Consider the following 106,404-nt stretch of genomic DNA (forward strand, 5'->3'; position numbering starts at 1 on the left):
AAGCGGGGCGAACGCATGGAAGGCTCCGTGGGATGGCGATACGGTTTGGACCGTGGCGCAGCTCGACAGTTCAATCCTCATCCACAGCCAAGGGTGACAGCGCCATAGGGAACGGGGTCCATGCGGTCCGATCGCTTCGATAGTGTATGTGCTGCAGGCTTGGGCGCCGCCATTATGTTGCCGATTGCCGCGCAGCGCCGGCCTACCGGCCGGGTCGCGGCAGGGGCAGCGCGGGCTATTGGCGGGCGCTACCGGCGTATGCAGAATGGGTTAAGTCTTTGATAAGAAAATGGGGCTACATTCCTCGCATTGCAGACCAGCCAGGCTGGTGCCTGCCCACTTGCCCTGCGAGATCGCTTGAAGACCCGAACCCGTACCAGCGCCTTGCGCTTCCTGAAAGCCGGCGTGGCCAGCCTGCTCGCCGTGGCGCTCCTCTACGCCCTCATCGTCGCCATCCCGAAGCCGATGTTCCCCTACCGGGCCGTGTACCAGAACTACCAGGTGTGGTCGGACCAGCCCATACCGGCCGAGATTGCCGGGGTGCTGGACGACGTGACGCGGCGCTTGCGCACCTCGACTGTGCATGACCGCACTACGCCGGTCGAGATCTTCTTCTGCAACGAGCCCTGGCGCCTGTGGCTCTACGGCCGGCGTTTCAGCACCCGGATGGGCGGGGCGGCCGACGTCTGGCTGACCAGGCAAGTCTTCATCCGTGCTTCCGACATCGCCGCCAACCGCATCCATTCGCCGGGGCCGGGACCCATTGCGGACGCGGCCCAGCGCCCGCTGTCCTACTTCATTGCGCACGAGATCACCCACAGCGATGTGTCGCGCCGGTTTGGCCGCACGGTGATGCTGCGCTATCCGGAGTGGCTGCTGGAAGGGTATGCGGATTATGTGGGCAAGGGCGGCGATTTCGATTTCGATGAAAACCGCGCGCTGTTCCTGAGGGGGGCGTGGGAGCTGGGCCGCAAGAGTGGGCTGTATCGCGGGTATCACCTGAAGGTGGCGTACCTGCTCGATAAAGAGGGCTGGACCTTGCAGGAGGTGTTTGCAAGGCCGCCGGGGGAAGGGGAGTTGGATGCGTGGTTGAGGGCGGGGCGGTAATTTCGTGGCGGTCTGCCATATTCGTTTTTGCCCGCACAGCCAGCACGTCGCTCCGGCGAAGGCCGGAGCCTAATTTCCTCGCGGGACTCCGGAACAGAAATTGGATCCCGGCCTGCGCCGGGATGACGGTTTTCAGGTTGGTGGTCAACCAGAGGAGCCATCACAATGCCAACCTTACGCAATATGCCATTCCCCACCCCCATGCAAACGAATGATGCACTGCCGCCACTTTGTGCAAACGAAATTTGCATATACAGCCCAGTATTGGCATTTCCTTGCTTCGAGCATGATCAATTTCTCACCCCGCCCCAGCGTGGTGCAGCGCAATAAGCTAGAATGATCATCCTTCGGGCCCGCTTGACTGTCGATACAAATCCATGAACGCCCCTGCACACATTCATACCCTGCTTGCCGACAACGCCCCCGCGCGACTGCGCGAGATCCCCTACAACTACACCTCGTTCTCCGATCGCGAAATCGTGATCCGCCTGCTGGGTGAGTCGTCGTGGCGGCTGCTCGACGAGCTGCGCGGTGCGCGCCAGACCGGGCGTTCGGCGCGCATGCTGTATGAAGTGCTGGGCGATATCTGGGTAGTGCGCCGCAATCCCTACCTGCAGGACGACCTGCTCGATAACCCGAAGCGCCGCCAGAAGCTGATCGACGCGCTGCACCACCGCCTCGGCGAAGTCGACAAGCGCCGCCTGAGCGTCGACGCCAATGACGCCGACGCCGACGCATCGGCCGCGCGCAATGCCGCCGTCGAAGCGCTGCTCGATGCCGCGCGCCGCGCCGTCGACGAATTCGGCCTCGAGTTCCGCAACACCTACGACCTGCGCAAGCGCGCGAAGCAGGTGCTCGGCGCCTACACCGACAAGCGCAACATCCGCTTCGACGGCATGCACCGCGTCTCGCACGTTACCGACGCCACCGACTGGCGCGTCGAATACCCGTTCCTGGTGCTGGTGCCGGACAGCGAAGAAGAGATGGCCGGCCTGGTCAAGGGCTGCATCGAACTGGGCCTGACCATCATCCCGCGCGGCGGCGGCACCGGCTACACCGGCGGCGCGATTCCGCTCACGCCCATGTCGGCCGTGATCAACACCGAAAAGCTGATCGGCATCGGCGCAGTGGAAGCGACCCGCCTGCCCGGCGTGGACCGCGAATACGCCACCATCCACACCTTCGCCGGCGTGGTCACCCACAGCGTGTCGCAGGCCGCCGAAAAGGCCGGCTTCGTGTTCGCGGTGGACCCGACCTCGGCGCACGCGTCCTGCATCGGCGGGAACATCGCCATGAACGCGGGCGGCAAGAAGGCTGTCCTGTGGGGCACGGCGCTGGACAACCTGGCCTCGTGGCGCATGGTGGACCCGAACGGCGACTGGCTGGAAGTCACCCGCATGGACCACAACCTGTCCAAGATCCACGACGCGCCGGTGGCCACCTTCAAGCTCGAATGGACCCATCCGGTCCCGCGCGGCGTCGCCAAGCCGGAGCCGTTCCGGGTCGAGACCCTGTCCATCGAAGGCAAGCGCTTCCGCAAGGAAGGCCTGGGCAAGGACGTCACCGACAAATTCCTGGCCGGCCTGCCGGGCATCCAGAAAGAGGGCACCGACGGCCTGATCACGTCGGCGCGCTGGATCTTGCACAAGATGCCGAAGTTCACCCGTACCGTGGCGCTGGAATTCTTCGGCCAGGCGCGTGACGCGATCCCGTCGATCGTCGAGATCAAGGATTACCTCGACGGGCTGCCCAAGAACGGCAACCCGGCCTTCGCCACGCTGCGCCTGGCGGGCCTGGAGCACCTGGACGAGCGCTACCTGCGCGCGGTGGGCTACGCCACCAAATCCAAGCGCGGCGTGCTGCCCAAGATGGCGCTGTTCGGCGACATCGTCGGCGACGACGAGAACGCGGTCGCCATCGCCGCTTCGGAAGTGGTGCGCCTGGCGAACACCCGCGTGGGCGAAGGTTTCGTGGCCGTGAGCCCGGAGGCACGCAAGAAATTCTGGCTCGACCGCGCCCGCACCGCGGCGATCGCCCGCCACACCAATGCCTTCAAGATCAACGAAGACGTGGTGATCCCCTTGAATCGCATGGGCGAGTACACCGACGGCATCGAGCGCATCAACGTCGAGCTGTCGATCAAGAACAAGCTGCAGCTGGCCGAGCAGCTGCACGCCTTCCTCGCGAACGAGCAGCTGCCGATCGAGAAGAGCGACGACGCCGGCAGCGACGCGGTCGACCGCGCCGAGATCCTGGGCGACCGCCCGCAACAGGCCGTGGCGCTGATGCAGCAGGTTGCCGCGCGCTGGAGCTTCATCCTCGCCAACCTCGACGCGCCCCTTGGCGAGGTGCGCGGCAAGCTCGATGAGCTGGGCCTGGACAGCCTGTCGGCCACGCTCGATGCGCGCATCGGCAGCCAGCCCGGCGCGCTGCTGTTCGACGCGGTGCAGGACCACACCATCCGCGTCTCGTGGAAGCACGACGTGCGCGCGCCGCTGCGCCAGATCTTCAACGGGTCCGCCTACAAGTGCATCCTCGACGAAGCCACCGCGATCCACAAGCGGGTGCTGCGCTCGCGCGTGTTCGTGGCGCTGCACATGCACGCCGGCGACGGCAATGTGCACACCAACCTGCCGGTGAACTCGGACGACTACGCGATGCTGCAGGACGCCCACAAGGCGGTCGAGCGCATCATGAAGCTGGCCCGTTCGCTGGACGGCGTGATCTCGGGCGAACACGGCATCGGCATCACCAAGCTCGAATTCCTCACGGACGACGAAATCCAGGAATTCCGCGACTACAAGCTGCGGGTCGATCCGGAAGGCCGCTTCAACAAGGGCAAGCTGCTCAACCTCGAAGGCGCCCACGCTGATTTGCGCAACGCCTACACGCCGTCCTTCGGCCTGATGGGCCACGAATCGCTGATCATGCAGCAGAGCGATATCGGCGAGATCGCGGGCAGCATCAAGGACTGCCTGCGCTGCGGTAAATGCAAGCCTGTCTGCACCACCCACGTGCCGGGCGCGAACCTGCTGTACTCGCCGCGCGACAAGATCCTCGCCACCTCGGCCCTGATCGAAGCCTTCCTGTACGAAGAACAAACCCGCCGCGGCGTGTCGATCAGGCACTGGGAAGAGTTCGAGGACGTCTCCGACCACTGCACCGTGTGCCACAAATGCGTGACACCGTGCCCGGTCGACATCGACTTCGGCGACGTCTCGATGAACATGCGTAACCTGCTGCGCAAGATGGACAAGCGCAGCTTCAAGCCGGCCAACCGCGCGGCCATGTTCTTCCTCAACGCCACCGACCCGACCACCATCAACGCCACCCGCAAGGTGATGGTCGACTGGGGCTACAAGGCCCAGCGCATGGGCAACCAGCTGCTGCGCGGCTTCGCCAAGCCGCAAGTGGAGGCGCCGCCCCCGACCACCGGCAAGGCGCCGGTGCGCGAGCAGGTGATCCACTTCATCAACAAGAAAATGCCGGGCAACCTGCCGAAGAAGACGGCGCGCGCGCTGCTCGACATCGAAGACGACAAGGTGATCCCGATCATTCGCAACCCGAAGGCGACCACGGCCGACACCGAAGCCGTGTTCTACTTCCCGGGCTGCGGGTCGGAGCGCCTGTTCTCGCAGGTGGGCCTGGCGACCCAGGCCATGCTGTGGGAAGTGGGCGTGCAGACCGTGCTGCCGCCCGGCTACCTGTGCTGCGGCTACCCCCAGCGCGGCGCCGGCCAGTACGACAAGGCCGACAAGATGATGACGGATAACCGCGTGCTGTTCCACCGCATGGCCAACACGCTGAACTACCTCGACATCAAGACGGTCCTGGTTTCCTGCGGCACCTGCTACGACCAGTTGGCGACCTACGAGTTCGACAAGATCTTCCCGGGCTGCCGCATCATGGACATCCATGAATACCTGTTAGAAAAAGGCGTGAAGCTCGAAGGCGTCTCCGGTACCCGCTACATGTACCACGACCCCTGCCACACGCCGATGAAACTGCAGGATTCGCTCAAGACCGTCAACGCGCTGGTCTCCACGTTTGATAACGTGAAGATCGAGAAGAACGACCGCTGCTGCGGCGAGTCGGGCACCTTCGCCGTCAGCCGTCCCGACATCGCGACCCAGGTCCGCTCGCGCAAGCAGGGCGAGATGGAGAAGGGCGCCGATAAACTGCGCGAAGACGGTTTTGACGGCAACGTCAAGATCCTCACCAGCTGCCCGTCCTGCCTGCAGGGCCTGTCGCGCTACAACGCCGATTCCGGCACCACCGCCGACTACATCGTGGTGGAGATGGCGCGGCACCTGCTGGGCGAGAACTGGCTGCCCGACTACGTCGGCAAGGCCAACAACGGCGGCATCGAACGGGTGCTCGTATGATGAAGCTGGCCGGCTGCGAGCTGTGCGAACCGGCCCTGCCTGCCGCGTGGCAGGGCGAGAAGTTCTCGGTCATCCTCGTCGACGACGCGGCCTATCCCGGCTTTTGCCGCGTGATCTGGCGCGAGCACGTGCGCGAGATGAGCGACCTGGCGCAGCAAGACAGGTTGCTGCTGAACGAAGCGGTCTACCAGGTCGAGCTGGCGGTGCTTGAGGTCATGCAGCCGCTAAAGGTGAACGTGGCGAGCCTGGGCAACGTGGTGCCGCACCTGCACTGGCACGTCATTCCGCGCTACGCGGACGATGCGCACTTCCCGGCGCCGGTCTGGGCCCAGGCGGCGCGCCAGACCGATGATGCGACGCTGGCCGCGCGCCGCGCGCTGCTGCCCCAACTGGCGGCTGCCATTACACGCCGTTTCACCCAATAAGAGGAGACCCCATGCCCAATCCCACCGACCTGACCGTGCGCCAGAAATCGCGCGTCCTTGAAATCGCCTTCGACGACGGCAGCGCGTTCTCGATTCCGTTCGAGCTGATGCGCGTGTATTCGCCATCGGCCGAAGTGAAGGGCCACGGCCCGGGACAGGAAGTGCTGCAAGTGGGCAAGCGCGAGGTCGGCATCACCGGCCTGGAGCCGGTGGGGAACTACGCCGTCAAGCCCTTGTTCAACGATGGGCATGAGAGCGGGATTTTTACCTGGGACTACCTGTACAAGCTCGGTAGCGAGCAGGACGCGATGTGGAAGGCCTACGTGGCGCGCCTGCATGCCGCCGGTTTCGACGGCGACTCCGGCCGCGAGCCGGGGACTGAACTGCCGGGCGCGAAACCGAACAAGGGTTGCGGGCATAGCCACTGATCCCGGGGGCCTACAGCTGCCGCAACACCTGCTGCGCGCACTGCCGCACCGCGTCGACCAGTTCCGCCGGGCGGCGAATCTCGAAACCGAAGGGAAGGCCGGCCAGCTGGCGCGCAAACCACGCCAGGTCGTCCGACTGGTTGTGCATCACCACGCCGTCCGCCACTTGTTCGAACACCCCTACCGTAGCGAAGAACTGCGCCCGGGCCCGCTCCAGTGAAGTCTTGAGCAGCACCTCGATCGCCACCGCGCGCGGCATGGTCGCCACCGAGCGCACCAGGTAGGCCAGCGCGTCGAAATCGCGCGGCCGCTCGAAGCGTGTGGCTTGGGCCTCGAACGCATCGATGCGGTCGAGCCGGAACGAACGCAGGTCGCGCCGCAAATGGCAATACCCCACCGCATACCAGCACCCCGCGTAATACGCCAGGCCATAGGGGTCGATTTCCCGTCCTGACACGCTGCCCGTCGCATCGCAGTAGGCGATGCGCACCCGGCGCCGGCCGCGCGCCGCCACTGACAGCACGCCCAGCGCGGCGCCCCCGGCACCGGTCGCTGCTTGCCCTACGTCCAGCTGCACGTTCTCGGCCAGCGCGCGCATGCGTTCGCGCAAGGCGGCGGGCATGGTGCGCTCCAGCTTGGCCTGCGCGCTGGCCACCGCCGGCGCGGCCCGGTCCAGTCCGAGCTTGCTGGCGGCCAGCAGGCCCACCGACAAGGCCAGCGCCTCGTCGTCGCTGAACATCATCGGCGGCAGCTTGAAGCCGGCCACCAGCGCATAGCCGCCGGCGCGCCCGCGCTCGGCGGTGACCGGGATGCCCATCTCTTCCAGGGTCACGATGTAGCGCCGCACGGTGCGCAGGTCCACGCCGAGTCTTGCCGCGATCTCCGCGCCGCTGATGCGGCCATGCGCCTGCAGCAGTTCGAGCACCGCGAGCACGCGGGTGGTGGGCCTGGTCATGTCGATTGTTTTTTCGTTGAATCAGGGCGGATTATGTCCTGATTCGCTCCTATCCTGCAGCTTTTGAGGAGAAAATACATGGCTGACTTCGCCCACTTGTGGCTGTTCTTTATCGTGGTCTTCGGCGTGATCGCGCTGCCGGGGCTGGACATGGCGTTCGTACTGGCCAGCGCGCTGCGCGGCGGGAACGGCGCGGGATTGGCGGCGGTGGGCGGGATCGTGCTGGGCGGCGCCGCCCACATCGTCATGGGTGTGCTGGGCGTGGCGGCGATCCTGGCCGTGTGGCCGCCGCTGTTCAATGCGGTGCTGCTGGCGGGCGCCGTGTACATCGGCTGGATCGGCTGGACCCTGCTGCGCGCGCGCGCGGGTGTCGCGCTCCCGGTCGCCGGCCGGGCGCCGCGCGGGCGCTCGGTGTTCCTGCAGGGGATGCTCACCTGCCTGCTCAACCCCAAGGCCTATGTGTTCATGCTGGCGATCTTCCCGCAGTTCCTGCGCCCGGAACGCGGGCACTTGTGGACGCAGGCGACTGCGTTGGGCCTGATCACGGCCTTCACCCAGGCGGCGGTGTATGGCACGGTGGCGGTGGGAGCGGTGCGGGCGCACGGCTGGCTGGCGGCGAATCCGCGTGCGGGACTGGCGGCGGCGCGCGCGGTCGGCGCGGTGCTGATGGCTGCGGCCCTGCTGACGGTGCTGAAAGGCTGGTCGTAAACGACAAAGAGCACGTCCATCGACGTGCTCCCGTATGCCGCTTGCCCGGTCAGGGGCAGAGGCTATTTATGCTTGTGGCTGGATGTTCGATGCCTGCTTGCCTTTTGGACCGGTGGTGACGTCGAACGTCACGCGCTGGTTCTCGGCCAGCGACTTGAAGCCGTTGGCGTTGATGGCCGAAAAGTGAGCAAACAGGTCTTCGCCGCCGCCGTCAGGGGTGATGAAGCCAAAACCTTTTGCATCATTGAACCATTTTACAATGCCAGTCGCCATGTTAATTCCCTCTAAAGTTTATCTGTATTATCGCAATGCCAGCGGCGCTGGACCCAGTGCCTAGCCTAACATTGCATTTTTGATTATAAAGTGAATTGTTTAAAAAGGAAGTAACTTTTTCAATTGTGTGCAAATGCGCATCAGCTTGGCAGCCGCGTGCCGTGGCAGCGGCTGCCAACCCGGTCAGAAGGTGAAGGGCATCCTGATGGTGAGCGACACGTCCGGCGTATCGCGTGTCACGCCGGCGCCCACCGCGACGCTGAGCGAACGCTTGTCGCTGTAGCGATACGAATAGCCCAGCAGCAGGGTGCCGAGCTGGGTACGCACCGAGCCCGGCACGTTTTTGCCATTCTGTTTCATGCGCGCCACCGTGCTGTGGTCGTAGCCGAGGCTGAGCGAGGCTTTTTCGTTCAGCGCCAGGCCCATGCCGAAGTTGAAGCCGATGATGCCGCCCGGCGCCAGCTCGCCCAGGGGCTCGCGGATGCCGTTGCGCACCAGGCGCGTGACGCCGCTGCGCTTGAAGTTGTGCAGGTAGCTGATGTTGCCGAAGAAAACGGCCGGATCGGATGGGAACAGCCACGTCAGGCTGCCCTGCAGCGACTGGAACCCCGAACCGGTCGGCAGCGACAGCGGCAGGCCGGTGCCGGTGACGTTGTCGCCGATGCAGCGCGTGGCGCAGTCGGTCACGACCTCGAAGGGACTGCGCCCGGTGGTCGACTTGTAGCGCAGGCCGCCAATGTAGTAGGCCTTGTCCGGGCCGCCGTTATTGAGCTGGTAGCGGCCAGCCACTTCGACGTCGCCGATGGCCTTGCCGCTGGTTTCAAACACGCGCTCGACCGCGGTGCCGGTGAAGATCTCGCGGCTGACGGTGGCGTCGGACCGGTACACGTACGGTACCTTGACCTCGACTTCCATCCGGTTGTTGATGCCGGTGCGGCCGGTGAGGGCGCCGGTGAAGGTGTTGCGCTTGACTTCGCGCACATCCACCAGGCCGATCAGCAGTGCCGGGATCACGGTGTAGCCGACCAGGGCCACGCGGTTGCTCGACGAGTAGCCGAACTGCAGCGACGGTTCCAGGATGTACTTTCCACGCGGCGTCAGCACGCCGGGCGCCTCGAACAGCGGCGCGACTTCGGGCGGGCGCTGGTCTTTCGGGTTACGGGTGGCGGTACTGGCCTGCGCCTGGGCCGGTGGGCGCGCCGCCTGGGCCGGCGGCTGGCTGCCGATCGGCGCCGGAGTCGATGGCGGGCGCGCGGGCTGGTTGGCCGGGGCGGTGTTCGATGCGGTGGCGGGCGCGCCGCTGTTTTGCCCACCGGTGCCGCGCTGCTCGGACAGCAGCAGGTCGTCGGCGCGCGGCGGCAGCGCCAGCTTGTCGGCCAGTACCGGCCTGGCCTCGTCGCGGCGTTCCTCGATGCGCTCGATCTTGGCGCGTTGCGCCTGCAGTTCGTTCACCAGCTTGTTGACCAGCTCGCGCTGGGCAGCCAGTTCGGCTTTCAGCGTGGCCAGTTCAGCGCTCTTATCCTGCTCGGTGGCAGGTGTCTCTTGTGCATAAGAAACCGGGGCCAGCAGCATAGCCGCCAGCCCCGCTGCCGTGATGCGCGCGACATGTGGGTGCATCTGGATCTCCATCAGCAAGTTAGCGATATTGCAATATTACAGGCTTCCGGCCCCGCGCATGATTCCGTCACGAATAGTTGAGTGAAAATTCAGGTCTTTGATCAGCGCCATGCTGTTGACGGTAGAGGTAATCGTCGTATGGGCCAGGATGGCCTGGTTGTCGAGGCTGTTCTGGACCAGGGTCGCGCCGCTGGCCAGGCCGATGTCGCCGGGAGCGAAGTTGTTGACCCCCATCTGGATCAGCTGGGCGCTGCCGAGGGCTTCGCGCGCCATCATGACCTGGCTGGCGTTCATGTTGGCCACGTCCGCGATGGCGACGTTGGTGCGCGACAGGACTTCGCCATTGATGGAGATGACGCGCTCGATCCCGAGCGACAGGTTGAGGCCGCCGACGGTCTGGAAGCCGCCGCGTGCGTTGTCCAGGGTGTCGGCGTCGACCGCCGCCCATTCGCCGGGGTCGAGGGTGGCAGCGCCGTCGGCGAAGGCGACGCCGCAGGCCCCCGCCAGCAGCGTGGCCAGCAGGGCCCGGCATGCATGTGTGAGCCAGTGCATGGTGTTTCCTTTAAAAGTCGCCGGGGCCGAATTTCGGCAGGCTCTGGCTGTACTGTTCATTGTTGATGCCGTTCCCGAGCGGCGCCCGGGGTGCGGCGCGCCAGTCGTCGGCGCCATTGAAGGCCACGCTGCCTGGGTACTTGTGCACCACGAACAGCAGCTTGTTGGCCCATAGTTCCATGAAGCGGTCGCGCGTCACCGAGCGGGTACCGCTGGAGGGGTCGCCGAGCAGGATGCGGCCGTCTTCGGCGCCCTTGATCACGACAAAGTGGTTGTAGCCGCGGTCGGTGATCAGGACGATCGCCGGCAGCTTGGCCTCGAGCAGCTTGTCGAGCGGCTGCTGGAAACCGTCGCCAACGAAACCGCGCCCGGCCAGGTAGCGCTTCATGTCGAGCATGGAAAAGCCCTGGCGGCGGATCTTGGCCTGGTCGCCGGTGGCGAACATGTTCTCGAACACGTCCTTCTCGCTGACGGGCGTGCCGTAGTGGTAGGTCAGCAGGGTGGCCAGGGCCGCCGAGCCGCAGCTGAAGTCGAATTGCTGGCGGGTGGTCTTGCGAAACTTGATTTCCTTGAGACTGGTCACCGGCACCGAGACCCGCTGCCCGACCGCCAGCTCGATCGCCGACGCCAGGCACCCCGGTGCCAGCAACAGTCCGCCGATAGCGGCGCCGATGACAACGAACTTTTTCATAAAGCCTTCATGCTATTGCAGACGCAGGTTGATGGTGGTGGCACTCTGGATCAGCACGTTCGAGCCGCTGTTCTGGATCACGACCGGCAGGCCCTGCGAATTGGCGAAGGAACCGCTGTCGATGATATTGTTGCCGCTGACGGTGTTGATCGCGGTATTGTTGCCCACTGTACCGCCCAGCACGGATTCGGTATGGACGGTATCGTCCTTGCCGGTGGTGCGCTCGAGACGGTCGGTGGCTGCCGCATCGCCCCAGCTGCTGGCGGCGTCGCGTCCACCTGGTGCGACATGTACTTCAGACAGGAAGCTGATCTTGACCGGCAGCTTCTCCGGATCGGCGGCCTGGACCGCCAGAGGGAGCGCGAGCAGCGCCGCCAGCAAGATTCGGTTCACAGGTTTCATGGAATCTCCCTTGGTGTCGAAAACCGCCGCGCGGCAGGTGCTGCGCGGCGGTCACTGCTGGACTTACTGGCCGACGTTCAGGTTCGACTGGACGTTGACGCTTTGCTGGATCAGCGACGAGAAGCCATTGTTCTGGCTGATCACCGAGACCCCCGCTGCCGACTGGGCAATGTTCGACATGGTGTTCGACATGTCGAAGGTGCCGGTGCTGACGGTCTGGGTGCCGCCTGCGCCGCCGGTTCCCGCGCCGCCCGCACCGCCGGTGGCTGCACCGCCGGTGTTGGTGCCGCCCGCGCCGCCTGCGCCGGAGGTATTGGTGCCGCCTGCGCCGCCTTCACCGCCGTCGCCGCCGGTGCCTGCGCCCGAGGTCGCCGCGCCGCTGGTCGATGTGCCGCCGGTCGATGCGCCGCCTGCCGCGCCGCTGCCGCCGGTATTCGATGCCGAGCCGCTGGCCGCGCCTGCGCCGCCCGCGCCGCCGGCCGCACCTGCACCGCCCGCGCCGCCTTCAGCGCCCGCGCCGCCTGCGCCGCCTGCAGCACCAGCACCGCCGGCTCCGCCTGCGCCGCCCATGCCGCCCAGGCCGCCGGCCGCACCTGCGCCGCCGGTTGCGGTGCCGGAGGCGCCGCCACCGCCAGTCGCGGTGCCCGCAGCGCCTGCGCCAGCAGTCGAGCTGCCCTCGGCGCCCGCGCCGCCCGCACCGCCCGCACCGCCGGTGCCTGCTGCGCCCGCGCCGCCAGTGCCGGCGCCTGCTGCGCCACCAGTGCCCGACAGGGCGGCGCCATTACCGGCAGTGCCGCCGGTGCCGGTGCCGCCGGCTGCGCCCGCGCCGCCGGTCGAGGTACCTGCCGCGCCCGAGCCGCCTGCGCCGCCCATGCCGCCCGCGCCGCCGGCGCCGGAGGTGGAATCACCCGCATTGTTCGACACCGCGCCGCTGGTCGAGGCGCCCGAAGTACCGTCGCCGCTGTTGCCGCTGCCATTGCCGCCTGCGGCGTCGCCGCCGGCTCCGCCGGTGCCGTTATTGGCGCCAGTGCCGACACCGCCGCTGTTGGCATTGCTGCCAGCGCCCTGGCCCGCGCCGGTCGCATCGCCGCTCGCGCCGCCGGTGCCTGCCATGCCGCCTTCCGCGCCGTTGCCGCCGTTGGCGGTCGAGGTGCCGCCGGTGCCGCCGGCGCCGGAGGTCACGTCGCCATTGGTGCCGCCATTGCCGCCTTCCAGGCGGCCAGTGCGGCCGCCATCGCCGCCGGTGCCCATGGCGCCATTGCCACCGGTGCCGGAGCCGCCATTGGCGCCCATCGCACCGGCGCCGCCGGTGCCGGTGGAGGTGCCGCCGTTGCCGCCCATGGCATCCGAGGTGCCGCCGTTGCCGCCGCTTGCGTCGGCCGTGCCGCCGTTGCCGCCGATGCCGCCCGCAGCGCCGGCGCCGCCAGTATTACCGCCGCCGCCGTTGCCGCCCATGCCGCCCGCGGCGCCGCGGCCGCCGTCGCCGCCCTGTGCGCCATTGCCGCCGGCGCCGCCCATGGCGCCGGCGCCGCCGGCCCCGGTACGTGCATTGCCGGTCAGGCCGCCCGCGCCGCCCGCGCCGCCAGTGGCCGCGCCGCCGTCGGCCGAGCCGGAGGTGGCGTTGCCGCTTTCGCCGCTGGAGCCCGCGCCACCCGCTGCGCCGGCAGCGCCGCGTGCATTGCCGCTGTTGCCGCCGGCGCCGCCGCTGGCGTTGCCACCATTGGCCGATCCGCCAGCTGCGCCGGTGCCGGCCGCGCCATTCGCATTGCCGCTATTGACGGCACTGTTGCCGATATCGCGGATGGTATTGCCGGATACGGTGCCGGTCAGGTTGCTGGTGGCGGTCGCGCTCGAATTGTTGAACGAGCTCGCCACGCTGGAGGTCGAGGTGCTGTTGTTATTGGCGGCTGCCGCGCCGGTCTGGCTGGCCATGGCGTCGCCGCGGCTGCGGTTCTGGCCTGAGGAGTTACGGTTGTCCGAACTATTGCTCTGGTCGGTGGTTTGGGTTTGGGTATTGTTGCCGGTGACGTCGCCGGCGGTGTTGCCATCTTGGGCCTGGGCCAGGCCGAAGGCCAGGGCGATCGCGGTCGCCAGAATAGTGCGCTTCATCTGTTACTCCCCGTTGTGTGTCACTGAAGTTGAAATGCCCGGCGTCCACGCCGCCGGTCCGATGAACTTCTTAGCAGTTTGCGTGCCAAGTTATCCAGGGCATCGCAAGTCCTTGATTTGCCTTGGGGTTTTTATAGAAAGCAAGCTTGTAGGATTGGATTGATGGGACAGGTAAATAACTTCGAAGAATGCTGTATCAAAGTTGTGACACTTGTCATGGAATGGTCGCGAGACTGTATCAAGCTGTAACGTCGGCAGGGGCAGACAGGGCAATTTGGCTGCGGAGGCTTGCCTCGCGTGTGTAGGAAAAAATGAGGACAAACGACCTGCTCAGCATGGTCCGGAGGCTTCGCAGGATGGACGCCACGCCGCCCCAAAGGACGGCTGGAGGGGATTGTCATCAGGTGGCGCCAGTGGCGCCAGGGCCGATGCCCGGCAGGGGAGGGACGAAAAAAAAGGCCGCGCGGCTGGCGCCGCGCGGCCCTTGTGGCCTGGCTTACTGACCGACGTTCATGTTTGCCTGAACGTTCACACTTTGCTGGACCAGCGCCGAGAAACCGCCATTCTGGCTGATCACCGAGACACCTGCTGCAGACTGCGAGACGGTCGACATGCTGTTCGACATGTTGAACACGCCGGTGCTCACCTCCTGGCTGCCACCGGCACCGCCGGAGCCTGCACCGCCAGCGCCGCTGGTCGCAGCGCCACCAGTGTTGAAGCCGCCTGCGCCACCTGCGCCCGAGGTATTGCTGCCCCCTGCGCCACCCGAGGCGCCTGCGCCGCCAGTTGCCGATCCCGAGGTGGCAGCGCCGCTGGTCGCGCTGCCGCCGCTGGCCTCGCCGCCGGCCGCGCCTGCGCCACCGGTGTTCGTCGCATCGCCGCTGGCCGCACCGGCTGCGCCGGCACCGCCTGCTGCGCCTGTGCCACCCGTGCCGCCGGCTGCGCCTGCACCGCCTGCGCCGCCTTCTGCGCCGGTGCCGCCGGTGCCGCCTGCGCCGCCGGAGCCGCCCGCAGCCCCGGTCGCGCCTGCGCCGCCGGTCGAGCTGCCTTCAGCGCCTGCGCCGCCGGTGCCGCTACCTTCCGCGCCTGCACCGCCGGTGGAGGTGCCTGCACCGCCGCCAGCGCCTGCGGCGCCTGCGCCGCCGGAACCGGCCGCGCCGGTGCCGCCAGTGCCACTGGCGCCGGCACCGCCGGTGCCTGTCAGCGCGCCACCAGCACCAGCCGTGCCGCCGCTGCCAGCGCCGCCTTCGGCGCCGGCGCCAGCAGTGGATTCGCCACCGGCGCCGGTGCCGCCAGCGCCGCCGCCTGCACCTGCGCCGCCCGTGCCGGACGAGCTGGCGCCTGCGGTGTTGGTCGCGTCGCCGGAACCGGCCGTACCCGAGGTGCCTGCGCCGCTATTGGCACTGCCGTTGCCGCCCGTGCCCGTGGATGCGTCGCCGGTACCGCCGTCGCCGCCGGTCCCGGTATTGGTCCCGGTACCGACGCCACCGCTGGTGGCATTCGAACCCGAGCCCTGGCCTGCGCCCTCTGCCATACCGCTGTTGCCGCCGGAGCCGCCGGCGCCACCTGCTGCACCGCTGCCGCCGGTCGCATCCGAGCCGCCGCCGTTGCCGCCGTTGCCACCGCTGGTCGAGCCGTTGTTACCGCCATTGCCGCCGTCGATGCGACCAGCATTGCCGCCCGCGCCGCCACGGCCTGCACCGCCTGCACCGCCAGTGGCCTCGCCGCCGGCGCCGCCGCTGCCGCCGTTGCCGCCCATGGCGTCGGAACCGCCGCCCGTACCGCCGGTGCCAGTGCCGTTGCCACCCGTGCCACCGTAGGACGTGGCGTTGCCGCCAGTGCCGCCGGCGCCGCCTTCAGCGCCGTTGCCGCCGGTATTGCCGCCGCCTCCTTCGCCGCCTGCCGCGCCGCGGGCGCCATTGCCGCCGGCTCCGCCTGCCGCGCCACGGCCGCCCTCGGCGCCGGCTCCGCCATCGCCACCGTTGCCGCTGCGAGCCACCCCGGTCTCGCCGCCGGCGCCGCCGTCGCCGCCGCGGGCATTGCCGACCGTGGCATTGCCGCTGCGTGCCGCGCCACTGGTGGCGCTGCCGCCGTCGCCGCCGCGGTCGCCGCTGGCGCCGCGCGCCATGCCGCTGTCGCCGCCATTGCCGCCGCGGGCATCGCCGCCGGTGGCGGTGCCGCTTTCGGTGCCCATGCCCCGGCCACCGTTGGCGTTGCCGTCGTTGCCGGCGACGTTGCCGATATTATTGGCGCGGATGTCGGTCGTGCGGCCGTCGAGGGTGCTGTTGGCGGCGGCACTCGAGGTGTTGAACGAACCGGTCGTGGTGGCCGATGCGGTGCTGTTGTTGTTCGCCGCCGCCGCACCGACGGCATCCGCCCTGGCGTTGCCGGTGCTGCGATTTTGGCCCGAGGAGTTACGGTTGTCCGAACTGTTGCTCTGGTTTGTCGTTTGGTTCTGGATGTTGTCGGTGCCGACGTTGCCGACGGTATTGCCGTCCTGTGCCTGGGCCAGGCCAAATGCCAGTGCGATCGCGGTCGCCAGAATTGTGCGCTTCATCTGTTACTCCCCTTTGTGTGTCACTGAAAAGTTGAAATGCCCGGCGTTCCATGTCACCGGTCCGTTTCACTATTAGCAGTTAGCGTGCCAGCGAGCTTTGGTAGCGCAAGTCATTGATTAAGCGTGCGATTTTTATAGGTGGCAAATTTGTAGGACGGAGTTGATGGGGTAGTTCAATAAGTTCCGGAAAAGCTGTCTCAGGTGTGTGACAGTGCTGCTGCACGCACGGCAGCCAGAGTTCCGTCGACAGGGGCGAAAGGCGACAGGCAAGAGTGGGCACACGGCATGCGTTTGCACACCGTGCGTAGGAAAAAAGGAGAGGTTGAATAGAAGCGTGCGGACCGCGATCAGGGCGCGATGGAGTGCTTGGCCATGAGCCGATACAGTGTCATGCGCGAGACACCGAGGTCGCGTGCGGCCTGGCTGATGTTGTTGCCGCAGCGGGCAAGACTGTTCCAGATGGCGGCGCGTTCGGCGCTGCCGCGCGAGTTGTCGAGACCGTCACGCAGGATGATCGCATCTTCTTGTGGGGCCAGCTCAAGGTCTTCCGGCATGATCAGGCGGTTCTCGGCGAGCACCATGGCGCGCCGCATCCGGTTGATCAGCTCGCGGATATTACCGGGCCAGTCATGCTGCGTCATGGCGCGCAGTGCCTGTTTGCTGATGCCCTTGAGCTGGGGACTTTTTTCGTCGGCAAACTTATTGAAGATGATCTCGGTGAGGAGAGGCAGGTCTTCCTTGCGCTCGCGTAGCGGAGGCACGCGGATCGGGAATACGCTGAGGCGGTAATACAGGTCTTCGCGGAAACGGCCCGCTGCCACGGCTTTCGGCAGGTCGACGTGGGTGGCGGTGATCACGCGCGCATCGACCGACACCATGCGGGTGCCGCCGACACGATAGATGGTGCGTTCCTGCAGGAAGCGCAGCAGGCTGGCCTGAAGGTCGAGCGGCAGGTCGCCGATTTCGTCCAGGAAAATACTGCCGCCTGAGGCCGCTTCGATCAAGCCCTGCTTTTCCTTGGCTGCGCCGGTGAAGGCGCCGCGCTCGTAGCCGAACAATTCGGAGTGGATCAGGGACGGTGGAATTGCCGCGCAATTGATAGCAATAAATGGACCGCTGGCGCGCGGCGATTGCGCATGGATCTCCTGTGCCGCCAGTTCCTTGCCGCTGCCGCTTTCTCCGGAAATGAGCACGGGCGCGTCGACCGTCGCGATCTTGTCGATGTGGGCACGCAGGCGGCAGATGGTGGCGGACTTTCCATCGATATGGCGGCTGCCCGACTGGCGCTTGTGTGGCGGCGCCGACTTGGCCAGCATTGCCATGCCGTGCGCATGGCCAAGCGAATGGTACAAACGGACTGTGTCCACTGGCAGCGTATGGAAATCGGACAAATGGGTGGCAATGGCCTCGCGCAATTGCGGGCGGTGCAGCAGGTCGCCGTTGAACACGCCGATCCAGCGGATCTGGTGGTGGTGCTGGAGGAAGCGTTCGATATCCTCGGATTCGAGGTTGCCTTTGCGGTCGAGCAGCAGTCCCACTGCGTAGTGCTGCTGTTCAAGGACCTTGCGCGCGGCCGCAATATTGTCGACCGTGCAAACGTCCCAGCCGGGCAATTCTCCGCACGCCAGACGCACGCCGGCGCTCCCTTCATGCGTTATGCATAACAGTCGTTTAACCGACACATTGACCTCGTTGTTATTCGTTTTTCTGGTAATGCACGCGGCGTTGGCGGCCGGAAAACGCTGGGATTCTCTGTGAAGTCGCCGCGTTCTATGCGCCGGATCATTCCGGCACCGTAGGTCGTATTTAACCAGAATCCGCCGCATTTCGGCGCACGACAATTGTTGAGTTGGTAATACGCATCGCAAAAATTCCTACAGGAATCAATAGCTTAGCTAGCTCATCCATTTGAGGTCGCGTTTGCCAGCAGGGTGACAAGCCTTTCCAGCGGGTAGGGTTTGGCCAGCACCTGCACGCCGGGAAGCGCCGGCTGGCGTTCGGTATAGCCGGTGGCCAGCACCACCGGCAGGCTCGGGAAGCGCCGGCGCACGATGGCGGCCAGGTCGATGCCGCTTACCGAGCCGGGCATGACGATGTCGGAGAACACCACCGCCGGCAGGACGCCGGCGTCGAGCAGGGCCACGGCCTGGTCGCCGTCCTCGGCAATCAGCACTTCGAAGCCGGATTCTTCCAGCGCGCGCGCCACCGCTTCGCGCACCAGCGGGTCGTCCTCCACGAACAGCACCCGGCCGCGCCCGCGCGGCAAGGGGTCGCTGCCGTCTTCGGGCGCCGGTTCGCACAGCGGACGCTGGGCGCGCGGCAGGTAGATGTCGACCCGGGTGCCCTTGCCCGGTTCGCTGTCGAGCACCAGCAGGCCCTGCGACTGCGCGGCGAAGGCGTAGGCCTGCGGCAGGCCCAGGCCGGTGCCCTGGCCCTGGGCCTTGGTGGTATAGAAAGGATCGAGCGCGCGCGCCAGCACCTCGGGCGCCATGCCGGCGCCGTGGTCGATCACGCTCAGGCGCACGTAGTCGCCGGCAGGCAGCGGGCCGGGCGGCTGGTCGAGCACGCTGTTCCTCGCGGCGATCCGCAGCACGCCGCCGCGCGGCATGGCGTCGCGTGCATTGATCGCCAGGTTCAGCAGCGCCAGGTCGAACTGGAGCGGCTCCACCGTGACCGGCCAGGCCGGCTCGTCGCAGTCGACCTCGAGCACGATGTCGGTGCGCAGCGCGCCCTTCACCAGCTGCAGGGCGCTGCGCAGCTGGCTGCAGGCGGCCACGGTTTCCCGGCGCGCTTCCTGGATGCGCCCGAAGGAGCCGAGCTGGCCGGTGAGGGCGGTGGCGCGCTGCACCGTCTTCTTGCAGGTCTGGACCAGGTGCTGCACCCGGGGCTGGGTGGTGGTCATCTCGGCCAGCTGCAGCGCCGTGGTCAGGGTTTGCAGCAGGTTGTTGAATTCGTGGGCGATGCCGCCGGTCAGGCGCCCCAGGGCCTCGAGCTTTTGCGCCTTCAGCAGCGCACCCTGCACCCGTTCGGTGGTGGCGACGGCTTCGGCCACGCGCTGTTCGAGCTCCTGCTGCGACTGGCGAATCTGGCGCCCGGCGTCGAGCATGCGCAGCGCCACGTTGTCGATCTCGAGCACGCCCTGCCTGAGGTAGCTGGGCTCCTTGCCCTGGCCGAGTTCGTCGGCCGAGCGGCCCAGGTATTCGATCGGGCCGATGGCGCGCCGCGCCATCCGGTGCGCCGCCAGCACCCCGGCGGCCAGCAGCGCCGCCATCAGGCCGCCCAGCAGCGCGGCAGCCTGCAGCGGCACGCGCTGGATTTCGCTGTCCGGGATACTGACCAGCACTTTCCAGCCGGAAGTCGGCACGGTATTGAAGAAGGCCCGCACGTCGATGCCGTCGAGGGTTTGGCTCTGCCACAGGCCTTCCCGGGCGGCGCGCAGGCGTTCGCGTGCGAAGGCGCTGGCGCGCTGGCCGACGTAGCGCTCGGGGTTGCGCGAACGGGCCAGCACTGTGCCCTGGCGGTCGACCAGGGTGGCGATCCATTCGCTGCGGAACTGGCGCTCCACCATCGGCTGCAGGGCGGCAACATTAATCCCCATGACCAGGAAGTAGCGAATGCTGCCGTCGACCACGACCGGCACCTGGATCGCGTAGTCGAAGCGCTTGCCGATCGGCGCCATGAAGGCGTCCGACACCAGCGTGCCGCCGGCGCCGCTGCTGCGAATCAGTTCGCCGAGGTTGGACGAGCGCCGCTGCGGCAGCGCGGCGCCGAAGGGCTGGCGCGTGTTGACCAGCTGGCGTCCCGCGGGATCGGACAGCACGATCACTGTTTCGCCGGTGGGCGCCATGCGCCGGGAAAAATCGTAGAACTGGCGCAGGTTGCCGGTGTGGAGCGAGGGCGCCCCGGCCAGTGTGCGCAGGATGCCGGCGCGCGCCTGCAGTTCGTTGTCGACCAGCAGGGCAAAGGCGCGCGTCGCTTCGGCCACGTTCTGGGTCTGCGACTTCTGTTCCTCGCGATAGACGTAGGCCACCGCCAGGGCCGCCGCGATGAACGAGGGCACCAGCACGGACAGCACGAGGATCAGGAGACGGGTACGAATGCGCATGGAGAACGACAAGCCCGTATTTGTTTAATTTGATGATTATACAAGAGGCAACTTTTATTTCAGGATTGCACGCAAGAATTGTGCGTGCAGTGCACAGCGAGTCGCCACACCGGGCAAATCGGCCGCAGGCAGGCGAACTTGTATAATGTGGCAACCCTCAACCGCCCGCACATATGACGAATACCACCCACTTCGGCTACAAGACCGTCGCCGAGGACCAGAAGGTCCAGGAAGTCGCCAAGGTCTTCCATTCGGTCGCATCGAAATACGACGTCATGAACGACCTGATGTCGGCCGGCCTGCACCGCGCCTGGAAGCTGTTCACCATCGCGCAGGCGGGCGTGCGCCCCGGCTTCAAGGTGCTCGACATCGCCGGCGGCACCGGCGACCTGGCCAAGGCCTTCGCGAAACAGGCCGGCCGCAGCGGCGAAGTCTGGCTCACCGACATCAACGAGTCGATGCTGCGCGTCGGCCGCGACCGCCTGTTGAACAAGGGCCTGGTGACCCCCACCTTGTTGTGCGACGCCGAGAAGCTGCCGTTCCCGGACAATTATTTTGACCGCGTCAGCGTGGCCTTTGGCCTGCGCAACATGACCCACAAGGACCAGGCGCTGGCCGAAATGCAGCGCGTGCTCAAGCCCGGCGGCAAGCTGCTGGTGCTGGAATTCTCGAAGGTGATTGCGCCGCTGCAAAAGCCTTACGACGTGTATTCGTTCTCGGTGCTGCCGTGGCTGGGCCAGAAGATTGCCGGCGACGCCGAAAGCTACCGCTACTTGGCCGAATCGATCCGCATGCACCCGGACCAGGAAACCCTGAAGTCGATGATGCTCGACGCGGGCCTGGAGCGGGTGCAGTATCACAACCTGACGGCCGGTGTGGCCGCACTGCACACCGGTATCAAACTGTAGGAGGTGTGCGCATGAAAATGAAGAAACTCCTGGCCACGACCCTGCTCGCGGTCACGGCCTTGTCGATGATCGCCGAAGCCACCGCGCGCCCGATGGGCGGCAAGCGCTCGATCGGCCGCCAGTCGCAGGCGGTGCGCCAGATGCCGGCCCCGGCGCCCACGCCGGCGCCCGGCTTCCAGCAGCGCCAGTCCGCAGCCGTGCCGGCCGCCGCCGGCGCCGCCGGCGCTGCCGCGCGCGCACCCCAGCGCTCCGGCATGTGGAAGGGCATCCTGGGCGGCGCCCTGCTGGGCCTCGGCCTGGGCGCGCTGCTGTCGCACCTTGGCATCGGCGGTGCCCTGGCCAGCGCGATCTCGGCGATCCTCATGATCGGCCTGCTGGTGCTGGCCGTGCTGTTCATCGTGCGCATGTTCCGGCGCAAGGACACCCCGGCCAACCCGGCCTTTGGCGGCTACGCCAACCCGCAGCCGGCCGGCGCCGCGCCGGGGGCGATCGCCACCCCGGAAATCGGTTCCGGCCTGCGCCAGCAGCCGATGGGTTTCCAGGCCCAGCCGCAGGGCGGCGTATCGCTGGGCAAGCCCGGCGCCGCTGCCGCGCACGCGCAGTGGGGCGTGCCGGGCGACTTCGACCAGGAAGCCTTCCTGCGCCACGCGAAAGCCTCGTTCATCCGCATGCAGGCGGCCTGGGACCGTGGCGACACGAATGACCTGCGCGAGTTCACTTCGCCGGAAGTGTTCGCCGAACTGAAGATGCAGATCCAGGAGCGCAACGGCGCCGAGGACTTCACCGACGTGGTGGCGATCGACGGCCAGCTGCTGGGTATCGAGACGGGCGCCACCGATTACCTGGCCAGCGTGCAGTTCAACGGCATGATCCGCACCGCCCGCAATGCGCCGGCCGAGCCCTTCGTCGAGGTCTGGAACATGTCCAAGCCGCGCTCGGGGCAGGGCGGCTGGGTGCTGGCGGGTATCCAGCAAGTCAGCTAGCCCGGTTTAGCTGATTGCAATTATTTTCCAGTTAAGTTAAGTGCCGCCGGGTTTGTGCCCGGCGAACTGGTAAGATCAAGGCCGCCCGCTTCACACCGGGCGGTTTTTTTTCATTTAACGCTTGCTGCCATGTTCCCGAGTTCCGCCATGCTGGCGACGCCTGCCGTCGCCGCGATCAATCATCTGCTGGCCCAGGAAGCCTGGGCGCGCGACGCGCTGGCCCTGCATGCCGGCAAGGAAGCCTGCATCGACACCGGCCACCTCGCGCTGCGCGTACGCGTGGCGCGCGACGGCATGCTCGAGGCCGGCACGGCCGAAGGCCCGGCCAACGTCACCATCCGCGTCAAGCTGGCCGACCTGCCACTGGTCGCCCAGAACCGCGACCGTGCCTTTTCCTATGTGAAGATCGAGGGCGACGCCGAGTTCGCCAATACCATTTCGGCGCTGTCGAAAGGCCTGCGCTGGGATGCCGAGCACGACCTGGAGCGCCTCGTCGGGCCGCTGGGCGCACGCCGCCTGGCCCAGGGCGCGCGCGGCGCCGGCGCCGGCGTACTGGACGCCGGCCGCCGGCTGGCCGGGAACGTCGCCGAATTCCTGGTGGAAGAGCGGCCGGTGCTGGTCCGTCCGGCCCTGGTCGATGCATTGACGGCCGATGTGGTGAAGCTGCGCGACGATGTCGAGCGCACCGCCAAGCGTATCGCCCGGCTGGAGCAGCGCCTGGCGCAAGCCGCGGCTCCCGTCCTTCCGACCGTGACAAAGAATCCGGGACACTGATGATATTGAAATTCCTGCGCCTGCTGAAAATCCTCACGGTCGCCACCAAGTACGGCCTCGACGAAATCGCCGTCACCAGCCTGCACGCGCCGCGTACCGCGCGCTTCATGAACACGGTGTTCTTCTGGCGCCGCATCACCTCGCCACGCGCGATCCGCCTGCGCATGGCGCTGGAAGAGCTGGGGCCGATCTTCATCAAGTTCGGCCAGGTGCTGTCGACACGGCGCGACCTGATGCCCCAGGATATCGCCGACGAACTGTCGCTGCTGCAAGACCGCGTGCCGCCCTTCGATTCCGACCTGGCGATCGCCCAGATCACCGCCTCGCTGGGCGCCCACCCGAACGAGCTGTTCGCCAGCTTCGAGCGCGACCCGGTGGCGTCGGCCTCGATCGCCCAGGTGCACTTCGCCAAGCTCAAGAACGGCCTGGAAGTGGCGGTCAAGGTGCTGCGTCCGGGCATGAAGAAGACCATCGACGAAGACCTGGCCCTGATGGACCTGGCCGCGCGCCTGATCGAGCGGGTGTGGGCCGACAGCCGCCGCCTCAAGCCGCGCGAAGTGGTGGCCGAATTCGACAAGTACCTGCACGACGAGCTCGACCTGATGCGCGAGGCCGCCAACGCCAGCCAGCTGCGCCGCAACTTCGCCAATTCGAAGCTCTTGATGGTGCCCGAGATGTACTGGGACTATTGCTCGAGCAGCGTGATCGTGATGGAACGCATGCGCGGCATCCCGGTTTCGCAGATCGACCGGCTGGAGGCCGAGGGGGTCGACCTGAAGAAGCTCTCCAGCGATGGCGTGGAAATCTTCTTCACCCAAGTCTTCCGCGATGGCTTCTTCCACGCCGACATGCACCCCGGGAACATCCTGGTCTCGGTCGAGAAGGAAACCTTCGGCCGCTATATCGCGCTCGACTTCGGCATCGTCGGCACCCTGACCGACTTCGACAAGGATTACCTGTCGCAGAACTTCCTGGCCTTCTTCCGGCGCGACTACAAGCGCGTGGCCGAGGCCCACATCGAATCCGGCTGGGCGCCGAGCGATACCCGGGTGGACGAGCTGGAATCGGCGGTGCGCGCCTGCTGCGAGCCGATCTTCGACCGGCCGCTGAAAGACATTTCCTTCGGCCAGATCCTGCTGCGCCTGTTCCAGACCTCGCGCCGCTTCAATGTCGAGGTGCAGCCGCAGCTCGTGCTGCTGCAAAAGACCCTGCTCAACATCGAAGGCCTGGGCCGCCAGCTCGACCCCGAGCTCGACCTGTGGAAAACCGCCAAGCCCTACCTCGAGCGCTGGATGGGCGAGCAGGTGGGCTTCGGCGCGATGGTCGAGCGCCTGCGCGCCGAAGCGCCGCGCTACGCCCACATCTTCCCGCAGCTGCCGCGCCTGCTGCACCAGACCCTCGAGCGGCACGCCCACTCGGGCACGGCCACCCGGGGCGGTCTCCCGGCGAGCAATTCCGACCTGATGATGGCCCTGCTGGCCGAACAGCGCCGCACCAACCGCCTGCTGGCTTTCCTTGGCGCGATGGTGGTGCTCACCGGCAGCCTCGTTGCAGGGTACGTCGTCCTGCATGGCGCCTGAACCGCCCAGCTTCGCCAGCCGCGACCCGCTCAGCCCACGGTTCTGGGACGAGCGTTTCGCCACCGCCTTTACTCCCTGGGACCGCGGCGGCGTCCCGCAGGCCCTGCGCGACTTCGCCGCCGCCGCCCCCCGCCCGCTGTCCACCCTGATCCCCGGCTGCGGCAGCGCCTGGGAACTGGCCTGGCTGTGCGAGGCCGGCTGGGACGCCACCGCCATCGACTTCGCCCCCGCCGCCGTCGCCCGCGGCAAGGCGCTGGCCGGCCGCTGGAGCGAGCGGGTGCTGCTGGCCGACTTCTTCGCCTGGCAGCCGCCGCGTCCCCTCGACCTGGTCTACGAATGCGCCTTCCTGTGCGCCCTGCCACGCGCCCTGCGTCCGCAAGTCGCCGCCCGCTGGGCCGAGCTGCTGGCCCCAGGCGGCAAAGTGGCCGGCTTCTTCTTTTTTGACCAAACGGTAAAAGGCCCGCCCTTCGGCATCGACCGCCCCGCACTCGACGCCCTGATGGCCCCGTACTTCGACTGCATCGCGGACCACGCCGTCACCGACTCGATCCCCGTCTTCGCCGGCAAGGAACGCTGGATGACCTGGCAACGCCGCTAACACCAACTTCGGGGTCAGGTCTGACATTTGGACACGAGCCCAGCCATATGCCGGTTGAGCTCGTGTCTGATTGTCAGACCTGACCCTGAAGTTATTTGGTTTGGTGGGATTTGGGCAAAAGAAAAGCCCGCATCAGCGGGCTTTTTAAGTACAGCGTTCTTTTACGGACCAGCGGCGGTGCAGCACCGCGCAATCTTCTGTTTCTTTTTAACCTAGGGCAGCATGAATTTCCTGCTGCCATCATGTTCTTAAGAAAGATGCTATTTAATCACTCGCCATGCACTTGAGCAAACTAAACTGTCGGGAGCGAGGAAGAAAAACAACACCACGGGCGCGGTCCGGGACCACCCCGGCCGGACCGCTGCAGCCAAAACGGGCAAGGCTTCCCGTAAAAGCTTTATAATTCAGGGTTTTGAAGATTTTTGCGGAGTATCAGATGCCGATTTACGCTTACCGCTGCGATGAATGCGGTTTTACCAAAGATGTGCTGCAAAAAATTTCCGATCCGGTCCTGACGGTGTGCCCGTCGTGCAGCAAGGACGCCTTCAAAAAGCAGGTGACGGCTGCCGGCTTCCAGTTGAAGGGCTCGGGCTGGTATGTCACCGACTTTCGCGGTGGCACGCCGCCGGCCACGGGCACGGCGGCAGGAACAGCTTCCGGCAGTGCGCCCGCCGCGTCAAGCGAGGGGAGCAGTGCCAGCAGCACGCCGGCCGCGGCCGCGGCGCCAGCGGGCGGCGGCGACAAGAGCGGCACCTAGACCATGCTGTGGCCCGGCCAGGGCCGTAGTATCGAACAAGAACAAGAGAACCCGATGCGCAAATATTTCCTGACCGGCTTGCTGGTGCTGGTGCCCCTGGCGATCACGGCCTGGGTGCTGACCATGATCATCACCACGCTCGACCAGTCGCTGCTGTTCGTGCCGCAAGCATGGCAGCCGCGCGAACTGTTCGGCAGGGACGTGCCGGGCGTGGGCGCGGTGTTGACGATCGCCATCGTGTTCCTCACCGGCCTGCTGACCAGTAACCTGATCGGCGGCTGGGTCGTGCGCCTGGGCGACCGGGTGATGAAGCGCATCCCGGTGGTCAGCTCGCTGTACGGCAGCGTCAAGCAGGTGTCGGACACGCTGTTCTCGTCCTCGGGCAACGCGTTCCGCACGCCGGTGCTGATCCCGTACCCGCACGCGGATTCCTATACGATTGCCTTTCTCACCGGGGTGCCGGGCGGGGACGTGAAGAACCACCTGGTGGGCGACTACGTGAGCGTGTACGTGCCGACCACCCCGAACCCGACCTCGGGCTTCTTCCTGATGATGGAACGCAGCAAGGTCGTGGAATTGAACATGTCGGTCGACGCGGCGCTGAAGCACATCGTTTCGATGGGCGTGGTCGCTCCCGAATAAAGCACGCAGCAAGAAAAATTACAGGCCTGCGGGCCTCACACGAACCAACCAACCTGGAACGAAAATTATGTCCACCATGCGTACTCACTACTGCGGCCTCGTCACCGAGGAACTGCTGGGCCAAACCGTCAGCCTGTGCGGCTGGGTGCACCGTCGCCGCGACCACGGCGGCGTGATCTTCATCGACCTGCGCGACCGCGAAGGCCTGGTGCAGGTGGTCTGCCATCCGGATAACGCCGAGGTCTTCAAGGCCGCTGAGCACGTGCGCAACGAGTTCTGCCTGCGCATCACCGGCACCGTGACCAACCGCCTCGAAGGCACGGTCAACGCCAACCTGAAGTCGGGCAAGATCGAGATCAACGCCAGCAGCGTGGAAGTGCTCAACGCATCGGTGCCGGTGCCTTTCCAGCTGGACGACGACAACCTGTCGGAAACCACCCGCCTGACCCACCGCGTGCTCGACCTGCGCCGCAACCAGATGCAGCACAACCTGCGCCTGCGCTACAAGGTGTCGATGGAAGTGCGCAAGTACCTCGACAACCTGGGCTTCATCGACATCGAGACCCCGATGCTGACCAAGTCGACCCCGGAAGGCGCGCGCGACTACCTGGTGCCGTCGCGCGTCAACGCCGGCAACTTCTTCGCGCTGCCGCAGTCGCCGCAGCTGTTCAAGCAGCTGCTGATGGTCGCCAACTTCGACCGCTACTACCAGATCACCAAGTGCTTCCGCGACGAAGACCTGCGCGCCGACCGCCAGCCGGAATTCACCCAGATCGACTGCGAAACCTCCTTCCTCACCGAGCAGGAAATCCGTGACCTGTTCGAAGACATGATGCGCGTCGTCTTCAAGAACGCCGCCGGCATCGACCTGCCGAACCCGTTCCCGGTGATGGACTTCGCCACCGCGATGGGCATGTACGGTTCGGACAAGCCGGACATGCGCGTCAAGCTGGAATTCACCGAACTGACCGAGCTGATGAAGTCGGTCGAGTTCAAGGTGTTCAACTCGGCTGCCAACATGACGGGCGGCCGCGTGGTCGGCATGCGCGTGCCGCAGGGCGGTTCGATGCCGCGTTCGGAAATCGACGCGTACACCCAGTTCGTCGCGATCTACGGCGCCAAGGGCCTGGCCTACATCAAGGTCAACGAGAAGGCCAAGGGCCGTGACGGCCTGCAGTCGCCGATCGTCAAGAACATCTCCGACGAAGTCCTGGCCCAGATCCTGGAACTGACCAAGGCCGAGGACGGCGACCTGATCTTCTTCGGCGCCGACAAGGCCAAGGTGGTCAACGACGCCATCGGCGCGCTGCGCGTGAAGATCGGCCACTCGGAATTCGGCAAGAAGGCCGCTTTGTTCGACGAAGTCTGGTCGCCGCTGTGGGTGATCGACTTCCCGATGTTCGAGCACGACGAAGAAAACAACCGTTGGACCGCGACCCACCACCCGTTCACCGCACCGAAGGACGGCCACGAAGACATGTTGGAGACCAACCCTGGCGCCTGCATCGCCAAGGCCTACGACATGGTCCTGAACGGCTGGGAACTGGGCGGCGGCTCGATCCGTATCCACCGCGAAGAAGTCCAGAGCAAGGTGTTCCGCGCGCTGAAGATCGACGCCGAAGAAGCGCAGCTGAAGTTCGGCTTCCTGCTCGACGCGCTGCAGTACGGCGCGCCGCCGCACGGTGGCCTGGCGTTCGGCCTGGATCGCCTGATCACCCTGATGACCGGTTCGGAATCGATCCGCGACGTGATCGCCTTCCCGAAAACCCAGCGCGCCCAGTGCCTGCTGACCAACGCACCGTCGGAAGTGGACGAGAAGCAGTTGAAAGAGCTGCACATCCGCCTGCGTAACGAGCCAAAGGTCGCTTAAGGCCGGCGGGACACACAGTCCCGCAGGGTGGCCGGCTTTGCCGGCCGCGCGTTCAACCCACGCGGGCGTGGCTGCATCAGTGGCCATGCCCGCGTTTGTTTTCAAAGCCTCGATGCCCCACAAGATCCCCGAATCGGTCCTGGTCGTCATCTACACTCCCGCCCTGGAAGTGCTGCTGATCGAGCGCGCCGACCGTCCGGAGTTCTGGCAATCGGTCACCGGCTCGCTCGACGCGCCTGACGAGCCCCTGCTGCACACCGCCACCCGCGAACTGTTCGAGGAAACCGGCATCCAGGCCGACGGAGAGCGCATTTGCCTGCTCGACTGGCAGATGGCCAACATCTACGAGATCTACCCGGTCTGGCGCCACCGCTACGCGCCCGGCGTCACCCATAACACGGAACACGTGTTCTCGGTCTGCGTGCCGCGCGATATCCCGATTGTCCTGAGCCCGCGCGAACACACCCGCTTCGCCTGGCTGCCTTACCTGGAAGCGGCCGACCGCTGTTTCTCGTCGTCCAACGCGGAAGCCATCCTCCAGCTGCCACGCCAGCTCGCCCCATCAGCCTGAGGATTTATCCACCGTGGATAAATTTCCTGAGGTGAATAAAATTCTGTTAGGAAACATTGTTGTAGTAGTTCGACAACGTCCCTGAAAATCCTTCTCGGCGAACGCTAGTTCTTCTTTTGCCCGTTTTCTGTGCGATACCACGTATTTTCGGGCTAACTGTAGAGTAAATACACCAAAATTTGCCACAGAATCCCTGTTTTGACATGTTTATATGTCAAATAATTGGCCATGGGAAATTCGGTTATTTCATAATGCACAATACATTCATCGTTTGACAGCCGATGAGTCTGTGTCATATCTTGCTTGAGCCGGTGTAGGAATCCGCCGACTTAAATCCATCCAGATAACAAGGGAGAATCACATGGACCAAGCACTGCATCAGGATGCTTATGTCAAGGAAATCAGTATTGGCAATGGCTGCATCCACGTCGAACTGTTTTCGGGACTTTGCCTGTCCGGTCCCCTGCGCGGAAGGGAAGAAGCAGCGCCGAAGACCGACCGTCCCCGCAAGATGATCGTCAGCGGCCATGAGGGCATGGTCGGCGAGGCCCTGGGAATGCGCTAAGCCTTGCGGGTCGCAGTACCCGATTGCCCGGCAGCGCACGATTGGGCCCGGTTCCACAAGGACGGTTGCCCGATGCGGTTAGAATGTTCCCATGAAGATTCGTGTAGCTACCTACAACATTCACAAAGGCGTCTCGTCACTACGCAGTACGCCCCGGGTGATCGCACTCAAGAAAGCCATTGGCGAATTCCACGCCGAGGTGGTGTTCCTGCAAGAGGTCCAGGGACGGCATGACCGCTTCCAGGCCCGCTACGGCAAGGAAGACACGGCCCACCGGCACTGGCCGGAAACCGCCCAGTACGATTACTTCAAGGGTGAAAAGCACCACAGTGCCTACGGCATGAACGCCGTGTACGACCACGGCCACCATGGCAATGCACTGCTCAGTACTTTCCCAATCGAAAATTCCCACAACCACGACGTGTCGGATCACGCCTACGAACAGCGCGGGATTCTTCATTGTGTCCTGGAAACCCCAGCCGGTCGCGTGCATTGCTATGTTGTCCACCTGGGCCTGTTCGAAGGCAGCCGGGGGCGCCAGACCCTGTCCCTGATCGAAGCCGTCAATGCCTCGTCCAACGGCGAGCCGGTAATCATCGCCGGCGACTTCAACGACTGGCGCAATACCCTCAGCGACCGGCTGCGCAATGCGCTCGGCGTGGTGGAGGTGTTCGACGAGCTGGGACCCAAGTCCGCCATGGGCGACATGGTGCGCAGCTGGGCCGGCCGGGCGCCGCGCCTGGCGCCGGCGCGCACCTTCCCGGCCATGCTGCCGTGGTTCCGCCTCGACCGCATCTACGTGCGCGGCTTCAAGGTCGACAACGCCCAGGTGATGCACGGCCCGCTGTGGGCCAAGCTGTCCGACCACGCACCGATCGTGGCGGAACTCCAGCTGTCGTAGCGTCCATGCGCCACGTCAGCTTTGTAGACAACAACGACGTCACCCTGCTGGAAAGCGGCACCGCCTTTTTCCCCGCTCTGATCGCGGCGCTGGACGCGGCAGCCTACGACGTCCTGTTCGAAACCTATATCTTTGCCGAGGACGACACCGGCCACGCCGTGCGCGATGCCCTCATTCGCGCCGAGCGGCGCGGCGTGAAGGTGCGGGTGCTGGTCGACTGGATCGGCACCGAGCACCGGCCTGCGGCGCGCCTTGGGGCCGCGTTCGCCGCGGCCGGGGTCCAGTACCGGGTCTTCAATCCCTGGTGCAAGCGCGGCATCGCCCGTTCGCACCGCAAGATCGTGGTGATCGACCGCGAAGTCGCTTTCGTCGGCGGCATCAACATCAACGACGACTGGCTGTGCGACCACGCCGAACACAAGCGCCTGCCGGCGCCGCGCTGGGATTTCACGGTGCAGGTACGCGGCCCGCTGGTGGCCCAGATCCACGACGAAGCGCAAGGCCAGTGGCTGCGCGCCGGCCGCCTGGGCCTGAAGCAGCGCATCGAGCTGTTCAAGGAAATGCGCAAGGAGCCACCGCAATCCTGCCAGTACCCCGCGCGCGCAGCCTTCGTCGTACGCGACAACCTGCGCAACCGCAGCACCATCCAGCGCGCCTACCTGCAGGCCCTCGGCCGCGCCAGGCACAGCGTGCTGCTGGCCACGCCGTACTTCGCCCCCGGCCGCAAGTTCCGCAAGGCGCTGGCGCATGCGGCGCAGCGCGGGGTCGACGTGACCCTGTTGATCGGGGTAGGGGAGTTCTACATCCAGGACGCGGTGGCGCATTCCTTCTACCCGAAGCTGCTGCTTGATGGCATCAAGGTGGTCGAGTACCGCAAGACCCAGCTGCATGCCAAGGTCGCGGTGGTCGACGACGACTGGGCCACGGTCGGTTCCAGCAACTGCGACGGGCTGTCGCTGTTCCTGAACCAGGAAGCCAACGTGGTCGTCCTCGACGAAAAATTCGCCGCCTCGATGCGCGCCCACATCGAGCGCGGCATCGCCGACGGCGTTCCTGTCTGCGCCGAGGAATTCGCCCACGTCGGCTGGCTGAAACGTGCGAGCTACGGCGCGGCCTACCTGCTGTATAAACTGGTGATGCGGGTCTTCGCCATCGGCTACGCCTGACCGGACTGATTGAGGAAACACCATGGAAGACAACAACGTACGACTCGACAAATGGCTGTGGGCGGCCCGCTTCTTCAAGACGCGCTCGCTGGCCACCGACGCCATCGACCGCGGCCGCGTGCGCATCGACGGCGAACCGGTCAAGCCTTCGCGCAACGTGAAGGTGAACGACAAGCTGGTCATCGACAACGGCTCGGACCGCTGGGAAGTCATCGTCGCCGCCATCTCCGACAAGCGCGGCCCCGCCCCGGTGGCGCGCGAGCTGTACTTCGAAACCGAAGAAAGCATCGCCAAACGCGAAAACGACAAGACCGCCCGCCGCCTGTTCCCGGAACCGAGCCTGGACATCAAGGGCCGCCCCACCAAGCGCGACCGCCGCGCCATCGAAAAAGCCGGCTCATAAATTTTGGCTAACTTCGGGGTCAGGTCTGACATTTGGACACGACCTCAGCCCTAGGGCGCCGTTATGGTCGAGACCGTGTCCGATTGTCAGACCTGACCCCGAAGTGAAAACAAGCGCACGACCGGTCAAAAATGGGGTACCTTTACATCTGCGACAACGTTGTTCGGGCCAAAACCCGCCGCGAACGTCCTGCAGGCGGTTTTCTCCACCTGCCGTTGTCTCGCATCAATAGAATTTCGCCTCTAAGTTCCCGTTTGACATTTCACGCCTGGTAGATAATAGTACGAGCGTTCGGATTTTTTCGATTCAGGGGCCGTTATCACTACTTCAGCTAAATTCATGCGCAAGGGCGAACTCACGCGGGCGGCGATTCTCGACGTGGCGCTGGAGCTATCGAGCCGCGACGGCTTGGAAGGCCTGACCATCGGCCTGCTGGCAGACCGGATGAACATGAGCAAATCCGGCGTCTTCGCGCACTTTGGTTCGCGCGAAGACCTGCAGCTGGAAGTGGTCAAGCTCTACCACCACCGCTTCGAGCAAGAAGTCTTCTTCCCCAGCGTGCGCGAGCCGCGCGGCCTGCCGCGCCTGGAGTCGATGTTCGACCGCTGGCTCAAGCGCGTGTCGGTCGAGATCGCGTCGGGCTGTATCTATATCAGCGGCGCCGTCGAGTACGACGACCGCCCCGGCCCGATCCGCGAGGAGCTGGTGAAGATGGTGCAGGCCTGGCAGGGCGCGCTGCAGCGCAGCGCGCGCCAGGCGATCGAAGCGGGCGACCTGCGCGCCGACACCGACGCCGACCAGCTGGTCTACGAGATGTATGGGCTGATCCTGGCCCTGCACCACGACGCGCGTTTCCTGCGCATGCCCGGATCGGTCGAGCGGGCGCGTCGCGGCTTCGAGCGGCTCATCGAGAATTATCGCAATCCCACGCCGCAAGGCAGCCCGGCGCAGTAACACGCTGCGCCGACAGTCAAACAACACATCACCTTCGTTCAGGAGAAAACCATGGGTCAGTACGTCGCGCCAATCCGGGATATGCAGTTCGTTCTGCACGAATTCCTCAACGTCAGCGAAGAGTTCAAGAACCTGCCTGCCTACCAGGAAATCGACGCCGACATCATCAACCAGGTCCTGGAAGAAGGTGCGAAGTTCACGCAGGAAGTGCTGTTCCCGCTGAACCATTCGGGCGACCGCGAGGGCTGCCATTTCGACGCCGCCACCAAGGCCGTCACCACGCCGAAGGGTTTCAAGGAAGCGTATAAACAGTATGTCGAAGGCGGCTGGGCCGCGCTGGCGTGCGATCCGGAATACGGCGGCCAGGGCCTGCCGGTCTCGCTGAACAACTCGTTCTACGAGATGCTGAACTCGTCGAACCAGGCATGGACCATGTACCCGGGCCTGTCGCACGGCGCCTACGAGTGCCTGAAAGAACACGGCACCGACGAGCAGAAGAAGCTGTTCCTGCCCAAGCTGGTCTCGGGCGAGTGGACCGGCACCATGTGCCTGACCGAAGCGCACTGCGGCACCGACCTGGGCATGCTGCGCTCGAAAGCCGAGCCGCAGCTTGATGGCACCTACAAGATCAGCGGCTCGAAGATCTTCATCTCGGCCGGCGAACACGATATGTCGGAAAACATCGTCCACCTGGTGCTGGCGCGCCTGCCGGACGCACCGGAAGGCTCGAAAGGCATCTCGCTGTTCCTGGTGCCGAAGTTCATGGTCAACGCCGACGGCTCGCTGGGCGAGCGTAACGGCATCGCCTGCGGCGCCATCGAAGAAAAAATGGGCATCCACGCCAACTCCACCTGCCAGATGAACCTGGACGGCGCGGTCGGCACCCTGATCGGCCAGCCGCACAAGGGCCTGCAGGCGATGTTCGTGTTCATGAACGCGGCCCGCCTGGGCGTGGGCATGCAGTCGCTCGGCCTGACCGAAGTGGCTTACCAGAACGCGCTGGTGTACGCGAAAGACCGCATCCAGATGCGTTCGCTGTCGGGCCCGAAAGCCCCCGACAAGCCGGCCGACCCGATCATCGTGCACCCGGACGTGCGCCGCATGCTGCTGACCGCGAAAGCGTTTGCCGAAGGCGGGCGCGCACTGACCTCGTACATCGCGCTGCAGATCGACCGCGAACTGAACCACCCTGACGAAGAAGTGCGCAAGGAAGCCGCCGGCGAAGTCGCGCTGCTCACGCCGATCGTCAAGGCCTTCATCACCGACAACGGCTGGATCGCGACCTCGGAAGCGATGCAGGTCTACGGCGGCCACGGCTACATCAGCGAATGGGGCATGGAGCAGTACGTGCGCGACGCACGCATCAACATGATCTACGAAGGCACCAACACCGTGCAGTCGCTCGACCTGCTGGGCCGGAAGATCCTGATGGACAACGGCGCCAAGCTGCGCGCCTTCGGCGAGAAGATCAAGGCCTTCGTGGAAGAGAACGGCCTGGACGAGTCGATGTCCGAATTCGTCACCCCGCTGGGCGAGCTCGGCGAGAAGGTCACCAAGCTGACCATGGAAATCGGCATGAAGGCCTTCCAGAACCCGGACGAAGTCGGCGCCGCCGCCGTGCCTTACCTGCGTGTGGTCGGCCACCTGGTGTTCAGCTACTTCTTCGCGCAGATGGCGAAGATCGCACTCAGCAAGCAGGACTCCGATGACAAGTTCTACGTGGCCAAGCTGCACACCGCGCGCTTCTACTTTGCCCGCCTGTACCCGGAGACCGCGATGCTGATTCGCCAGGCACGTTCGGGTTCGGCGAACCTGCTGGCGATGGACGTCGAGCTGTTCTAACCAACCCATCACGTAACAACCGTCGTACCGGCGAAGGCCGGTACCCAGGTTCGCGGCTTATCGCCAAACTTGGGTTCCGGCCTGCGCCGGAACGACGGGCTAACTCTTAGGAAGAGACTTACATGTCCAATTTCATCGTCAAGAAAGTCGCCGTGCTGGGCGCCGGCGTGATGGGGGCGCAGATTGCTGCGCATTGCGTCAACGCCAAGGTCCCGGTCGTGCTGTTCGACCTGCCGGCCAAGGAAGGTCCAAAGAACGGCATCGTCCTGCGCGCCATCGAGAACCTCAAAAAACTGTCGCCGGCCCCGCTGGGCAACAAGGACGACGCATCCCTGATCGAAGTGGCCAACTACGAGGACAACCTCGACGTGCTGGCGGGCTGCGACCTGATCATCGAAGCCATCGCCGAGCGCATGGACTGGAAACACGACCTGTACAAGAAGGTCGCCCCGCACATCGCCCCGAACGCGATCTTCGCCTCCAATACCTCGGGCCTGTCGATCAACAAGCTGGCCGAAGGTTTCGACGACGAACTGAAGGCGCGCTTCTGCGGCGTCCACTTCTTCAACCCGCCGCGCTACATGCACCTGGTCGAGCTGATCCCGACCACCGGCACCCGTCCGGAAATCCTCGACCAGCTCGAGACCTTCCTGACCTCGACCCTGGGCAAGGGTGTCGTGCGCGCCAAGGACACCCCGAACTTCATCGCCAACCGCGTCGGCATCTTCGGCATGCTGGCCACCATCCACGAAGCCGAAAAATTCGGCCTGAGCGTGGACGTGGTCGACGACCTGACCGGTGCAAAACTGGGCCGCGCCAAGTCCGGCACCTTCCGCACCGCTGACGTCGTGGGCCTGGACACCATGGGCCATGTGATCAAGACCATGCAGGACACCCTGCAGGACGATCCGTTCTTCAGCCTGTACAAGACCCCGGACGTGCTGGCCAAGCTGATCGAGAAGGGCGCCCTGGGCCAGAAAACCGGCGGCGGCTTCTACAAAAAGGTCGGCAAGGAGATCCAGCGCCTCGACTTCGCCACCGGCGAATACGTCGCAGGCGGCGCCAAGGCGGCCGACATCGTCGCCCGCATCCTGAAAGAGAAAGACCCGGTCAAGAAGTTCAAGGCCATGCGCGAATCGACCAACCCGCAGGCGCAGTTCCTGTGGGCGATCTTCCGCGACGCCTTCCACTACATCGCCGTGCACCTCGACACCATCGCCGACAATGCGCGCGACATCGACTTCGCGATGCGCTGGGGCTTCGGCTGGAGCGTCGGCCCGTTCGAGACCTGGCAGGCCGCCGGCTGGTCCCAGATCGCCCAGTGGGTGAAGGAAGACATCGACTCCGGCAAGGCGCTGACCAACGCACCGCTGCCAGCCTGGGTGTTCGAAGGCCAGGTTGCAGAGAAGGGCGTGCACACCGCCGAAGGCTCGTACTCGGCATCGAAGAACGCCTACGTGCCTGCGTCCGACCTGCCGGTCTACCAGCGCCAGCAGTTCCGCGCGAAGGTAGCGGGTTCGGCCACCACCGATCCAAAGACTGCCGGCACCACCGTGTTCGAAGACGAATCCGTGCGCCTGTGGCACGCGGACGACGAAGTGCTGGTCATCTCGCTCAAGACCAAGATGCACGTCATCGGCGAAGGCGTGGTGAAGGGCCTGCAGCGCGGCATGGCGGAAGCCGAAAAAGGCTACAAGGGCCTGGTGATCTGGAATACCGATGCGGCCGAAGGCGGCGCCTTCTCGGCCGGCGCCGACCTGCAGTCGGCCATGCCGGCCTTCATGATGGGCGGCGCCAAAGCGATGGACCCGATGGTGCGCGACCTGCAGAACGTCTTCATGCAGATGAAGTACTCGAACATCCCGGTCGTGGCCGCAGTGGCGGGCCTGGCCCTGGGCGGCGGCTGCGAGATGATGCTGCACGCTTCCAAGCGCGTGGCATCGATCGAGTCGTACATTGGTCTCGTTGAAGTGGGCGTCGGCCTGGTGCCGGCCGGCGGCGGCCTGAAAGAGGCGGCAGTGCGCGCCTTCCTTGAGGCCAAGGGCAACGACATCCTGCAATTCCTGAAGACCGGCTTCACCAACGCGGCCACCGCGCAGGTATCGAAATCGGCGCTGGAAGCGAAAAGCATGGGCTACCTGAAGGAAGACGACGTCATCGTCTTCAACCCGTACGAGCTGCTGCACGTGGCGAAAACCACCGCGCGCGCCATGTTCGACGCCGGCTACCGCGCACCAATGCGCCGCCCGATTACCGTCACCGGCCGCTACGGCTGGGCGACGATCCGTGGCCAGCTGGTCAACATGCGCGACGGCGGCTTCATCTCGGCCCACGACTACAAGCTGGGCGACATGATCGCCGAGATCGTGAGCGGCGGCGACGTCGACCAGGGCAGCGTGGTGTCCGAACAGTGGCTGCTCGACATGGAGCGCAAGGCCTTCATCGAACTGCTGGGCAACCCGAAGACGCAAGAGCGGATCATGGGCATGATGCAGACCGGTAAACCAGTCCGTAACTAAGCCGCGAACAGAACAGGATTACTGACATGAGCAAACAACTTCAAGACGCATACATCGTCGCGGCCACCCGCACCCCGATCGGCAAGGCGCCGCGAGGCTTCTTCAACAAGACCCGCCCGGACGACCTCCTGGTGCACGCGATCCGCGGCGCCATGGCCGCCGTGCCTAACCTCGACCCGGCCCTGATCATCGACGCCATCGTCGGCTGCTCGTTCCCGGAAGCCGAGCAGGGCTTCAACGTGGCGCGTAACGCCGTCGTGCTGGCCGGCCTGCCGAACACCGTGGGCGGCGTCACCGTCAACCGCTACTGCGCTTCGGGCATCACCGCCCTGGCCATGGCGGCCGACCGCATCCGCGTCGGCGAAGCCGACGTGATGATCGCCGGCGGCGTCGAATCGATGTCGATGGTGCCGATGATGGGCCACCACCCGTCGATCAACATGGACACCTTCAAAGATGAAAACGTGGGCCTGGCCTACGGCATGGGCCTGACCGCCGAGAACGTGGCCAACCAGTGGAAGATCTCGCGCGAAGACCAGGACGCCTTTGGCCTGGAATCGCACCGCCGCGCCATCGCCGCCCAGCAGGCCGGTCACTTCAAGGACGAGATCACCCCGGTCGAGATCATCACCCGCACGCCGAACCTGGCTACCGGCGAAATCACCGTGAAGCGCCGCACCGTGGACCTGGACGAAGGCCCGCGCGCCGAAGCGACCATGGAAGGCATGGCCAAGCTGAAGCCCGTGTTCGCCGCCAAGGGTTCGGTCACCGCCGCCACCTCGTCGCAGATGTCGGACGGCGCCGGTGCGCTGATCGTCGTCAGCGAGAAGATCCTGCGCGAGCACAACCTGACCCCGCTGGCCAAGTTCTCGTCCTTCGCCGTGCGCGGCGTGCCGCCGGAAATCATGGGCATCGGCCCGAAGGTCGCGATCCCTGCGGCGCTGGCCGCCGCCGGCATCACCCAGGACCAGCTGGACTGGATCGAGCTGAACGAAGCCTTCGCTGCACAAGCGCTGGCCGTGATCCGCGACCTGGGACTGGACACCAGCAAGGTCAACCCGATGGGCGGCGCGATTGCCCTCGGCCACCCGCTGGGCGCCACCGGCGCCATCCGCGCCGCGACCGTGGTGCACGCACTGCGCCGCAACAACCTGAAGTACGGCATGGTGACGATGTGCGTCGGCGCCGGCATGGGCGCGGCCGGTATCATCGAGCGCGTCTAAGCATCAGCAAGTTGTAGATCGCGTGGGCGGGACATCCGTTGACCCTGTAGGGTGGGCGGGTCTCCCGCCCGCGCGTTCATCTGAACTCAAATCTAATGAGAGATTTCCAGACATGGACATGCTGATCACCAAGGCCAACGGCCTGCTCACCATCGAATTCAACCGCCTCGAGCGCAAGAACGCCATCACCGCCACGATGTACCAGTCGATGGCCGATGCCCTGCTCGACGCCGAGCAAGACAGCGCCGTGCGCGCCATCCTCATCGCCGGCAAGCCGGAAATCTTCACCGCCGGGAACGACCTCGACGACTTCATGAAGAATTCCGCCCCGGTCCCGGGCGTGCCGGCCGAAGCCCGTCCGGTATTCCAGTTCATGCGCGCGCTGCACGGCTCAAGCAAGCCGGTGGTGGCCGCCGTGGCCGGCGCGGCGATCGGCATCGGCACTACGATGCTGATGCACTGCGACCTGGTCTACTGCGCCGACAATGCCAAGTTCTCGATGCCCTTCACCCAGCTCGGCCTGTGCCCGGAATTCGGTTCCTCGCTGCTGCTGACCCAGTTGGCCGGCTACCCGCGCGCCGCCGAAAAACTGCTGCTGGGCGAATCCTTCGGCGCCCAGGAAGCTGCCGACATGGGCTTGGTCACGCGCGTGCTGCCGGCCGCGGAACTGCGCGCCTTCGCCGAACAGCAGGCCGCCAAGCTGGTCGCGCTGCCGGCCGCATCGATCCGCACCACCAAGGCCCTGATGAAGCGCCCGCGCGTCGAGGCCATCGAAGCGGCCATCGCCGCCGAGAACGAACGCTTCGCCGCCATGCTGCTGGCGCCGGAAGCGAAGGAAGCCTTCATGGCCTTCTTCCAGAAGCGCAAGCCGGACTTCAGCCAGTTCGACTGAAGCTGGCCGGGGCGGCCGGATACGCGCCCCGGCTGCCCGGTGTACACTGGCCGGCTCCCGTTCCGGCACCATCCCATGTCCACGCCACTCCCGACACCGCATACCGGCGCCCCGGCCACCCCACCGGCCGCGGTCATGCAGATCCTGTTCTCGGTCGCCTTTGTCCACCTGCTCAACGACTGCGTGCAGGCCGTGCTGCCGGCGATCTATCCGCTGCTGAAACACGAATTTTCCCTGAGCTTCACCCAGATCGGCCTGATCACGCTGACCTTCCAGTGCACCGCCTCGCTGCTGCAGCCCTGGATTGGCCTGTACACCGACAAGCGCCCGATTCCCTTCCTGCTGCCGCTCGGGATGTGCGTCACGCTCGGTGGCGTGGCGCTGCTGTCGCTGGCCGGCAGCTTCGGCATGCTGCTGCTGGCGGCCGGCATGATCGGCATCGGCTCCTCGACCTTCCATCCGGAAGCCTCGCGCGTGGCGCGCCTGGCCTCGGGCGGGCGCTTCGGTTTTGCCCAGTCGCTGTTCCAGGTGGGCGGCAACCTGGGCTCGGCCTTCGGGCCGCTGCTGGCCGCGGCCATCATCGTCGGGCGCGGACAGGGCAAGATCGCCTGGCTGATGCTGCTGGTGCTGCTGGCCGTGGCGGTGCTGCTGTTCGTGAGCCGCTGGTATGCGGGCCACCTGCGCAATGCGACCAAGAAGATCGCGGTCCACGCCGGGCCGGGACTGTCGCGCGGGCGCGTGCTGTGGGCGCTCGCGGTGCTGGCGCTGCTGGTGTTCTCGAAGTACATCTACATGTCCAGCCTGTCGAGCTACTACACCTTCTACCTGATCGAGAAGTTCCAGGTGTCGGTGGAGTCGGCCCAGATGTACCTGTTCATGTTCCTGGCGGCGGTGGCGGCCGGCACCTTCGCCGGCGGGCCGATCGGCGACCGCATAGGCCGCAAGCGCGTGATCTGGGTGTCGATCCTGGGCGCGGCGCCGTTCACGCTGGCGCTGCCGTACGTCGACCTGTTCTGGACCGGCGTGCTGTCGGTGATCATCGGGCTGGTGATGTCCTCGGCCTTCTCGGCCATCGTCGTGTTCGCGCAGGAGCTGGTGCCGAATAAGGTCGGCATGATCGCGGGACTGTTCTTCGGCCTGATGTTCGGCATCAGCGGCATCGGCGCGGCCGCGATGGGGGCCATGGCCGACACCACCGGCATCGAATACGTGTACCGGATCGCATCCTTCCTGCCGCTGCTGGGCATTCTTGCCATCCTCCTGCCAAGGACCGATCGACCATGCCAGACATCCTGATTCGCCCCGCCACGCTGGATGACGCCGCCGCCATGTGCGCCATCTACAATCCCTACGTCGCCAGTACCACCATCAGCTTCGAGGAGCAGCCGGTGGCGCCAGGCGACATGGCCGGGCGCATCGCAGGCGTGCACGAAGCCGGCCTGCCATGGCTGGTGGCGTGCGACGGCGACCGCCTGCTCGGCTATGCCTACGCCACCAAATGGCGTGCGCGCCCGGCCTACCGCACATCCGTCGAAAGCTCGGTCTACCTGGATGCCGGCGCGTCCGGGCGTGGCCTGGGGGCGGCGCTGTACCGCGCGCTGCTGGACGCATTGCGTACGCGCGGCGTGCACATGGTGATCGGGGGGATCGCCCAGCCCAACGCGCGCAGCGTCGCGCTGCACGAAAAGCTGGGCTTTCGCAAAGTGGCCCACTTCAGCGAAGTAGGGCGCAAGTTCGGGCGCTGGGTCGACGTCGGCTACTGGGAGCTGCGCCTGGCGTGAGGGCCGTCAGGCAGCCTGGCGCTCGCCATCGATAGCTTGCCCCGCCGTGCGGATCGCCGAGTGGTACAGCAGCAGCGAGCACAGGGCGCAGCCGAACAGCACCAGCGGCAGTAGCGTCGGGCCTGCGCTGCGCGAGAGCACCGCTGCGCCGATCAGCGGACCGGCCGCTTTCGAGACCAGCGCCGGCGCCGCCATCGCCCCGGTGATCGCGCCGTAGTGGCGTACGCCGAACAGCACCCGCGGCAAGGTGCCGCGCACGATCGTCAGCACCCCATTGCTCATCCCGTACAGGGCGCAGAACAGCGCCACCGCCCACGCCTGGGTGCCCAGCAGCGCCAGCGACAGCAGGCCGAAGGGCAGGGTGGCGAACACGAAGCGCCCCACCACCTGCGGCGCCGCGTCGCGCGCCAGCGTGCGTTCGCCGATGCGGCCGGCCACCTGCATCGGGCCGACCAGGGAAGCCAGCAGCACCGCCGTGGCGGCCGAATGGCCCAGGGTTTTGAGCAGCGGGATCAGGTGCACCGCCAGCGCCGAGAAGATGAAGAAATTCACTGCGAAGGCCAGCGCCAGCTTCCAGAAGATCGGGTGGCGGATCGCTTCGCCCAGGGTGTGGCTGTCGCGCGGGGCGCCGGCCGCCACCGGCTGGTGCGGCGCATCGCGCCCAAGCCACAGGTGCAGCGGCAGGCACACAAGCACCTGGAGCAGCGCGTACACGAGGAAGGTGTCGCGCCAGCCGATGTGCGCGTCGAGCGCGAAGGTCAGCGGCCAGAAGATGGTGCTGGCAAAGCCGGCGAACAGGGTCAGGGTCGAGATCGCGCGTCCGGCGCCGACCGCGACCTTGCGGTTGATGGTCGCGAAGGCCGCTTCATACAGCGACAGCGAGCTGGCCAGGCCGATGACGGTCCAGGCGGCGAAGAAGGATGCGGTGCTGGTGCTGCGCGACAGCCAGGCCAGGCCGATGGCGCTGGCCACCGAGCCCGCCGCCATCACGTAGCGGCCACCGTGTCTGTCGACGAGGGCGCCGACCGGCGTCGAGGCAAGCCCCGCTACCAGCAGGCTCCAGGAAAAGGCAGCGAACGCCATTTCGGTGGAGAGGTGCAGCTCGCGCTGGATATCGGGCGCCAGCACCGCGAAGGCGTAGTACATGGCGCCCCATCCCGCGATCTGCGTGATGGACAAGATGGCGATGGTCCTGCGAACGACTGGCAAGGTGAACTCCCGACGCGACAGGCATCTACTCTACCGCAGCCGGATCATGCGTGCCGGTTTGTCATCATCCTGTCAAATTACTTCGATAATCTTCGAAGGGTCACCCCAAATTGGTATAATTCGATAATGATGGAAATGATTGAACACACCGGCATGGACACCAAAGCCGCCATCGCGGCGCTGGCCGCGCTGGCCCAGGAGTCGCGCCTGGCGACCTTCCGCCTGCTGGTGCAGGCCGGGCCGGCGGGCATGGCCGCCAGCCGGATCGCGGAAAGCCTCGGCATTCCCGCCTCGTCGCTGTCCTTCCACCTGAAGGAGCTCACCCACGCCGGCCTGATCGCGCCGCGCCAGGAAGGGCGCTTCATCATCTACGCCGCGCAGTTCGACACGATGAACGCCCTGCTGGGCTTCCTCACCGAGAACTGCTGCGGCGGCAACCCATGTTCCCCTGTCTGCGCACCAACCAAGAAACCATGAACGTCCTCTTCCTTTGCACCGGCAACTCCTGCCGCTCGCTGATCAGCGAAGCCGTCTTCAACCACCTCGCGCCAGCCGGCTGGCATGCGCTCAGCGCCGGCAGCCAGCCCACCGGCCGCCTGAACGCGCGCGCGCTGCAGTTGCTGGCCGAAAAAGGCATCCCGACCGACGGCTACTACAGCAAGTCCTGGGACGCGCTGCCGGTGACCCCGGACATCGTCGTCACCGTCTGCGCCAGCGCCGCCGGCGAAACCTGCCCGGCCTACCTCGGCCCGGTCCTGCGCACCCACTGGGGCGTGGAAGACCCGAGCCACGTCGAGGGCACGCCGGAACAAATCACGGCGGCATTCGAACAGGCCTACGCGATCCTGCGTGCCCGCATCGACGCGTTTATCGCGCTGCCGCTGGACGCGTTGGCGCAGGACCGCGCGCGCTTCAAGGCGGAGCTGGACCGTATCGGCACGCTGCTGCCGGCGTGATGGGGGACGTACTGCCGTGCTGACCGCTTTCCTCATCTTTGTCGCCACCCTGGTCCTCGTGATCTGGCAGCCGCGCGGCCTGGGCATCGGCTGGAGCGCCTCCCTCGGCGCGCTGGTGGCCTTGCTTGCGGGCGTGATCCAGCCGAGCGACATCCCGGTGGTCTGGAACATCGTCTGGAACGCCACCGGCGCCTTCGTGGCCGTGATCGTCATCAGCCTGCTGCTCGACAAGGCCGGCTTCTTCGAATGGGCGGCCCTGCATGTGGCCCGCTGGGGCCGGGGCAACGGCCGGCGCCTGTTCGTCCTGCTCATCCTGCTGGGGGCGGCGGTGGCTGCGTTGTTCGCCAACGATGGCGCGGCGCTGATCCTGACCCCCATCGTGATCGCCATGCTGCTCGCCCTGCGGTTTTCGGCGCGCGCCACGCTGGCCTTCGTCATGGCCGCCGGCTTCATTGCCGACACCGCCAGCCTGCCGCTGGTGGTGTCCAACCTGGTCAATATCGTCTCGAGCGACTACTTCGGCATCAGCTTCGCGCGCTATGCGGCGGTCATGGTGCCGGTCAACCTGGTGTCGGTTGCCGCCACGCTGGCAGCCCTGACCTGGTTCTTCCGCAAGGACATCCCGGCCGACTACGACCTGGCGCAGCTCAAGCGCCCCGAGGAAGCCATCCACGACCGCGCCACGTTTGTTACAGGCTGGTGGGTGCTGGCGATGCTGCTGGTGGGCTTCTTCTGGCTGGACGACGCCGGTGTGCCGATCAGCGCCGTCGCCGCGGCCGGCGCCGCGCTGCTGCTGGCCGTTGCCGCACGCGGCCACCGCATTTCGACGCGCGCGGTGCTGCGCGGCGCGCCGTGGCAGGTGGTGGTGTTCTCGCTCGGGATGTACCTGGTAGTGTACGGGCTGCGCAATGCCGGCCTCACCGCTTACCTGACGGCGCTGCTGGAATACTGCGCGCAATACGGGGTATGGGGTGCGGCGCTGGGCACCGGCTTCATCACGGCCATCCTGTCCTCGATCATGAACAACATGCCGACCGTGCTGGTGGGGGCATTGGCGATCGACGCCACCGCGACCCAGGGCGTGGTGCGCGAGGCGATGGTCTACGCGAACGTCATCGGCGCCGACCTCGGCCCCAAGATCACGCCGATCGGCAGCCTGGCGACCCTGCTGTGGCTGCACGTGCTGTCGGCGAAGGGCATCCAGGTCTCCTGGGGCTATTATTTCCGTGTCGGCATCGTGCTGACATTGCCTATCCTGTTCGTCACGCTGTGCGCGCTTGCCCTGCGCCTGGGCTGAAGGAAGAGAATGACATGACCAAGATCCCGGATCTCCCCAACCTTCACCCCGAGCAGCTCGACCTGCCCAGCCTGGACAAGCTGGCGCCCGTGGGCGAGATGACCCATCCGCCGCGCATCCTGCTCCTGTATGGTTCGCTGCGCGAGCGCTCGTTCAGCCGCTTCCTCACCTTTGAGGCCGCGCGCATCCTCGAGCACTTCGGCGCCGAGGTAAAGGTTTTCGATCCGATGGACCTGCCGATGGCCGGCAGCGTCGCCGAGACCCATCCCAAGGTGGTCGAATTGCGTGCGCTCTCGCTGTGGTCGGAAGGCCAGGTGTGGTGCAGTCCCGAGCGCCATGGCGCCATCACGGCGGTGATGAAGAACCAGATCGACTGGATCCCGCTGGAGCAGGGCGCGCTACGCCCGAGCCAGGGCCGCACGCTGGCGGTGATGCAGGTGTGCGGCGGTTCGCAATCCTTCAACGTGGTCAACACGATGCGCCTGCTGGGACGCTGGATGCGGATGTTCACGATCCCGAACCAGTCCTCGGTGCCGATGGCGTACAAGGAATTCGACGACGCAGGCAGGATGCGCCCGTCCAGTTACTACGACCGGGTGGTCGACGTGATGGAAGAACTCTATAAATTCACGCTCCTGACGCGCGGGCGGACCGACTACCTGACCGACCGGTACAGTGAGCGCAGCGAACGCGCACAGCGCAAGATCGACGCGCAGATCGCCAGGCTGTAGCAGGGGAAGCAGGGCACCGAAGCGGTGCCCGGCACCTTACTTGACCGCCACCACGCTGCCGATGCCCGACACCGTCTTGTTCACGATGCGCGGGTTGCCGTAGTAGGTGAGGTTGCCCATGCCGCGCACATTGGCATTGAGCTTGTCCTTCGCATAGATGCTGACGTTGCCGATGCCTTCGAAGCTGACGTCGGCTTCCTGGGTGATCAGGGCCTTGGTGTCGACTTCACCCACGCCCTGCGCGCGCAGGCGCAGTTCGCGTACCTGGCCGTCGATGGCCAGGCGGCCGGCGCCGCGGTAATTGACGTCGAGGCGTTCGCCGCGCACGTTCACCAGGCGCATCACGCCGGCGCCTTCGCCCTTGAAGGTCTGCAGCTCGGGCATGGTGACGACCACGCGGTCGCTCGACTCGATGCTGTTGCGCGAGCTGTCCTTCATGTCCAGCCGCAGTTCGCCGCCGACCACTTCGTTGGTCACGCGGGCGATGAATTTCGCGTCGCCATACACCTTGAGCGAGTACGACTTGCCGGCTTCCACGGTCAGGCTGACCGGGCCATGCACGGAAATACCCTTGAACGGCGTCACGCTGCGCACTTGTTCGTCGGCGTGGGCATTCAGCGAAGCAACAGACAGGACAGCGGCGAGGATCAGGCGTTGCATGGTGGACTCCGGTAAGTGGTATGAGTCCATTGTAGGAAGGCAGACTGCGGACGGCTTGCCGTTTGCGACGAACTGCAAAATTGCGGGACTGGATTGCCGCGCCGGCGGATATGCGCATCGAATAGCCGGGGCGCCAGGCCGCTTTGTGCATTTTTCAAACTTAATTGCTGGCTGAAGCCGACAAATGCTTGCGCACGATTGCGCCTATGGCAATATTGTCGAGGTGTTAAGGCTATAATTTCTTCGTCCATTCCATAGCAAAAACCATGCACATCTCGACCCTGACCCTCCCTGAAATGAAGCTCGCCGGGCTGCCGCTCGCAGGTCCGCAATCGGTCCTGGAAGCGGACTTGCCGGACATCTGGAGCACGTTCATCGAACGCGAAAGCGAACTGGGCGAAAGCAGCGGCTTGCGCTACGGCGTGCGCCTGCAAGAAAAAGAGGGTGTGCACCTCGCCTGCGTCGCGGCCGAGGTGGCCGACCTCAATCACCTGCCGCCGGGCATGATCGGGATCCGCATCCCGGCGCGCCGCTATGCGATGCTGACCCACCGCGGGCCGATGGCGCGGGTGGAAGCCTCCTACCTGACCGGCTTCGCCGCGATGGAACAGCTGGGCATGGTGCCGGATGAAGAGGGCTGGCGCATCGAGCGCTATGACCGCCGCTACACGCCCAGCCTGGACGATGGCAATCGCCCCGACAACGCCTACGACATCCTGATTCCGCTGCTGTAACAAATATGGTGCCGGTATGTTTCCCGACCGCCGGCGCCGGTAGGGCGGCTTGCGCCGCCAGCATCCCTTCCCAAGGACAGGCCCAGTGTGCCTGCCGATTATGACCGGCGTTTGACAGGCTGCGCGCCCGGTCAGGGCGTGTCGTCGACCAGGCGCTCGCCCGGTTCCTCGTGCGTGGCAGCGAAGAGCTCGTTTTCGGTGTAGCCCGCAATGTCGTCGTCGCCGTCGTCCGGCATCTCAGGAGGGCTGAGCATGTCGTTGATCATGCCGTGGAATGCGGGGGTATCCCAGGCGACTCCGAGCCGGCCGCAGTGCTGGATATAGTTGAGCACTTCGCGGTTCTGCGCCGGGCTCAGCGGGAGGCCATGCCAGGTCTCGGTGGGGGATGCGTCGGTTTTCATGATGGCCTCGCTCGACGGCCGGTGGCCGCATCAATCCACTATACGCCGCGCGGCTGTATCGGGCGCACGGGATGGCGGCCATCTCGGCGTCAATATTCCGGTAAGCAATAAAAGCACGGATAATGCCCGTTTCCACGTCGACGACCACGGAGCGCGCAGTGCAGGACCAAGCCCCCCACGATTCCACCGAACCCCAACCCGACGATCCGGCGCGCCGGCGCGTCATGCAGGCCGCTGCCGCCGGCCTGTCGCTGGCTGTCCCCGGCCTGGCCGAGGCCGCACCGGCCAAACCGGCGCCGCGCGCCGCCAGCTCGCTGGACGCCAAGCTGCGCGCCCACGTCAAGAACGTGGTCGTGATCTACCTCGAGAACCGCAGCTTCAACAACCTGTTCGCCGACTTCCCCGGCCTGGCCGCGCCGCTGTCCGGCCTGCCGCCCCATGCCACCCAGCAGAAGGACCGCGACGGTTCGGTGCTGGCGACGCTGCCGAAGATCTGGGGCGGCATGGTGCCGGGCCGCCAGAACCTGGGCGGCAAGGATTACCTGGTCAAGGAAGACGACATCCAGGGCCTGCCGAACGCGCCGTGGAAGCTGGCCGATGCCGAGGGCAAGCCACTGCCGGAAGGCATCGTCACGCGCGACCTGGTACACCAGTTCTACCAGAACCAGATGCAGATCAATGGCGGGCGCAACGACGGCTTCGCGGCGTGGTCGGATGCCGGCGGCATGGTCATGGGCTATTACGGCGAATCGAGCAAGAACCTGGGCCTGTGGCAGATCGCACGCGAGTTCACGCTGTGCGACAACTTCTTCATGGCCGCTTTCGGTGGCTCCTACCTGAACCACCAGTTCCTGGTCAGCGGCCGTACGCCGGAATATTTCCATGCCGCCTCGACCCCGGCGAAATCGAAGATCGCGGTGCTGGCCGACGGCCCCGCCGGCCACCGGCTGGAGGTGGCGCTGACCTCGCCCATTTCCGCCATGGGCGGCAAGCCCCGCTACACGCATACCGGCGCCATCACGCCGGACGGCTACGCGGTCAACACCATGGCGCCGCCCTACCAGCCGAGCTGGGTGCGGCCGGCCCCGGGCGGCGACCCGCAGCTGGCCGACCCGCAGGACCCGTCGACCCTGCCGCCGCAAACCTACAAGACCATCGGCGACCTGCTGTCCGAGCGCGGCGTGAGCTGGGCCTGGTACGGGGGCGCCTGGCAGGCGGCGCTCGACGGGCGCGGCGCGGGCCAGCGCCCCAACTTCCAGCACCACCACCAGCCGCTGAACTATTTCAAGCAGTTCGCGCCGGGCACCAGGGCGCGCGAAGAACACCTGCGCGACGGCGGCCTGGGCGACAGCCCGATCTCGAACCGCTTCCTTGCCGACGTAGTAGCCGGCAAGCTGCCGGCCGTGAGCTTCTACAAACCGCAGGGCAACCTGAACCTGCATGCCGGCTACTCGGACATCGAATCGGGCGACGCCCACGTGGCCAACGTCATCGAGCACCTGAAGAAGTCGCCCCAGTGGAAGGACATGGTGGTGGTCATCACCTTCGACGAGAACGGCGGCTGGTGGGACCACGTGGCGCCGCCCAAGGGCGACCGCTGGGGGCCGGGTTCGCGTATCCCGGCGATCGTCGTCTCGCCCCACGCCAAGCGCGGCGCGGTGGACCACAATTTCTACGACACCACCTCGATCCTGCGCTTCATCACGCGCCTGCATGGCCTGCCGCTGCTGGAAGGCCTTGCCGCGCGCAATGCCGCGTTCGAAGAGCGCGGGGCGCGTCCGCCGGGCGACCTGACGGCCGCGCTCCGCTTCCGCTGACGCGGGCCGATTCCTGGTCGGGTCCACGTAGTTGCGGCTGGGCTAACGTGCGCTGTGGCGGGCGCGGGAAGCTTACACTCCGAGACGCTTCAAGCGACGTGCACCATGCACACCAATCACCAGGAGATCACCATGCAGAACAACCAGGTCCTCAAGAAGTTGCTCGCGGTGGGCGTACTCGCGGTCATGTTCGGCGCACCCGGCGTGCAGGCCCAGACCGCACAGCCGGCCACCAGCTCGGGTGCGGCCAAGCTGAGCGCCGCCGACAAGAAGGGCATCACCGACATGGCCGTCGCCAACATGGCCGAGGTCGAAACCGGCAAGCTGGCGCTGAGCAAGAGCCAGAATGCCGAGGTGAAGACCTTCGCCCAGCAAATGGTCGACGACCATGGCAAGGCGCTGGCCGACGTGCAGGCGCTGGCCCAGGCCAAGGGCGTGACCCTGCCGACCGAGCCCGACGCCAAGCACAAGGCGATGGCGGCCAAGCTCGAAAAGCTCAGCGGCGACGCGTTCGACAAGGAATACATGAAGCAGGCCGGGCTGGCTGACCACAAGGCTACCCACGCCAAGCTGAAAAAGATCAGCAAGGGCGCCAAGGATGCCGACGTGAAGGCCGCGGCCGACAAGACCATCCCGACCGTCGAGCAGCACCTGAAAGCCGCGCAGCAGATGTCGATGGCGAAATCGGGTACTACCTCAGGCAAGTAAGCAAAGCAGCAGGTCGCCGGTGCAGGCATCCGTCGCGCCGGCGCGCATGTGCTTCAAAGGAGAATTCCATGCAGAATAAAAAACAGCACATCAGCCACCTGGCGGCCGCCACGCTGGTCGCCGCCCTGTTCGGCGCAGCGCCGGCGCAAGCCGACACGGGCCAGGCCGCCACGCCATCGGCCGGCGCACCGGCCGCCGCGCCAGCCACCGCCACCAAGCTGTCGCGCGCCGACCGCAATGCGCTCACCGACCTGGCGATGGCCAACATGGCCGAGATCGCCACCGCCAGGATCGCGATCGGCAAGAGCCAGAACGCCGACGTCAAGGCCTACGCCCAGCGCATGATCGACGACCACACCAAGGCCCAGGCCGAGGTGCAGGCGCTGGCCAAGACCAAGGGCGTGGAACTGCCCACCGAACTGAACGTCAAGTTCAAGGCCAAGTCGAAGCTGCTCGAAACGCTCAGCGGCGACATTTTCGACCGCACCTACATCAAGCAGTCGGGCCGCGCCGACCACCACGACACGCATGAAAAACTGCGCGCCAACCTGGAAGGCGTGAAGGATGCCGACATCAAGGCGCTGGCGCTCAAGATCCGCCCGGTGGTCGAGCAACACCTGATCATGGCAAACGAAATGATCGCCACCACTGCGCGCAACGCGACCGGTACGGCGGGGACGCCAGGAACGGATACCAGCACGGCGACGGGGAAGGAACCGATTCCTAACAAGAAGTAGGGCTGGGAACTACCTCACTCATTCTTTGCGCTAACCGAAAAACCGTCGCACCGGCGAAGGCCGGTGCCTAAGTTGCGTGCGTCGTCGAGTCGTGCGCGCGTATCGGTTGCGGCATGCCCTTCCACTTCCCCTCCATCCGCTCGATCTCGATCTCGATCCCGACGATCGCCCTGAGCATCCCATCGATATAGGCCGGCGGCGCATCGCCCACCGACCAGGGGTGCGGCTGCGGCCCTTCGTGGTGCGCGGTCTGCCCATGCAAGAGCGCCAGCAGCCAGGCCGGATCCTCCACCGCGCGCAGCCTCCCGTGCACGTGCACCACGTGATAATCCCAGGTCGGCACGACCCGCCCGCCCGTCGCCGCCTTTTCCTGCTGGTCCGGCGGCACGTAGGCGGCGGGGCCACGGAACACGGCCAGCACCTGCTGGCCGGCGCGGCGCCATACCGGGTTGGCGCGCGCCACGTGGGCGCGCAGCAGGCCGTGCGGGCCGCCTTCGGCAAACTCGAAAGGGAGGTGGTCGGCGTCCGGCAGCGCGCCGTCGTGGGTGACCAGCGTGCCCAGCGCATGCTGCGCGATCAGCGCCTGCATGGCCTGCACATCTGCCTGGCGGTGGCGGGTCGGCAGGTACATCAGCGCGCCTGCACGACCACAAGCTCGGCCTTGAGCGAATTGGCGATGTAGCACTTGTCATGGGCCAGGTGGTGGATGGCGTCGAGTTCTACCTCGGTCGGCCAGTGCTCGCCGGCGAACACGATGGCCGGGCGCAGCTCGATGCGCGTCATGGCGCCGCGGCCGTCCGCGTCCACGCCGAGCAGGCCCACCGCGCGGTCCAGGTAGCTGTCCACGGTGAAGCCGCGCTGCGCCGCGATCGACAGGAAGAACAGCATGTGGCAGCTCGATGCGGCGGCCACCAGGGCTTCTTCCGGGTCGAGCGCCGCCGGGTCGGACATCGGTACCGGCACCGACAGCGGCGAAGAGGAGGCCCGCAGCTGCAGGCCGCCATCGAACTGCCACTTGTGGGCGCGGCTGTAGCGCCCATCCAGGAAGCTCTGGCCTGCGCGCTGCCAGGCGACCCGTGCTTCGAACTGCTTCATGCCACCTCCGCTTGTGATCGAAACGCCATCATAAGAGGGCACTTGGCTTGCTCAAAGTACCAATCCGCGCGAAGATGGGCGTACCAATCCTATGCGCAGCCACGATTTCATCCATGACCTGGGCGCCAGCGCGCCGCTCGACCGCGCCGCCGCCACGCCGCTGTTTCGCCAGCTGTATGCGCGCCTCAAGGACGCCATCCTGCACGGCCAGCTGGCGCCGGGCGCGCGCCTGCCGGCCACGCGCGAGCTGGCGCAGCTGCTCGGGGTCTCGCGCCAGACCGTGCTGGCCGCCTATGACCAGCTCACGGCCGAGGGCTACCTGCGCGGCGGGGTGGGGCAGGGCACCTTCGTCGACGTGGCGTTGCCGGTAGCGCGGCCGGAAGCGCCATCGGCTGTGCCCGGCCTGCTGCGGCCCCTGTCCGGGCGCGGCGCCACCATGGCGGCGGCAATGGCGCGGGTGCGCCACCACGACGGCCCCCTGCGCGCCTTCCGGCCCAGCATGCCAGGCCTGGACCTGTTTCCTTTTGACGTCTGGCGCAAGCTGGAGGCGCGCCACTGGCGCCGGCGCGAACTGCCCCTGGGTTACGGCGCCGCGGCCGGCCACCCGCGCCTGCGCGAGCTGCTGTGCGCCTACCTGGGCGCGTCGCGCGGGGTGCGTTGCACGCCGGAGCAGATCATCGTCACCACCGGCTCGCAACAGGCGCTGTACCTGCTGGCCCAATTGCTGCTGGCGCCGGGCGACGGCGTGTGGCTGGAGTCGCCCGGCTACCAGGGCGCCGCCGCGCCCTTCGAGGTGGCGGGGGCGCGCATGTGCCTGGTGCCGGTCGACGCCGAAGGCATGGACGTGGCCTACGCGGCGCAGCACTATCCGGATGCGCGCATGGTGTTCGCCACCCCGTCGCACCAGCTGCCGCTGGGCGTGACCATGAGCCTGGCCCGGCGCCTGGAGCTGCTGCGCTGGGCCGAAGCCCGCCGCGCCTGGATCATCGAGGACGACTACGACAGCGAATACCGTTATACGGGCCCGCCGCTGGCGTCCCTGCAGGGCCTGGACAGGAGCGGCTGCGTGATCTATGTCGGCACCCTGTCGAAGGTGCTGTTCCCGGGCCTGCGCCTGGGCTATGTGGTGGCGCCCCCCGGCCTGGTGGAACCGCTGTCGCAGGCCAGGGCCGTGATCGACCGCCACAGCGCCATCATGCCGCAGGCGGTGCTGGCCGACTTCATCGCGCAAGGGCACTTCGCGCGCCACATCCGGCGCACCCGCGACGCCTACGCCGAGCGCCGCGGCGCAATGCTCGAAGCGCTCGCGAGCCGCCTGGGCGGGGTGCTGGCCTGCGGCCCGTCCGACGCCGGCCTGGACCTGTGCGTGGGCGTCATGAATGGCCTGAGCGAAGCGCAGGCAGTCGAGCGCGCCACGGCGGCCGGGGTCGAAGTACGGCCGCTGTCGTATTACACCCATCCGGCGGCCGGTCCCGACTGCGCCATGCCGCCCGGGCTGCTGCTGGGATTCTCGGCCTTCACGCCGGAACAGATCCGCGCCGGCGTGGCGCGCCTGGCGCAGGCGCTGACTGCCTGATTCGCCGCCTTTGACGCGCCCATCCATTGTCGCTACCATGCTTCAAGCTCGGTTTGGAAACGTTGCCAATCACAAGGAGAAAACGATGAGACAGCTGTTCGCGGTGCTGCTGGCCTGGGCGCTCGGCTTGTGCGCAGTCCCCGCCATGGCCCAGCCGGCCGACGTGCAGCTGGCCGGCGCGCCCGCCGCCGTGGCAGGTACCAGCAGCTTGACGACGCCGCTGCAGAACATCTACGGCCGCAGCCACCTGAGCCTGAACGGGCGCTGGAGCTACATCGTCGACCCCTACGAAAACGGCTACTACGACTACCGCCACCGCCCGTTCGACGCCTCCAGCAGCGGCAAGGGCGGCTTCTACGACGACCGCAAGCCGAAGGACAAGACCGACTGGGTCGAGTACGACTTCGACCGCTCACCGACCATGAAGGTGCCTGGCGACTGGAATTCGCAGGCCGAGAAGCTGCAGCTGTACGAGGGCACGGTGTGGCTGCGCCAGGTCTTCGAGGCCGACCCCAAGCCGGGCAAGCACTACGCGCTGTACTTCGGCGCGGTCAACTATGAGGCCCACGTCTACCTCAACGGCAAGAAGCTCGGCGTGCACAAGGGCGGCTTCACGCCCTTCCAGTTCGATGTCGGCGCCAAGCTGGCCAAGGGCCGCAACGTGGTCGTCGTCAAGGCCGACAACCGGCGCCACCAGGACGAGATCCCGACCGTGAACACCGACTGGTGGAACTACGGCGGCATCACGCGCGACGTGAGCTGCCGGCCACCTACATCGCCGACTACAAGGTGCAGCTGGCCAGGGGCGATGCGCGCCGCATCGAAGGCTACGTCCAGATGGCCGGTGCGCCCAGGGCCGGGCAAGTGACGCTGTCGATTCCGGAAGCCGGGATCAAGGCCACGCTGCAGACCGACGCCAAGGGGCGCGCGCTGATCGATATCCCGGCCGGGAAGCTGGAAACCTGGTCGCCCGAACAGCCGAAGCTGTACACGGTCGAACTGGCGGGCGGCGGCGATACGGTGGCGGACCGCATCGGCTTTCGCACCATCGAGACGCGCGGCCAGGACATTCTCCTGAACGGCAAGCCGGTGTTCCTGCGCGGGATCTCGCTGCACGACGAGAACCCGCTGATCCCGGGGCGCCTGCGCGGGCAAGGCGACATGCGCATGCTGCTGCAGTGGGCCAAGGAACTCAACTGCAACTACGTGCGCCTGGCCCACTACCCGCACAGCGAAGAGATGGTCCGCCTGGCCGACGAAATGGGCCTGATGGTGTGGGCCGAGGTGCCGGTGTACTGGACCATTTCATGGACCAATCCGGCGACCCTGGCCAACGCCACCGCGCAGCTAAGCGACATGATCGTGCGCGACAAGAACCGCGCCAGCGTGGTGGTGTGGTCGGTCGGGAACGAGACCCCGATCAGCGCGCCGCGCAATGCCTTCATGGGCAGCCTGGTGCGCACCGCGCGGGCGCTGGACGATACCCGCCTGGTGGCGGCCGCGCTGGAGATCCACCGCAGCGGCAAGCGCATGACCATCGAAGACCCGCTGGCCGACCAGATCGACCTGGCCAGCTTCAACGAGTACGCAGGCTGGTACTGGGCCAGCAATGCCGAGATGCTGGACTTTCGCTTCGATATCAAGCTCGATAAACCGGTGGTGGTAACCGAGTTCGGCGCCGACGCCCTGGGCGGCTTCCACGCCGACGCCGACACGCGCTGGAGCGAGGAGTACCAGGACCGGCTGTACCAGAACCAGTTCAGGATGCTGGCCGGTATCCCGGGCCTGCGCGGCATGACGCCCTGGGTGCTGGCCGACTTCCGCTCGCCGCGCCGCCAGCATCCCTACTACCAGGACTTCTGGAACCGCAAGGGCCTGATTTCGGACGACGGCAAGAAGAAGCAGGCGTTCTGGACCCTGAAGAAGCATTACGACGGGATCGAGAGGCGTTACCGGCCTTGAGCGTCAGCGGTCGTGAAACGGAAGATGGTCGTGCTGCGCAGCGGTGACCCGGGCCGCAGCACGGTGCTGGGGAAGGCGGGAATGTTCGGGCTATTTGGAAAATGCTGGGTTTCGAGGGCAACTCCACCACCTTTCAGTAACGGACTGCCGGCCGCATCGCGCAGCGTGCCGTTCCATCCGTTGGCGGAAAAGACAACCAGGCCCGGCTCGGTTGTGAACACATCGAGGGTGCGTCCGGAGCCACGATCGCTCAAGCGTGCCGCATGGGAGCCGGTCAGGACGAAGCTGTGGTCCAGGCCCTTGTTCGCCGCAACCGCCTCTTCCTGGGAATTGGCGACGGCGCCAAGTGCGCGACCGGCGCGCAGGTCCAGTGCGCCGGTGACCGGTGCGATTTCACCGGTCGGGACACGCTTGCTGTCGGTGGGCAGCCAGGAATCGGCATTCACCTGGAGCGTGTGCGCATAGATGGTGGATGTTGCCGACAGGTTGAAGAAGGCATGGTGGGTCAGGTTGATCACCGTCGCCTTGTCGGTCGCGGCATGGTAGTCGATGCGCAGCTCGCCGCCATCGAGCCGGAAGCTGGTCCTGACCCGGAGGTTTCCCGGGAATCCGTTTTCGCCATCGGCGCTGTCGAGCGACAGGTCCACGCCGCATTCGGCCGCGGCCGCGGCCCACAGGCGGCTGCCGAAACCGCCTGGGCCGCCGTGGACCGACACGCCGTCTGGCCTCGCGACCAGGTCGTAGCGCTTGCCATCGAGCGTGAAACCGCTGTTGCCGATGCGTCCAGCGAAGCGGCCGACGATTTTCGAGAATGTAGCATTGCCCTCATAGTCGGACAGGCTGGCGAGGTTGCGCACCACATTGCCGACAACGCCGCCGCGGTCAGGCAGCTCGATGGCATGGATGATGCCCCCATAGTCCAGCACGGTCACTGCCATGCGTGCGTTGCGCATGGTGTACGCAGCAACCGGCTGGCCGGTGGACAGGGTTCCGAAAGGCCGTGACTGCACGCTGCAAACCGGCGCCGTCGTCGCCGCAGTCGCCATGCCGCCATACGACGTGGCGGCGGCGCCCAGAACCGCGCAGGCCAGGGCAACTCGTAGAACACTACCGGTGTCGCGGCTTGCACTTGTCACGTGGCTGCTTTCCAGGGTCGTCGGGTATCGGGTGGCCAGGAGTCCAGGCATGATCCTAGCATTGGATGCGGCCGCCCGGTTTATACTGACGGCATGAACGCTGCGCCCCATCCCATCCGCTGCTCCTGGGCCAACATGGCCAACCCGCGCTACATCGCCTACCACGACCACGAGTGGGGCGTGCCCTGCCACGACGAGAACACGCTGTTCGAGATGCTGAACCTGGAAGGCGCGCAGGCCGGCCTGTCGTGGGAGACCATCCTGAACAAGCGCGATACCTACCGCGCCGCCTTCGACGGCTGGGACGCCGAAAAGATCGCGCGCTACGACGACGCCAAGGTGGCCGAGCTGCTGGCCAATCCGGGCATCGTGCGCAACCGCCTCAAGGTGGCGGCGGCGATCACCAATGCCAGGGCCTACCTGGCGATGCGCGAGCAGGGTCTCACGCTGGACGCCTGGCTGTGGGGCTGGGTCGACGGCAAGCCGATCGTGAGCGACTGGCCGGATGGGTCGCGTCCCGCCAAGACCGGGCTGTCCGACCGCATCTCGAAAGACCTGGCCAAGCGCGGCTTCAAGTTCGTCGGCTCGACCATCATCTACGCCTACATGCAGGGCGTGGGCATCGTGGACGACCATGACCGGGCCTGCTTCCGCCACGCCGGGCGCTGACATGGCGCCGGGCGCGCACTGGCGCGGCCGCGAACGCTACACGGTGTTCGACACGGCCTACGGCGACGGCGCCTGGGTGCGCGCGCTGCAGGAGGCCTGGCGCGCCGATCCGCACAAGCCTGCGCGGCTGCACATCGTGGCGCTGGTGCGCGACATGCTGCCGGGCTTCCACCGCATCCCCCAAAGCGATGCGCGCCTGACCCTGACCCTGCTGGCGGCGCCGTTCGAGGCGGCGCTGGCCCAGCTTGGCGCGCAGCCGGATTTCGTGCGCCTGCGCGGCCTGGACGAAACCGGCGCCGGCTTCGCCCGGCCGCTGGCGCGCATCGTTGCCAGCGACGCGCGCCTGGCCACCGAAAAACTGGACAGCGAACAGCGCGCGGCCTTGCTGGCGCAAGGATTCGTTTTCGACGGCGAGAACGCGCTGTTCGCCAGCCGCAAGCCGCGCCTGCCGGTGCCGCCGCTGCCGGAGCAGCGCGCCCTTGTCATCGGCGCCGGGCTGGCCGGCTCCGCGGCCTGCGCCAGCCTGTGCGCGCGCGGCTGGCAGGTGACGCTCATCGAGCGCCACCCGGCCGTGGCGATGGAGGCATCGGGCAACCTGGCCGGCATCTTCATGCCGCTGCTCTCACGGGACGACAATATCCCGACCCGGCTGACGCGCGCCGCCTACCTGTACGCACTGCGGGCATGGCGCCAGCTGGGCGGGATCGGCGCGGCGATCGAGGGCCAGGCCTGCGGGGTGCTGCAGCTGGCGCGCGACGCCGGCCATGCCGGGGTCTCGCGCGCGATCTCGGCCGAAGCACACTACCCGCCGGATTTCGCACGCTGGCTCGAACGCGGCGAAGCCGAGGCCTTGCTCGGGCTGCCGGCGCCGGACGGCGGCTGGCTGTTCCGGCAGGGCGGCTGGGCGCGTCCCGGCAGCGTGTGCGAGGCCATGCTGGCGTCCTGCGGCGGCCTGCTGGAACGCCGTTTCGGCGCCGGCAGCATCACGCTCGAACACGATGGCGGCGCATGGCTGGCGCGCGGCCCGCAAGGCGCCGTGCTGGCGCAGGCGCCCACCGTGGTGCTGGCCAACGGCGCCGGCGCGCGCTTCCTGGCGCAGTCGGCCGGGCTGCCGCTGGCGGCGCTGCGCGGCCAGGTCACCCACCTGGCGAGCAGCATGGTGCCGGCGCTCCCCCTGGTGCTGTGCCGCGAAGCCTACCTGACCCCGGGCGCCGGCGGCGTCGCCTGCGCCGGCGCCACCTATGACCTGGACGACGATCCGGCCTTGCGCGCGTCGAGCCAGGACGAGAACATCGAACGCCTGCGCGGCCTGGTGTCCGACCCTGGGGCTGCTTCCGGCGCGCCGCTGGCCGGCCGCGTGGGCTTTCGCTGCGTGGCGCCGGACCGCCTGCCGCTGGTGGGCCGCCTGCCGGACTTTGCCGCCGCCGGCGCCACCGAGCGCCTGCGCGACGTGCCGCGCCATCCCGGCCTGCATGCGCTGCTCGGCTACGCATCGCGCGGGCTGATCTGGGCGCCGCTGGCGGCCGAACTGCTGGCCGCCCAGCTCGAAGGCGAACCGCTGCCGCTGGAAACCGCGCTGGTCGACGCGCTCGACCCCGCGCGCTTCGTGCTGCGCGCCCGCCGCGCCAGCCGTGGGCCGCAGCCGGGGGCCTGATACTGTTGCGTTATCGCAATGAGTTACATTCCGCCATAAATTGTCAAATCCCGGGCGGTATAATTGACTCACGGTAACTTTTCGGCCCGAAGCGGGGCCCCAGTGATGGAAGATCCACAAACACAGCAGCTGTCCATGTTCCTGGCGTCGACCGCGCACGACATGAAGAATTCGATCAGCGTCCTGTCCGGCACGCTCGAGCGCCTGCTCGACGATGCGTCGCCGGAGACCGAGAAGGCGTATCCGCAGATGGCGCAGATGCTGTACCAGACGCGTCGCCTGAACGACAACCTGATGCAGCTGCTGGCGCTGTACAAGAACGTCGGCACGCCGGAATACCCGTTCGACGTGCAGCCGCTGGACATCGGCCAGCTGGCCGAGCAGGTGGTGGCCAATGGGCGCGTGCTGCTGGAGTCGCGCGGCATTGCGCTGGACCTCGACATCGACCCGGAACTGGTGTGGCACTTCGACGAAGACCTGATCGTGGGCGTGGTCTCGCATGCCATCAACAATGCTGTGCACTACACGCGCGACCGCATCGTGCTGACCGCGCGCGAGCGCGACGGCTGGCTCGAAATCCGGGTCGAGGACAACGGCGCCGGCTACCCGGCCTCGCTGCTGCAGGCCGGCGGCGCGGCGATGAGCGGCACGGCCATCGGGGTGAACTTCCTGACCAACAGCGCGGGCCTGGGCCTGCACTTCTCGCGCGAAGTGGCGCGCATGCACCGCCACCGCGCGCGCCACGGCGCCGTGCGCCTCGAGAATGGCGGCCGGCTGGGCGGCGGCTGCTTCATCCTGACCCTGCCATGAACGCCTTCACGACACCGGCCACCGACCAGGTCGACTGGGCCAGCAAGACCTACCTGGTGGTCGACGACTTCGTCGGCGTGCGCCAGCTGCTGCGCGAAGCCCTGCGCAGCCTGGGGGCGCGCACCATCGACCAGGCCGCCAGCGGCGGCGAAGCCATGGGCCTGCTGAACAAGACCCGCTACGACGTGGTGCTGTGCGACTTCAACCTGGGCGAGGGCAAGAACGGCCAGCAGGTGCTGGAAGAAGCGCGCATGCGCAACCTGCTGCAGCCGTCGAGCGTGTTCCTGATGGTGTCGGCCGAGAAGAGCGTGGAGTCGGTGATGGGCGCGGCCGAGCACCAGCCGGACGCCTACCTGGTCAAGCCGATCACCGAGGGCGTGCTGCTGTCGCGCCTGAACCGCGTGTGGCGCAAGAAGCAGGTGTTCAGCCTGATCGACCAGGCCTATGTCGAGAAGGACTACCTGCGCGCGGCCCGCCTGTGCGACGAACAGGTCGTGGACAACAAGGTGCACGAGATCGACCTGTTGCGCATGAAGGCGCGACTGATGGAGAAGAGCGGCGAACCGGGCAAGGCGCGCGAGACCTATGAGCGCGTGCTGGCGCAGCGCGAGTACCAGTGGGCGCGCTCGGGCCTGGCCAAGATCCGCATGGCCGACGGCGAATACGAGCAGGCGCGCCAGATGTTCCAGACCGTGATCGCCGAGAACCGCTACTACATCGACGCCTACGACCAGCTGGCGCTGGCCTACCAGAACCTGGGCAAGCACGAGGAGGCCCTCGGCATCCTGGAACGCGCCGCCAAGCTCTCGCCCAATTCGGTGCCGCGCCAGCGCAACCTGGGACAGGCCTGCCTCAAGCTGGGGAATATCGGCATGGCCGAGAAGGCCTTCCGCAAGTGCATCTCGATCGGCGAGTACTCGATCCGCAAGACGCCGGACGCCTACCTGGGCCTGGCGCGCGTGTGCGGCCTGAAGAACGACCCGAAGGAAGCCCTGCAGCTCCTGATCGCCGCGCAGCGCGAGTTCGGCGCCGACCACCCGGACCTGGAGCTGCGCACCAAGATCACCGAAGGCCTGGTGTACCACGAGAGCGGCGACTACCGCCGCGCGCGCAAGGCCGGCGACGAGCTCGAAGCACTGCTGCAGTCCACCTCGGAACGCCCGGACGTGACCACCTGTCTCGAGATGGCGACCCTGCTGTTCGCGGTCGGCTGCAAGGAAGCCCCGGTCGACCTGCTGTGCTACGTCATCCGCAACAACCACGACAACCCGCTGCTGCATGACGACGTGCAGAAGATCTTCGAGAAGGCGCGCATGGGCGAGGAGGGCGAAGGCCTGATCCGCGGCGCGCGCAAGGAAGCGGTCGACCTGATGAACCAGGGCGTGCTGCTGTGGAAGACCAACAAGCTGGCCGAGGCGGTGGAATGGATGCGCAACGCCCGCACCGCGCTGCCGCACAATGCGCGCATCCTGTTCAATTCGGTGCAGATCCTGGTGTCGCACATGCAGCAGCGCGGGTACAGCGCGGAGCTGTCGGAAGAGGCGCACGTGGTGCTGGCAACCGTGGACCGGCTACAGCCGGGGCAGCAGCGGTTTGCGCAGTTGATGGAGCAGTTGATGCTGTTGGTGCCGAAGGAAGAGCCGGTGGCGCTGGCGGAAGCGGCTGCGGTGTGAGTCGAGGGCTGCTTCACGAAATTGGCGGGACGTCGGTTTTGAGGGCGCGGGCTACGGTAACCGTTCTTCCCACTGCAAATGAACCGTCATCCCGGCGCAGGCCGGGATCCAAGTTTGCCGGCAGGCCGCTCACCGTTCAGCGACAGCTCCCCCTAACGTCGCCACACCGCGCCGCCGCCCCCGGCACATCCCCATGCCGTCGCGCCAGCTCCGCACACAGCACCCCCACATCGATCCCCCCATCCGGCTTGCGCGCCGCGTCCAGCGCCCCGCCCACCGCGCACTCGCCGATGTACTGCCCCAGCGCCCGGTAGCTTTCGAACTGGGTCTCGTCGAACCACTGGTCCGCCGTGCTCTCGTGCGGGTACGCCGGATGCACCTTGCGGTAGTTGAGCAAATCGGCGTTCTCGCGCCCGACGATGGCCGGCTTGATATACACCAGCGTCCCGTCCACGCCGCCCTGGTCCACCTGGCTGTAGCGTATCGCGCCCACGGCGCAGCTGGCGCCGCACAGGCCATCGCCCTCGCGCTGTGCCATTTTCGAGACGTCGAGGTCGATGCGCACGTGCAGGTCGGTGCCGACCTTGCGGATCGCGTTGCCCAGGTCTTCGAACGCCAGCGCGCCGTCGCTGGCCCCGTCCACCGCGATGACCAGGCGGCAGCGCCGGCGCACCAGTTCGTAGATGCCGAGGTTGTCGAAATGCCCGCCGTCGGACAGGTAGACGTAGCTGGCGTCGGCATTGGTGAGCCCGAACAGCTCGGCCAGGAGGCTGAACAGGCCCACCGGCGGCGACGACTGCTGCCATGCGGCGCGGCGCGGGTTGGGGCACCAGCGCCCGAGCCGCACATTAAACATGGTCATCAGGAAGTTCAGCGGCGGCGAGGAGTGGGAGCCCATATTGGGGCTGGCGGCGGCGCCCGACACCGCGATGGCCATCCCGAGCCGCACTCCGGCATCGTCGTCGGCCCCGGCGCCCGAGCGCGAGCCATACGCATCGGTCGGCCGGTAGCAGCCGCGCGCGGCGTCGCTGCCGGCCGATTGCGGGGGCAGCTCGAAACCGCAGAAACGCGGCGTGAAGGTGAACGAAGCGGCCTTGCGGGTGCGCCAGGCCAGTTCCTCGCCGCCGACCAGGTTGAGCGAGGTGTTGATCAGGTGGCAGGGCCGCTGCTGCTTCAGGTCCGCCAGCAGCGGGTCGTCGCCGGGGTCGAAGCCGGTGAACGGGTGCGGCTTGCGCGCGCGGCTGCTGGCGCCGAAGTAGGCGCGCACCAGGCGGTTCCGGTACAGCATGTAGAGCGAAAACTTGTTGATGTCGACGCGCCAGCCGAGCAGCAGGGCCGCGCCGAGGAACATGCCGAAGGCCGCCGCCAGGTGCGCGCCTTCGGTGGCGAGGGTGGCGCTGGCGTGGGCGCCGTAGACGCAGGCCAGCGTGATCGGCTGGGGACAGGCGATGCGCGGCGGCGCCACCACCGCCTGCACCAGCGCGCTCAGGAGCGCGAACACGCCGGCGGTGAACACATAGGGCGCCAGGCGCGCGGCCAGGTCGAGCCGCGAATCGGTGGCGCGGACGCCGGTGGCGCTGCCGCTGCCGGCCTTCAGGCCGAACCAGGTCATGGCCAGCCAGCCCAGCAGGGTGCTGATGTGCGACCACGGGTTGTAGGTGAGCCAGGCCCAGTGCAGCAGCGGCGCCAGGAAAAAGGCCACGCCGAACATCGTCACCCAGGCCAGCGCGAAGATCCAGGTCCAGGCGCCCTGGCGGCTCCACCATTCGCGGCTGGCGTCGCTGTACATGCGGCCGATCAGGCCGATCATGAGGGTCATGGTGCCGGCGAACAGCGCCATCATGAGCGGCATGCCGAAGGTGGTGAGGGCGATCGCGTTGTTCAGCACCGGGTGGGTGGACGGGTTGGGCAGCAGCGCCAGGCCGCCCAGCAGCAGCACCGTGCCGATGGTGAGGGCGCCGACCGCGCACAGCAGGTGCGACAGGCCTTCGATGAGCTCGATGCGGGTGACGTCGGCCGGGGGACGGTGCGGCTGCAGGTGCGGCACGATCCCGAGCGGGACCGCCAGCAGCACCAGCACGGCGGACAGCGCCAGCAGGCCGTTCACCACATGCGTGCCGGTGGCCGGCGCCATGGCCAGCACCATCACCTCGGGCGCGAAGGCGCGGGCGGATGCGCACAGCACCGCCAGCACCGCGACCGCGGCGGCGGCGCACAGCGTGTAGCCGGCGCGCCGGTAGGCGCTGGTGCGGTCGTGCGCCAGGTACCAGCCGCAGGCCCACACCACGAAGTACACGAAGCCCGGCGCCAGCAGCCAGTGCGCGCGTCCCTGCAACTGGGCCGGCAGCATGCCCAGTTCCCAGAACGGCACTTCGCCGCCGTGGCGCCACAGGCCCACGCTGCCGAGGAAACCGGCCAGCAGCAGCGGCAGGTTGATCCACCACAGCACCGCGCCCTGCGACAGCGGGAAGCGGCGCACGCCGCGCGAGCCGGAGGGCCGGCTGGAGATGCTCAGCGCGATGCAGAACACGGCCCCCAGGAACAGCAGCACGGCCGCCATCCAGGCCAGGTCGGCATACACGGCCCACGGCCCGCCGGGGCCGACAATGCGGTGTACCGCCCACACGGCGGCGCGCGGCAGCAGCAGCAGGGCGCACAGCCAGGCCACCAGCATGGTCAGGTTCAGGCCCGTGTTGCGCACGTAGGTGCCGATCAGGGTCCAGGTGTCGGCGCTGAACATGCCGCCGCGCGGCGACAGGTAGTTGCTGTACTGGCGCAGGAAGCGGATCGCCGGCGCCTCGGCGGCGCCGGCGGGCGGCGCCAGCAGGGCTTCCACCGCGCGCACGTCGCCGCCCTGTTCGTGGATGCACTTGGACAGCCAGCCGCCGATGAAGCCGCCGCCCGAGACGGTGGAGAGGTAGTCGAGGTGGCGCAGCACGCCGCGCGCGGCCAGCGCCTGCAGCAGGCCCAGGCCGAAGGTGGCGCTGCGCACGCCGCCGCCGGACAGGGCCAGCCCGACCAGCCCGGCGTGGTGGGCGCGGGCGCTCAAGCCGTGATCGGGCGTGCCGTCGGGGCGTGGCCGCAGCAGGTCCAGTTCATCGTGGAAGGCGTCGCCAAAGGACGCGCCGCTGACTTCGTCGATGCGCTGCAGGGTGGCCTCGTCGAGCAGGCCGCGGCCCGCGATTCCCTGGCGCCGCCGGAACTCGACGATGGCCTCGGCCAATTCGCCAAGCGTGCAGGCATGCGCCGGCGGCCGGCAACCGGCTGCTTCCAATTTACGGCGCAGGTCGGCGATTCGCTCCGGCGCCAGGCTGGCAGGGTTGAACACATGCACTCCGACAAGACTCAGGCGACAGGCCCGACGGGCCCGCCTGAGGGCAGTTCAGCATGCCGAAGGCGCGTGCGCTACCGTTTACGTCAATGTGGGTGGCTGTGTATCCCGGGGAAACTTGCCTGGAAGTGAGACAGGTGAGCTCAGCCCTTGTCGGCCTTGCTGCGCGGATTGCGCCCGGCCCGGCCGGACGCCGAATGGTTGGCATGGTCGGGCTGCGATGCGCCGCCCGACGCATCGAGTGGCGAGCCGCCCTGGGTTTTCGCTTCGGCCGGGGGCGCCGATGGCGCGCCGTCGCCGGCGTCGCCGCCGGGGGAGGGCGTTGGAATCGCGCTCGCGACCGCCTGGCGGAACTGGTCTTGCAACAAGTTCCACCATGCGACGGCGGCCGGCATCGCGGCGTTGGCGCCAGCCTCGCCGGCAGCTCCGGCTGCTGCGCCGGGCGCCGCGGCGCTCCCGGCCTTGGGAGCGAGCGGTGGCGGTGGCGTGGGCGCGACGGCCGACTGCGCAAAGAACTGCGCGAACGGCGCCGCCATGGCGGGATCGGAACCAGCGCCGCCCATGGCCTGCGCCATGCCGTCGCTCATTGCTTTCAGGGTGGCCAGCGTGCCGCGCTGAACCTCGAGGGCCTGGATGGTTCCGCGCAGCATGCCGATGTTCAGGTTGAGCCAGGATTCGACGGCCTTGAGGTCGGTGATTTTCTTGTCCAGGTCGTCCGTGGACAGGCTGGAGGCCGTCATGCCCGGCATGCCGACGCCGGGGATGTTCATGCTGCCCCAGAGATTCTTCACGAAATCCAGCGTGTCAGTCATTCCGGCAGCGTTCGGCGTTGGGGGCGTGGGCATCGGTCGTCTCCGTTAGTGGGAACCCTAGCGTAGCAGATAAATAACACGCCGACAAAGCGTGTACGGCAAAGGCCGGATTCCTGCTGCCTGCGCCATGGCGGCGCTCAGGCTACACTAGCGCAATGAGTTCCGCTTTCTTCGAACAGCGGCGCCGCCCGCTGCTGTGGGGAACGGTCGTCGTGCTGCTGCACTGGCTGGTGCTGGGATGGCTCACCGCCAGTACGCGCGGCTTGCCGCTGCCGGGACGCGAGGGCGAGGCGCTGGTGGCGACCCAGCTGCTGCCCGCCCCGCCGCAAGAGGCGCCGGCCATCGAGCCGGTGCCCCCGCCCGCCCCGCAACTGGTGCAGCCTCCGCTGCCCGATTTCGCACCGCTGCCTGCCGTCACGGTGGCCCAGGACGTGGTGGGAGAGCCCGTGCAGCCCGGCCCGCCCGCGCTGGCGCCGCCGCCCGCCGAACCGGCGCCACCCGTCGCCGCGGCTGCGGCGGCCCCGGCCCCGGCGGCGCAGGCGCCCGACCCCGGCCCGGCGCCGATCGTGCATACCATCCGGCGCTACAAGGTCGACCTGCCGCCGCCGGCCGACCTCACGTACGACGTGGCGCGGGTCGACGCCGACGGCACCCGGTGGAGCGGCCAGGCGCTGCTGTCGTGGAAGCTGGACCAGCAGGCCTACCGGCTGCGTTTCGAGGCCGGCATCAAGGTGGTGTTCGCACGCGTGAACCTGGTGGTGCTCACCAGCGAAGGGCACGTCGGCAATACCGGGTTTGCGCCGGTGAAGATGACCGAGAAGCGGCGCGGCCGCGCGCTCACGGCGACCCACTTCGACTGGCCCGCCAACAAGGTAAGTTTCTCGGCCTCGCAGAACAACTATGCGCTGCTGCCCGGGGCGCAGGACAAGGCCACGGTGCCGCTGCAGCTGGCGGCGATCGCGCGCGGCGACCAGGCGCAGCTGTCCGGCGATATCGACATGTTTGTCGGCGAAGACCGCTGGGGCAGCGTTTACACCTTCAATGTGGTCGGCCCCGAGGAGATCGACACGCCGCTGGGCCGCCTGCAGACCGTGCGCGTGGCGCGCCCGCCAAAGGGCGGCTCGTACAAGTCGCGGCTTGACATCTGGCTCTCGCCGGCCCACAACTGGATGCCGGTCCAGATCCGCAGCAGCGAAGCCAACGGCGCTGTGACCACACAAACGGTGAGTAACATCGCCATGACCCAACCAGGACTTTGACCATGCAACGATTCGCTGTATTACCCGCCGGCTGCGGCCTGCTGCTCGCCCTCCTGCTGGGCAGTGCCGCTGCGCAGGACGCGCCCGCCGCCATCAAGCGGGCCGTCGAGCTGCCGCCTTCGGCCGACCTGGTGTACGAGCTCCAGGCGCGCCAGCGCGGCTTCAGCCTGAAGGGCGAGGCGGTGATCACCTGGCGCGCCGGCGACGGCAAGTACAGCGTCAAGGCCGAGTCGCGCGTGCCGCTGCTGGGCACCATCACCGAAGACCGCAGCAGCGGCGCGGTCGACGCCTACGGCCTGGCACCGCTTGAGTTCGTCGAAAAACGCATGCGCAAGGACCCGACCACGGCCACCTTCGATCGCGAGGCGAGGTCGCTGCGCTTCAACGAAGGCAACAAGGTGTATCCGCTCAAGGGCGGCGAGCAGGACCGGGTGTCGATCACCTGGCAGCTCGCGTCCGTGGCGCGCGCCGCGGGCGACAAGTTCAAGGCGGGTTCGGAATGGCCGTTCTTCGTGGCGGGCCGGCGCGACGCCGAAACCTGGGTGTTCAAGGTGGTGAAACGCGAAAAGGTGCGCACCGGCCTGGGCGAGGTCGATGCGGTACTCGTCTCGCGCCAGCCGGTGTCGGACAAGAAGGACCAGGCGCTCGACGTCTGGCTGGCGCCGCAGCACGAGTGGTACCCGGTCAAGCTGCGCTATGCGGACGGGGAGAAGGAGCAGATCGAGCAGACTCTTTCCACCGTCACGAAGCGCTAAGGTAGGGTGGTCGGCCCGGCCGACCGCTCGTTCAACTCCGGCATGCACTGTGGCGCCGCATGCCCGGGTTGAACGCGCGGTCGGGGGGACCCGACCACCCTACGCGGCCTTCGGATACCGCAGGTCGAAGCGGTCCAGCTCCATCACCTTGGTCCAGGCCTTGACGAAGTCCTGCACGAAGTGGGCTTCGCCGTCGCGGGCGGCATACACCTCGGACAGGGCGCGCAGCTGCGCGTTGCTGCCGAAGATCAGGTCGGCCAGGGTAGCGGTCCAGCGCCGCTCGCCGGTCTTGCGGTCGCTGCCTTCGAACAGGTGGGTGCTGCCGTCGACCTTCTTCCAGGCGGTGCGCATGTCGAGCAGGTTGGTGAAGAAGTCGGGCGTGAGCGTGCCCACCCGGTCGGTGAAGACGCCGTGCTGGGCGCCGCCGCTGGTGGCGCCGAGCGCGCGCATGCCGCCCACCAGCGCCGTCATCTGGGGTGCGGTCAGCATCAGCAGGTTCGCCTTGTCGAGCATGCCGTTGGCGACGTTGCCCTCGGCCCCCTGGTGGATGTAGTTGCGGAAGCCATCCACGGCCGGCTCCAGCACCTCGAAGGAATTGACGTCGGTCTGTTCCTGCGACGCGTCGGTACGGCCGGGGCGGAACGGCACCTCGACCGCGTGCCCGGCCTTCCTGGCCGCCGCTTCCACCGCGGCGCAGCCGCCCAGCACGACCAGGTCGGCCAGCGAGATGCGCTTGCCGCCGGCGGCCGCGGCGTTGAAGTCGGCCTGGATCGCTTCCAGCCGCGCCAGTACCTGCGCCAGTTCGGCCGGGTCGTTCGCTTCCCAGTCTTTTTGCGGGGCCAGCCGGATGCGGGCGCCGTTGGCGCCGCCGCGCATGTCGCTGCCGCGGAAGGTCGATGCCGAGGCCCATGCCGCCTTGACCAGCTGCGGGATCGACAGGCTGGACGCGAGCACCGTCGCCTTGAGCGCCGCGATGTCGGCGGCGTCCACCAGCGGATGGCCGGCTGCGGGAATCGGATCTTGCCACAGCAGGTCTTCCTGCGGCACCAGCGGGCCCAGGTAGCGCAGCTTGGGGCCCATGTCGCGGTGGGTCAGCTTGAACCAGGCGCGCGCGAAGGCGTCGGCGAATTCGTCCGGGTTGGCCAGGAAGTGGCGTGCGATCTTTTCGTACGCCGGGTCGAAGCGCAGGCCCAGGTCGGCGGTGGTCATCATGGGCTGGTGCAGCTTGCCGGGCAGGTGGGCGTCGGGCACGTTGCGGCCGGCGCCGTCCTTGGGTCGCCACTGGTGCGCACCGGCCGGGCTCTTGGTGAGCTCCCATTCGAAGCCGAACAGGGTTTCGAGGTAGCTCATGTCCCAGGTGGTGGGCGTGGCGGTCCAGGCGCCTTCCAGGCCGCTGGTGATGGCGTGCGCGCCGATGCCGGACTCGTAGGCGCTCTTCCAGCCCAGTCCCAGCTCTTCGATGTTGGCGCCCTCGGGATCGGCGCTCAGGTGGGTGGCCGGGCCGGCGCCGTGGCATTTGCCGAAGGTATGGCCGCCTGCCACCAGCGCCACGGTCTCGTAGTCGTCCATCGCCATGCGGGCGAAGGTGTCGCGGATGTCGCGCGCCGAGCCCACCGGGTCCGGCGTGCCGTTCGGGCCCTCGGGGTTTACGTAGATCAGGCCCATCTGCACCGCCGCCAGCGGCTTGGCCAGCTCGCGTTCGCCGCTGTAGCGTTCGTCGCCCAGCCAGGTGGATTCCGGGCCCCAGTCGATCGGCAGTGGTTCCCAGATGTCCTCGCGCCCGCCGCCGAAGCCGAAGGTCTTGAAGCCCATCGATTCGAGCGAGACGTTACCGGCCAGGATCATCAGGTCGGCCCAGGACAGCTGCTTGCCGTATTTCTGCTTGATGGGCCACAGCAGCCGGCGCGCCTTGTCGAGGTTGCCGTTGTCGGGCCAGCTGTTGAGCGGGGCGAAGCGCTGCTCGCCCGAGCGGGCGCCGCCGCGGCCGTCGAAGATGCGGTAGGTGCCGGCCGAGTGCCAGGCCATGCGGATGAAGAAGGGGCCGTAGTGGCCGTAGTCGGCCGGCCACCAGTCTTGCGAGTCGGTCATCAGGGCGTGCAGGTCGGCGACCACGGCGTCGAGGTCGAGCTTGAGGAATTCTTTCCGGTAGTCGAAGTCTTCCAGCATCGGGTCGCCCAGCCGGGCATGCTGGTGCAGCACGCCCAGGTTCAGCTGGTCGGGCCACCAATGGGCGTTGGTGCGGGTCTGTTTCGGTTTGCTGCCGTGCCCCATCGGGCACTTCAGTTCGGTCTCGGCGGCTTTCAGGTCCGTGCTCTGGTCGTTCATGATGCTTTCTCCTTGTTGTCGATTACTGTGGACGAAAGCATAAGGCCGTAGCTCGACGGCGGCCAATTGTGGTTCTTGATCAAACCGATAGCTTGGGCAGATAGCGCGCCCTAAGGGCGCGCGGCACTGTCCTCAGGAACGGGAAACCAGCGCGGCGTCGGCCAGCGCCGCCTGCAGCGCAGCGACATCGTAGGGCTTGCGCAGAACGGTGGAGCGCTCCAGGCTGGTGTCGGCGCTGCGCCCCGATGCGAACACGACCCCCAGCTGCGGCGCGCGCAGCCGCGCCGCGTGCGCCAGCTCTTCGCCCGCCATGCCGGGCAGCTCCAGGTCGGTCATCAGGACATCGGCCGCGGCCAGGCCTGGCAGCGCCAGCGCCTCCTCGCCGCTGGCGGCGCTGCTCACCGTGTGACCCAGCAACTGCAGCAGTTCGGTGGTCGTGCTGCGCAGAGATTCATCGTCTTCGACCAGCACGATCGCGAGCGCGGCAGGCGTCCTGGCAGCCGGCCTGGCGGGCGTGCGGGCCTGGGCCAGGTTGCGCGCCGCGCCGCTGCGCTGGTCGCGGTTGGCCAGCACATGGCGGATCTTGGACGCCAGCGCCAGGCGGGTGTAGGGCTTGGCCAGCAAGTCAACCCCGGCGTCGAGGCGCCCGCCGTGGACGATCGCGTTCTCGGTGTAGCCGGAGGTAAACAGGACCGCCAGGTGCGGAATGGCTTCGCGCGCCTTGCGCGCCAGGTCGGGGCTGCGCAGGGGGCCGGGCATGACGACGTCGGTGAACAGCAGGTCGATCGGAATGCCGCTGGCCACGATCGCCATGGCGCTGCTGGCGTCGGGCGCCTTGAGCACGCGGTAGCCGAGTTCGCCGAGCAATTCGACGGCGGTCTCGCGCACGCCTTCGTCGTCCTCGACCACCAGGATGGTTTCCGTGCCGCCGGCCGCCTCGCGCAGCTCGATGGGTTCCACCGCGTCTTCGGCTTCCATGGAGCGCGGCAGGTACATCTTGACGGTGGTGCCCAGGCCGACTTCGCTGTAGATCTTGACGTGGCCGCCCGACTGCCTGGCGAAGCCGTATACCATCGACAGGCCCAGCCCGCTTCCCTTGCCTTCGGCCTTGGTGGAGAAGAAGGGCTCGAAGGCCTGCGCCATCACTTCGGGCGGCATGCCGGAGCCGGTATCGCTGACCGCGATCATGACGTACTGGCCGGGGCTGACATCGGGATGGGCGTGGGCGTAGTAATCGTCGAGGTGGGCATTGCCCACCTCGATGGTGAGCTTGCCCACGCCATCCATCGCGTCGCGCGCATTGATGCACAGGTTGAGGATGGCGTTCTCGACCTGGGACACGTCGACGAAGGCATTCCACAAGCCGGCCTGGATCACGGTCTGGGTCTCGATGGCTTCGCCCAGCGCGCGGCGCAGCATGTCGTCCATGGCGGCGACATTGCGGCCGATGCGCACCACTTTCGGCTCCAGCGCCTGGCGCCGTCCGAAGGCCAGCAACTGGCTGGCCAGCTTGGCGCCGCGCAGCACGCCTTGCATGGCGTTCTCGATGCGGCGCTGGGCGCGCGGGTGGCTGGCCACGTCGGTGCCGAGCAGCTGCAGGTTGCCGGCGATGACTTGCAGCAGGTTGTTGAAGTCATGGGCGACGCCGCCGGTCAGCTTGCCGATGGTTTCCATCTTCTGCGACTGCTGCAGGGCCTGTTCCGTGCGTTTCATGGCCAGCGCCGCTTCCCGCTCGGCGGTCACGTCGCGCGCCACCGCGTGGATGAAGCCCGAGTCCGGCGACGCCGACCAGGCCAGCGTCCGGTAGCTGCCGTCGCGGTGGCGGTAGCGGTTTTCGAAGCTGAAGGTGGTGCGGCCCACGCTCAGGTCGCCGACCTCGCGCAGGGTCGAGGCCACGTCGTCCGGATGCACGAGATCGAGGAAGGGCGTGCCGACCAGCTCGCTGTCGATCCAGCCCAGCACCGTGGTGAAGGCCGGGTTGACGGCGACGATATTGGAACTGAAATCGGCCACCAGCATCAGTTCGGTCGACAGGCGCCAAATGCGGTCGCGCTCGGCCGTGCGCTGGCTGACCTGCTCGGCCAGGGTGTCGTTGAGCGTCAAGAGGGCGTGCGCGGCGATCTTCTGGTCTTCGATGTCGGTGTTGGTGCCGACCCAGCGCGTGATGGCCCCCTTGTCGTCGCGGATCGGCAAGGCGCGGCCGAGGTGCCAGCGGTAGTCGCCCTGGCGGTCGCGCAGGCGGAATTCGACCTGGTAGGTGCTGCCGGCGCCGATGGCATGGGTCCAGGCCGCCACTGCGGCGCCAAGGTCGTCGGGATGCACCATGCCGGCCCAGCGGCCTTCGTCGAGTTCGCCCGGCCGCTGGCCGGAATAATCGTAGACGCGGTCGTTGAACCAGTCGAGCACGCCGTCCGGCGGCGCCGACCAGACCTGATTCGGCAAGGCTTGCGCCAGGGTGCGGAACAGGGCTTCGCTGCTGCGCATGGCCTCTTCGGCAGCGACCCGGGCGCTGACGTCCGCGCCCTGGACAAAGATGCCGTACACGGCGCCCTGCTCGTCGCGCACCGGCTGGTAGACGAAGTCGACGAACACGCTCCTGGCGGGGACGTCCCCGCTGGCGACGGTGGCGAAGGGCATGGCGACGCCCGAATAGGCTTCGCCGCTGGCGTACAGCTGGTCGAGCAGGGCCGCGAAGCCCTGTTCCACCGCCTCCGGCAAGGCCTCGGCCACGCTCTTGCCCACCACCTCGCGGAAACCCACCAGTTCGCGGTAGGCCTCGTTGACCTGCACGAACCGGTGTTCGGGGCCTTCGAGCATCGCCATGAAACCGGGCGCCTGGTTGAACATTTCTTGCAGTCGCCTGCGCTCACCCTGGAGGAAACGCTCGACCCGCACATCGTCGGAGATGTCGGCCACCATGGCCATCACGCCGACCGGCACATGGCTTTCACCGATGATGGGCGAATAGTCCAGGTTGAACCAGATCTGCTCGTCCTGGCCATTGCGGCGCAGCGTCAGTTCCTGGTCGGCGTAGTGCAGGGTCTTGCCGGCCAGGCAGACGCGCATGACGTGGTCGTTGAACTCGCGCGCCTCGGGCCAGGCGTCGCGCACTTCGATGCCGAGCAGGGCGGGATGCTTGTCCTGGGCGATTTCCGCATACCCGCTGTTGTAGATCATGACCCCTTCCTCGCCCCACATGGTCGCGATCGGAAAGGTCGAGTGCAGGATCAGCGATACCGTGCTGCGCAGGCTTTGCGGCCAGCCGGCGATGGGGCCAAGCGAGGTCCTCGACCAGTCGAAGCGGGCAATCAGGGCGCCGAGTTCGCCTGTGTTATCGAGAAACGACAGTGGGGCAGGCGAAGGCAGAGCGCCGGACTGGGTCATGGGCAGGATTTTTTTCTGTGGGGAAAGCCGGCGATTATACGTGCAGGCATGTCTTTTTCCGGGGCGCGCACGCAACAGGACAGGCTTGGCGGCAGCCTGTGTATTTTACCGAAACATTATTTTATTGATAAGTATTCACTGTGTCTTTCGTGCATTCAATTGCGCGTGGGCGCCGCGCCGAACTGCTAATTGCCCAGCCTAAACTGTTATACTGGCGCCCCCGCGGAACGGTCGTGCCTGACAACACAGGCGCCGCCGCCACGTACGAAGAACGGTATGCGAACAATGATCGACCTACTTGCCGGCGCGGCGCTTGCCGCGGATTCCCGCTCCCCAGTGCAAGACCTCCCCCAGGAAGACGACCCTTTACAGGCCCACTTCCAGCACGGCGTTGCGCCCGACGAGATCGAGCAGGTCTACCACCTGAAACGCGCCCAGCCCATGCTGTCGGCGTTCACGGCCCTGTTCCACGGCACCCAGGATGGCGTGCTGGTGCGCCTGCTGGTGCTGCGCGAGCTGGCCAGCGACACCGGCACGTCCAGCTTTTCGCGCTCGGACATCAATACCAAGCTGGCCTACCTGACCGCCGAAAGCCTGGAGACGGTGCTGAACCGCCTGCGCGGCCACGGCCTGCTGGCCTGGGATGCGCCCAGCGCCGTCTACCGCATCACGCCGCTGGCGCGCAACGTGCTCTCGGCGCTCGATACGCTCATCGCGCTGGCCAAGCCGGAGGAAGATGACGCCGAAATGGGTTTCCTGCTGTCCCAGGTGGCCGGCGCCCAGGCCGTGGGCGGGGTCACGGTGGAGCAGCTGCGCCACCTGCTGGGCCGCCTGGTGGAACTGACCGAGGAATTCCGCGACGCGATCGCCTCCGGTTCCGAATTCCGCCTGCGCACCTCGCAGGCCAAGTGGCACATGGCCTGCGACTGGGTGGAGAAGGGATCGACCATCCTGCGCGCCATCACCACCGATCCAAGCGCCGATTCGGCCACCCACAAGGCGGCCCAGGCGATCGGCCGCGCCCAGAGTGCGCTCCTGAACATGCAGGGCATGTTCTCGCGCGCGCTCAACCAGATCGAGCGCCAGCGCGTGCACCTGGGCCAGTCCGGCCTGTCGACCACCGACGTGAAACGCTGGCTGCTGGCCCACGACGACCTGGCCAGCCTGGCCGAGAACGCGATCGACCGCCCGGTGGTGCCGCTGTTCGGCACGCCGGCCGAGATGATCGACGTGGCCGAGACCGAGCTGCTGCTCGAGCGCGTGACGTCCACCGGCCCGAAAGGCCTGCCGAGCGGCCAGGATGCGCCGCTGACGGTCAACGACAACCCGGCGATGATGGTGGAGCTCAACGACTGGATCAACAAGCTGGCCGACTTCGCCAACCTGGGCAACTTCCCGGAATTCTCGGACAGCGGCCCGAAGAAGGTGGCGCTGCACGAGTCGCTGCTGCCGGCCAGCTTCGCGGTGGCCTCCTACCGCGCCTCGCTGCTGCCGCTGCTGGGCGACGCCGCCGAGGCCAGCCTGCAGGGCGCGACCGCCGAACTGGCGCGCCTGCCGGTGAGTTTCGAGCCGACGGACGACATGATCCAGCTCGACGACCCGGAAGTGGCGGCCATGTCGATCGCTTCACTCTCTTTGAATCTCGATGTTCCTGAAAGCGGTACCAGCAAATGAATGACGATGCACAAATCCTGATCGCGCGCCTGCTGACGCACCAGACCCTGCGCCGCGACGACAAGATGGTCAAGCGCGTGCTGTCGGACGAGCAGTTCCGCATCGAAGTCGACAAGCGCCTGCTGGAAAGCGGCCTGAAACTGCTCGACAACGTCTACGCCGACCACGTCACCATCGCCCTGCACCGCAACGTGGAGCCGAAGATCTTCGGCGCCAAGGACATCTGGCAGAACAATAACTTCGGCCTGACCCGCGACGGCGTGGCCTTGCTGGTCGTGCTGTGGGCGCAGATCATTCTCCCGAAGCGCGAGCGCCAGGAGACCCACGTCACGGTGGCGGACGACCAGACCGACATGTTCGGGCAGGACGCGCCGATCCCGCGCGCGGAAGACACCTCGATCGGCATCTCCTACACGGCGCTGCTGTCGGACTTCGGCGACAAGCTGGGCAAGAAAACCCGCATGGACATGAACCTGGGCGTGCTGTCCAAGCTCGGCTTCATCGAGCGCCGCGGCGACGTGATCCTGGAAGGGCCGCTGCTGGACCTGATGATGGACACCGACGTGCTCAAGGAACGCATCATCAACGGCGCGCTGGCCGACGTGTTCAAGCGCGCGCCGCTGGCCGCGGCACCGCGCAAGATCGACGCCGCCAACGATGCCGTGGTCGAAACCGCGGCCGACGACGCTGCAGACACCCCGAACTGAGGTAAGCCATGTTCCACATTAAATCACTCGAACTGGTCCACTGGGATTACTGGCAGCGGATCAAGAACATCCCGCTGGACGCCAAGATCATCACGATCGCCGGCCAGAACGGTTCCGGCAAGACCACGCTGCTGGACGCCATGCGCACCCTGTTCGGGCTGGACTGCTCGATGGGCCGCACCTATAAGCACTACGCGCGCCACTCGGGCCAGCAGAGCGCCTGGATCCGCGCCGTGGTCGACAACAAGCCGGTCGGGCGCCAGCTGTCGAACCGCCCGTTCCGCCATTCCGGCTTCTTCGCCGACGACGAAGTGACGCTGTTCTGCCAGGTGCAGAAAAACGGCGGCGACTGGAAGCGCCAGTACCTGATGCGCCCGGGGAACGTCGACATCGAGGAAGTGACCGAAGCGACCGACTGGCTGGGCGTGGAAAACTACCGCAAGCGCCTGGCCTCGGCCGGCCTGTCGCCGGCCATGTCGAAGGTGCTGGCGCTGGAGCAGGGCGAGACCGATAAATTGTGCGAGTACGCGCCGCGCCAGCTGCTCGACCTGGTGTTCCAGGTCTTCGGCGACAAGGAAGTGCTGGACGCCTACGACGAAGCCAAGCGCCACCAGCGCGATACCGAGACGGAACTGAAGCGCTTCGAGTCCGAGCTGGAAACCTCGCGCATCAACCTCGAAGGCCTGCGCCTGAAGGTGGCCAACTACCACCAGTGGGAAGACCTGCACAAGGAAAAGCGCGCGCTGCAGGAAGAAGTGCTGCCGGCGCTCGAATACCACGAAGCGCGCGAAAAGGCCGGCGTCATCAGCCGCAACCTGCGCGAAGCGCGCAAGCCGCTGCTGCAGGCCGATTCCATCCTGGCCGAGAAGCGCCAGCAGCTGGCAGCCCAGCAGCATGCGCTGACCGAGGCGCAGAAGCTGGAAGTCAAGCTGGAGCAAGAGGGCAACGACCTCGCTACCCGCCTGACCGAAGTAAACCGCCGCCTGAAACCGCTGGAAAGCCTGGCCGAGCAGAAGGACCGCCTGCAGAAGCTGGCCGCGGACGCCGGCGCCGACATCGCCGAAGTGGCCAGGCAGCTGGACGAAAAAGAGACCGAGCTGGCCAAGCAAAAGGGCAAGCGCGAGGCTGTCGGCGCAAAGATCGCGGCCGAGATGGCGACCATCTCGGCGCTGCAGGGCAAGAGCGCGATGCCGGAACCGGAAGCCCAGCGCCTGATGCGCCGCGCGCTGCGCGACGAGGGCATTGCCCACGCCATGCTGTCCGACATCGTCGAAGTCACCGACCCGAAGTGGCAGGGCGCGGTCGAGGGTGTGCTGGGCGGCTACGCCTCGGTGGTGCTGCTGGAAAAAGCCAAGGACGCCCCGGCGGCGTACCGCCTGGCCGAGAAGGAGCGCTATCGCCACTTCATCGTGCCAGATTGCGTGGAAGCGCCGGTGGTCAAGGACGATTCGCTGCTGTCGGTGGTCCGTTTCACGGGCAAGGCGCCGGGCTGGCTGATCGACCAGCTGGAACGCATCGAACGCGTGGATTCGGTCGACGAAGGTTTCAAGACCCGCGCCGACGAGTGGATCACGCCGGACGCCTACCACCGCGAACGCCGCGGCGGCCGCTCACTGTTCGTCGAGCCCTCGCGCTACCGTTTCGGCTCGGCCGGCAAGACCCAGCGCCTGGAAGCGATCCAGAAGCTGCTGCCGTCGCTGGAAGCGCAGGAAGACGCGCTGACGCTGGCGATCAGCAAGCTGGCGGCCGAAGTGGGCGCCCTGAAAGGCCGCATCGCCGGCGTCGACGCCGCCAAGGAACTGGCGGCGCGCCAGGCCGAGTTCGAAGAAGCCGCGCGCACCATCGCGCCGCTCAAGGCCGAGCGCCTGGAAGTGGGCGCGCGCCTGGGCGAGCTGCAAATGTTGACCAAGAACGCGACCGTGGCGCGCACCCGCGCCGACACCGTGTGGCAGAACGCCCGCATGGCGCTGTCGGAAGCCGAAGCGGGCATGCGCCTGAACGGCCGCCGCACGGTCGAGCAGCGCCTGGAACACGCGAAAGCGATGCTGGAGTTGCGCCGCGGCTGGCGCCACGTGCCGCAGGCCTGGAAGAACGCCGCCTGGCGCGGCGCCCTGGTGACCAAGCACCAGAACGCGCACCAGGTCAACCTGCGCCTGTCCTCGCTCGAGCATGCGCTGGCGCGCGACGATTGGGAACAGGACGGCACCGTCATCGACCAGTACGCGCGCCTGAACGACCAGCTGTCCGGCCGCCAGAGCGAGACCGAGGAACGCCGCTACCAGAACAACCGCGCGATCGAAGCCACCAGCAACGCGCGCGGCGCCTACATCGAGCGCCTGCGCTACACCATCAAGACCTACTCCAGGAACATCAAGGAACTGGGCGAACTGGCCGGTATCGACGTGCAGGCCGACCCGGTGCGGCTGGAGAACGACGACGTGCAGCTGGCCCAGGCCGGCCTGCACGTGCGCTTCAAGTTCGACGGCAAGGACCAGATCGGGATGAACGACGGCGAAGCCTCGGGCGGCCAGCAGGTGATGAAGTCGCTGGTACTGCTGATCGGCCTGCTGAAGTCGGAAGAAGGCTCGGGCGGCTTCGTGTTCATCGACGAACCGTTCGCCCACCTGGATATCCGCAACATCCAGCTGGTCGGCGAGTTCCTCAAGAATACCGACGCCCAGTACCTGATGACGACGCCGCTGACGCACAATACGGACGTCTACGACCCGTCGGAGCTGACGCTCATCACCAGCAAGAAGAAGAAGGACGTGCAGTGGGCGCAGCCGATCTTCGTGCTGCAGCGGCGGAAGGACGAGGCGAAAGCCGCTTGATGGACCACGCGTCGACAGCAATCGCTTACGACGGGCTGGCTGAACGCTGGGTGGATGGACGCTTCAATTCTGCGAACGGGATCGGGCAGCATGAGCGGGCGCTGGGCTTCGTCCAGGGTGGCGGATGGGCGCTGAATGTGGGCTGCGGGTGCAGTACGCGCTTCAATGCGCTCATGCGTGGGGCCGGGTTGCAGATCGAAGGGATCGATATCTCGGCGCGCATGGTGGCGCTGGCGCGCGCGGCGGATCCAGGCGTGCCGGTGATGCAGGCGGATGTGTGCGAATGGCTGCCTGGGCGCAGCTACCGCTTCATATCGGCATGGGACAGCCTGTGGCATGTGCGGCTGGCGCAGCAGCGCGCCGTGATGGGCAAGCTGATGGCGGCGCTGGAGCCAGGGGGTGTACTTATTTTTTCCGCCGGCGGACTGGATGCCGAGGACGAGCATGTGGATGCGACGATGGGGCCGCCGCTGTATTACAGCACGCTGGGGATAGCGGGGCTGCTCGATGTGGTCAAGGAGGCTAGCTGCGTGTGCAGGCATCTCGAGTTCGACCAGCATCCGGAGCAGCACCTGTACGTGATTGTGCAGCGCCCGGGATAAAACAGCAGGGGCCGGGTTCTGTTTGGCACAGTACCCGGCTCCTGCCTTGCCAGTTGCCGCTTACTTGCCGGCGCCCTTGCGGGTCACGATCAGGCTCGCGATACAGCTGCCGGCGATCAGCACCGCCACCACGGCCAGCGAGGCCTGGACCGGGACGTGATACCACGGCATGATCAGCATCTTGGCGCCGATGAAGGTCAGTACCATCGCCAGGCCATACTTGAGCAGGTGGAAGCGGTCAGCCACGTCCACCAGCAGGAAGTACAGCGCACGCAAGCCCAGGATCGCGAACATGTTCGAGGTGAACACGATGAACGGATCGGTCGTGATCGCGAAAATCGCCGGGATCGAATCCACCGCGAACACCAGGTCGGTGACCTCGATCAGGATCAGCACCAGGAACAGCGGCGTCACGAAACGCACCCCGGCCTTGGTGACGAAGAACTTCTCGCCGTGGTCTTCTTCACTGACCCTCAGGTGCCTGCGTGCGAACTTGAGCACCGGATTGTTGGCCACGTCCGGCTCCTGGTCGACCGCGACCAGCATGCGCATGCCGGTGTAGAGCAGGAATGCGCCGAAGATGTACAGCACCCAGCTGAATTCGCTGACCACCCATGCACCCGCGCTGATCATGATCGCCCGCATCACGATGGCGCCCAGCACGCCGTAGATCAGGACCCGGCGCTGGTATTGCTGCGGCACCTGGAAGGCAGTGAAGATCAGCAGGAACACGAACACGTTATCGACCGACAGCGCTTTCTCGATCAGGTAGCCCGAGAAGAATTCCAGCGCCTTCTGGTCGGCGATCTCGGCCCCCACGGTGCCGTTCAGGTACCACCACAGGCCGCCGTTGAAGGCCAGCGCCAGGCTGACCCAGACCAGCGACCAGATCCCGGCCTCCTTGACGCTGACCTTGTGCGCCTTGTTACCGCCAAAGACGAACAAGTCGAGCGCCAGCATCACCAGCACGAAGCCGACGAACACGGCCCACATCGGGCCGCTTGCAATGCTTTCCAGGCCGGTCATCGCGGTTCTCCTTGCTGTTCGGTGTACTGGCGCAGGACCGCGGTCATGGTTAAGCCGTTTGCATCGATTGCGATACGCATGGGTGTCCTCCCGTTGAAGTGAGCTTCCACTATATGCAGGTCGAATGCATCGCACAATTCGAATATAAGGTATATTCACATCGACTTTATCGATGTATTGGACGAAGATGGCCACGCTGAACTACAAACACCTGCGGTATTTCTGGATGGTGGCCAAGACCGGCAGCATCGCCAAGGCGGCGGCCCAGCTGCACCTGACGCCGCAATCGATCTCGGGACAGTTGACCGAACTTGCCGACAGCCTGGGCGTCACCCTGTTCCGGCGCGCCGGACGCAACCTGGAAATCACCGATACCGGGCGCCGGGTGGCGCGCTACGCCGACGAGATCTTCACCACCGGCGACGCCCTGCTCGAGCTGGTGCGCGACAAGGACATGACCACGGCGATGTCGTTCCGGGTCGGCTGCGCCGACTCGGTGTCCAAGCTGATTGCCTGCAAGCTGGTGCAGCCGGCGCTGGCGCTGAGCGAACCGGTCAGGCTGATCTGCCGCGAGGGCAGGCTGGACAGCCTGGTGGCCGAGCTGGCGGTGCACCGCCTCGACCTGGTGATTGCCGACCGTCCGATTCCGCCCCAGTTCAGCGTGCGCGCCTACAGCCATTTGCTGGGACAGAGCGCAATGAGCGCGTTCGCCACGCCGGCGCTGGCCGGCCGGCTCGGCCCGGCTTTCCCGGCCTGCCTGAACGAGGCGCCGCTGCTGCTGCCGGGCGAGGACTTCGCCATCCACCAGCGCCTGCTGCGCTGGTTCGAGGACAGCGACGTGCATCCCAACGTGGTCGGCGAGTTCGACGACAGCGCCATGATGAAAGCGTTCGGCCAGTCGGGGGCGGGGGTGTTCTTCGCGCCCACGGTGATCGCGCCGCAAGTGTGCCAGCAGTATGGGGTGGTGGTGCTGGGGCAGGTTGACTCGGTGGTCGAGCAGGTCTATGCGCTGAGCACCGAGCGCCGCATGCGCCATCCGGCCACCCTGGCCATCAGCGCGCTGGCGCGCGACGAGCTGTTCGTGTAAGCGCCTTAATTGCGCTCGAGTTCCTGGCGCATCCGGCGGCGCCAGCGCAGCAGCCCGGCCGAGTAGTAGCCGAAATAGCCGGCCGTGAGGCCCACGCACAGCATGGTCAGCGGGCTGTCGCTCAGCTTGGGCGCCGGAATCCCCTTGCCCTGGTTGGCGTAGATCTCTACGCCGATGTAGAGCACGCGCGCCACCAGCACCATCGCCATCAGGATGCCCAGGCGCGCGGCCGGGGTGAAGAAATACCCCTGCGGCGTATCCTCGAAGCGGGTCTGCTTCAGGCCCCACACGCTCCAGCCGATGCCCAGCAGCGCGCCGGCCGCCAGCGCGCCCAGGATGACGGGGGTGTCCAGCAGCTGCGCGGCCGGCACCACGATCATCGCGCCGAATACCAGCACCCCGGTGTAGTGGCGCGAAACGATCGAGCGCTGGCGCGCCATGCGGGCCTTGATGCGGTTGTAGACGCGCCAGACCAGCAGCGGGGTCAGGGCGAGCAGGGCGAGGGTGGTGATCGAGAAGTCCATGGTGCGCCAAAGAGGGTGGAGGCCGCCATTGTAATGGAGGGGGCCGGTGCCGCACGCCAGGCGGCGGGGAAGGGCGGGCAGGTTCGCATCATGATATGGTGCTTACTCCGCTTTTTTCGAGGAGATCCCCGCCATGAATGTTGCTACGCATCCCCTGAAAGCGCACCGTGCGCCCGACCCGGCCCCGATCGAGGAGCCAAGTCCCGAACCCTTCGACACGCCCCATCCGCACCACCAGCCCGGCCACGGCCACACGCCGCAGACCGAGGAGCCGGTGCCCGATCCGAAGCCGAGCGTGGTTCACTAAGCTTAATCGAAGGCCCACGAATACAGCACGTCCAGGGCGGTATTGGTGCCGGTCTGGAACTGCAGTGTGATTTTCGGGTTCAGCTTGTAGCGCAGGCGCACCAGGCTCGAGGCCGTGGTCGCGCCCTGCTCGAAGCTCAGGTAGGCGCGCGACGAGATGCGTTTGCCCACCGTCACCACCGTGCTTTCCAGCCCGGTCGCGGTGCCGTTGGCCTGCTTCAGCCCCAGCTCATCGACGCCGAGCGAACTGGCCAGCTTCTGCTGGAAGCCGCCGGTGCCGCCCTTGCCGCCCAATAGCGCGCCCGCGGCCGCCGCCAGCACATCCTTCTCGTTGCCGCTCGTGCCTTCCATGCCGTGGCCCAGCACCAGCCAGGACAGCTTTTCGCTGTCCGGCACGTTGGGGGTCGATACCAGGCGCGCGTCGGGCGACTGCGCGGTGCCGCGCACCTGCACGCCGGCTTCCACATTGGTCTGGGTCAGCTGCTCGCCTTCGGGACGCTTGCGCACCGCGAGGATGTCGAGCGAAGGGTTGTCGTAGGCGCCGCTGAAGGTCATCACCGCGCGTTCGATCGACAGCTTCTGGCCATAGGCCGCATATTCGCCGTCGACGGCGCGGATGGCGCCGTTGATGCGCGGCGCTGCGGCCCCCACCTTGCGGACCCGTACATTGCCGGCCAGCGTGGCATCGATGCCCAGGCCGCGCAGGCGGAACTCGTCGCCCAGGTCCGCGCGCAGGTTGATCGACAGCGGCATCTCCGCCTGCTTGTTCGAGGGCGCCGGCTTGGCGCCGCCGCGGCCCAGCACGATGACGTCGTCCGACATGGTCGGGCGGCCTTGCGGCGCGAATTCGATCAGGGCGCGGTCGGCCCGCACATTGCCTTCCAGCGTGAACTGGGTGGCGTCGCGCAGCAGTTCGGCGTTGCCGCTGACGACCACGGTGCGGTCGGGACGCGACAGCACTTCGAGCTTGTCGGCCGTGACCTTCAGGTTGGCCGCCGCCAGTCCGCTGGAAAAGCGCAGGAAGCCCTGCGCCGAGGCCGTGCCCTGGCGGCCCTGGAAGGTGAGGCGCTGCAGTTGCAGCTCGTCGCCGGCGAGCGAAGCGCGCAGCTCGCCGTTTTGCAGGCGCACGCCCTGTTCGGCCCAGCGCACGGCCAGCTTGTCGCCGCTCACGTTGCCGTCCAGGCGCGGCGTGCCGATGGTGCCGGCGCCCGTAAGCGCCAGGCGCAGTGCGCCGTCGAGTTCCAGTCCCGGCTGGCCGGCAAACGAGGCCAGCCAGGCGATCGAGGCCATGTCGGCCTTGGCCGTCATGCGCAGCGGGCTGTCGCGGTCCAGCCGGCCCTGGAGCAGCTGGGCGGTGGCGTCGAGATTGGCGCTGCCGGTACGGGCGCCGTCGAGCAGCACGCGTACGCGCAGCGCACCGCCCTGGACGTCGGCGCGCGCATCGAACTGGCGCAGGCCGAGCGGCACCGGGCTGTCGCCGCCGGCGATCATGTCGCCTTTTTCGCGGAACACGTGGACGTTGCCGTCCAGCGCAGGTGCGCCGCCGGTGGCAGTGGCGGTGCGCAGGTCGAGCGCCCACTGCGCGCCCAGGGTCAGGTCGCCGCGCGCGTTTTCGCGGATGGCCGGCGAGAACTGGGCCAGGTAGGTGAGCGGCACGTTGTCGGCGTGGCCGCGGCTGTTCCAGCGTGGGCCGTTCTTGGTGAGCGAATCGACCGTGATGCTGCCTTGCGCGAGCTTGATGACGGCGCCGTTGAAGGCGATGCGTTCGGGTTTGGTGAGTCCCATCACGCCGCTGCCAGGCGCGCCGCTGATGCGCAGCGGCACCGGCGCCTGCAGCGCCAGCGCGTAGCGGCCGCGGTTCTGCAGCGCGGCCAGGGTGCCGCTCCAGGTGTCGCCGGCCCAGCCGCCGCGCACCTCCAGGTTGGCGTCGAAGGCTTCGCCCACGGCGGCGGCGCGCAGCAGGTGGGCGCCGCGCGTGCCCTCGGTCTTCAAGCTGGCCGAGGCCACGCGGGTCTCGCCGTTGACGTAGTCGAGCAGCTGGATGTCGGAGGACAAGGCATCGCGCGCGCCGCGGCCGGCGCCCAGGTTGGCGCTGGCGCGCAGCGAGCGGATGTTGTGGGTGCCGAGCAGGCGCAGGTTCTGGCCTTCCAGTACGGCCGTGAGCGAGGGCGTGTCCATGGTGCCGGACAGCGTGCCCTGGCCGCGCAGCACGCCGGCGTAGTCGGGGCCGAGCGCGGCCAGCTGCGGCGCATCGATGCGCCAGGACAGCTGGTCGGTACCTAAGCCGAAGCTGCCCTTGGCCGCGACCACGTTGGCGCCCACGTGCAGGTCGACGTCGGCGTTGGACACATGGCGGCGGTCGGCCGTGAGTCTGGCGTGGCCCCACAGCGGCGAATTCGACAGGGTCGAATCCTGCACCCGCAGGTCCACAGCGCCGCGCCAGTCGGCGCCACTGCGCCCGCTGGCATCGAAACTGCCGTTGATCTTGCCGGCCAGCGGAGAGCCGAAGGCGGCCGGGTTGAAGCCCTGGGCCGTGCCCTTCACCTTCGCTTCCACGAAGCGTGCGCCTTCCGTGCCGGCCAGCCAGGCTTCGCCGCTGGCGCGCAGGGCGCCGTTGGCGCTCTTGCGCTGCGCGGCCACCCAGCCCAGGCCATTGGCGTTGAGGTCGAAGGTGGTGCGCGGCGCGGCCATGGTGCCGGTGGCGACGCCGCTGGCCAGCACCGCGCCATACAGGTCCTTGCGCACCGCCGACAGCTGGCGGCCGTCGAGCTTCCACTGCAGCTTGTCACCGCTGCCGCCAAAGGCGCCGTTGATCGCCACCGTGTTCTGGCCCAGCGCCAGGTCGGCATCGATGCCGCTGATGCGTTTGGCGTCGGCGTGCAGCTTGCCCTTGCCCGTGAGCGCCTGGTCGAACAGGCGGCTGCGGCGGATGTCGAAGCCGGCGTCTACCCGCCATGCCGGGGCCAGCGCGCCCGCCACGTTGACGGTGGCGTTGATGTCGGCCTGCGGATAGTCGCCGAAGGCGACCGGGTTGAAGCGGCTGGCGCTGGCGCTGGCCTTGAATTCCTTCTCCTTCAGGAGGTTCATGCTGCCGGCCACGTCGACCCGGCTGCTGCCGGCAGATAAACGGCCTTCGCGCAGCGTGACCACGTTGTTTTCCAGCGTCGCCAGCGCCGCCAGCGCCAGGCCCTGGTCGGCCAGGTTCGCCCGCAGGGTCTGGGTCTTGCCGGCATTGGTCACCTGGATGTCGCCGCGGATGGCGGTGGTCTTCATGCTGCCGTGCACCTGCTTGAGGTCGAAGCGGTCGGTGTGCAGGGTGAAGCGGGCCGTGCCCACGCCTTCCTCGTCCTTGCCGCGCTGTACCCCGCCGGTGCCCGTGAAGCGCCCGGCGCCGCCGAAGTCCAGCAGCACGTCGGACACCTGCAGCGCGTCCAGGCTGCCGCCCAGCTGCCCGCGCATGAGGCGCAGCGGCAGGCGTTGCTGGTCGATCGTGCCTTCCGGGCCATCATTCGTGATGTTGACGCTGCCGCTGATGCCGCGCTTGTCATCGAGCTTGCCGGCAACGGCGAAGGTGAGGTCGGCCGTCGGCAGTGCCGGGTTGAAGAAGCCCGGGTCGACGTTGCGGCCGTTGATGCGCAGCGAGCGCAGGGGAATGGGGGCGTAGGGCGAGAGCTCGAAGTGGGCGTCGCCCACGGCGCGGCCGGCCTGGCCGGTGGCGTCGAGCAGCGTAGCTTCCAGGTCGCCGCCGACCTTCATGCGCAGCTGGGCCGCGCTGGCGCCGGCCTTGGCCTGCGATTGCGACAGGCTGGCGCTGGCGTCGATCTTGAAGGGGCGCTGGGCGCCGATGGTACCGGCGGCGGCCACGTCGCCCCAGGGGGTGACGGCGGCGGCGTCGGCCACCTGCCAGCGGGCCTTGTTGCCTTCCAGGCGCAGGCGGATGTTGTCGATGTGGGTCTCGGCGCCCTTGCTCACGAACGTAGCGCGGTTCAGGCGCGCGTCGTCGATCGAGACGGTAAAAGGCGGCGCCAGCTTGACCGGCATGGTCGAGGGTTCCGTGCTTTCCTTGAGGGTTTCCACGCGCAGATTGGCCGCGTGCAGGGTGTCCACCAGGATGCCGCGCGAGACGATCTGCGCCGGCGACCAGTTCAGGTCGATCTTGTTGGCGATGACCAGCTGCTCGTCGGTGCGCCACACGAGGCGCTCGATATGCATCTTGCCGTACAGCGAACCGGACACGCCGGTGAGCGTGAGCTTGCCGCCGGTGGAACTGGCGACCTTTTGCGCGATCATCTGCAGCGTGGTCTCGCGCCCCAGGTACCACAGGGTGCCGCCGATGACGGCGCCGGTGACGACGACGCCGATGGCGACGCGGCGCGGCCATTTGCGCGGTTTGTGGGGGTCGGGTTGGTTCGCCGCGGCCTGGTTGGTGTCGTTCGTGTCCATCAGAAGGTGAATCCCAGGGAGAAGTGCAGGCGCGCTTTTTTCACGGCATGGCCATAAGCCACGTCGACATTGATCGGTCCCACCGGGCTGCGCCAGCGCGCGCCGACGCCGAAGCCCGACTTGGGTTTCAGGTCGCCGACCTTGTCGGCCGCGTTGCCGGCATCGTAGAACACCGCCACGCCCCAGGGTGGGCGGAACCAGTACTGGTACTCGGCGCTGGCGGTGAGCATGTACTTGCCGCCGACGATGGCGCCGTTTTCGCGCACGCCCAGTTCGCGGTAGCCGTAGCCGCGCACCGACTGGTCGCCGCCGGCGCGGAACAGGAAGGTGCTCGGCACGCCGATCTTGTCCTTGGCCGCTACACCGCCGAATTCGCCGCGCAGCACCAGGGTGCCGCTTTCGCCCAGCGGTTTGAGGTAGAGGCCGCGCAGGTAGAGGCGCAGGAATTTTTCGTCGGTCAGGATCGGCAACAGGGCGCCGCCCAGCTGTCCCTGGATGACGTAGCCGTTGGTCGGCTGGATCAGGCTGTCGAGCTGGCGCTTGGTGATGCTGTAGGTGAGCGGCAGGCTGCGGGTGCTGGTCGGCTCGTTCGGTGGCACCTCGCGTTTTTCGATCAGCGCTTCCAGCGTCAGGCTGCGTTCGAGCAGGGGCGAGCCCCATGCGCGGCGCGCGGCGACGGTAGCAAGGGTGGTGATCTCGCCGCGCAGGTCGTTGCGCTCGACGCCTGCGCCGACGCTGTCGTTGAAGCCCTTGGCCGTGGTGGGCCAGTAAAAATCGGTGCGCACGGTCTGGCGCTTCTGTTCGTACAGCAGGTCGTTCTTCATGCGCTTGCCGAACACGTTCAGGTCGTCGTAGCTGATCTGGGCGCGCGCGCCGGTGTCGGTCGAGAAGCCGACGCCGACCTCGACGGCCTTGCGCTTGTTCTCGGTCACGCGCACCAGTACCGGCAGCACCGTGGGGCCGGTGGGCGGCTCCGGCGTGGCCGGGTTGGCGTCGGCATCGTCGTCGCCTTCCTTGAGTTCCTGCAGCTCGGCGTTGAGCACGGCGCGCATGTCGGCGCTCACCTCGACGCTGCTGAAGTAGCCGGTATCCTGCAGGCGCGATTGCAGGGCCTGCAGCGCGGCCTCGCTGTACATGTCGCCCGGATTGATCTTGTTGAGGTTGGTGATGACTTCCTTCGGGTAGCGCGTCAAGCCACGGATGCGCAGCGCGCCGAAGCGCATTTCCGGGCCGCTGTCGATCACGACGTGCAGCAGGGCGCGCAGTTCGTCGGGGTCGACCGTGGCGGAGGTGTCGACCAGCCTGGCGCGCGGGAAGCGCGTCTGCTGCACGTCGCGCAGCAGCTCGCGCTTGGCCGCTTCCCAGTCGGCCTGGCGGAAGCGCGCGCCGACCGGCAACTGCCAGCGGCTGCGCAGGGAACCGGCATCGAAGGGCGCGCCGCCTTTCTCAAAAGGGACGAAACCCTGCAGCACCAGGTCGACATCGCCCACCAGCACCGCCGGCCCCGGGTCGACGATGACGCGCGCGACAGGCTTGCCGCCGCTGGTGTCGAGCCCGGACGAGATCTTGGGCGAGTAGTAGCCTTCGGTGGCGATGAGCGTCTTGGCCTGTTCCGGCGCTTCCTTGACCAGGCGCTGGAGCTGCTCCATGTCCACGCGCGCGTTGCCGCGCCAGCGCATCAGGTCGAGGTTATCCTCGAGCATATTCTCGATCTGGCGCGGCGCGTCGATGCGGACCTGGTAATCGATACCCTGTGCGTGGAGCGCCGTGGCTACGAAGAATGCACCGACGCCCAACAGGGGACGCAGGCGGCTACGGGGGATCGATCTTGCAGGAAACATGGCGCTCCGATGGAAAAGTTCGTGGCAATCTTAACGGATTGGCAAAAACGGTGGCGTGCGCCAGCCCATCCGTGCGCAGGGCGCGGGTGTACTCCGGGCGCGATTTTGTGCCAGAATTCGGCGTTTGCCCGGCGCCTGCGCGCCCCTCTTTTTTCCGGACCATCACCATGCAATCACTCGACACCGCGCTCGTCCTCTTCAGCGGCGGCCAGGACTCCACCACTTGCCTCGCCTGGGCGCTGCAGCGCTACGCGCGCGTGGAAACCATCGGCTTCGACTACGGCCAGCGCCATGCGATCGAGCTCGAAGTGCGCCCCACCGTGCTGTCGAAAATGCGGGCACTGAACCCGGAATGGGATGCGCGCCTGGGCGAGGACCACATGATCGACCTGTCCCTGATCGCGAAGATCTCGGATACGGCGCTGACCAGCAACGTGGAAATCGCGATGCAGGCCAACGGCTTGCCGAACACCTTCGTGCCGGGCCGGAACCTGCTGTTCATGACGGTGGCGGCCACCGTGGCCTACCGCCGCGGCCTCACGGTGCTGGTGGGCGGCATGTGCGAGACCGATTTCTCGGGCTACCCGGACTGCCGCGACGACACCATGAAGGCGCTGCAAGTGGCACTGAACCTCGGTATGGCGACGCGCCTGAAAGTCGAGACGCCCCTGATGTGGATCGACAAGGCCCAGACCTGGGAACTGGCGCAGCAGGCCGGCGGCGACGCGCTGGTGGACCTGATCCGCTTTGACACCCACACTTGCTACCTGGGCGAGCGCGGCGCCGCCCACCCCTGGGGCCACGGCTGCGGCAGCTGCCCGGCCTGCGCGCTGCGGGCGCGCGGCTACGAGCAGTACGTGGCGCGCAAGGCTGCCTGAGTCCTACTGGCCGCGCAGGTGCGCGGCTTCCTGGTACGCGCCCAGCACCTGGGGGTGCCACGGAATGTGGCTGGTGCGCAGGATCTGCCCGTCGCGCGCGTACACCAGGTAACGCTCGCCGGCGCCGTTCTCGCCCGGGAGGTTGTCGCGGAAGATGGCTTCGCAGCTGATCGTGACGCGGTTCTTGTTGACCGTGTATTCGAGCGTCTGCCCCTTGGCGTAGCTGCCCTTGATGTTGTCGACGAAGTCGAAGCTGGCCAGGTGCTTTTGCAGGACGATCTCGCGCCCCTCCTCGTTCTTGACGGTCTCGCGCTGGAAGCTCAGCTGCGTCATTTTTCCGATGAAGACCAGGTCGGCCTCGTCGCGCAGGGCGGCGGCTTGCGCCTTGGTGCGCTCGATACGCTCCAGGCGCAGGCGCGGCTGGTCTTCGGGGGCGACGATGGCGCAGGCCAGGCCGGCGCCGGGATGGGCGGCGCAAGCCAGGGCCAGGCTGGCGAGGATGCGTCGGGTTGGTCGCTTCATGCTGTCTCCCAGGGCTGGAAAACGCCATCATGCCAAGAAATGGGGCCTGAAAATGCGCAGAAGCTCACATTCGGTCGCCAGAGCGTGACAATCCGCGCATTTGTCGGCGCGTGCGGGGGCGTACATTCTGGGGATGAGCCCCGCCTTCCTGTTGCTGGCCGCCGCCGCGTCCGTCCTGCCTGCCCATGCCCTCGCTGCCCGTATCCCGTATCCGCAGGAGGTTATGGTGTATGACCTGAACGCCTGCCCCCGTCCGGCCTGGCCTGCCGGCGCGCTGTCCCAGCGCGCCGCGGGCAAGACGACGGTGGAGGTGCAGGTTGGCGCAGCAGGCATGGTCAGCGACGCCCGCGTGGCCGTCTCCAGCGGCAGGGCCGACCTGGACGAGGCGGCGCTGGCAGGCATCCGCCGCTGTGTATTCCACGCGGTGCTGGCCACCGGCCAGGCGCCGACCGGCTGGCTCAAGACGCAGTATGTGTGGGTGCCGGGCGAAGCGGCCAGGCCGCCGGGGCAGGACCGGCAACTGTTCGCGCGCACCAGCAAGCTGGCGGCCGAGGGCGATCCCGCCGCGCAGAACCTGCTCGGCACCTGGTACCAGCACGGCACCTACGTGAAGGCCGACCTGGCGCAGGCGGCAAGCTGGTACCTGCGGGCGGCGCAGGGTGGTAACGCCTGGGCGCAGAACAACCTCGGGGTGCTGTACAACCGTGGCGCCGGCGTGCCGCGCGACCAGCGGCAGGCGGTGGCCTGGTACGCGAAAGCGGCCGCGCAGGACCACCGCTGGGCGCAGGCCAACCTGGCATGGGCTTACCAGCACGGCAGCGCCGGTGAGCCGGACCCCGACAAGGCCTTGTACTGGCTGACGAAATCGGCCACGGGCGGGCTGGCGGCCGCGCAGCTGCGGCTCGGTATGCAGGGGATGCAGCGCGCCGTTCTGGACGAGGACCGCGCGCTGGCGGCGGCCTGGCTGGCGCGGGCCGCGGCGCAGGACTACCCGCCAGGCCTCTACTACCTGGGCCGCAGCTTCGAACTGGGCCTGGGCAACGTGCAGGACGACGCACAGGCAGCCGCGTACTACCGCAGGGCGCTCGGGCGCAGCGAGGGCCGGGCGGAACTTGCACTGGGCATGCTGCTCGACGCGGGCCGTGGCGGCGCCGCCGACCCGGAAGGAGCGGCGAGCCTGTACCAGAAGGCCATGCAGTCGCGCCTTCCCCCCGCCTACTACCGCTACGGCCTGGTGCTGGAACAGCGCGGCGACGACGAGCTGGCGCTGGCGGTGTTCCGGCAGGGGGCGGAGCTGGGCGACTGCGATGCGATCGTGAAGTATGTGCAGCTGCGGCCGGCGCCGGGCGCCCCCTGGGAGCTGCGCGCCCAGGCCTGCGCCGCGCGTCCCGAACTGCCGCCGCGCCTCTAAGGATGGCGTAAGTACAGACAGGAAATTTGACGCTACAGTGCTTGCTCCTCAAAGTACAAGCAACCGGACACCCATGCCCCATCCCGTACCCCGCCCATTTACCCGCGCCATGGCCGTGCAAGGCATGCGCGCGCGCCTGCTGAGGGAAAGCTTCCCGCGCATCCAGATGTTCATCCTGGTGACGATCACCGGGCTGGCCGGCTTCGGCGCGTCGGTGGCGCTGCTCGCCGGCGGAATCGAGGTGATGGCGCTGCGCTACGTGCTGGCGATGGGGGTGGCCTATATCGTGTTCCTGCTGCTGCTGTGGCTATGGCTGCACACGCGCACGGCGGATTACCTCGACATTCCGGCCTCCGCCGGCTCCGATGGCGGCGGCGGGGGCAGCGGCGCGAGCGACTTCGCCGGCGGTGGCGGCAGCTTCGACGGCGGCGGCGCCAGCGGCAACGTCGACTTCGCCCCGGACGGCGCCGGCATCGAGGCCATCGCCGAGAAGCCATTGGCGGTCATCGGGCACGCCGACGAGGGCGCGATTCCGCTGGCGCTCGTCCTGATCGCCCTGGGTATCGTGCTGTCGTCGCTGTTCGTGGTCTGGTCGGCGCCGATCCTGTTCGCCGAGATCCTGGTGGACGCCCTGCTGGCCGCCGGCCTGTACCGGCGCCTGCGGGTGCTCGACCCGCGCCACTGGATGGTCGCCGCGCTGAAACGCACGCTGATCCCGTTCATCCTGACCACGCTGGTGGTGGCCGGCGCAGGCTGGGGGATGCAAGCCTATGCGCCTGAGGCCCGCTCGCTGGGCCAGGTATTCGCCAGCCAATAATCTCCCGTAATCACCTTCGGGGTCAGGTCTGACAATCGGACACGAGCTCGACAGTACTAACCGTTAAAAGCACCTTCGGGGTCAGGTCTGACAATCGGACACGAGCTCGACAGTACTAACCGTTAAAAGCGAGGTAACGGCTGGGTTCGTGTCCAAATGTCAGACCTGACCCCGAAGTTGCGAAGTTGTGAAGTTGGTGTTAGCTCACTCTGCGCAAGGGGGTGGCGGGGGCGTCGAAGTGGAAGCTGCCGGCGTCGTGCAGCTCCCAGGCGCCGTCGCCGGTCAGGTGCAGCACGTGGGTGTGGTGGCGCAGGACGGCGGGGCGGTGGGCGATGCTGATCAGGGTGGTGCCGCCGGCGCGCAGGCGGGCGTAGAGCGAGGCTTCGTTGCCGCTGTCGAGGGCGCTGGTGGCTTCGTCGAGGATGACGATGGCCGGGGCGTGCACCAGCACGCGGGCGAAGGCCAGGCGCTGCTGCTCGCCGACCGAGAGCAGCTTTTCCCAGTCCTGCACGGCGTCCAGGCCGCCAATCTGGCCGGCCAGGCGCGGCAGGTGGACTTGCTCCAGGATTTCCAATAGCTGCTCGTCGCCCAGGCCGCAGGCGGTGCTGGGGTAGATCAGCTGGCTGCGCAGGGTGCCGGTCTGCAGGTAGGGTTGCTGGGGCAGGAAGAAGAAGTCTTCCGCCGGCGGGTGCTCGATGGTGCCGCTGCCGGTGTGCCACAGGCCCGCGATGGCGCGCAGCAGCGAGCTTTTGCCGCAGCCGCTGTCGCCGGTGATGAGCAGGGCGTCGCCCGGCGCCAGGGCCAGGCTCAGTTCCTTGATCAGCACCCGGTCGGATTGCGGCGGGTGCAGGGTGAGGGCGTCCAGCGCCAGGCGCGCGCCGGGGCGGCGTTCGATGCGCGGGTGTTTGCTGTCGGCGACCTGCTTCGTCTCCACGTCCGGCAGTACCAGCCGCGACAAGGCCTGCAGGCGGTCGATGCCGGCCACGAAGCGGCTCAGGCTTTCGAAATTATCGACGATCACGCCCACCGCGCCGAGCACCGCGGTGAAGGCGCCGGCCGCCTGCACGGCGCGGCCCACTTCGAGCTGTCCCGACAGCACGCCCTGGGCCAGGATCACGAAGGGCAGCACCAGGGTAAGCTGGCTGAAGGTGCGCTGGAACAGGTTGAGCGAGCGCTGCTTCTTGATCAGCCCCGCGAAATTCTGGATCACTTTCGTGAACTTGCTGTCGATGTGGGCGCGCTCCTGCGCCTCGCCGCGGTAGAAGGCGATCGATTCGGCGTTTTCGCGCAGGCGCATCAGGCTGAAACGGAAATCCGCCTCCAGCCGCAGCTGCCAGAAATTCATACGGATCAGCGGGTTGCCGAAGACGTAAAGCGCGACCACGGTGCCCACCAGCGCGTACACCGCCAGCACCGCCACCAGCGTGTGCGAGATGGTCCACAGCACCGCGCTGAAGGCCACCAGCTGCATGATGGAGCCGAGGAAGATCAGCAGGAAGTGGATCGACCGCCCGGTGAAGGTGTTGATGTCTTCGCTGATGCGCTGGTCGGGGTTGTCGATCTCGCTGGTGGCGCCCAGCTCGTAGTACTTGCGGCCCTTCAGGTAGCTGTCGAGGAAGCGGCCGGTGAGCCAGCGCCGCCAGTGGTTGGCGAACAGGTCGCGCATGTAGTAGTAGAAGGCGTAGACCGGAATCGCCACCGCCAGGATCATCAGGCAGGCCCGTACCGAGGTCCAGAAACGGCCGCCGTCCTTGCCGGCCAGCGCCGAGGTCATCTCGCCGGCCTGGTCGTTGAGCATGACGGCGAACTTGGTCTCGACCAGCATCAGCACGATCAGCAGCGAGAGCAGGAACCACGCTTTCTTGCGTTCTTCCTCGAGCCAGTAGGGCTTGGCCACATTCACGAACTGCTTCCAGGCCGCCAGCGACAGGGGTGGCCGGCGTCGGTTCTTGGGGGCCGCCGGGGATTCGGTGGTGTCGGGCTGCTTGCTGGCGGTGATAGGCATGGTGGTTCTCGATAAACAGCGGTAATGCTTGGCCCCAGCATACGTCTGGTCATGCAGTAGTTCGGTGCGGAAACGGACATAGCGCGAACTTACCTGCGTGGCGACACGATGGCGCTTTGTCAATTAGGCTGGGTTCGTCCCCATTCCTACAGGATTTCCCCACCATGAATAACCGCAGCCTGCTTTCCTCGATCCTGATCGGCGCCGTCGCCAGCGCCCGCTCCATGACGCCCATGGCCACCCTCGCGATGGCGCGTGCCAGTGGCCGCCACACCAGCGGCCAGCTGGTGCTGCTGGACCGCCCCTTGTTCAAGTACGGCGCCATGGCCATGGGCCTGGGCGAGCTGTATGGCGACAAGATGAAGACGGCGCCCGACCGCACCGTCTTCCTCGGCCTGCTGGCGCGCGTCATGAGCGCCGGCATCGCCGGTGCGGCGCTGGCCCCGCGCGGCCGCGAAAAAGCCGGTGCGGCGGTTGCCGTCGCCACCGCCGTGCCGCTGGCCTACCTGACGCTGGCCGGCCGCAAGGAAGCCATGGCCAAGATGGGCCAGACCCGCAGTGGCCTGATCGAGGACGCGCTGGTGGTGGCCGCGGGTTCGGCCATCGTGGCGCTGGCGACGCGGCCGGACCGGGTCAGCCGGGAATCCTGGCCACGGCCTTGATCTCGAACTGGAAGCCATACAGCCAGGTCACCCCGACCACCGTGGCGTTGGGGTAGGGCGCTTCGCCCCAGTAGTCGCGCGCCACTTCCCAGATCCGCTCGAAGTGGCGCTCCGGGTCGACGATGAAGATCGTCACGTCGACCACGTCGGCGAAGCTGCAGCCGGCGGCGGCCAGCACCGCGTCCAGGTTCCCGAAGGCGCGCCGCACCTGCGCGTCCACCCCTGGCTCCGGCGTCCCATCCTCGCGGCTGCCCACCTGTCCCGACACAAATAGAAACCCGCCCGCGCGCACCGCCGGCGAATAGCGGTTCTGCTCATACAGGGCTTGGCGGCCGGCCGGGAAAACGACATCGCGCTGGTTCATTGCTTACTCCTTCGGTTGGTTGATTCCTGCACTGTAGCTTTTCGAACTGTGTAGATAAACAGGAGAATCGACTCAACACTGTTTGTATAATCCAGATAATTATTGGGGAGCACACAGTGGACAGGTTCGACGGCATGCGCGCATTCGTCCGGGTGGTCGAGGCGGGCAGCTTTACCAAGGCGGCCGACACCCTCGGCATGAGCCGCACCACGATCACCCAGCTGGTGCAGCAGCTGGAGGCGCACCTGCGCATCAAGCTGCTCAACCGCACGACGCGCAAGGTCAATGTCACGGCCGACGGCGCCGTGTATTACGAGCGCGTGGTGCGCCTGCTGGCGGAACTGGACGACATCGAGAACAACCTGCCCGGCGCCTCCCCCGCGCCGCGCGGCCTGCTGCGGGTGGACGTGCCCAGTCCCTTCGCCAATATCCTGCTGGTGCCGGCGCTGCCCGCGTTCCATGCGCGCTACCCGGACATCCAATTCGACCTGGGCGCCAGCGACCGCAAGGTCGACCTGATCGGCGAGAACGTCGACTGCGTGGTGCGCGGCGGCGAAGTGAAGGACCAGTCGCTGGTGGCGCGCCATGTGGGCGACCTGCAGCTGGGCGTGTATGCGGCGCCGGCCTACCTGGCGCAGGCCGGCACGCCGGCGCACCCGGGCGACTTGGGCGATCCGCAGCACCGCATCGTGCGCTACCGCTGGGCCAACGGGCTGCCGTATGCCATGCACCGGGATGGCGAGAGCGTCAAGCTCCAGGGGCGTTACGTGCTGGCGATCGATGATGGCAATGCCTACCTGACGGCGGGGCTGGCGGGACTGGGGGCGCTGTGGCTGCCGGACTACATGGCGAAGGCGCACGTGGCCAGCGGGGCGCTGGTGCGGCTGTTCGCGGATTGGCGGATCGACCCGATGCCGATGTACCTGGCGTATCCGCCGAACCGGTATGTGAGCAAGCAGCTGCGGGTGTTTATCGAGTGGGTGGTGGAGTTGATGGCGGTGCATGCGCCGGTGGTGGGAAAAACGCGTACCGATGAGTGACACGCCAGTCCATTACCTCGTCGTACGCGCCACTGGCGCCCACGACTTCCCGCGCGGGCCGGAACAATGCCACCGGCATTGTTCCGTCCAAGTTTGCATGCTCAACGGCTGCTCAACGAAATTGGGCCCCGGCCTTCGCCGGGGCGACGGTTTCACGGCTAACGACCCAGCAGCGGCAACACATCCCCCCGCTCCAGCGGCCGGCTGAATAAAAACCCCTGGTACTCGTCGCACGCCATCCCGCGCAGCACCGCCAGCTGCGCCTCGGTTTCCACGCCTTCCGCCACCACCTTCAATTTCAGCCCGCGCGCCAGGTTGACGATCGACAGCGCGATCGCGGCGCTGTCCTCGTCGCGGTCGATGTCGCGCACGAAGGCGCGGTCGACCTTCAGGCGCGAGACCGGGAAGCGCTTCAGGTAGGCCAGGCTGGAATAGCCGGTGCCGAAATCGTCGATCGCCAGGTCCACCCCGAGGGCGCGGATGTCGTGCATCAGGACGTCCACTTCTTCTTCCCGGCTCATCAGGGCGGTTTCGGTGATCTCCAGTTCCAGCGAGCCGCGCGGCACCTGGTATTGCGCCAGGCAGCGGCGGATGGTGTCGAGCAGGGACTTCTGGTACAGCTGGCGCGGCGACAGGTTCACCGCCACCTTCACCGGCCGCCCCAGCTGCGCCGACCACTCGCCCATCTGGCGGCAAGCCTCTTCCAGCACCCAGGCGCCGATCGGGACGATCAGGCCGCTGCGCTCGGCGATCGGCACGAACTGCGCCGGCGACACTGCGCCCAGCGCCGGATTGTCCCAGCGCAGCAGGGCCTCGAAGCCGATCACGGCCTGCTCCTGCACCGTCACCTTGGGCTGGTACACCAGGCGCAATTCGCCATGTTCGAGGGCGCGGCGCAGGTGGGCCTCGATGGTGAGGCGCTGGCCCAGGCCGGTGTGCATGCCGCTGGAGAAGAAGTGGATGGCGTCGTCCATGTCGGCGCCGGCGCGGGTGCAGGCGCCCTGGGCGCTGCGGTGCAGCTCGTCGGCGTTGCGGCCGTCCTGCGGGTAGAGCGCGATGCCGAGCACCGGATCGAGGAAGAAGTCGCGCCCATCCACGCTCAAAGGCGCCGCCATCAGCGCGTGCACCTGCATCGCGAAGCGCTCCACGGCCTGCCGGCCGGCGGCGCCGTCGAGCAGGAAGGCGAATTCGGCGCCGCGGATGCGCGCCACCGCCACCTGCTCGCCACTGGCGCGGCGCAGCAGCTCCCCGATGTCGCGCAGTGCGCGGTCGCCGGCGTCGTGGCCGAGCAGGTCGACGATCTCGTGCAGGCGTTCGAGCACCAGCGCGATCACCGCCAGTTCCTGGCCGCCGCTGCCCGCGATGCGCGCTTCCAGCAGGCGCCAGAACTGGAGCTGGTTGGGCAGCTTGGTGATCGGGTCGAACTCGGTCAGCCAGGCCAGCCGCGCTTCGGCGCGTTCGCGCTCGGTGATGTCGGTGAGGACGTTGACCAGGTGGGCCTTGCCGTCTTCGGCGGTGAGGCGGCTGGTCAGCTGGATGACGGTGCGGGTCTCGCCGCTGCCGTCGCGCATGGCGCCGGCCGCGTCCAGGCTGGCGCCATGATCCAGCACGGCGGCGTAGCGGCGCTCGCGGTCCTGGTCGGCGCCATCGAAGACGCTGCGCTCTTCCAGGCCGGGCAGGGCGTCGAGCGGGCGGCCGACCAGGCGCGCGAAGGCCTCGTTGGCCAGCACGATGCGGCGCTCGTCGTCGAGCACCCAGATCGGCGTGCCGACCGCGTTCATGATCGAGGCCAGATAGTCGAAGCGCTTGACCAGCCGCGCTTCGCTGGCCGACACCAGGTCGATCAGGCGGAACTGGCGGCGCGTGTCGCGCGCCACGCGCCAGGCCAGGAAGGACAGCGCCCCCGCCAGCAGCAGCCAGGACACCAGCGCGCTCCACATCCTGCCGTACCAGGAATCCAGCGCCACGTCGCGGTTCATGCCGGTGATGATCACCAGCGGATAGCCTTCGACGGTGTCGTAGCCGTACAGGCGCAGCACGCCGTCGACCGGGCTGGCGGCCTCGAAGGCGCCGCGGCTGGCGCGCGGCAGCTGCTCGCGAAACAGCGGGGTATCGGCGAAGGACTCGCCGATGCCGGCCGGGTAGCCGGGGCCGCGGATCAGCATGGTGCCGTCGCGGTGGAGCAGGGTGACCGAGCCGCCGGGGCCCAGTTCGACCGACCGGTACAGGCGCTCCAGGCGCGCCGAGTCGACCTGCGCCAGCACCGCGCCCGCATACTGGCCGCCGGTGTCGAACACCGGGCGCATGAAGTTCAGGATGCCGTGGCCGGTCGCGCGGTCGACGTTCGAGATCGTGATGGCGATCGAAGCCGCGCCGGCACCGGCGCTCACGGCGGCAGGTGCGGCCAGGGCGGGCAGGCTGCGCGCCATGTCGCCCGGCGCCACGCTGGCGGCCAGGCGGCCGGCGGCATCGAACAGGGCCATCCGCGCCAGGTAGGGCCGGGCCGGTCCGGCGTGTTCTTCCAGGAAGCCGGGCGTCAGCACGCCCGCGCCCCGGGCGCGGTAGAGGGTGGCGGTGCGCTGGGTGGCGCCGTCGATGGCCTGGGCCACGCCGGTGGTCTGGGCGGCAAACACGATCGCCACGTTGCGCAAGGTGACCTGCTGCTCGCGCAGCGCGTCCTCGTAGCTGGCGTAGAGCATCGACGCGGTGACCATGCCGAGCGCCGCGATCAGCCCGGCCGTGACGATCACGAGCCGCGCGCGCGGGTAGGGACGGACGGGCCGCAGCCCGGAGGGATTAGGTGCTTGCATGTTTCCGCGTCGGCATTTACAAAATGACCACGCTGCGATTCTACATGCGCTGCGGCATGCGCAGCGCCCGCTGCGTTGCCATGCAAAACGGCCGGGCAAGCCCGGCCGTCGAGGGAGGTGAAAACGCGTGGGTCAGGCGGCCGGATGGACCGCGTGGGCCTTGCGGTTGCGGTTGCGGCTGGCCAGGTACCAGATGATCGCCAGCGGCACCAGCAACGGCAGCAGCAGCGGCGAGATCGCCAGCGCCACCGCGACCGCCGCCACGATCAGCGCTCCCAGCAGCAGCACGCCCAGGCCGGCGAACACCACCGCCAGGACCACGCCCACCACCAGCAGCACGAAGCCCGCGATGATGGTGCCGCCGCCCGCGAACAGCAGCGCCAGCAGGGCGCCCAGCGGCCCGTCGAATTCCTCGCCGTCGATGTGGAAATTCATGTAGCCGACGTCGGTGGCGACCTCCCACAGCAGCAGGGCGAACAGGAAAAGGATGATGTATGGGGCGTACTTTTTCATGGCGTTCCTCATCAGGTGGTGTGGTGGATTGCGTTTGGATGAACGAACTGTAAGCGCGCACGTCTGCACGGGCCATGGCTTTGCGACAGGCTGCAATTTTCGCGCGCCGGGACGCGCGCAAGGGCGATAAAAGGGAGCGCTTGACGTGCAAATCAGATGCAGCCATGAGGAAACGAACGTGGTCGATTTGGCCTTGCAATCAACCCATCGTTTCCTATACTGACAGCCTGCTCTGTAACAGGGGGATCCTATGCACGCTGTCATCCAGAAACCTGGGGACCACCTGGCCGCTCTGCAACCTGTGTTGGCCAACAGTGGTCCCAAGGGACCGCCATCGGCGCCGCCAAGCATTCCGCCGATCATCATCAATCCGTTTAACCGGGAAACACCGATTCCCGCCATCGATCCACGCCATGTCCCGGCCGGCCCGCCCCTGCGGCCGCCCGCGCCGCCCGCCTGGCGCTTCGCTTGACGCCCGCTGCGCCCGTTTTCCTGGCCCGCGCATGCGTGCGGGCTTCTTCATGCGCCCGCTTTCCTCTATGATCGCTGCTTTGATGCACAAGGAAGCACGACCATGAACGACCATATCGATCACGACGAAGACGGCGCCGAAGCCGGCCCGGTCCAGGAACCCCGCCTGTGGCAGGGCAACGGCTGGACCGCGCGCGTCATCAAGAACGAGGACGACGAAGGCTGGGCCGTGGCCATGATCAAGGACGGCGAGCCGGAACCGGCCCTGGTCGGCCCCTGGACCATGGGCCGCGACAAGAAAAACCCGAAGCCGCTCGATGTCAACGCCTTCAATACCCTGGTCAAGACGGCCTCCGAAGTCATCCGCCGCCACGAGCAGCACCTGCACGCCATCCTGCACAAGAACCTGATGGTGTGGACCGAAGCGCATGGCAACCTGAAGGTCACGCTCGACATCGTGCCGGAAGACGACGACCCCTACGGCATGCTGGCCGCCACCGACGAGATGAGCGAGCAGCTGGCCCGGGTGCGGGTGCCGGCCAGCTTCAAGCTCACGCAGGCCAGCGCCACCGCCTGGATCGAGAGCGGCTTCCGCGCCCCGCGCGCGTAAACCGCGCCAAAAGCCACACCTGGCCTACATTGCGCTTCGGCTGGCGCGTCCGAGCTGTTAGTATTTCCCCTATGCATTTATTACTTTGGGGAAGCAATGGAACGTCTTGACCGGCTGGAAGCGGTCCAGTCGATGCTGCTCGAAATCGGGCAGCTGTCGACCACCTGCAGCGACATTACCGATTTCATCGGCGCGGTGCACCGCGCGCTCGGCCGCATCATGTATGCGGCCAACTTCTATGTGGCGCTGTGCGACCGCGAAGACGGGACCATCCGCTTCCCTTACTTCGTCGACGAGACCGACGACGAAGTGCCGGCCCCGGGCCAGCGCGTGCCGCTGGCCGCGCCGGAGCAGTCGCCCACGTCCTGGGTGGTGGTAAACCGCCAGCGCCTGATGATCACGGCCGACGACTTCAAGGCGCGCGAGCGCGAAGGCATGCAGTGGGGCCACGGCAGCGCGGCCGAACACTGGATGGGCGCGCCGCTTCTGGACCGCCACCAGCAGGCGCTGGGCGCCATCGTCATCCAGAGCTATACCAAGAACATCACCTACAGCGAGGAAGACCAGGCGCTGTTCTCGCAGATCGCGATGCATGTGTCGAACGCGCTGCAGGGCCTGCAGAGCATGGACCGGCTCGAGCGCGCGGTGGAGGAGCGCACTGCCGCGCTGGCGCATGAGGTGTCCGAGCGCAGCCGCGCCGAGCAGGTGCAGCACGCGCTGTACCAGATCGCCAACCTGTCGGCGCAGGCGCTCGACACCGGGACGCTCAGCGCCAGCCTGCACCGCATCATCGGCGAGCTGATGGTGGCGAAGAACTTCCTGATCGGCCTGTACCACCCCGACACCCGTGAAATCAGCATTCCCTATTTCGTGGACGAGAAGGACCGCGAGGCGCCGGTAAAACGCTTCCCGCTCGGGATGGCGATGTGTTCCTATGTGTTGTCGAGCAAGCAGGCGCAGCTCCACGACGCCACCAGCTTCGGCCACCTGGTGGCCAACGGCCTGGTGCAGGAGCCGCTGGGGAACACCGGCATCGCCAGCTGGATGGGCGCGCCGATGCTGGTGCACGAGCAGCCCTACGGCGTGCTGGTCGTGCAGAGCTACGACCCGTCCATTCTCTACACCAAGGCCGACCTCGACCTGCTGGCCTTCATGGCCAGCCACGTCGCCGTGGCGCTGGCGCGCATGCAGGCCGACCGCAAGATCCGCAAGACCAAGGAAACCCTGGAAGCGCAGAACGCGGCCCTGAACGAAGCGCTGCACAAGCTGCAGGAAGCGCAGTCGGAACTGGTGCGCCAGGAAAAGCTGGCCTCGCTCGGCCGCCTGGTGGCCGGCGTCGCGCACGAGATCAACACCCCGCTGGGCATCTGCGTGACCGCGACCAGCCACCTGGTGCAGGAACTCAAGCTCACGCGCGAGGAGCTGGCGGAAGGCAGCATGACCGAAGACAGCCTGGCATCCTTCCTCGACATCGTCGACCAGTCGCTGCGCATCATGACCACCAATACCCAGCGCGCGGCAAGCCTGGTACGCAGCTTCAAGCAGGTGGCGGTGGACCAGTCCTCGGACGATATCCGCAACTTCAACCTGTGCACCTACCTCAATGAGGTGCTGCTGTCGCTGCAGCCCAAGCTCAAGGGCCGCCCGGTGAAGGTGGAAGTCGACTGCCCGAAAGACCTGGTGCTCGACAGCTTCCCGGGCGCGGTGTCGCAGATCGTCACCAACATGGTCGTGAATTCGCTGGTGCACGGCTTCGAGCACGAGCAGCCGGGCCGCATCGCGATCAAGGTGGCGCGGGAGGGCGAGGACGTGGTGTTCGACTACGCCGACGACGGCGCGGGCATGGATGCGCAGACGCTGGACAAGCTGTTCGATCCGTTCTTCACCACCAAGCGTGGTACGGGCGGCAGCGGGCTGGGAGCGCACATCCTGTACAACCTGGTGACCGGACCGCTGGGCGGGAGCGTGAAGGTCGAGAGCGCGCCGGGGCAGGGGTTGCGGTACCAGTTGCGGTTTCCGCAGTCGCGGAAAAAATGATGTGAGGGGTGGACGGGGCGTTTCGATCGCGCCTCAGTTCACCCGCACCCGCTGATCCGTCGTACCGGCCAATTTTGCGTGCGTACTGACTACGGTTGCGCTAGTGGAGCGCGACGAAATTGGGTCCCGGCCTGCGCCGGGACGACGGTCTTGAGGCTAACGATCAATCCGGCCACTGGTCATTGATCGCCAGCGCCTTGTCCATATTCTTGATTAACAAATCCACATACTTCGGATCCAGGTGGTGCCCCGCCACTTCGCGCAGGTGCTCCGTTACCTTCTCCGCCGGCCACGCATCCTTGTAGCAGCGCTTGTGGCTCAACGCGTCGAACACGTCGGCCACCGCCACGATGCGCGCGTACGGGTGGATTGCTTCGCCCTTGAGGCCCTGCGGATAGCCGGAGCCATCGAATTTCTCGTGGTGCTGGTGGGCGATCACGGCGGCGGCCTTCAGGATCGGGCGCTGGGAGCCATCGAGGATCTGCAGGCCCACGGTCGGGTGCTGCTTCATGATCTCCCACTCTTCCTCGTTCAGGCGGCCCGGCTTGAGCAGCACGGCGTCGGGGGTGGCGATCTTGCCGACGTCGTGCATCGGGGCGGCGTGCATCAGGGTGGCGGTTTCGTCTTCCGGCATGCCGGAAGCCTGCGCCAGCAGGTAGCACACCTGCGACATGCGGCGCACGTGGTTGCCCGCTTCGTGCGAACGCGATTCCACCACGTCGCCCAGGCGCAGGATCAGCTCGGCCTGGGTATCGGTGATTTCCTGGTTCAGCAGGATGTTATCGAAGGCGATCGCCACGCCCGAACAGAACACCTCGAGCAGCTGGGCGTCGATCTCCGCGATCTCTTCCACGCCCTTGAGCACCAGCAGCGATGCCTTGCCGCTGCTGTTCGGGAAGTAGCCGACGTAGGTGTCGCCGTGCAGGCGCGAGATGCGGTTGTGGCGGGCGTCGTCGAGCTTGGCCACCAGTTCCGGGCCGATCTCGTCGCCGCCAAGCTCGCCGATCTGGGCCAGCACTTCGTACTGGCTCTCGCCGGTGATCACGCTGGCGCCCTTCAGGCGCAGCAGCATGCTTTGCTCCAGGCGCAGCAGCGCCACCACCTGCTGCAGCAGGCCATTGGCGAAATCCTTCAGGTTACGCTGCTGGAAAATATGGGCCGAGGCGGCGATCACGCGCTCCAGGCCTTCGCGGTAGGTGTGCTGCACGCGGCGCGCTTCCTCGACCTTCATGATGTCGCGGTAGGCGCGCAGCGCGGCAAAGGTGGTCGTGAACAGCTTGGTGCGATCGAGCTCGGTCTTTTCCTTGTAGTCGTTGATGTCGTAGTCGACGATCACGCGCTCTTCCGGGGCCTGGCCCGGCTGGCCGGTGCGCAGCACGATGCGGGTGAACTGGTTGTCCAGGTCCTGGCGCATCCAGCGCGCCACTTCCAGGCCGCTGTCTTCGCGCTCCATCACGACGTCGAGGAAAACCAGCGCGATGTCCTTCTCGCGCGCCAGCACTTCCTTGGCCTCCGCGCCGCTGTACGCGTGCACGAAGCTCAGCGCCCGGCCGTCAAGGCGGAAGCGCGACAGGGTCAGCTTGGTGATGTCATGGATATCCGGCTCGTCGTCGACAAGCAGGACTTTCCATGGAGCCAGCTTTGGCGTAGCGGAAGACAAAAAGGACATGAGGTTAACCGTTACCTTGGGTTGATCGTTCGCAAACTCGATGGGCGGAAAACTGCTAATTAATGCCGCACGCCAAATCGATTGTAGTACGGCAATCTGCCATTAACAACAGGCAACATTAAAAGTGTTGGTTAACGATGTCACAGAACAGCAGGCTATGAGCAATAGGTAAAGAAACGCGGGAAAAACGCACTCAGGTATAGCGTTTCTGGCAGCGTTCGCAGTAGAAGCTGCGCCGGTTGCTGCGGCCGAGATTGGCCTTGAGGTAGGGGATGTCGCAGCGCGGGCAGGTGCGCTTGGCGTGGACCAGCCAGTGCTGCTTGAGCACGTGCTGGCGCTTCCATTCCAGGAAATCGAAGCTGTATTGACGCGCCTCGTCGACCAGCGCGCGCAGTTTCGGGGCCGGCAGGGCGCCGACCGTCGACAGCGGATGCACGCGGATGCGGAACAGCACTTCATTCTTGATGATATTGCCGACCCCGGAAAAGATATCCTGGTCGAGCAGGGCGTCGCAGGCCAGCATGTCGGGGTTGGCGCGCAGCTTCTTGCGCGCCTTTTTCGGGTCCCAGGTGTCCGACATGACGTCGGCGCTGAAATCGTAGGCCTCGTACTCGGCCCGGTCGAGCTCGCGGATCGCGCAGGCGTACAGGTTCAGCACGTCGCCGCCATCGGTCTCGATCGACAGGCGCGGTATTTTTCCTTCGCGTCCTTCATTGACCCGGTAGGTGCCGAACAGCAGGAAATGCACCCGCAACACCATTTCCGGCGTGTCGATCAGCAGGTGCTTGCCCCAGGTGCGGATGCTGGTGATCGGCTGGCCGACCAGGCGCGCCGGATCGAAGGCGCGGACGTTGCCGTCGGCGCGCACGATCTGCTGGCCGGCAAAATCGGTAACCAGTTCCTTCAAAATATATAGCGATGGACCTTCTGGCACGGTGCGATCTCCTTGCGGCCATTGTCGGCCGGGCCGGGGAACCGGCCTGTGCGGGGCCTAACGTAGATCAATACAACCTGACAAAAGCGATAGTGGACGGTACGCGCAAATGGCGTATATTCCACGATGGGTAAATCTGGAACAATATAGGGAGACCGATGAAATCCTCGATTGGCAAAGCGGCCCTTGCCGCCATGTTTGCGCTGGGCGCCGGTACCGCCTCGGCGGGTGTGGTCGTGAATTATGTAAATCCGGAGCGCTTCGTCGACCTTCCGGGCGGCGACTGGGAGCGCGAGCAGGTGCTGCGCGAGTTGGGCAAGTACTTCGAAAAGCTGGGCAAGGACTTGCCGGCCGGCCAGGACCTGACCCTCGACATCCTCGAAATCGACCTGGCCGGCACCGAAGCCCAGGGCCAGCGCGCCGGCGGCGACATCCGCATCCGCCAGGGCATCAACGATTGGCCGTACATCGAGCTGCGCTACACGGTCAGCGCCAACGGCCAGGTGCTCAATACCGGCACCGCCCAGCTCAAGGATGCCGGCTACCTGTCGCGCCCGACCAAGCTTTCCATGGAAAACGACAGCCTGCGCTATGAAAAGCGGATGATCGAAAGCTGGTTCAAGAAGACCATCCTGCAGAAATAGGCCGGCCAGCCTGGCGATAAGAAAGCGGCGCAGCATGGCGCCGCTTTTTTTCGCCTGTTGTCTAACATTTGGATACAAAACTTCGACAAGGGGACCACTGGAAAGCGGGCCCAAAGGGCGTATATTCAGATCATGAATCAGTCCGCACACTTGAAAGGGATAGCAATGAAATCGTTCATTGGCAAAGCAGCCTTCGCAGGCCTGCTCGCGCTGGGCGCCGGCGCCGCTTCGGCGGGCGTGACCGTCAATTATGTCGAGTCCGAGAAATTTGCGGACCTGCCGTTCGCACCATGGGAGCGCAAGGAAGTACTGGACGATCTCGCGGCCTACTTCGGCGAGCTCGGCAAGAAGCTGCCAGCGGGACAGGACCTGGCGGTGGACGTGACTGAAATCGACCTCGCCGGCCGCGAAGTCCCCGGCCGCGCCGGACGCGACCTGCGCATCCTGAATGGCGGCGCGGACTGGCCGATGATGACCCTGCGCTACACCCTGAGCGCCAACGGCCAGGTGGTGTCGAAAGGCGAAGCCAAGCTGTCCGACATGATGTACCTGAACCGCTCCAACCGCATGACCGATGGCGAGCGGCTGCGTTATGAAAAGCGGATGATCGAGGAGTGGTTTAACAAGACCATTTTGCAGAAGGCTTCGTGATCGATTGCGCCAAGCTTCAAATGCAGCCTGCTTGGCCTTAACAGCACTGTATAAGTTTCAATAAGCTCCGTCGTTCCCGCGCAGGCGCACTGCTGTCCGGAATAATTCTGTTGACCTCTTCATCAGAATAGGCACCCCTGATTTTTGGCGTGCGTCTGCCATTCTCGTCGCCTTCGGACAGCAGCGGCTTCCGCGTCAGGACGTTGGAAAAGGGTGGCGCTGATCAGGCAGAGAAAGTCCCACAGCGAGTTGGTGGCTTGCCTTGAATGGTGCAGCAGAGCCACGAGCAAGTAAGTGATCAGGGCAGTCAGGATCTGGATTCTGACTGCATTTTCCGAGCGGCCCAGGAACGACTTGATCTTCAAATGCTGTTTGATCCACTTAAAGAACA

88 protein-coding genes and 1 pseudogene are annotated in these 106,404 nt (G+C 66.8%); 57 read left to right on the plus strand and 32 right to left on the minus strand.

What is annotated here, in order from left to right:
- Positions 1-357: 357 nt before the first annotated feature.
- The 4 genes from BM031_RS13065 (at position 358) to BM031_RS13080 (ending at position 6,345) form a co-directional block, all read left to right on the plus strand.
- On the plus strand, positions 358-1,107 hold the full coding sequence (locus BM031_RS13065; RefSeq protein ID WP_143084582.1) for a hypothetical protein: 750 nt from the start codon (positions 358-360) through the stop codon (positions 1,105-1,107).
- 377 nt (positions 1,108-1,484) lie between these two features.
- Entirely contained in the window at positions 1,485-5,492 is a 4,008-nt protein-coding gene (locus BM031_RS13070; protein ID WP_091875018.1) for a DUF3683 domain-containing protein, read from the plus strand.
- Entirely contained in the window at positions 5,489-5,917 is a 429-nt protein-coding gene (locus tag BM031_RS13075) for an HIT family protein (RefSeq protein WP_091875019.1), read from the plus strand. Before BM031_RS13070 ends, BM031_RS13075 begins: the two co-directional genes overlap by 4 nt.
- A gap of 11 nt (positions 5,918-5,928) precedes the next feature.
- Entirely contained in the window at positions 5,929-6,345 is a 417-nt protein-coding gene (locus BM031_RS13080; protein ID WP_091875020.1) for a gamma-butyrobetaine hydroxylase family protein, read from the plus strand.
- Positions 6,346-6,355: 10 nt separating this feature from the next.
- Here the strand turns inward: BM031_RS13080 and BM031_RS13085 are convergent, their stop codons facing one another.
- Positions 6,356-7,300, minus strand: a complete 945-nt coding sequence (locus tag BM031_RS13085) for a helix-turn-helix transcriptional regulator (protein WP_091875021.1) — start codon at positions 7,298-7,300, stop codon at positions 6,356-6,358.
- A 78-nt stretch (positions 7,301-7,378) separates the two neighbouring features.
- On the opposite strand from BM031_RS13085, the gene BM031_RS13090 reads away from it, so the two are divergent.
- Positions 7,379-8,008 (plus strand): LysE family translocator, encoded by a 630-nt coding sequence (locus tag BM031_RS13090; protein ID WP_091875022.1) that lies wholly within the window; start codon positions 7,379-7,381, stop codon positions 8,006-8,008.
- A 66-nt stretch (positions 8,009-8,074) separates the two neighbouring features.
- Here BM031_RS13090 and BM031_RS13095 read toward each other — a convergent pair whose 3' ends face one another.
- From BM031_RS13095 to BM031_RS13135, 9 genes are all read right to left on the minus strand, one after another.
- Positions 8,075-8,281, minus strand: a complete 207-nt coding sequence (locus BM031_RS13095) for a cold-shock protein (RefSeq protein ID WP_091875023.1) — start codon at positions 8,279-8,281, stop codon at positions 8,075-8,077.
- Between the two features lie 183 nt (positions 8,282-8,464).
- Entirely contained in the window at positions 8,465-9,898 is a 1,434-nt protein-coding gene (locus tag BM031_RS13100; RefSeq protein WP_091875093.1) for a coiled-coil domain-containing protein, read from the minus strand.
- Positions 9,899-9,934: 36 nt separating this feature from the next.
- Positions 9,935-10,450 (minus strand): hypothetical protein, encoded by a 516-nt coding sequence (locus tag BM031_RS13105; protein WP_091875024.1) that lies wholly within the window; start codon positions 10,448-10,450, stop codon positions 9,935-9,937.
- 10 nt (positions 10,451-10,460) lie between these two features.
- On the minus strand, positions 10,461-11,141 hold the full coding sequence (locus BM031_RS13110; protein ID WP_091875025.1) for a C39 family peptidase: 681 nt from the start codon (positions 11,139-11,141) through the stop codon (positions 10,461-10,463).
- 12 nt (positions 11,142-11,153) lie between these two features.
- Positions 11,154-11,543: a hypothetical protein gene (locus BM031_RS13115; RefSeq protein WP_091875026.1), complete on the minus strand. Its 390-nt coding sequence runs from the start codon at positions 11,541-11,543 to the stop codon at positions 11,154-11,156.
- Positions 11,544-11,606: 63 nt separating this feature from the next.
- On the minus strand, positions 11,607-13,652 hold the full coding sequence (locus BM031_RS13120) for a hypothetical protein (protein WP_091875027.1): 2,046 nt from the start codon (positions 13,650-13,652) through the stop codon (positions 11,607-11,609).
- A gap of 496 nt (positions 13,653-14,148) precedes the next feature.
- Positions 14,149-16,209 carry a hypothetical protein gene (locus BM031_RS25540; protein ID WP_177207747.1) on the minus strand — a complete coding sequence of 687 codons (2,061 nt, stop codon included), beginning with the start codon at positions 16,207-16,209 and terminating at the stop codon, positions 14,149-14,151.
- 347 nt (positions 16,210-16,556) lie between these two features.
- Positions 16,557-18,035: a sigma-54 dependent transcriptional regulator gene (locus BM031_RS13130; protein ID WP_091875094.1), complete on the minus strand. Its 1,479-nt coding sequence runs from the start codon at positions 18,033-18,035 to the stop codon at positions 16,557-16,559.
- A 74-nt stretch (positions 18,036-18,109) separates the two neighbouring features.
- A complete protein-coding gene (locus BM031_RS13135) occupies positions 18,110-20,314 on the minus strand; it encodes a hybrid sensor histidine kinase/response regulator (RefSeq protein WP_091875028.1) in 2,205 nt (734 codons plus the stop codon).
- A gap of 173 nt (positions 20,315-20,487) precedes the next feature.
- Between BM031_RS13135 and ubiE the strand changes: the two genes are divergently transcribed.
- The 20 genes from ubiE to BM031_RS13235 all read left to right on the plus strand — a co-directional run bounded on the left by ubiE (position 20,488) and on the right by BM031_RS13235 (position 41,243).
- Positions 20,488-21,222 (plus strand): bifunctional demethylmenaquinone methyltransferase/2-methoxy-6-polyprenyl-1,4-benzoquinol methylase UbiE, encoded by a 735-nt coding sequence (gene ubiE / locus BM031_RS13140; RefSeq protein WP_091875029.1) that lies wholly within the window; start codon positions 20,488-20,490, stop codon positions 21,220-21,222.
- A 17-nt stretch (positions 21,223-21,239) separates the two neighbouring features.
- The gene (locus tag BM031_RS13145) at positions 21,240-22,205 is read left to right on the plus strand and encodes a Tim44 domain-containing protein (protein ID WP_091875030.1); all 966 of its coding nucleotides are present in this window, start codon (positions 21,240-21,242) and stop codon (positions 22,203-22,205) included.
- Positions 22,206-22,334: 129 nt separating this feature from the next.
- Complete coding sequence (locus tag BM031_RS13150) at positions 22,335-22,979, plus strand: ubiquinone biosynthesis accessory factor UbiJ (RefSeq protein WP_091875031.1); 645 nt, start codon at positions 22,335-22,337, stop codon at positions 22,977-22,979.
- Positions 22,979-24,559 carry a ubiquinone biosynthesis regulatory protein kinase UbiB gene (gene ubiB, locus BM031_RS13155; protein ID WP_091875032.1) on the plus strand — a complete coding sequence of 527 codons (1,581 nt, stop codon included), beginning with the start codon at positions 22,979-22,981 and terminating at the stop codon, positions 24,557-24,559. The genes BM031_RS13150 and ubiB overlap by 1 nt, the downstream gene beginning before the upstream one ends.
- Positions 24,549-25,157 (plus strand): methyltransferase, encoded by a 609-nt coding sequence (locus BM031_RS13160; RefSeq protein WP_091875033.1) that lies wholly within the window; start codon positions 24,549-24,551, stop codon positions 25,155-25,157. Before ubiB ends, BM031_RS13160 begins: the two co-directional genes overlap by 11 nt.
- 436 nt (positions 25,158-25,593) lie before the next feature.
- Positions 25,594-25,914, plus strand: coding sequence for an FmdB family zinc ribbon protein (locus BM031_RS13165; protein ID WP_091875095.1), 321 nt, complete (start codon positions 25,594-25,596; stop codon positions 25,912-25,914).
- 54 nt (positions 25,915-25,968) lie between these two features.
- A complete protein-coding gene (locus BM031_RS13170; protein WP_091875034.1) occupies positions 25,969-26,556 on the plus strand; it encodes a DUF502 domain-containing protein in 588 nt (195 codons plus the stop codon).
- A 76-nt stretch (positions 26,557-26,632) separates the two neighbouring features.
- Positions 26,633-28,426 carry an aspartate--tRNA ligase gene (gene aspS / locus BM031_RS13175; protein ID WP_177207752.1) on the plus strand — a complete coding sequence of 598 codons (1,794 nt, stop codon included), beginning with the start codon at positions 26,633-26,635 and terminating at the stop codon, positions 28,424-28,426.
- A 112-nt stretch (positions 28,427-28,538) separates the two neighbouring features.
- On the plus strand, positions 28,539-28,997 hold the full coding sequence (gene nudB, locus BM031_RS13180) for a dihydroneopterin triphosphate diphosphatase (RefSeq protein WP_091875096.1): 459 nt from the start codon (positions 28,539-28,541) through the stop codon (positions 28,995-28,997).
- Between the two features lie 361 nt (positions 28,998-29,358).
- Positions 29,359-29,562, plus strand: a complete 204-nt coding sequence (locus BM031_RS13185; RefSeq protein WP_091875036.1) for a hypothetical protein — start codon at positions 29,359-29,361, stop codon at positions 29,560-29,562.
- 91 nt (positions 29,563-29,653) lie between these two features.
- Positions 29,654-30,463, plus strand: a complete 810-nt coding sequence (locus tag BM031_RS13190) for an endonuclease/exonuclease/phosphatase family protein (RefSeq protein ID WP_091875037.1) — start codon at positions 29,654-29,656, stop codon at positions 30,461-30,463.
- 5 nt (positions 30,464-30,468) lie between these two features.
- A complete protein-coding gene (clsB, locus tag BM031_RS13195; protein ID WP_091875038.1) occupies positions 30,469-31,629 on the plus strand; it encodes a cardiolipin synthase ClsB in 1,161 nt (386 codons plus the stop codon).
- A 22-nt stretch (positions 31,630-31,651) separates the two neighbouring features.
- On the plus strand, positions 31,652-32,032 hold the full coding sequence (locus BM031_RS13200; RefSeq protein WP_091875039.1) for an RNA-binding S4 domain-containing protein: 381 nt from the start codon (positions 31,652-31,654) through the stop codon (positions 32,030-32,032).
- A 339-nt stretch (positions 32,033-32,371) separates the two neighbouring features.
- A complete protein-coding gene (locus BM031_RS13205; RefSeq protein ID WP_091875040.1) occupies positions 32,372-32,986 on the plus strand; it encodes a TetR/AcrR family transcriptional regulator in 615 nt (204 codons plus the stop codon).
- Positions 32,987-33,037: 51 nt separating this feature from the next.
- Entirely contained in the window at positions 33,038-34,828 is a 1,791-nt protein-coding gene (locus BM031_RS13210; protein ID WP_091875041.1) for an acyl-CoA dehydrogenase C-terminal domain-containing protein, read from the plus strand.
- 122 nt (positions 34,829-34,950) lie between these two features.
- Entirely contained in the window at positions 34,951-37,347 is a 2,397-nt protein-coding gene (locus BM031_RS13215; RefSeq protein ID WP_091875042.1) for a 3-hydroxyacyl-CoA dehydrogenase/enoyl-CoA hydratase family protein, read from the plus strand.
- A 26-nt stretch (positions 37,348-37,373) separates the two neighbouring features.
- A complete protein-coding gene (locus BM031_RS13220) occupies positions 37,374-38,570 on the plus strand; it encodes an acetyl-CoA C-acyltransferase (protein ID WP_091875043.1) in 1,197 nt (398 codons plus the stop codon).
- A gap of 112 nt (positions 38,571-38,682) precedes the next feature.
- Positions 38,683-39,462: an enoyl-CoA hydratase gene (locus BM031_RS13225; protein ID WP_091875044.1), complete on the plus strand. Its 780-nt coding sequence runs from the start codon at positions 38,683-38,685 to the stop codon at positions 39,460-39,462.
- A gap of 75 nt (positions 39,463-39,537) precedes the next feature.
- Positions 39,538-40,758 carry an MFS transporter gene (locus BM031_RS13230; protein WP_091875045.1) on the plus strand — a complete coding sequence of 407 codons (1,221 nt, stop codon included), beginning with the start codon at positions 39,538-39,540 and terminating at the stop codon, positions 40,756-40,758.
- A complete protein-coding gene (locus tag BM031_RS13235) occupies positions 40,743-41,243 on the plus strand; it encodes an arsinothricin resistance N-acetyltransferase ArsN1 family B (protein ID WP_177207748.1) in 501 nt (166 codons plus the stop codon). The genes BM031_RS13230 and BM031_RS13235 overlap by 16 nt, the downstream gene beginning before the upstream one ends.
- A gap of 6 nt (positions 41,244-41,249) precedes the next feature.
- On the opposite strand, the gene BM031_RS13240 is transcribed toward BM031_RS13235, so the two are convergent.
- Positions 41,250-42,452, minus strand: a complete 1,203-nt coding sequence (locus tag BM031_RS13240) for an MFS transporter (protein ID WP_091875046.1) — start codon at positions 42,450-42,452, stop codon at positions 41,250-41,252.
- Positions 42,453-42,605: 153 nt separating this feature from the next.
- Here BM031_RS13240 and BM031_RS13245 point away from each other — a divergent pair, with 153 nt between their 5' ends.
- From BM031_RS13245 to arsH, 4 genes are read left to right on the plus strand one after another with little or no spacing between them, the layout of a single operon-like run.
- Positions 42,606-42,929, plus strand: coding sequence for an ArsR/SmtB family transcription factor (locus tag BM031_RS13245; protein ID WP_091875098.1), 324 nt, complete (start codon positions 42,606-42,608; stop codon positions 42,927-42,929).
- On the plus strand, positions 42,926-43,408 hold the full coding sequence (locus tag BM031_RS13250; protein WP_091875047.1) for an arsenate reductase ArsC: 483 nt from the start codon (positions 42,926-42,928) through the stop codon (positions 43,406-43,408). The genes BM031_RS13245 and BM031_RS13250 overlap by 4 nt, the downstream gene beginning before the upstream one ends.
- A gap of 16 nt (positions 43,409-43,424) precedes the next feature.
- Positions 43,425-44,705 carry an arsenic transporter gene (locus tag BM031_RS13255; RefSeq protein WP_091875048.1) on the plus strand — a complete coding sequence of 427 codons (1,281 nt, stop codon included), beginning with the start codon at positions 43,425-43,427 and terminating at the stop codon, positions 44,703-44,705.
- A 14-nt stretch (positions 44,706-44,719) separates the two neighbouring features.
- The gene (gene arsH / locus BM031_RS13260) at positions 44,720-45,436 is read left to right on the plus strand and encodes an arsenical resistance protein ArsH (protein WP_091875049.1); all 717 of its coding nucleotides are present in this window, start codon (positions 44,720-44,722) and stop codon (positions 45,434-45,436) included.
- A 36-nt stretch (positions 45,437-45,472) separates the two neighbouring features.
- Here the strand turns inward: arsH and BM031_RS13265 are convergent, their stop codons facing one another.
- The gene (locus tag BM031_RS13265; RefSeq protein ID WP_091875050.1) at positions 45,473-46,096 is read right to left on the minus strand and encodes a GIN domain-containing protein; all 624 of its coding nucleotides are present in this window, start codon (positions 46,094-46,096) and stop codon (positions 45,473-45,475) included.
- 266 nt (positions 46,097-46,362) lie between these two features.
- Between BM031_RS13265 and BM031_RS13270 the strand changes: the two genes are divergently transcribed.
- Complete coding sequence (locus BM031_RS13270) at positions 46,363-46,830, plus strand: GyrI-like domain-containing protein (RefSeq protein ID WP_091875051.1); 468 nt, start codon at positions 46,363-46,365, stop codon at positions 46,828-46,830.
- 131 nt (positions 46,831-46,961) lie between these two features.
- On the opposite strand, the gene BM031_RS13275 is transcribed toward BM031_RS13270, so the two are convergent.
- On the minus strand, positions 46,962-47,231 hold the full coding sequence (locus tag BM031_RS13275; protein ID WP_091875052.1) for a hypothetical protein: 270 nt from the start codon (positions 47,229-47,231) through the stop codon (positions 46,962-46,964).
- A 122-nt stretch (positions 47,232-47,353) separates the two neighbouring features.
- Between BM031_RS13275 and BM031_RS13280 the strand changes: the two genes are divergently transcribed.
- From BM031_RS13280 to BM031_RS13290, 3 genes are all read left to right on the plus strand, one after another.
- On the plus strand, positions 47,354-49,048 hold the full coding sequence (locus tag BM031_RS13280) for an acid phosphatase (RefSeq protein WP_091875053.1): 1,695 nt from the start codon (positions 47,354-47,356) through the stop codon (positions 49,046-49,048).
- Between the two features lie 105 nt (positions 49,049-49,153).
- Complete coding sequence (locus BM031_RS13285; protein WP_229408858.1) at positions 49,154-49,756, plus strand: DUF4142 domain-containing protein; 603 nt, start codon at positions 49,154-49,156, stop codon at positions 49,754-49,756.
- A gap of 68 nt (positions 49,757-49,824) precedes the next feature.
- Positions 49,825-50,493, plus strand: a complete 669-nt coding sequence (locus BM031_RS13290; protein ID WP_091875054.1) for a DUF4142 domain-containing protein — start codon at positions 49,825-49,827, stop codon at positions 50,491-50,493.
- A 67-nt stretch (positions 50,494-50,560) separates the two neighbouring features.
- Here the strand turns inward: BM031_RS13290 and BM031_RS13295 are convergent, their stop codons facing one another.
- Together BM031_RS13295 and BM031_RS13300 are read right to left on the minus strand one after the other, a co-directional pair.
- On the minus strand, positions 50,561-51,124 hold the full coding sequence (locus BM031_RS13295) for an FMN-binding negative transcriptional regulator (protein WP_091875055.1): 564 nt from the start codon (positions 51,122-51,124) through the stop codon (positions 50,561-50,563).
- Entirely contained in the window at positions 51,124-51,588 is a 465-nt protein-coding gene (locus tag BM031_RS13300) for an OsmC family protein (protein WP_091875056.1), read from the minus strand. The genes BM031_RS13295 and BM031_RS13300 overlap by 1 nt, the downstream gene beginning before the upstream one ends.
- A gap of 91 nt (positions 51,589-51,679) precedes the next feature.
- On the opposite strand from BM031_RS13300, the gene pdxR reads away from it, so the two are divergent.
- The 3 genes from pdxR (at position 51,680) to BM031_RS13310 (ending at position 55,126) form a co-directional block, all read left to right on the plus strand.
- A complete protein-coding gene (pdxR, locus tag BM031_RS13305; protein ID WP_091875057.1) occupies positions 51,680-53,164 on the plus strand; it encodes a MocR-like pyridoxine biosynthesis transcription factor PdxR in 1,485 nt (494 codons plus the stop codon).
- A gap of 85 nt (positions 53,165-53,249) precedes the next feature.
- Positions 53,250-54,032 carry a sugar-binding domain-containing protein gene (locus BM031_RS25940; protein WP_229408860.1) on the plus strand — a complete coding sequence of 261 codons (783 nt, stop codon included), beginning with the start codon at positions 53,250-53,252 and terminating at the stop codon, positions 54,030-54,032.
- Positions 54,002-55,126 carry a glycoside hydrolase family 2 protein gene (locus BM031_RS13310; protein ID WP_229408868.1) on the plus strand — a complete coding sequence of 375 codons (1,125 nt, stop codon included), beginning with the start codon at positions 54,002-54,004 and terminating at the stop codon, positions 55,124-55,126. The genes BM031_RS25940 and BM031_RS13310 overlap by 31 nt, the downstream gene beginning before the upstream one ends.
- Here BM031_RS13310 and BM031_RS13315 read toward each other — a convergent pair.
- Positions 55,114-56,313 (minus strand): aldose epimerase family protein, encoded by a 1,200-nt coding sequence (locus BM031_RS13315; RefSeq protein WP_177207749.1) that lies wholly within the window; start codon positions 56,311-56,313, stop codon positions 55,114-55,116. The genes BM031_RS13310 and BM031_RS13315 overlap by 13 nt on opposite strands.
- A gap of 42 nt (positions 56,314-56,355) precedes the next feature.
- On the opposite strand from BM031_RS13315, the gene BM031_RS13320 reads away from it, so the two are divergent.
- From BM031_RS13320 to BM031_RS13335, 4 genes are all read left to right on the plus strand, one after another.
- The gene (locus BM031_RS13320; RefSeq protein ID WP_091875059.1) at positions 56,356-56,931 is read left to right on the plus strand and encodes a DNA-3-methyladenine glycosylase I; all 576 of its coding nucleotides are present in this window, start codon (positions 56,356-56,358) and stop codon (positions 56,929-56,931) included.
- Complete coding sequence (gene mnmC1 / locus BM031_RS13325) at positions 56,897-58,585, plus strand: FAD-dependent 5-carboxymethylaminomethyl-2-thiouridine(34) oxidoreductase MnmC1 (protein WP_229408863.1); 1,689 nt, start codon at positions 56,897-56,899, stop codon at positions 58,583-58,585. The genes BM031_RS13320 and mnmC1 overlap by 35 nt, the downstream gene beginning before the upstream one ends.
- Before the next feature lie 105 nt (positions 58,586-58,690).
- Positions 58,691-59,395, plus strand: coding sequence for a sensor histidine kinase (locus BM031_RS13330; protein WP_091875061.1), 705 nt, complete (start codon positions 58,691-58,693; stop codon positions 59,393-59,395).
- Positions 59,392-61,068, plus strand: a complete 1,677-nt coding sequence (locus BM031_RS13335; protein ID WP_091875062.1) for a tetratricopeptide repeat protein — start codon at positions 59,392-59,394, stop codon at positions 61,066-61,068. The genes BM031_RS13330 and BM031_RS13335 overlap by 4 nt, the downstream gene beginning before the upstream one ends.
- 136 nt (positions 61,069-61,204) lie before the next feature.
- Here the strand turns inward: BM031_RS13335 and BM031_RS13340 are convergent, their stop codons facing one another.
- Positions 61,205-64,396: a patatin-like phospholipase domain-containing protein gene (locus BM031_RS13340; protein ID WP_229408865.1), complete on the minus strand. Its 3,192-nt coding sequence runs from the start codon at positions 64,394-64,396 to the stop codon at positions 61,205-61,207.
- A 146-nt stretch (positions 64,397-64,542) separates the two neighbouring features.
- A complete protein-coding gene (locus tag BM031_RS13345; RefSeq protein ID WP_229408867.1) occupies positions 64,543-65,211 on the minus strand; it encodes a PhaM family polyhydroxyalkanoate granule multifunctional regulatory protein in 669 nt (222 codons plus the stop codon).
- 155 nt (positions 65,212-65,366) lie between these two features.
- Between BM031_RS13345 and BM031_RS26230 the strand changes: the two genes are divergently transcribed.
- Together BM031_RS26230 and BM031_RS13355 are read left to right on the plus strand one after the other, a co-directional pair.
- Positions 65,367-66,470, plus strand: a complete 1,104-nt coding sequence (locus tag BM031_RS26230; RefSeq protein WP_091875065.1) for a DUF3108 domain-containing protein — start codon at positions 65,367-65,369, stop codon at positions 66,468-66,470.
- Positions 66,471-66,472: 2 nt separating this feature from the next.
- Positions 66,473-67,225, plus strand: a complete 753-nt coding sequence (locus BM031_RS13355) for a DUF3108 domain-containing protein (protein ID WP_091875066.1) — start codon at positions 66,473-66,475, stop codon at positions 67,223-67,225.
- Between the two features lie 99 nt (positions 67,226-67,324).
- Here the strand turns inward: BM031_RS13355 and katG are convergent, their stop codons facing one another.
- On the minus strand, positions 67,325-69,550 hold the full coding sequence (gene katG, locus BM031_RS13360; RefSeq protein ID WP_267873316.1) for a catalase/peroxidase HPI: 2,226 nt from the start codon (positions 69,548-69,550) through the stop codon (positions 67,325-67,327).
- Between the two features lie 132 nt (positions 69,551-69,682).
- Entirely contained in the window at positions 69,683-72,934 is a 3,252-nt protein-coding gene (locus tag BM031_RS13365; protein ID WP_091875067.1) for a PAS domain S-box protein, read from the minus strand.
- 285 nt (positions 72,935-73,219) lie between these two features.
- Between BM031_RS13365 and BM031_RS13370 the strand changes: the two genes are divergently transcribed.
- The 4 genes from BM031_RS13370 to BM031_RS13385 are packed head-to-tail and all read left to right on the plus strand — an operon-like array spanning position 73,220 to position 78,748.
- On the plus strand, positions 73,220-74,608 hold the full coding sequence (locus BM031_RS13370) for a hypothetical protein (protein ID WP_177207750.1): 1,389 nt from the start codon (positions 73,220-73,222) through the stop codon (positions 74,606-74,608).
- Positions 74,605-75,315 (plus strand): hypothetical protein, encoded by a 711-nt coding sequence (locus BM031_RS13375; RefSeq protein ID WP_091875068.1) that lies wholly within the window; start codon positions 74,605-74,607, stop codon positions 75,313-75,315. Before BM031_RS13370 ends, BM031_RS13375 begins: the two co-directional genes overlap by 4 nt.
- 8 nt (positions 75,316-75,323) lie before the next feature.
- Entirely contained in the window at positions 75,324-78,146 is a 2,823-nt protein-coding gene (locus tag BM031_RS13380; protein ID WP_091875069.1) for an ATP-binding protein, read from the plus strand.
- The gene (locus tag BM031_RS13385; RefSeq protein WP_091875070.1) at positions 78,146-78,748 is read left to right on the plus strand and encodes a class I SAM-dependent DNA methyltransferase; all 603 of its coding nucleotides are present in this window, start codon (positions 78,146-78,148) and stop codon (positions 78,746-78,748) included. The genes BM031_RS13380 and BM031_RS13385 overlap by 1 nt, the downstream gene beginning before the upstream one ends.
- Positions 78,749-78,808: 60 nt before the next feature.
- Here BM031_RS13385 and BM031_RS13390 read toward each other — a convergent pair whose 3' ends face one another.
- Positions 78,809-79,774: a TerC family protein gene (locus BM031_RS13390; protein ID WP_091875071.1), complete on the minus strand. Its 966-nt coding sequence runs from the start codon at positions 79,772-79,774 to the stop codon at positions 78,809-78,811.
- 187 nt (positions 79,775-79,961) lie between these two features.
- Between BM031_RS13390 and nhaR the strand changes: the two genes are divergently transcribed.
- On the plus strand, positions 79,962-80,861 hold the full coding sequence (gene nhaR / locus BM031_RS13395; RefSeq protein ID WP_091875102.1) for a transcriptional activator NhaR: 900 nt from the start codon (positions 79,962-79,964) through the stop codon (positions 80,859-80,861).
- Positions 80,862-80,866: 5 nt separating this feature from the next.
- Here the strand turns inward: nhaR and BM031_RS13400 are convergent, their stop codons facing one another.
- The gene (locus tag BM031_RS13400; protein WP_091875072.1) at positions 80,867-81,385 is read right to left on the minus strand and encodes a CcdC protein domain-containing protein; all 519 of its coding nucleotides are present in this window, start codon (positions 81,383-81,385) and stop codon (positions 80,867-80,869) included.
- Between the two features lie 133 nt (positions 81,386-81,518).
- Here BM031_RS13400 and BM031_RS25545 point away from each other — a divergent pair, with 133 nt between their 5' ends.
- Positions 81,519-81,692 (plus strand): hypothetical protein, encoded by a 174-nt coding sequence (locus BM031_RS25545; RefSeq protein ID WP_177207751.1) that lies wholly within the window; start codon positions 81,519-81,521, stop codon positions 81,690-81,692.
- Positions 81,693-81,694: 2 nt separating this feature from the next.
- Here the strand turns inward: BM031_RS25545 and BM031_RS13405 are convergent, their stop codons facing one another.
- Complete coding sequence (locus tag BM031_RS13405; RefSeq protein WP_091875073.1) at positions 81,695-86,134, minus strand: translocation/assembly module TamB domain-containing protein; 4,440 nt, start codon at positions 86,132-86,134, stop codon at positions 81,695-81,697.
- Positions 86,134-87,975, minus strand: coding sequence for an autotransporter assembly complex protein TamA (locus BM031_RS13410; protein ID WP_091875074.1), 1,842 nt, complete (start codon positions 87,973-87,975; stop codon positions 86,134-86,136). Before BM031_RS13410 ends, BM031_RS13405 begins: the two co-directional genes overlap by 1 nt.
- 167 nt (positions 87,976-88,142) lie before the next feature.
- Here BM031_RS13410 and queC point away from each other — a divergent pair, with 167 nt between their 5' ends.
- Complete coding sequence (queC, locus tag BM031_RS13415) at positions 88,143-88,853, plus strand: 7-cyano-7-deazaguanine synthase QueC (RefSeq protein WP_091875075.1); 711 nt, start codon at positions 88,143-88,145, stop codon at positions 88,851-88,853.
- 3 nt (positions 88,854-88,856) lie between these two features.
- On the opposite strand, the gene BM031_RS13420 is transcribed toward queC, so the two are convergent.
- Positions 88,857-89,375 carry a hypothetical protein gene (locus BM031_RS13420; RefSeq protein WP_091875076.1) on the minus strand — a complete coding sequence of 173 codons (519 nt, stop codon included), beginning with the start codon at positions 89,373-89,375 and terminating at the stop codon, positions 88,857-88,859.
- A gap of 133 nt (positions 89,376-89,508) precedes the next feature.
- Here BM031_RS13420 and BM031_RS13425 point away from each other — a divergent pair, with 133 nt between their 5' ends.
- Together BM031_RS13425 and BM031_RS13430 are read left to right on the plus strand one after the other, a co-directional pair.
- Positions 89,509-90,786: a TonB family protein gene (locus tag BM031_RS13425; RefSeq protein WP_091875077.1), complete on the plus strand. Its 1,278-nt coding sequence runs from the start codon at positions 89,509-89,511 to the stop codon at positions 90,784-90,786.
- Positions 90,787-90,859: 73 nt separating this feature from the next.
- The gene (locus BM031_RS13430; RefSeq protein ID WP_143084583.1) at positions 90,860-91,603 is read left to right on the plus strand and encodes a hypothetical protein; all 744 of its coding nucleotides are present in this window, start codon (positions 90,860-90,862) and stop codon (positions 91,601-91,603) included.
- A gap of 199 nt (positions 91,604-91,802) precedes the next feature.
- Here BM031_RS13430 and BM031_RS13435 read toward each other — a convergent pair whose 3' ends face one another.
- Positions 91,803-93,608: an ABC transporter ATP-binding protein/permease gene (locus BM031_RS13435; protein ID WP_091875079.1), complete on the minus strand. Its 1,806-nt coding sequence runs from the start codon at positions 93,606-93,608 to the stop codon at positions 91,803-91,805.
- Positions 93,609-93,772: 164 nt separating this feature from the next.
- Here BM031_RS13435 and BM031_RS13440 point away from each other — a divergent pair, with 164 nt between their 5' ends.
- Entirely contained in the window at positions 93,773-94,270 is a 498-nt protein-coding gene (locus tag BM031_RS13440; protein ID WP_091875080.1) for a hypothetical protein, read from the plus strand.
- On the opposite strand, the gene BM031_RS13445 is transcribed toward BM031_RS13440, so the two are convergent.
- Complete coding sequence (locus tag BM031_RS13445) at positions 94,242-94,634, minus strand: RidA family protein (RefSeq protein WP_091875081.1); 393 nt, start codon at positions 94,632-94,634, stop codon at positions 94,242-94,244. The genes BM031_RS13440 and BM031_RS13445 overlap by 29 nt on opposite strands.
- Before the next feature lie 116 nt (positions 94,635-94,750).
- On the opposite strand from BM031_RS13445, the gene BM031_RS13450 reads away from it, so the two are divergent.
- Positions 94,751-95,674 carry a LysR family transcriptional regulator gene (locus BM031_RS13450; RefSeq protein WP_091875082.1) on the plus strand — a complete coding sequence of 308 codons (924 nt, stop codon included), beginning with the start codon at positions 94,751-94,753 and terminating at the stop codon, positions 95,672-95,674.
- Between the two features lie 158 nt (positions 95,675-95,832).
- Here the strand turns inward: BM031_RS13450 and BM031_RS13455 are convergent, their stop codons facing one another.
- The gene (locus tag BM031_RS13455) at positions 95,833-98,484 is read right to left on the minus strand and encodes a bifunctional diguanylate cyclase/phosphodiesterase (RefSeq protein ID WP_091875083.1); all 2,652 of its coding nucleotides are present in this window, start codon (positions 98,482-98,484) and stop codon (positions 95,833-95,835) included.
- Between the two features lie 132 nt (positions 98,485-98,616).
- Entirely contained in the window at positions 98,617-98,997 is a 381-nt protein-coding gene (locus BM031_RS13460) for a hypothetical protein (protein WP_091875084.1), read from the minus strand.
- A gap of 574 nt (positions 98,998-99,571) precedes the next feature.
- Here BM031_RS13460 and BM031_RS13465 point away from each other — a divergent pair.
- Positions 99,572-100,078, plus strand: coding sequence for a hypothetical protein (locus BM031_RS13465; protein WP_091875085.1), 507 nt, complete (start codon positions 99,572-99,574; stop codon positions 100,076-100,078).
- A gap of 96 nt (positions 100,079-100,174) precedes the next feature.
- The gene (locus BM031_RS13470; RefSeq protein ID WP_091875086.1) at positions 100,175-102,115 is read left to right on the plus strand and encodes a GAF domain-containing sensor histidine kinase; all 1,941 of its coding nucleotides are present in this window, start codon (positions 100,175-100,177) and stop codon (positions 102,113-102,115) included.
- A gap of 163 nt (positions 102,116-102,278) precedes the next feature.
- Here BM031_RS13470 and BM031_RS13475 read toward each other — a convergent pair whose 3' ends face one another.
- Positions 102,279-103,784 carry an HD domain-containing phosphohydrolase gene (locus BM031_RS13475; RefSeq protein WP_091875087.1) on the minus strand — a complete coding sequence of 502 codons (1,506 nt, stop codon included), beginning with the start codon at positions 103,782-103,784 and terminating at the stop codon, positions 102,279-102,281.
- A 193-nt stretch (positions 103,785-103,977) separates the two neighbouring features.
- Positions 103,978-104,718, minus strand: a complete 741-nt coding sequence (locus tag BM031_RS13480) for a DNA-formamidopyrimidine glycosylase family protein (RefSeq protein ID WP_091875088.1) — start codon at positions 104,716-104,718, stop codon at positions 103,978-103,980.
- Between the two features lie 158 nt (positions 104,719-104,876).
- Here BM031_RS13480 and BM031_RS13485 point away from each other — a divergent pair, with 158 nt between their 5' ends.
- Entirely contained in the window at positions 104,877-105,362 is a 486-nt protein-coding gene (locus BM031_RS13485; RefSeq protein WP_091875089.1) for a DUF3016 domain-containing protein, read from the plus strand.
- Between the two features lie 165 nt (positions 105,363-105,527).
- On the plus strand, positions 105,528-106,013 hold the full coding sequence (locus tag BM031_RS13490; protein WP_091875090.1) for a DUF3016 domain-containing protein: 486 nt from the start codon (positions 105,528-105,530) through the stop codon (positions 106,011-106,013).
- A 122-nt stretch (positions 106,014-106,135) separates the two neighbouring features.
- Here BM031_RS13490 and BM031_RS26355 read toward each other — a convergent pair.
- Positions 106,136-106,404, minus strand: a pseudogene (locus BM031_RS26355) (hypothetical protein); the annotation flags it as partial.

Origin of the sequence: Massilia yuzhufengensis (assembly GCF_900112225.1) — a bacterium.
GTDB classification, from domain to species: Bacteria; Pseudomonadota; Gammaproteobacteria; order Burkholderiales; family Burkholderiaceae_D; genus Telluria; species Telluria yuzhufengensis.

Coding starts and splice junctions, on each gene's coding strand:
- BM031_RS13070 (WP_091875018.1), top strand. CDS start 1,485: ATGAACGCCCCTGCACACATTCATACCCTGCTTGCCGACAACGCCCCC.
- BM031_RS13075 (WP_091875019.1), top strand. CDS start 5,489: ATGATGAAGCTGGCCGGCTGCGAGCTGTGCGAACCGGCCCTGCCTGCC.
- BM031_RS13080 (WP_091875020.1), top strand. CDS start 5,929: ATGCCCAATCCCACCGACCTGACCGTGCGCCAGAAATCGCGCGTCCTT.
- BM031_RS13085 (WP_091875021.1), bottom strand. CDS start 7,300: ATGACCAGGCCCACCACCCGCGTGCTCGCGGTGCTCGAACTGCTGCAG.
- BM031_RS13090 (WP_091875022.1), top strand. CDS start 7,379: ATGGCTGACTTCGCCCACTTGTGGCTGTTCTTTATCGTGGTCTTCGGC.
- BM031_RS13095 (WP_091875023.1), bottom strand. CDS start 8,281: ATGGCGACTGGCATTGTAAAATGGTTCAATGATGCAAAAGGTTTTGGC.
- BM031_RS13100 (WP_091875093.1), bottom strand. CDS start 9,898: ATGCACCCACATGTCGCGCGCATCACGGCAGCGGGGCTGGCGGCTATG.
- BM031_RS13105 (WP_091875024.1), bottom strand. CDS start 10,450: ATGCACTGGCTCACACATGCATGCCGGGCCCTGCTGGCCACGCTGCTG.
- BM031_RS13110 (WP_091875025.1), bottom strand. CDS start 11,141: ATGAAAAAGTTCGTTGTCATCGGCGCCGCTATCGGCGGACTGTTGCTG.
- BM031_RS13115 (WP_091875026.1), bottom strand. CDS start 11,543: ATGAAACCTGTGAACCGAATCTTGCTGGCGGCGCTGCTCGCGCTCCCT.
- BM031_RS13120 (WP_091875027.1), bottom strand. CDS start 13,652: ATGAAGCGCACTATTCTGGCGACCGCGATCGCCCTGGCCTTCGGCCTG.
- BM031_RS25540 (WP_177207747.1), bottom strand. CDS start 16,209: ATGAAGCGCACAATTCTGGCGACCGCGATCGCACTGGCATTTGGCCTG.
- BM031_RS13130 (WP_091875094.1), bottom strand. CDS start 18,035: ATGCGGCGGATTCTGGTTAAATACGACCTACGGTGCCGGAATGATCCG.
- BM031_RS13135 (WP_091875028.1), bottom strand. CDS start 20,314: ATGCGCATTCGTACCCGTCTCCTGATCCTCGTGCTGTCCGTGCTGGTG.
- ubiE (WP_091875029.1), top strand. CDS start 20,488: ATGACGAATACCACCCACTTCGGCTACAAGACCGTCGCCGAGGACCAG.
- BM031_RS13145 (WP_091875030.1), top strand. CDS start 21,240: ATGAAGAAACTCCTGGCCACGACCCTGCTCGCGGTCACGGCCTTGTCG.
- BM031_RS13150 (WP_091875031.1), top strand. CDS start 22,335: ATGTTCCCGAGTTCCGCCATGCTGGCGACGCCTGCCGTCGCCGCGATC.
- ubiB (WP_091875032.1), top strand. CDS start 22,979: ATGATATTGAAATTCCTGCGCCTGCTGAAAATCCTCACGGTCGCCACC.
- BM031_RS13160 (WP_091875033.1), top strand. CDS start 24,549: ATGGCGCCTGAACCGCCCAGCTTCGCCAGCCGCGACCCGCTCAGCCCA.
- BM031_RS13165 (WP_091875095.1), top strand. CDS start 25,594: ATGCCGATTTACGCTTACCGCTGCGATGAATGCGGTTTTACCAAAGAT.
- BM031_RS13170 (WP_091875034.1), top strand. CDS start 25,969: ATGCGCAAATATTTCCTGACCGGCTTGCTGGTGCTGGTGCCCCTGGCG.
- aspS (WP_177207752.1), top strand. CDS start 26,633: ATGCGTACTCACTACTGCGGCCTCGTCACCGAGGAACTGCTGGGCCAA.
- nudB (WP_091875096.1), top strand. CDS start 28,539: ATGCCCCACAAGATCCCCGAATCGGTCCTGGTCGTCATCTACACTCCC.
- BM031_RS13185 (WP_091875036.1), top strand. CDS start 29,359: ATGGACCAAGCACTGCATCAGGATGCTTATGTCAAGGAAATCAGTATT.
- BM031_RS13190 (WP_091875037.1), top strand. CDS start 29,654: ATGAAGATTCGTGTAGCTACCTACAACATTCACAAAGGCGTCTCGTCA.
- clsB (WP_091875038.1), top strand. CDS start 30,469: ATGCGCCACGTCAGCTTTGTAGACAACAACGACGTCACCCTGCTGGAA.
- BM031_RS13200 (WP_091875039.1), top strand. CDS start 31,652: ATGGAAGACAACAACGTACGACTCGACAAATGGCTGTGGGCGGCCCGC.
- BM031_RS13205 (WP_091875040.1), top strand. CDS start 32,372: ATGCGCAAGGGCGAACTCACGCGGGCGGCGATTCTCGACGTGGCGCTG.
- BM031_RS13210 (WP_091875041.1), top strand. CDS start 33,038: ATGGGTCAGTACGTCGCGCCAATCCGGGATATGCAGTTCGTTCTGCAC.
- BM031_RS13215 (WP_091875042.1), top strand. CDS start 34,951: ATGTCCAATTTCATCGTCAAGAAAGTCGCCGTGCTGGGCGCCGGCGTG.
- BM031_RS13220 (WP_091875043.1), top strand. CDS start 37,374: ATGAGCAAACAACTTCAAGACGCATACATCGTCGCGGCCACCCGCACC.
- BM031_RS13225 (WP_091875044.1), top strand. CDS start 38,683: ATGGACATGCTGATCACCAAGGCCAACGGCCTGCTCACCATCGAATTC.
- BM031_RS13230 (WP_091875045.1), top strand. CDS start 39,538: ATGTCCACGCCACTCCCGACACCGCATACCGGCGCCCCGGCCACCCCA.
- BM031_RS13235 (WP_177207748.1), top strand. CDS start 40,743: ATGCCAGACATCCTGATTCGCCCCGCCACGCTGGATGACGCCGCCGCC.
- BM031_RS13245 (WP_091875098.1), top strand. CDS start 42,606: ATGGACACCAAAGCCGCCATCGCGGCGCTGGCCGCGCTGGCCCAGGAG.
- BM031_RS13250 (WP_091875047.1), top strand. CDS start 42,926: ATGAACGTCCTCTTCCTTTGCACCGGCAACTCCTGCCGCTCGCTGATC.
- arsH (WP_091875049.1), top strand. CDS start 44,720: ATGACCAAGATCCCGGATCTCCCCAACCTTCACCCCGAGCAGCTCGAC.
- BM031_RS13265 (WP_091875050.1), bottom strand. CDS start 46,096: ATGCAACGCCTGATCCTCGCCGCTGTCCTGTCTGTTGCTTCGCTGAAT.
- BM031_RS13270 (WP_091875051.1), top strand. CDS start 46,363: ATGCACATCTCGACCCTGACCCTCCCTGAAATGAAGCTCGCCGGGCTG.
- BM031_RS13275 (WP_091875052.1), bottom strand. CDS start 47,231: ATGAAAACCGACGCATCCCCCACCGAGACCTGGCATGGCCTCCCGCTG.
- BM031_RS13280 (WP_091875053.1), top strand. CDS start 47,354: ATGCCCGTTTCCACGTCGACGACCACGGAGCGCGCAGTGCAGGACCAA.
- BM031_RS13285 (WP_229408858.1), top strand. CDS start 49,154: ATGCACACCAATCACCAGGAGATCACCATGCAGAACAACCAGGTCCTC.
- BM031_RS13290 (WP_091875054.1), top strand. CDS start 49,825: ATGCAGAATAAAAAACAGCACATCAGCCACCTGGCGGCCGCCACGCTG.
- BM031_RS13295 (WP_091875055.1), bottom strand. CDS start 51,124: ATGTACCTGCCGACCCGCCACCGCCAGGCAGATGTGCAGGCCATGCAG.
- BM031_RS13300 (WP_091875056.1), bottom strand. CDS start 51,588: ATGAAGCAGTTCGAAGCACGGGTCGCCTGGCAGCGCGCAGGCCAGAGC.
- pdxR (WP_091875057.1), top strand. CDS start 51,680: ATGCGCAGCCACGATTTCATCCATGACCTGGGCGCCAGCGCGCCGCTC.
- BM031_RS25940 (WP_229408860.1), top strand. CDS start 53,250: ATGAGACAGCTGTTCGCGGTGCTGCTGGCCTGGGCGCTCGGCTTGTGC.
- BM031_RS13310 (WP_229408868.1), top strand. CDS start 54,002: ATGGCCGGTGCGCCCAGGGCCGGGCAAGTGACGCTGTCGATTCCGGAA.
- BM031_RS13315 (WP_177207749.1), bottom strand. CDS start 56,313: ATGCCTGGACTCCTGGCCACCCGATACCCGACGACCCTGGAAAGCAGC.
- BM031_RS13320 (WP_091875059.1), top strand. CDS start 56,356: ATGAACGCTGCGCCCCATCCCATCCGCTGCTCCTGGGCCAACATGGCC.
- mnmC1 (WP_229408863.1), top strand. CDS start 56,897: ATGACCGGGCCTGCTTCCGCCACGCCGGGCGCTGACATGGCGCCGGGC.
- BM031_RS13330 (WP_091875061.1), top strand. CDS start 58,691: ATGGAAGATCCACAAACACAGCAGCTGTCCATGTTCCTGGCGTCGACC.
- BM031_RS13335 (WP_091875062.1), top strand. CDS start 59,392: ATGAACGCCTTCACGACACCGGCCACCGACCAGGTCGACTGGGCCAGC.
- BM031_RS13345 (WP_229408867.1), bottom strand. CDS start 65,211: ATGACTGACACGCTGGATTTCGTGAAGAATCTCTGGGGCAGCATGAAC.
- BM031_RS26230 (WP_091875065.1), top strand. CDS start 65,367: ATGAGTTCCGCTTTCTTCGAACAGCGGCGCCGCCCGCTGCTGTGGGGA.
- BM031_RS13355 (WP_091875066.1), top strand. CDS start 66,473: ATGCAACGATTCGCTGTATTACCCGCCGGCTGCGGCCTGCTGCTCGCC.
- katG (WP_267873316.1), bottom strand. CDS start 69,550: ATGAACGACCAGAGCACGGACCTGAAAGCCGCCGAGACCGAACTGAAG.
- BM031_RS13365 (WP_091875067.1), bottom strand. CDS start 72,934: ATGACCCAGTCCGGCGCTCTGCCTTCGCCTGCCCCACTGTCGTTTCTC.
- BM031_RS13370 (WP_177207750.1), top strand. CDS start 73,220: ATGATCGACCTACTTGCCGGCGCGGCGCTTGCCGCGGATTCCCGCTCC.
- BM031_RS13375 (WP_091875068.1), top strand. CDS start 74,605: ATGAATGACGATGCACAAATCCTGATCGCGCGCCTGCTGACGCACCAG.
- BM031_RS13380 (WP_091875069.1), top strand. CDS start 75,324: ATGTTCCACATTAAATCACTCGAACTGGTCCACTGGGATTACTGGCAG.
- BM031_RS13385 (WP_091875070.1), top strand. CDS start 78,146: ATGGACCACGCGTCGACAGCAATCGCTTACGACGGGCTGGCTGAACGC.
- BM031_RS13390 (WP_091875071.1), bottom strand. CDS start 79,774: ATGACCGGCCTGGAAAGCATTGCAAGCGGCCCGATGTGGGCCGTGTTC.
- nhaR (WP_091875102.1), top strand. CDS start 79,962: ATGGCCACGCTGAACTACAAACACCTGCGGTATTTCTGGATGGTGGCC.
- BM031_RS13400 (WP_091875072.1), bottom strand. CDS start 81,385: ATGGACTTCTCGATCACCACCCTCGCCCTGCTCGCCCTGACCCCGCTG.
- BM031_RS25545 (WP_177207751.1), top strand. CDS start 81,519: ATGAATGTTGCTACGCATCCCCTGAAAGCGCACCGTGCGCCCGACCCG.
- BM031_RS13405 (WP_091875073.1), bottom strand. CDS start 86,134: ATGGACACGAACGACACCAACCAGGCCGCGGCGAACCAACCCGACCCC.
- BM031_RS13410 (WP_091875074.1), bottom strand. CDS start 87,975: ATGTTTCCTGCAAGATCGATCCCCCGTAGCCGCCTGCGTCCCCTGTTG.
- queC (WP_091875075.1), top strand. CDS start 88,143: ATGCAATCACTCGACACCGCGCTCGTCCTCTTCAGCGGCGGCCAGGAC.
- BM031_RS13420 (WP_091875076.1), bottom strand. CDS start 89,375: ATGAAGCGACCAACCCGACGCATCCTCGCCAGCCTGGCCCTGGCTTGC.
- BM031_RS13425 (WP_091875077.1), top strand. CDS start 89,509: ATGAGCCCCGCCTTCCTGTTGCTGGCCGCCGCCGCGTCCGTCCTGCCT.
- BM031_RS13430 (WP_143084583.1), top strand. CDS start 90,860: ATGCCCCATCCCGTACCCCGCCCATTTACCCGCGCCATGGCCGTGCAA.
- BM031_RS13435 (WP_091875079.1), bottom strand. CDS start 93,608: ATGCCTATCACCGCCAGCAAGCAGCCCGACACCACCGAATCCCCGGCG.
- BM031_RS13440 (WP_091875080.1), top strand. CDS start 93,773: ATGAATAACCGCAGCCTGCTTTCCTCGATCCTGATCGGCGCCGTCGCC.
- BM031_RS13445 (WP_091875081.1), bottom strand. CDS start 94,634: ATGAACCAGCGCGATGTCGTTTTCCCGGCCGGCCGCCAAGCCCTGTAT.
- BM031_RS13455 (WP_091875083.1), bottom strand. CDS start 98,484: ATGCAAGCACCTAATCCCTCCGGGCTGCGGCCCGTCCGTCCCTACCCG.
- BM031_RS13460 (WP_091875084.1), bottom strand. CDS start 98,997: ATGAAAAAGTACGCCCCATACATCATCCTTTTCCTGTTCGCCCTGCTG.
- BM031_RS13465 (WP_091875085.1), top strand. CDS start 99,572: ATGAACGACCATATCGATCACGACGAAGACGGCGCCGAAGCCGGCCCG.
- BM031_RS13470 (WP_091875086.1), top strand. CDS start 100,175: ATGGAACGTCTTGACCGGCTGGAAGCGGTCCAGTCGATGCTGCTCGAA.
- BM031_RS13475 (WP_091875087.1), bottom strand. CDS start 103,784: ATGTCCTTTTTGTCTTCCGCTACGCCAAAGCTGGCTCCATGGAAAGTC.
- BM031_RS13485 (WP_091875089.1), top strand. CDS start 104,877: ATGAAATCCTCGATTGGCAAAGCGGCCCTTGCCGCCATGTTTGCGCTG.
- BM031_RS13490 (WP_091875090.1), top strand. CDS start 105,528: ATGAAATCGTTCATTGGCAAAGCAGCCTTCGCAGGCCTGCTCGCGCTG.